Below are 115,343 nucleotides of genomic sequence, written 5' to 3'. Positions count from 1 at the left end.
CACTAAGAGGGATTCCGATGAAAGCAAGCAGGCGCAGGATGCGTTCATAAGCAGCCCCCAGTCGTTGTAGGTCATTTTGAAAGTCACTGAATATAGGGTGCATTACCGGAGTGATGACCTGTGTGATGTTTTGCAGAGGAAGCATCATCAGCCGATAGGATTTTTCATAATAACCCAACTGTGACATACCCATGTATTTGCCTATCAGTAATTTATCTAAATTTCGGCTGAAGTAGTTGATCACGTTGAACAGGAACTGATAGGCGGAATAGGAGAATATTTTACGAATAGCTCCCAGCCGGGGTATCAGTGGGAAGTGCTGAGGGTAGCGTTTGATTGATATACCGAAAATCAGCATACTTGATAAAATAGGACTGATAATTAATGCATATAACCCTGCACCACTCTGGGCAGCAATGATTGCTGCTGCGCCGCTTGCTACCTGTATGCCGAAACTACGCAGGGCGATGAACTTGAATTCTTTGTTTTTATAAAACAAGGCATTGGGCACGATGTTGGCGGAGGCAAAAAAGAGGTTGACACAGAGCAACTGGCATAGGGTACGTAGTATCGGACTGTTATAATAAGTAGCTATGGGCCATGAGGCTGCAAAAAAGAGTATGGACAGTGCTATACCCATCCAAAGCGTGAAGGAGAAGATGTCCGATAGTTCATGCTCAGTCAGTGTCTTATTCTGTATAATGGCAGGAGAGATGCCCATATCGGTAAAGATGCCGAAGAAAGCGATGATGACTGTGGCGATAGCAACGATGCCGAAATCGTCCGGCGAAAGCAGGCGTGCCAGCACTCCGGCTACGACGAGGGAGATGACGATACCGCTATATTTGGCAAGCGCAGTGTAGAATACGCCGGAGAAAAGCTGTTGTTTGAGATTGTTTGCCATGAAGAGGATTATAAATCAAAATTCAAAACCGATCGGTACGCGTTTTCATACGCATTTGCAACTGTATTAAGATTCATTTGTTGTTTGGCAAAGTGATAATTGTCTTCACCTTTACCCTGTCCGGAAAGTTGCTTTGCCTGCTTCAGGGCGTTTACTATACTATGTATGTCATCGGGAGTGAATATCGGATTTCCTGTCTCGCGAAGCAATTCGCCGACATTTCCCACATTTGGCCCTATCACTACTTTTCTAAATAAAAATGCCAGAGGGATATTGCCGGAGTTCAATATCTTTTTTCGTTGTACCAATATAACATCTGATGCAGCAATATAGTAAGGAAGTTCAGCGTTGTCTATCAACTCCTCACTGGCTCCCGCTTTGATGCCTTTCAGCTTCAGAAGCAGAGGTGCGAGGCGGTATCCGATGAAAGAGGCTATTCGTTTCCAACTGTTTCGTTGTTCGGGATGCTTCGAAAATGGAAGCATTCGTGGAGCCAATAAGAATTTTCTTTTGTGCCGGAAGTGCAGATAGCTTTTCAGTACCATGTTGATTTCTTCGTGGTTGCGGAATTTGCCGAAGGCGGTAATCACAAATTTGTTTTCGGGAATTCCGATTCTGGCACGCGCCTCTTCACGTGTGATGCTTTCATCGTATGTGTTTTCGTAAATGTGGTGAGGTATGATGACATTCTGACTGTGGGGATGACTTTGTTTGAACTCTTCCTGGCTGTATATGCCCATATGTACTACTAAATCGCTGCATGCTTCTATTATTTCGTATGCCTGTTTGATAACCGGATTGCTGTAATGAGGGCAGCTATTGTGGCGGGTATAAACAAATTTGGTTCCTACGGTTTTGAAATAGGCTATACGCTGTTTGAGACGCTCTATAACAGATACATCTGTACAATTCCAACCCACGACTTCTTCCGGCCATTGGAAATGGATAATGTCGTAGCTATCACTTTTCTCCCAGAAGTCACGGCAGGAGCAATGTATATCGATTTTTAGGTTTTGAATAGCCTGACACAGGACGTGGACAAATAAATTGTCGGCGTCATCTTCTCTGAAAACGATTAATGCTTTCATTGTTTTTTTATAATGCTTGTCCGTTTGGTTCATTTATATTTCAGAATAGAGGCAAAAATACATAAAAAATATTAGTATCTGTATTTGTTGGCTGAATTAATTTCTCTCCCGTACGTCTATAGTCCGAACTGTGAATGGGCTATGCTGTGCCATTAATCTAACCTTATTTTTCTAACCTGAGATTTCCAATCGGTATGGTAGATATTTGTAGTATCTTTACCTTATGTAATATTAACATTATTAACACCTTCCTTACATTTTGCATTTCCCTCCTCCTAAAAGTACGTTTTTTATCCTGTCAAAAGAAGTATTTCTTAGGGTGTAAACTTAGTATTTTAAGGGAGTCTTAAAATACTAAGTTTACACCCTGGAAAAAGCATGCTCTCTTACTCTTGTTGTTGCCTTTGTATCTGACTTATAATCAGTATCTTCTCGGTTGTCTTCCATTATCATCTCTCCTTTATCACCCCCTCTTGAGGCAATCTCATTATTTTTTCCACTTGTTCTTTCAGCTACTATACTTGTCAAAGAAACAATCTCATTGAATACTTGCCCTCTTTACTATGCCGTCTTTGCCGACTCTTCTTTGGATTTCACACGCAAGTCCTCCAGAGCGTTGTGGATGTCACATCGTTCCTTATCGTGTACAACAACTATATCTTTACCGGATATATGGTTTGCGTTAATTCTCTATTGGATTTCCAACGCTTTATTATAAATAGAAGAATATGTTTCTGATTTATTTCCTTTTTCGTAACAATTTAGTAATGCATATTTATTTGCTTTTTATCTCCATTGTCAATCTTTTGAACTTTCAGTTGGTTTCTCTACGGGGATCGCCTCGTTCCTCTACGAGAAACGGGTCGATCCCCGTAGAGTTTCGACCCGTTTCTCGTAGAGGAAAATAGGTTATGTATAGTCATCTGATTATCAGTATGTTATGAAATAAAATAATGTCTCATTTTTTTATGCGTCAAATCCTTTTTTGTAGCTCCTTTTATTTCGTTTTTATTTTCGGAATAGTTACAAATTCAGGTTCTACTAAGTGCAAATCTTAACGTTTAACTGGTATATTAAGAATTTAAAGAATGGGGGCATGATATTTATTGGTTGTTGTTAGAAACAGAGCATACTAATTCTCCCTTTTTTTATTTATTCTCACTTCCCTCGTGTTCCGTGTGTATGAACTTCTTATTTGCTCCTTTTAGTTTAAATAGATTGCCTATCATGATGAATGCTAATACTGGTATTCTCATGAGAGCTCTCAGCAGTCTGCCCGTCATTAGCTCCGAAGGTACAGGTACAAGCATTGCTACAAATTGTATGAATGACAGTATCCACCATTTTATACTCATCACCGGGCAAACCACCGTAGCCAGCAATGTAAACCCAAAAACAGCAGCTAATTGCACCAATCGTGGTGGGAGCATCCACTGTATTATCTTATCACAATAATCCCGATTGCCTTGTATCAGTGCTTTGGGGAATTCGGGCAGTGAAGCGCGTAATGCACCAAACTGAGCAGCTATCCAACGGCGGCGCTGATTACTGATAGCTTCCTGCCGCTGTGTCTTTTCATCGTATACAGGTAGGTCAGATATGTAGGCGATAAGTCCGCAGCTTTCTTTCAGTATTAATGCTTCGAGCTCTTTGTCTTCACCTGTTGTTTTCAGCTGTAACACATAACGACGGAAATTTTGTTCGGCTATCACCATTCCAGAACCGGACAGAGCGGCAGAGAGGCGTACGGCATTGTGTCCGCTACGAAAGAATCCATTATTGATCTCTTCACTTACAGCATCGAGCAACGCGATATTGGTAGTGAGATTTTTACTGGTACGGTGTGCCTGTAGAGCTATAAAACCTTGCGAGTAAACTTGATTGATGCGGGTGAGAAAATGAGGAACAGTGGTATTATCGGCGTCCATGATAATTATCGCATCGTACTTTCCGGCAGGTGTCTCCTGCATGGCGAGCTTCATTGCTTTTGCTTTGGAGCTATTCGCATAAGTAGCCTCCAATACCTTTACACCAAAACTACGTAAAGCATCATTCGTTTCCGGCTGCATATGATCGGAGATGACAAGGACGTCGTAAAGCGATGTCGGGTAGTCTTGTTTTAGAAAACTGCTAACAGAGTCTGCAATAACACGGTCTTCTTTGTAGGCAGGGAAGAGTACAAGGAAACGGTGTTGTTTCTGTGGCTTGAACTTTCTATCAATAAGATGTGATTGGAAACGCGAGGCGATGGCGAAGAAAAAAAGGTAGCCTACACAAAACGCCAGTGGAATAAAGAGTATCCAATCGATGAGAGTGATCCAAGTATTCATAGGTCAATTCTTTTTATTCGGTAAAGAAAAAAATGCAAATACACCTTTCCAAACAGCGAATGCCAGATCTGAACGGCGCTTGAGAAGATAGACGAGGCTGTTTTTTCCGGCAGCTACTGTCATTTGGTAGAGTATCGACAGGGAACAACGCATTCCTGTGAAATTGCGCCAGGAATAGAGCAGACGATTGCGTGTGAGATAGAAAATACGCAACGGGCTTTGCTGTCCGGTACTTTGGCTCTCTTTATGAAAGACGGTGCAAAGAGGCTCATACCATAACACATATCCAGCGCGGGTCATGGCTGTACACCAATCCAGTTCTTCATAATAGAGGAAATAGATTTCGGGCATGGGACCCACACGATTTACCACCTCACGTTTGATAAGCATAGCGGCCCCATGCAGATAGGGGCTGGGATGTGGAACGTCAAAAAAACTTCCGTCATCCGGACAGCCCATGCCAATAGGTTCATTACGCATTGTGATACTGCTCAATGGTGTGTATCCGGCAAATTGGATATGTTGTGGTGGAAAGGCAAAGCATATCTTGGGAGATACTGCTCCAATTTCGGAATGACTCTCCAACCGGTTGATGAGCGCTTGTATTCCGTCTGTTTCAAAATAAGTGTCGTTGTTGATAAGGAACAGATACTTACCCTGAGCTATTTCAAATCCCAGGTTATTTCCCCCGGAGAAACCAAGGTTTTGTGGACTGCGCACGGTGATTACGGTAGGATATTGCATTTTTATAATAGCTGCTTCGTCCTCTCGGGAGGCATTATCCACAACAATAATCTCATAGGATACCGAGTGGATGGTCTTATGAATGGATTCAATAAGTGCACATGTATCCGCTATGCCATTGTAGCAGATTGTGATAAACGATAGTAGAGGTGCGTTATTCATATTTATCAGAACTGTTGCTCTTTTTTTCTTTCTTTTCCTTCTCTCTTTCTTCCTCTTCTTTTAGCATTACTTTGTCTATATATGGGCCAGCGAAGCAGAGGGCAAAACCTGTGTAAACGACAATGGAATTGGGGTATTGCATCACGTCATTAGCATAGGCAGCAGCAAAGAAACCGGCATTCATACAAAGCCAGGCGGCAAGCAATCCGCGTAGGCGTTTACTCTTTATTTTGAATAACAAGATCCATGCACACCAGGCAAAAAGTACGCCATGCACTGCAAGATAGAGTATCAGACCTACAATACCTGTTTCCACCCATACAGATACCAACCAGGAATCTGGTGGATAAGGCATCAACTCTTTCGGATTGAAACGCGCTCCTTTGGATAGCCCCACGCCATAACCAAAGGGGCGATCTATCATAAGTTCTTTCATTCTCCTTCTGTTTTCTATACGTACTAAATAGGATGCATCTTCTGTGGGATGAAAAGTGCTTCGCATTTTACGAATGTATTGGTTGCCATTACCGATATTTGTAAAATAGAAAAAGCAAAACACAGCTCCAAGTGTAATGAGGCTGATAGTAATACTTTTTATATTTTTAGAGATAAGTGCAAATATTGTCAGTCCAACAAGAGGAATAGCCATTGCGGAGCGAGTACCGGAAATACCCACGCTATAGGCAGCAGCAATAGCAACAATAGCAAAGTATATTTTCATCCATTTAGGGCGAACTAACAGAGCGGATATAGCAAAGACGGTGAGTCCCATAGCTGAATGTACGCCATAATTGGCAGCATCTGAGAAGAAGGAGAAATAGCGTATTCCTGACCAAATAATATGTGTACGATACCCTCCCAATGTATAAAGAAAATAAAGTTCCTGATGATTGAATCCATGATTCTTCTGCCAATAACCTTTCATGAAAGCTATCAGAATAAATGCAGACCATATAAATAGCAACCATTCTATACCTTTGCGATCACGAATGGCAACTGGCACCAGCATAGCTATGGCAATAGGATAAATTGCATAATGGGTTATACTGATGTTCCAGGCTTCTTGCACATTATTGGGATTTCCGATTTCAAGAATATAGAATATGCCAATAAATACAAAAAGTCCCATCATTCCATTACGAGTTCTTGACAGATCGAAGTTCAGAGAGGAACAGCGCGACAATATAAAAGGTGTCATCAATAATACCAGGAGAGAGGTCGATACCCCTGTTTTGATATTGACAAACATACCACCTGCTACCAGTATAAACTGAAGGGCGAACAGTATATAAAAACTGATTGCCGACCGGTTGTCTTCGTGTATTTTCTCTTCTTTATTGTTAATCGTCATCTTCTTCTACTCCGGAAACACTTGTACGAGGATTTCTTTTTCTTTTCCAAACGTCTCTCCAATGAATCACATTTTCGGTCAAAGCCAGTTGTGACAGGAGATACATTACTTTGCGTAACGGTGTATAAGGTGGAAGCATCCCGGTATAGTTTTCTATATCGTATTTTGGAGCACGATTCAGGCAAAGATAAGGCTTGGTACCCAACTGAGCTTCAAGTTTTTGCAGTAGTATTTTGTCCGTAGTTTTCCAACCGTATTTTGCCGAAACAACCATTAGGTTTAATTGTGCTTCACGGAGTAGTGGAGTTGGGACATTACTTTCGCTCATAGCCGGATATTCTACAATCAGGATGTCTTCGTCACCGGGAGTATACAATTCTAGGATACTATTGGCTAACTGGAAGTCAGGGGAATTGGAATAGAAGTCAACTCCGTCTGTCAGCTTACGCACATTAAGTTCTAACTTTTTCCAATAGGTTTCAATAGATTCGGATACATAGGACTTCCCGCATCCTTCTTCCATACTAAGCATATTGAGTATGTAAGGAGCCCCTTCTTTTCGTTTTGTGAAGAATCTAAGTATGGCACTGCTGAGGTAACGAGTAGCGCTATTATCATAGGTAGTACTATACGGAGTAGACCTTCTTTTGTCAGGGAAATCACCCAGAATCGGACAACCGGTCAATTTACGGGTACGCCGGGAATCGCGTAATGTACGGTCTATCAGTTCTATTAATACAAAAAAACCTGCCAATAGTAAGAAAGTCCCTAAGAAAGCCATATAAACAATTTTACGACGGTTGCTCCCCTCCGGACTGATAGGATATGCAGGCGGATTGAGTACTTTAAGAGCAGCTGAAGTCATCTCAAGGTTCTTTTTACGCATCAAAGCTTCATTATAACTGGCAAGATTGGTCAAGTAGCTTTGCTCTGAGAAGCTGATAACACGTTCTTTACGCTTTATTGTTGTACCTACCGGAGCATAAAACTGGTATTTTTCATTCAAGTCTATACGGCTCTTCTTTACTATGTCCAACTCTGCCTTGGCCTTTTCGTATGCTAGGGTCTGGTCAAGCCATTGTTCAACGATATTAGTACGGGCAATTCCTGTCTTTGTATATTTATCACCCACATATTGATCAGAGATCTGCGATAGCTCCTTACGGGTTTTATTTAAAAGATCTTTGTACTCTTTTAATTGTTTTTCGTCCTTGATATTATTTACAGAGACAGTCTCCATTTCAGTGATTTTTCCGGTAAGGCCTGAAGCCTCTCTAAGTTTATCAACCAGATTCAGATTAGTAATGGCTTGTCTTGTGTTATTATCCATTTGGTGTTCTAACTCTTCAAGCATGGCTTTAGAACTGTTGTACGCAAATAATACGGTTTGTTCTCTTAGCTCAAACTCTTTGTTGATCGCAGCAATCTCTTTAGTTTCATCGTAATAGTTAATAATGCGGTTATCCACATTATACTTGGTGAGATCGTCTTCATGTTTAGTCAGTTCGGAACCAATACGATTTAGTTCGGACCTGAAATATTCGATTACTTTATCTGTTTCTCCATAACGAAGTATACGATACTCATTGACGAACTCTTTCATTAGTATCTCTATGGTGTTGTAAGTGATGCCAGGATCACCAGAAGAGTAGTTTATTCTCAATAAGTCACTATTTCCTAATCGGGTAACTTGTATTTTTTTTAATGCTGCACGGCTATAATATGGATGTTGATAATAGAAGAGTCCGTAAACGTAATTATTTACGTCTGCTTTCTCATATCTATTGAAATTCTCCATTGTTTTTTCCTCACTGGTTTTGTCAATAAGAGCGATCAGTTCTTTGCCATGAGGGCTATTTTTCATATGGTCGTATGTATATCTATAGCTGGATGCTGTAATGGAGTTTTGGTCTTTGTTCGGACTTCCTTTTACAAGTATACGGGCAAATAATCGCATGGATACACGCTTGAGGGTACTCTCAGATTGTATTATGTTAATAAGATTGTCAATTGCATTTTGAGCAATGGCCCAGTTTACTCCTACATTGTTGGCCTCAATGCCATAACCAGATACAACACCCGTATAGAGGGTTGTTTCTACATTATAATTCCCTCGCATGTTCGCTGTTTTGAAATAAACAAGAACTGCAATGAGAAGTGCACCTAAAATGATCCATACTAATTTGTGATATAAGGATCGGAAAAGATAGAGTATATAATCCATAGGTATTGCGTTTATTTTCGTAATATGGAAGTACGGGTAATAACTTCGAGTATCATCAGGCTTTTAGTAAGTTCAAATTTACTCTTTTCATACGCCTCCATTGCAGAAGATTGCCTTTGTTTTTCTACAGACAAGTCTCCGGTATCAATACTGTTATTGGCGAAGTTCTTTTCTGCAATTTCATATTGTAATGTGGCAAGTTCAAGTGCTTCTGCACGTAGCTTCAATACACTAAGTTGGGAATTGGCCGTAGTATACATTTCAATAATTTCCCGCTTCATTTCTTCGTATTTAATCTCTCTCTCCAGAGCTGCTCCTTGTAAGTTAAGTTTTTGACGCCTGACGCGAGCTTTCAAATCGAAAAGCCCGTCGAGAGGAATGTTCACGCCTGCACCAATCGTATAACCTTTCTGTGCCTGAGTAGTATAAGTAAGGTAGGGGGCAATAGCAACATCAGTGTATGTACCTTCGTTACCAAACATACCATATTGATAACTACCTCTCAAACTGAAAAAGCCAAGGAAGGCACGTTTCTCTTTTGCCAGTAATTTACGCTCTATTTGCTCCTTGACCTGGGCCAATTTATAGGTAGGTCCACCTTTTGCATTTTCAAAAAGTGAATCAAGTGGTGGTAATGTTATTTTGGTATAATCAGCTTGTTCCGGTCTTGAATAGTCATTCGCTTCCTGTGCCTTCATTAACGAAGGCACTGTACAAAGAAGAAGTATAGAAAAAGAATATAGACAGCAAAAATGCTTCATAATTATCCTAAATTGCTTGTATTTAATTGTGTAATCTACTGCAAATATAGATAATTATTTTATTCTGTGCTCTTTATGCTTCTTCTATTTTCTTTTTTTAATTAAAAACGGAGATAGCCTTCGTTTAGAAGGCTTCTGTCATATTGAAGTAGAACAGATTTTGTTTATTCACCATATTACGGCCGATGTCGAGGCGGACGTTCATACGGGGCTGCACTTCGATACGTAATCCGACTCCGGCATTGGGCAATACACCTTCGATTTTAGTAGGATTAGGACCCATGAAACCGCATCCGCCCCAAGCTACAAAGCCGATATGGCTGACCATCTTCTTTATCCATGTACTCTTGTCTGTGTTAAACATCTGGCGATACTCACCCATAATGACGTGAGAAGATTTATCCCGGTACTGTCCCATGTAATAACCGCGAAGGTCAAATGGGGTTCCACTGAGGGCATACTTATTCAGAGGTACATCTCCAAATACATTTTTGGTTTGTGCAGTCCAGGCGATCACCTTACGGCGGCCTACTGTTTTGTATTGGCGATAGTCTATTTCAAGACGATAGAATTCGTTGTCACTACCGAAAAACTTTTGATACATGACACCGCGAAAATCAAGATAAATACCCCGGTATGCATTAGCTGGAATATCACGGGTATCATACGTCAGCAGGAAACCAAGACCGGAACTCAGGTTACTGTAACCATGAGCTGTTCCGCCGGCTTCAATATAAGAAGGCTGGTCTACAAGGTATTTTGCAGGTTTGCTCATTTTATCGTAATTGATATCTATCTGCGGACCTGCAAAGAAATTACTTTCGCCCAGACGGAAAAGGAACCAGGGGTTGATCTGCATACCACTGTAACGATACTGACTGGTGGTGTCACTACGTACATAATCTTTATTGGTGGTGTAGCCTATGCCATAGAAATTCTCCTGTGTATTTTTATAGCTGAACTGTCCGAAGATACGGAAACGGTCACCTTTGAAAAATAGCTGAGGTTTGGAGAAGAGATTTAGCCCGCCATTGAACATGAAGGCAATAGCCATAGGTACAACAGAGCGCTGCTGTGTGGTATCACTGGGATTTATACGAAAAGTCATGAGAGCACTACCGCCAATCAGAAAACCAAAATCAGGAGTGTAACTCGGACCACCCAGGATGTTGTAATGGAGATTTCGTTTCGCCACATGCAATCGGCGTAACTCACGTTTGGAAAGTTTAGGAAGGGTATCCTGTTTCAGACTGTCGGGATTAAATACTGTATTAACTTCCAGTTTGCCGTCTTTTAAAAATGTGATGCCCTCTTCTTGTGCCAGAAGAGTAATGGCGGGAATGAGCGCCAGGCATATACCTATTATATATCTTTTCATATTCTCGTTATGAATGAGGGTGCAAAGAAAACTGTTTTATTCGGAATAGTTTCCAGTCGAATAGGTAATAAATCTAAAGGAATGGATAAAAATTCCAAAAAAGGATACTAATTTTGCAAAAAGATAATGTGTTAATGTGCCGATATGCCAATTACCGTGCGGCATCATAGCGCAGCCAATTGGCATATTGGCACATTAGCACATTGGCATATTATTTAATACATTAATATATATGAATAAACGAATTTTGTCATTATTTGTTCTGAGTGCTGCCCTTTTTTCTGTGCAGGCACAGCAGGACAAGGGTGGAATCAGCAGTGAGATGCTGAATCAGATTAAACAGAGTTACCAGGGAACAAGTGCAGATAAGGCATTGCGCAATGCTATTGGTAGTAATGATATCCGCAAATTGGCTTTGAATCAGGATAATATGACGGGGCTGGATACCTACTTCTCTATCAAAGTAGATTCCAAAGGGATTACCGATCAGAAGTCATCGGGGCGTTGCTGGCTTTTTACCGGACTGAATGTAATGCGTGCCAAAGCGATTGCAAAGTATGGGTTGACTTCGTTTGAATTCTCACAGACCTATCCATTTTTTTATGATCAGTTGGAGAAGGCTAATCTTTTTTTGCAAGGAGTGATTGATACGCGTGAAAAACCGATGGATGATAAGATGGTGGAATGGTTGTTCCGCAATCCTTTGAGTGACGGTGGGACATTTACCGGAGTTGCAGATATTGTGGGGAAATATGGATTGGTACCCAAGGGAGTGATGCCCGAAACAAATAGCAGTGAGAATACGGCACGAATGGCAAATCTGATATCACTTAAACTGCGTGAATTTGGTTTGCAATTGCGTGAACAGGCTTCGAAAGGGGCGAAAACTGCTGCTCTTGAGAAGAGCAAAACAGAGATGCTGGGTACTGTTTATCGTATGCTGGTGTTAAATTTGGGTGTCCCTCCTACAGAATTTACATGGACTCGTTACGATGCCAAAGGGAATCCGGTGGAAACAGAACAGTACACTCCAATGTCTTTTCTGAAGAAATACGGAGATGAGAATCTTATCAATAATTATGTGATGCTGATGAACGATCCGAGTCGTGAGTATTATAAATGCTATGAAATAGATTTTGATCGCCATCGTTATGACGGACATAACTGGACATACGTCAATTTGCCAATAGAAGAGATTAAAGAGATGGCTATTGCTTCATTGAAGGACAGCACAATGATGTATTTCTCTTGTGATGTGGGTAAGTTCCTGAACTCAGATCGTGGACTTCTTGATGTTAATAACTATGACTATGACTCTTTAATGGGTACTACGTTTGGTATGGATAAAAAACAGCGTATTCAGACTTTTGCCAGTGGCTCAAGTCATGCAATGACATTAATGGCTGTTGATATCAACAAAGACGGAAAGCCTGTGAAATGGATGGTTGAGAATAGTTGGGGCGCAAGTTCCGGCTATCAGGGACATCTCATTATGACGGATGAGTGGTTTAATGAATATATGTTTCGTCTGGTAGTGGAAAAGAAATTTGCCACGCCAAAAGTCATGGAAATTCTAAAACAGAAGCCAGTTCGTCTGCCGGCATGGGACCCGATGTTTGCACCGGAAGAGGAGTGAGTAGCGATTAGTGAGTAGTGATTAGCGATTGGTGCCATGCGGCGTAATAGCGCAGCTACTAATCACTTATCACTACTCACTATTCCCTTTCTCGTGTACGTTAACGAAAGGAATTACGGAAAAATCTCCGTAATTCCTTTCTTTTTTCCTCTTATTTCACATTATTATTTATTACTTTTGCGGGCAAATTATGAAACCATTATTTTATATAACACATGGCAAATGTAATAAAGTTACGTAAAGGCCTTGACATCAACCTGAAAGGCAAAGCTGCTGAAGAGATAGCTGCAGTGAAGGAGCCGGGATTTTACGGACTCGTACCCGACGACTTTCCTGGAGTGACCCCTAAAGTGGTAGTCAAAGAGCAGGAATATGTGATGGCTGGAGGACCCTTGTTTATCGACAAGAATCATCCTGAAGTGAAATTTGTTTCGCCCGTTAGCGGCGTGGTAACAAGCGTGGAACGCGGTGATCGCCGTAAGGTGATGAGTATCGTTGTGGAAGCCGCTGCAGAACAGGACTACGAAGAGTTTGGTAAGCAGAATGTTGCCCAGCTGAATGCTGACCAGGTGAAAGAATTGTTGCTGCAGGCAGGTATGTTCGCTTTCATCAAGCAACGTCCTTACGATGTGATTGCTGATCCGACCATTGCTCCCAAAGCAATTTTCGTTTCTGCATTCGACAGTAATCCATTGGCACCTGAGTTTGAATTCGCACTCAAAGGAGAAGAAGCTAATTTTCAGACGGGTCTCGACGCATTGGCTAAGATGGCTAAAACTTATCTCGGTATCAGTGTAAACCAGAAATCAGCAGCCTTAACACAGGCAAAGAATGTCACTATCACCGCTTTCGACGGACCAAATCCCGCCGGAAATGTAGGTGTGCAGATCAACCATGTTGCTCCTATAGTAAAAGGTGAAACAATATGGACCATTGACCCGCAAGCCGTGATCTTCATTGGACGACTGATGAATACAGGGCGCGTAGATATGACTCGTACGGTTGCCGTAACGGGTTCTGAAGTACTGAAACCTGCTTATTGTAAGTTGCGGGTGGGTGCATTGCTGACCAATGTCTTTGCCGGAAACGTAACAAAAGATAAAGAATTACGCTATATCAGTGGCAATGTGCTGACTGGTAAGCTGGTATCTCCGAATGGTTTTCTTGGCGCTTTCCATAGCCAGGTAACAGTTATCCCCGAAGGGAATGATATCCACGAAATGTTAGGATGGATTATGCCGCGTTTCAATCACTTCAGTGTACACCGCTCTTACTTCAGCTGGTTGATGGCTAAGAAAGAATACACAATGGATGCACGTATCAAAGGAGGGGAACGTCATATGATAATGTCCGGCGAATACGATAAAGTATTTCCAATGGACATTCTGCCCGAGTTCCTTATCAAGGCAATCATTGCCCAGGATATCGACCGTATGGAAGCACTTGGTATCTACGAAGTAGCTCCGGAGGACTTTGCCCTGTGTGAGTTTGTAGATTCATCCAAACTGGAGCTGCAACACATTGTCCGCCTCGGACTGGATATGCTCCGTGCCGAAATGGCTTAAGTTTTTGAGTTTTTAAGTTCTTGAGCCTTTTATGTGGAAAGGAACAAGAGACAAAACTGAGAAACTAATAAACTAAAAAACTAATAAACTTTTAAAATTAATGAAAGCGTTAAGAAATTATCTCGACAAGATAAAGCCGAACTTTGAAGAGGGCGGCAAATTCCACGCGTTTCGTTCGGTGTTTGATGGTTTCGAAACATTCTTGTTCGTACCCAGCACCACTTCGAAAACGGGAACGCATATTCACGATGCGATTGACAGTAAGCGTATAATGTCGATCGTGGTTATTGCGTTGATGCCGGCTTTGCTGTTCGGTATGTACAACGTAGGTTACCAGCATTTCACTCATACAGGAGGCGAAGGCAGTTTTCTGGAAATGTTTGCCTATGGATTCCTGGCTGTATTGCCTAAAATTATTGTATCCTATGTAGTCGGTCTTGGTATCGAGTTTGTTATAGCACAATGGAAGAAAGAAGAGATTCAGGAAGGTTTTCTGGTTTCAGGTATGCTTATTCCGATGATTGTGCCGGTTGACTGCCCACTCTGGATTCTGGCTGTTGCAACTGCATTTTCTGTAATTTTCGCAAAAGAAGTATTTGGTGGTACGGGTATGAACGTGTTCAACGTTGCTCTTGTAACCCGTGCATTCCTCTTCTTTGCATATCCGACTAAGATGTCTGGTGATGCTGTTTGGGTATCCGGACAGAGTATTTTCGGTATAGGTCAGAGCGTAGATGGGCTGACTGCTGCTACTTCACTTGGTGTAGCTTCCACAGCACTGACTCCCGATGGCTATCCTCCATTTTCATGGGATATGGTGACGGGACTTATTCCGGGTTCTATCGGTGAAACAAGTGTTATTGCCATTGCACTGGGAGCGATCCTGTTGTTGTGGACAGGCATTGCAAGCTGGAAAACTATGTTTTCTGTATTTGTAGGTGGTGCTTTTATGGGATGGATTTTTAATGTTGCTGGTCCGGACACTGCTATGGCTCATATGCCTTGGTACGAACACCTTGTGTTGGGTGGTTTTTGTTTCGGTGCTGTATTTATGGCTACCGATCCTGTTACTTCTGCCCGTACGGAAACAGGTAAGTATATTTTCGGATTCCTTATCGGTGCTATGGCTATCATAATCCGTGTGCTCAATCCGGGATATCCCGAAGGTATGATGCTTGCTATTCTGTTGATGAATATCTTCGCACCGCTGATTGACTACTGTATCGTACAGAGCAATATCGGTCGTCGCGAGAAACGTGCTGTTAAGTCTAACAATTAAAACCGAACGAGAACAATGAATACAAATAGTAATACCTATACTATCATTTATGCTTCGGTAATGGTTGTTATCGTAGCATTCCTTCTGGCTTTTGTTTCTGCTTCTCTAAAACCGACGCAGAAAAAGAACGAAGAGTTGGATAAGATGAAACAGATTCTGGCTGCATTGAACGTTGACACAAAAGGTCAGAATGCGGAAGAACTGTATAAAACATATGTGAAAGCAGATGAGATCCTGAACGCTAACGGAGAGGTTGTTTCCGAAAATGGTGGTTTCGCAATAGATATGGCTGCCGAAATGTCTAAGCCGGAAGCAGAGCGTCAGCTTCCGCTGTATGTGTGCGATGTGAAGGGAGAGACCAAATATGTAATTCCTTTGTCGGGAGCCGGACTTTGGGGGCCGATTTGGGGATATGTAGGTTTAAACAAAGACAAAGACACGGTTTACGGTGTGTACTTCTCTCATGCAAGTGAAACTCCGGGTTTGGGAGCTGAGATTGCAACTCCTGCTTTTCAGAAAGAGTTTGATGGTAAGAAAGTGATGAAAGACGGGCAGATTGCTCTGGCTGTTGAGAAGAATGGTAAAGTTACTGACCCTGCATATCAAGTCGATGGTATTTCGGGTGGTACAATTACTTCTAAGGGTGTAGATGATATGATTAAGAACTGTCTGGGTCAGTACAATAATTTTTTAACTAATAAATAAGGAGGAACGATAGAATATGAGCCAATTATTTTCTAAAAAGAATAAAGAAGTATTCTTTGCTCCGTTGGGAGTCGACAATCCGGTTACCGTACAGGTGCTTGGTATCTGTTCGGCACTGGCGGTAACAGCCAAATTGGAGCCGGCTATCGTTATGGGCTTATCCGTGACAGTAATTACAGCGTTTGCTAATGTTGTTATTTCGTTGCTGAGAAAGACAATCCCTAACCGTATCCGTATTATTGTTCAGTTGGTAGTAGTGGCTGCATTGGTTACTATTGTGAGTGAAATATTGAAAGCATTTGCTTATGATGTAAGTGTACAGCTTTCTGTTTATGTAGGTTTGATAATTACCAATTGTATCTTGATGGGACGTCTTGAAGCTTTTGCAATGCAAAATGGCCCTTGGGAGTCATGTCTTGATGGTATAGGTAATGGACTTGGATATGCCAAGATTCTGATTATTGTAGCCTTCTTCCGTGAGTTGCTGGGTTCGGGCACTTTGCTGAACTTCCGCATTATTCCGGAGTCATTCTACAAGATGGGTTACTTAAACAACGGTCTGATGTTGATGCCTCCTATGGCATTGATTATCGTTGCTTGTATCATCTGGTATCAGCGTGCGAAACATAAAGAATTGCAGGAAAACTAACAAATAAGTAGTCAGAATATAGTAGCTGGTAGCTGAGGTGAAATACATTTCTCTACTTACTACTTTAACGACTTGACTACTCAACTACTAAAAGATAGATTTATGGATCAATTATTAAGTTTATTCGTCCGCTCCATATTTGTGGACAATATGATATTCGCCTTCTTCCTGGGTATGTGTTCTTACCTGGCTGTGTCGAAGAATGTGAAGACTGCTGTCGGTCTGGGTATTGCGGTAACTTTCGTGTTGGTGGTTACGCTTCCTGTGAACTACTTGCTTCAGACGAAGGTGCTGGCTGCCAATGCTATCATCGAAGGTGTCGATCTTAGCTTCCTTAGCTTTATTCTCTTTATTGCCGTTATTGCCGGTATTGTGCAGTTGGTAGAAATGGTGGTAGAGCGTTTTGCTCCCTCATTGTATGCCTCTTTAGGTATCTTCCTTCCGCTGATTGCCGTAAACTGTGCTATTATGGGTGCTTCACTGTTCATGCAACAGAGAATTACAATGGACCCTGCCAATCCGCAAGCTATCACAGGTGTGGGTAGTGCAGTGGTTTATGCCTTAGGTTCCGGTATTGGTTGGTTACTTGCAATCGTTGGTCTGGCTGCTATTCGCGAAAAGATGGCTTACTCTGACGTTCCCGCTCCGCTGCGTGGTTTGGGTATTACGTTTATCACTGTAGGACTGATGGCAATGGCCTTTATGTGTTTCTCTGGATTGAAATTATAACTAAAGTAAAAAGAATAATACAATGACGTCTTTAATATTAGCGAGTATCGGAGTATTCCTTGGAGTGATTCTCCTGCTTGTCATTATACTGCTCGTTGCGAAGGGCTATCTGACTCCTTCGGGCGAGGTTACGATTACGATGAACGGCGAACAACAACTGAAGACATCTCCCGGTGGTACATTGCTGGGTACGCTGTCTGCCAACAATGTGTTCCTTTCATCGGCTTGTGGTGGTAAAGGTTCTTGCGGACAATGCCGCTGTCAGGTGCTCGAAGGAGGAGGAGAGATTCTTCCTACTGAAACCGGATTCTTTTCTCGTAAACAGCAAGCTGATCACTGGCGTCTGGGTTGCCAGGTAAAAGTGAAACAGGATATGTCTATTAAGATTGACGAGTCAATCCTGGGAGTGAAAGAGTGGGAGTGCGAGGTTATCTCAAACAAGAATGTAGCAACTTTTATCAAAGAGTTTATCGTAGCTCTGCCGAAGGGCGAACATATGGACTTCGTTCCGGGTTCTTATGCACAGATCAAGATACCTAAATTTTCAATGGATTATAATAAAGACATTGATAAAAGTCTGATCGGTGACGAATATCTGCCGGCTTGGGAAAAGTTCGGTCTTATGGGACTCAAGTGTAAGAATGATGAAGAGACCATTCGTGCTTACTCTATGGCCAATTATCCGGCTGAAGGTGACCGTATCATGTTGACTGTACGTATTGCTACACCTCCTTTCAAACCGAAAGATCAAGGCCCTGGATTTATGGATGTAATGCCGGGTATCGCTTCTTCTTATATCTTCACACTGAAACCCGGTGACAAGGTAATCATGAGTGGTCCTTACGGAGACTTCCATCCGATATTCGATTCTAAGAATGAAATGATGTGGATTGGTGGTGGTGCCGGTATGGCTCCGTTGCGTGCACAAATCATGCACCTGACCAAGACACTGCATACAACAGATCGTATCATGAACTATTTCTACGGTGCACGTGCATTGAATGAAGTGTTCTATCTGGAAGACTTCCTGCAGATTGAAAAGGACTTCCCGAACTTCAAGTTCCATTTAGCTCTTGACCGTCCGGACCCTGCAGCAGATGCAGCGGGAGTTAGTTATACAGCAGGTTTTGTTCATGAAGTAATTTATGAAACTTACCTGAAGAACCACGAAGCACCTGAAGATATTGAATACTACATGTGTGGTCCTGGCCCGATGTCTAAAGCCGTTGAGAAGATGCTTGATAGCCTGGGTGTACCGGCTAAGAATCTGATGTTTGATAATTTCGGAGCATAAGGAAAGCGCTGAAATTTACGATTAGACGATTTACAATTTACGATTGGAGTTAGTTATAGCTATTGATTTTAAGGAATCATAGTAAACTTTAATCGTAAATCGTAAATCGTCTAATCGTAAATCTCCCTATCTTTGTGCCATTATGATACAAAAGAACGAATTAATACAAACTGCGCTGCGCAATCTGAAGATTGAAGCGCTGAATCCTATGCAAGAAGCTGCGCTGGATGCTGCTTCCGAAGAAAAAGACGTAATATTGCTTTCACCTACCGGATCGGGTAAGACACTCGCTTTTCTGTTACCTCTGCTTTTATCTTTGAAACCGGATGACAATACAATACAAGTACTGATTCTCGTTCCTTCGCGGGAACTGGCCTTACAGATAGACTCTGTATTCAAAACCATGAATACCTCTTGGAAGACTTGCTGCTGCTATGGTGGTCACCCTATCAGTGAAGAGAAAAAGAGCATTCAAGGTAATCACCCTGCAATCATCATCGGTACGCCGGGACGTATAACAGATCACCTTGCCAAAGGGAATTTCAATCCTGATACAATCCGTACACTTATTATTGACGAGTTTGATAAATCTCTCGAATTCGGTTTCCATGATGAAATGGCTGAGATTATCACTCAACTGCCCGGACTAAAGAAACGGGTACTACTCTCTGCAACGGATGCCGAAGAAATTCCACGGTTCACCGGACTGAACCGTACTATTAAACTGAATTTTCTATCAGATATCCCTGCAGAAGCACCGCGACTGACCTTAATGAAAGTCATCTCTCCGGTAAAAGACAAGATTGACACACTTTATAAGTTGCTTTGTACCTTGGGAAGTAGTTCCAGTATTGTTTTTTGTAATCATCGGGATGCGGTGGACCGTGTGAGTGCATTGCTTGCCGAAAAGGGTATGTACAACGAACGTTTTCATGGTGGTATGGAGCAGCCCGACCGTGAACGTGCACTTTATAAATTCCGTAATGGAAGCTGCCATGTACTTGTTTCCACTGATCTTGCTGCCCGTGGACTGGATATTCCGGAAGTAGAGCATATTATTCACTATCATATCCCTGTGAACGAAGAAGCCTTTACCCATCGAAACGGACGTACTGCTCGTTGGGATGCTACCGGAACCTCTTATCTCATTCTGAGCGCAGAAGAAAAAACACCGGAATATATTCCTACGGCTATCGAAATATATGAACTTCCGGAACAAGCTCCGCGTCCTTCAAGGCCGCTTTGGGTTACCTTATATATAGGTAAAGGAAAAAAAGATAAACTAAGCCGTATAGACATTGCCGGATTCTTGTATAAGAAAGGAAATCTTTCTCGTGAAGATGTGGGGGCAATTGATGTAAAAGAGCATTATGCTTTCGTTGCTATTCGCCGGGGAAAGGTGAAACAGTTACTGACTCTTATCCGGGGAGAAAAGATAAAAGGAATGAAAACCGTTATTGAAGAAGCTGATTAATTATCAGTTCACCGCAGAGGACACGGAGAGCACAGAGATATTATTTTCTCTGATGAAACGCGGATGATCGCAGATAAACGCTGATTAAAAAACTGTAGTTCTTTATTTTATTGTTATATCCTTTTGTGGGAATCAGAGATCATCCGCGTTTCATCAAAGAACTAAAACTCCGTGCCCTCTGCGACCTCTGTGGTGAAATACCGTATTAAACATGAATATCCTTCGGGGGATATTTTCCCTTTCTTTCATATCATAAATATTCGTTTTATATCCTTTTTACTTTCAGTCTTTAAGTAAAAATTATCCAATACTATTACTTTATTCTTTATGTTCACTCTTGATATCTATAGATGACAAAATGGTGCATATATCCTGCATAAACCAATAAAAAGTAAGATAAATCAGCAAACCGAATGTGATTTTATAATGAAAGATTTGTTTTACGGAAATAATTCCGTAATTTCGCAATGTCAAAAGACACAAAGTAACGAAATGTTAAACCAAAAACAAACTTCAAATGAAAAAGCATAATTTCAATGCAGGACCTTCTATTCTTCCGCGTGAGGTGATTGAGGATACAGCGAAGGCTATTTTAGATTTCAATGGTTCCGGTCTCTCACTGATGGAAATAAGCCACCGCGCTAAGGACTTTCAACCTGTGGTTGATGAAGCCGTAGCACTATTCAAGGAATTACTCAACATCCCCGAAGGGTATTCGGTATTGTTCTTGGGTGGTGGTGCCAGTATGGAGTTCTGCATGGTACCTTACAATTTCCTTGAGAAAAAAGCTGCTTATTTGAATACTGGCGTATGGGCCAAGAAAGCAATGAAAGAGGCCAAAGCTTTTGGTGAAGTTGTAGAAGTTGCCTCTTCTGCCGAAGCTACCTATACATATATTCCGAAAGATTATACAGTTCCGGCTGATGCTGACTATTTCCACATTACTACTAACAATACTATTTATGGTACCGAATTGAAAGAAGATCTCAATTCTCCGGTTCCGATGGTTGCCGATATGTCTTCCGATATATTCTCTCGTCCTATCGACGTATCAAAATATATCTGTATTTATGGTGGTGCACAAAAGAATCTGGCACCTGCGGGTGTTACTTTTGTAATTGTGAAGAATGATGCATTAGGCAAAGTTTCACGATATATTCCTTCTATGCTGAATTATCAGACACATGTTGATAATGGCTCTATGTTCAACACTCCTCCGGTAGTGCCTATCTATGCTGCACTGCAAACATTGCGTTGGATCAAAGCACAGGGTGGTGTGAAAGAAATGGAACGCCGTGCAACCGAAAAAGCCAATATGCTGTATGCTGAAATCGACCGTAATAAGATGTTCGTAGGAACTGCTGTTAAAGAAGATCGTTCACGTATGAACATCTGCTTCGTAATGGCTCCTGAATACAAAGATCTGGAAGCTGACTTCATGAAGTTCGCTACTGAAAGAGGTATGGTAGGTATTAAGGGACACCGTTCTGTAGGTGGTTTCCGCGCGTCATGCTACAATGCTCTGCCTAAAGAAAGCGTACAGGCATTGATTGACTGCATGCAGGAATTTGAGAAACTTCATTAATATTCTCACTATAGAGTATCACAGAGTTTCACGGAGTTTTCTGTTTTAAGCAGTACCCTCTATGAAACTCTGTGTCAGTTTGTAGTGAATCGTTTTTTTATAATTATATACATCGAATCATGAAAGTACTTATCGCTACCGATAAACCGTTTGCTAAAGTAGCTGTGGACGGTATTCGCAAAGAAATCGAAGCAGCCGGATACGAGCTTGCTTTACTTGAAAAATATACAGAAAAGGCACAATTATTGGATGCAGTAAAAGATGCCAATGCAATCATTATACGCAGTGACATTATAGATGCCGAAGTGCTGGATGCTGCCAAAGAACTGAAAATTGTGGTACGCGCCGGAGCCGGTTATGACAACGTAGACCTTGCTGCTGCAACTGCACACGGGGTATGTGTAATGAACACTCCGGGACAGAATTCCAACGCGGTAGCCGAACTTGTTTTCGGATTGTTGGTATATGCAGTTCGTAATTTCTATAATGGAACATCAGGAACTGAACTGATGGGTAAGAAACTGGGTATTCATGCTTACGGAAACGTAGGTCGCAATGTAGCACGTGTGGCTAAAGGTTTCGGTATGGAAATCTATGCTTATGACGCATTCTGCCCGAAAGAAGTAATCGAGAAAGATGGTGTGAAAGCGGTTGATTCTGCCGAAGAACTTTACAAAACCTGTAATGTTGTCTCTCTGCATATTCCTGCTACTGCCGAAACGAAGAACTCTATCAACTATGCTTTGTTGAAGGATATGCCTAAAGGAGCTATTTTGGTAAATACTGCACGTAAGGAAGTTATCAATGAAGACGAACTTATCCAGCTGATGGAAGATCGTCCCGACTTCAAATATATCACCGATATTATGCCTGCTGCTAATGCTAAGTTCACCGAACTTTTTGCCGGACGTTATTTCTCTACTCCTAAGAAAATGGGTGCACAAACGGCTGAAGCCAATATCAATGCCGGCATTGCTGCTGCACAACAGATCGTTGGTTTCCTGAAAGACGGTTGCGAAAAGTTCCGCGTAAATAAGTAATAAGACTTATGGCTACAATTAAACCATTTAAAGGTATTCGTCCTCCACAAGAATTAGTGGAGCAAGTTGCCTCGCGTCCTTACGATGTACTTAATTCAGAAGAAGCACGTGCAGAAGCTGGTGAAAATGAGAAATCACTCTATCATATAATTAAGCCTGAAATAGATTTTCCTGTAGGTACGGATGAGCATGACGAGAAGGTGTACATCAAAGCTGCCGATAACTTTAAACTGTTTCAAGACAAAGGCTGGCTGGTGCAGGATGATAAAGAAAACTATTACATCTATGCTCAGACAATGAATGGTAAGACACAATACGGACTTGTTGTGGGTGCTTATGTGCCTGATTATATGAATGGTATTATCAAGAAGCATGAACTGACCCGTCGTGACAAAGAAGAAGATCGCATGAAACATGTCCGCGTGAACAATGCCAACATTGAACCGGTATTCTTTGCATATCCTGATAATGCGAAGCTGGATGCCATCGTCAAGAAATATACTGCTCAGAATCCTGTATACGATTTTATAGCTCCGGGTGATGGTTTCGGACATACTTTCTGGATTATAGACCAGGCAGAGGATATCGCTTCTGTCACAGCTGAGTTTGCTAAAATGCCTGCACTCTATATTGCTGACGGACATCACCGTTCTGCCGCTGCCGCGCTTGTAGGTGCTGAGAAGGCAAAACAGAATCCGAATCATCGTGGAGATGAAGAGTATAACTATTTCATGGCGGTATGTTTTCCTGCCAATCAATTGACTATTATTGATTATAACCGTGTGGTTAAAGACCTCAATGGTTTGACTCCTGCACAGTTTCTTACTGCGCTCGAAAAGAATTTCGTTGTAGAAGAAAAAGGTACGGAGATTTACAAACCGAATGCACTGCATAATTTTGCCCTCTATCTGGATGGTAAATGGTACAGTCTTACAGCGAAGGCCGGAACGTATGATGATAACGATCCGATAGGTGTATTGGATGTTACTATCTCTTCCAACTTGATTCTGGATGAAATTTTAGGTATTAAAGACCTTCGTTCGGATAAACGTATCGACTTTGTAGGTGGTATCCGTGGTCTGGGAGAATTGAGTAAACGTGTAGATAGCGGTGAAATGAAAGTAGCTTTGGCACTTTATCCTGTTTCAATGAAACAATTGATGGATATTGCTGATACTGGCAATATCATGCCGCCGAAGACTACTTGGTTCGAACCGAAACTTCGTTCGGGGCTGGTGATTCATAAACTTAGTTAGTTGAAAATGGAAAGTTGAAAATTAACTGTATAATACGCTGCATAGTAATTTTTAATTTTCAACTTTCCATTTTTAATTCTAAAAGCATGGAAGATACATACAAAACCATTACTGAACCCTCCGAAGGTATTTATACCGAAAAGCGTAGCAAGTTTATTGCTATTGCATTGCCTGTGCGTACACACGAAGAAATAAAAGCACATCTCGAAACGTATCAGAAGAAATATTACGATGCACGTCATGTATGCTATGCCTATATGTTGGGACATGAACGAACAGATTTTCGTGCAAATGATAACGGTGAGCCTTCCGGTACAGCCGGAAAACCTATATTAGGACAGATCAATTCTAATGAACTGACTGATATACTTATTATTGTAGTTCGTTATTTTGGTGGAATCAAGCTGGGAACAAGCGGATTGATCGTTGCTTATAAAGCTGCTGCCGCCGAAGCCATTGCCACGGCTACCATTGTAGAAAAAACGGTAGATGACGAGGTGACTTTGCTTTTTGAATATCCTTTTATGAATGATGTGATGCGTATTGTGAAAGAAGAAGAACCTGAAATTTTGCGACAGTCCTATGACATGGATTGTAGTATGACGCTTCGTATTCGTCGTTCTATGATGCCTCGTCTGAGGGCACGCCTGGAAAAAGTAGAGACTGCACGTATCCTTGAGGAAGAATAACACGTTGATGGAGCAGAAAAATTGAATGCGTGTCTCTTCGGGTAAATATTCCGTTGATACACGCACTGGAGTTTATAAAAGACGCATTTGTGTAGCCTTATTCGTTGTCCTTTTCAAAATTTATTTTACGATGTGTTCCGTCGCAAAATGGTTTGTTTTTAGAGTGGCCGCAACGACACAAAGCGTTTGTTCCTTGCAAAATACTCTCTTTCCCTTCTTTGTTAATCATCTTAAATTCACCTTTGATGATGTAGGGCCCGGCAGGGACTTCCGTGATACTAATCAGATTTTCATTTTTATCCATAATTTTATTTTTTAAGTAGTCAACTCTATCTATATAACATTTGGAATTGGAAATAGTTTTTTCTGTCCACCATTTGTTTTATCAGATTTCCTTATCTTTGCACACAATGATACGAAATGTGATAATGAAAGCTCTGTATCTCGGTTTGTTTTTGATTGGAAGCCATTTGCCTTCTATTCAGGCTCAGGAAGTGGCTCCCAACGATATTCCTTTACCCTGGTATTCGCAGAAGATCAGCGGATGTCCTTATGCGCATTGCTCGCTGGCATCCTCATTGATGGTATTTGATTATTATAAAGGGATGACCGTAGATAGTTGCCGTTCGGCAGCAGAAGCCGAAGCAAAGCTTGTAGAGTATCAGAAGAATTATTTTTTGAAAAAACGTGCTCCTTTCAAGCGGCGTACATCCATAGGACAGGGTGGCTATTATTCTTTTGAAATAGATTCGTTGACACGGTATTATGAACATATGGTGAGTGCTGAGCATTTTATGAATAAAGACTACCGGACGCTGAAGGCATATATTGATCAGGGTATTCCCGTACTGATAAATGTGAGGCATCGCGGTTCGTCTCATGGGTTGATGCAACCGGGTAGTCACCGTCATTGGATGGTGCTTCGCGGTATAAATGATACTCATGTATGGATCAACGATCCCGGGCGTTCGGCTATGATGCGGAGTAAGGGTGAAAATCAATGTTTTCCAATAAAGCGGGAGCGGGGTAATCCGGCCTGGTTTGATGGCTGCTGGACAGGGAGGTATATTGTGATAACTCCACGTATTCCACTGGCTATAGCACGTGCTGGGAAATTACCACCTGTGGAGAAAGAGATAGAGATACAACGTCCGTTGATCCCTTGGCAGGAACTGCCCGAAATGATTAATCTGTAAAACAAATATATTAAATATGGCATTTGAAGCAACAAAAAGAGAATGGAGTGAACTGTATGCTTTTTTCCGTTTGCTGGCAGACGGAAAGGTTTCGTTGGGTACGCCGCAAGCAAAAAAAGACGATACACAGTGCTGGCCTGTAGCAATGGTACAGCGCGAAGAGCATGATGGTACGCGTCGCTATTATATTGAGAAAGAGGAAATTCATATTGTAAACGAAACAGTAGATAAGCGAATACCACGGGAAGATTTTGCCACAGTGGCCGGATTAATTCTCGATGCAGTCAAGTCCTCGTCAGAAAATGATGTGACTTCGCCTGATGGGGTAGAAGAGTTCCTGGATGAAGCAGGTATCTTTGATCTTGAAGCAAAAACGGATGATCGTACGGACTTTTCTGTTGCCTTCTGGCATCCTGAGGCTCCATTGACAGGATTCAATGTTCGTTCACGTCTTAGTGCCATGAATCCTTTGCTTGATGGCGGACGAACTGCCAATCTGAAATTGGAGCAGATAGGTGTTAAGTTTGCCGTACCTACTGTGAATAAAATAAATGCATTGGAAGAGTCGCCTACAGAAGTGGCAGAGCGTATGATGATGATAGAACGCCTGGGCGGTGTATTAAAGTATTCTGATGTGGCAGACCGTGTGTTTCGTTGCAACCTGTTGATGATAGATTTGCACTTTCCGCGTGTTCTGGCAGAGATGGTACGTATTATGCATTTGGATGGTATCACACGTATCAGTGAATTGACGGAGGAGATAAAACGAATCAATCCATTGAAGATTAAGGATGAACTGATCAATAAACATGGTTTTTATGAATTTAAAATGAAGCAGTTCCTGCTTGCTCTGGCATTGGGGATGCGTCCGGCAAAGATCTATAACGGGACGGATTCTGCTGTGGAAGGAATTTTGCTGATAGATGGAAACGGAGAGGTGCTTTGTTATCATAAAGCGGAGAAAAAGACATTTGAAGATTTTCTTTATCTGAATACCCGTTTAGAGAAAGGATCTGTGGATAAAGATAAGTACGGCTTCCTGGAGCGGGAGAATGGGGTATATTACTTTAAGTTGAATGTGAAGATTGGGCTGGTTAAAAGGTGATGAGGTATGATACATTGTAGTGTAACCAGTTCATCATTTTATTTCTAACAAATAAAAATTAAAACACTATTCATCATGAAAACAAATGAAGTATTAGAAAATATCAAAGCACGTCGTAGCGTACGTGCTTATACTACTCAACAGGTAGCTGAAGAAGATTTACTGACTATTCTTGAAGCTGCCACATATGCTCCGAGTGGTATGCATCTTGAAACATGGCATTTCACAGCTATACAAAATACAGAGAAACTCGAAGAATTAAATGCCCGTATCAAAGGTGCATTTACCAAAAGTGAGGATAAACATTTGCAGGAGCGTGGATGTAACCAGACGTATTGCTGTTATTATCATGCACCAACGCTTGTAATTGTTTCTAATGAACCGACACAATGGTGGGCAGGTATGGATTGTGCCTGTGCTATTGAAAATATGTTTCTTGCTGCCCGTTCTCTGGGTATTGGTTCTTGCTGGATCAACCAGCTGGGGACAACATGCGATGCCCCCGAAGTACGTGAATTTATCACTTCTCTCGGTGTCCCCGAAAATCACAAAGTATACGGTTGTGTAGCCTTAGGATATCCTGATCCTTCTATTCCAATGAAAGAAAAGAGAGTAAAGGTGGGAACGATAACCGTTGTTTAGTTGAAAATTGACAGTTGAAAGTTGAAAATTAGCTGCGCTGTCACGCTGCATAGTAATTTTCAACTTTCAACTGTCAATTTTCAACTAAAACGAACCGTACCTTGTTGGCAACAGTTTTCTGTCTCCCAATGTATTATCTACGCGTGCCACATTTACCCAGAATTTATTTTCACGTACGCTTTCTATCGGGTAGGCAGCTTTTTCACGTGTATAGCTGTGTTCCCAGTGGTCGTTCACGATCTCATATTCCGGATGCGGAGCATTTATTAGTACGTTATCTTCCGCGCTTGCTTCGCCATTTTTCACTTCCTGGATTTCTTTCCATATCGTTTGCATCACGGTTACAAAATTATCCAGTTCCCACAAACTTTCACTTTCTGTAGGTTCAATCATCAGCGTTCCGTGAACAGGGAAAGAGAGAGTAGGAGCGTGGTATCCATAATCCATAAGACGTTTTGCGATGTCGTTCTCGCTGATTCCTGTTTCCTCGTGTACTTTGCGGCATTCCAGAATCATTTCGTGTCCTACGAAACCATTAGCTCCGCGATATACGATGCCATACGTGTCTTTCAGGCAGGCAGCAAGATAATTGGCATTGAGGATAGCGGCTTTTGTTGCCATAGTCAAACCTTCGGTACCCATCATGCGGATATAACCGTATGTGATAGGTAGTATTCCTGCACTACCAAAAGGAGCGGCAGATACTTCATTTATCGGATTACCAAACAATCCGTGACCTGGGAGGAATGGTATCAGGTGTTCGGCTACACAAATCGGACCTACACCGGGGCCACCACCACCATGGGGAGATGCAAAGGTTTTATGCAGATTCAGATGGCAGACATCCGCGCCAATAAAGCCTGGATTGGTTAGTCCTACCTGAGCATTCATATTTGCACCGTCCATATACACTTGTGCGCCACAGGCGTGGATGATATCGCAGATCTCTACAATTTCTGTTTCAAAAATGCCATGTGTAGACGGGTACGTAATCATCAGGGCGGCTAACTCTTCTTTGTTTTCTTCAGCCTTGGCACGAAGATCATTCATTTCTACATTACCATGTTCGTCACAAGCACAAGTGATTGTGGTGAAACCTGCCTGTATAGCCGATGCAGGATTCGTACCATGCGCCGATGCGGGTATCAGAATCTTATTGCGATGTCCCTGACCAATACTTTCGAGATAACTGCGAATTACACGAAGACCTGTATATTCACCTGCTGCACCGGAGTTCGGTTGCAAGCTGACACCGGCAAATCCAGTAATTATTTTCAGTTCATCACTCAGGTTTTCTATTAATTTACGATATCCTTCAGCCTGGTCTTCGGGTACTAACGGATGCATGCACAGAAGGTCCGGACGACTCAGTGGTAACATTTCGGCGGCAGCATTCAGCTTCATGGTACACGAACCCAGCGGGATCATAGATTGGGCAAGCGAGATATCCTTACGGTCCAGTCTCTTGATGTAACGCATCATTTCCGTTTCCGTATGGTATTTATTGAATACTTCGTGGGTAAGGAATGCACTCTGGCGTTTCAGTTCTTTAGAGAATGTATCGGCATCGGGGATTTCAGTAATCTTCTGATAATCCTTCTCAGCAGCAATAGCGAAGATAGAAAGCAGCATATTGGCAGCAGAAATGTCTGTGGTTTCGTCAATGCTGAAACCAACGTCACCATTGTCGAAATAACGTAGATTCACCTCTTTACTGAGTGCGATGGTACGTACTTGCGGTGCCGAAACATTGTCGGGCAATATGAAACGGAGCGTGTCGAAATAATATTTGTTCACCTGTTTATATCCCAATTTACTAATCTCTTTTTCAAGGAAAGCACTGATACTGTGGATACGTGATGCAATATCCGTGATACCTTGTTGACCATGATAAATAGCGTAGAATCCTACCATTGTAGCCAGTAATGCCTGGGCAGTACAGATGTTGGAAGTGGCTTTTTCACGTTTGATATGTTGCTCACGGGTTTGCAAAGCCATGCGATAACACATCTTTCCATATTTATCTTTTGACCAGCCAATGATGCGTCCCGGCATGTTACGTTTAAATTCGTCGCGGGTAGCGAAATAGGCTGCTGAAGGACCACCATAGAACATCGGTGTTCCCAGCCTTTGCGTTGTACCGAATACAATGTCTGCTCCCCATTCACCCGGAGGTACGATAAGTGCAAGACTCAACAGATCGGCAGCTACAGCTACTTTACAATCAGCCTCGTGTACCTTTTCCGTGAAATTACGATAATCTTCAATACTTCCGTCCGAATTGGGATACTGGAGGATGCAAGCGAATACTTCCGGAGTCGGTTCAAATTCCTGATATTTGCCTATGCGTAGCTCAATGCCTTGCGGTATGGCACGTGTATTCATCACAGCCAGCGTTTGCGGAAAAATATTCTCATCAACGAATACAACATTAGCTCCCAACTTTTGCTTATCGCGCGGGCGCAGTCCGTACATCATCGTAACTGCTTCTGCGGCGGCGGTGGCTTCGTCCAGTAAGGAACAGTTAGCTAATGGCATAGCTGTAAGATCGCAAACGACTGTTTGGAAATTCATTAATGCTTCCAGACGTCCTTGTGATACTTCTGCCTGGTAAGGTGTGTAAGAGGTGTACCATACAGGGTTTTCGAACACATTTCTCTGAATTACGGCAGGGGTAATGGTATTATACCAGCCCATTCCGATATAAGTGGTGAATAATTTGTTCTGACCAGCCAGTTCGGCAATGTGCTTGCTGAATTCATATTCGGTCATAGCCGGAGGCAATGCCAATGGTTCTTTGAGCCGGATATTGGCTGGTATCGTTTTATCAATCAGTTCATCAAGGGTGCTTACACCTATCTTGCGGAGCATCACTTCAATGTCTTTTTCGCTGACACCTATATGGCGGCTGGCGAATGAATCGGTTTTCATGTTAATTAGTTTTTAAGTTGCTCAAATGGATTGTATAATCGCTTGGCGTAGATTCTCCGTATGCGAAACAGTTATCGGAAGAACGGATTTTCCGCTTTCTCCATACCGATGGTCGTTGGTGCTCCGTGTCCCGGATAAACCACTGTTTCGTTGGGTAGAATGAACAGACGGCTACAGATGTGTTCTTTCAATTCATCAAAGTTGCCTCCCGTTAAATCAGCACGTCCGATACTACCTTGAAAAAGCACATCTCCGGAGAACATACAGTTCTCTGCTTTACAATAATATACAAGGCTTCCCGGAGAGTGTCCCGGTACGTGAATTGCTTCTAACGATATATTTCCGAAGGTGATTATATCTCCATCATGCAGGTATTTTCCCAGTGGCACAGGAGCTTCCTGTAGTTGGAAACCAAACATACGGCTCTGCTTCGGAGCTTCTTCAATCCAGTATTCATCCGCTTGGCTGGCTTCTGCAGAAAGGCCGAATTCTTTCAGCATGAACGGATTTCCAAAGATGTGGTCCAGATGCAGGTGTGTATTCAGCAAATGTTTCACTGTTAACCCATTGGTGTTGATGAAGTTTTTCAATGCTTGTTTCTCTTCATCATAAAAGCAGCCTGGGTCTATGACGACTGCTTCTTTTGTTTCATCCCATAATACATAACAATTTACGGGAAACATATTAAATTCAAATCTCTTTATTTTCATGATTATTTGACGTTACGTATCTATCTATTTATACGGTCACATATACCACTTTCTTTGTCTGGAAGAACTCTTCCTTAAAATCTTCATTTAAGCTGTGTAAGGTGGTTCTATGCTTAAACGGCATTGCTTCATGTTCAAGTTCTCCACCTTTAAGACAGATTAAACCATTCGGCAATACATTTTGTTGCCGGGGTGAGATGTTCTTTTTGATGATTTTAACTAAATCTGCCAACGGCATAACAGCACGGCTCACTACAAAGTCGAATAACTGTTTTTCCTCTTCGGCACGTGCATGGCGGAAGGTTACATTTTTCAGCCCGATGGCATTGGCTACTTCAGTAGCTACGCGCACCTTTTTCCCGATACTGTCTACCAGATGAAACTTTACATCAGGAAAAAGTATAGCTAACGGAATACCCGGGAAACCACCGCCCGTACCCAAGTCCATAATGCTGGTACCGGGACGAAACTGAATCACTTTGGCAATGCCGAGTGAATGCAGTACATGATGTTCGTACAAGTTTTCGATGTCCTTGCGCGAGATGACGTTGATTTTGGCATTCCAGTCGATGTATAAGTCGTATAGAGCAGCAAATTGCCTGCGCTGTTCTTCCGTGAGGTCAGGAAAATATTTTAGTATGATTTCCACTGCTTTGTTTAATGTATGAGTTATATTTTTAATTTTTCAGTTCACCAATAATCGGGTTGCTACCTAACATATGCTCCAGCATTTGGAAAGGCAGGGATACTACAACCGGTCCCATTGCGTAGGGAGTGATATCGTACACATTGTAGTAGAAAGTAACTCCGTCTTTGTTAAGATAGAAGTTTTCTGTAGCTGCTATTTCACCGGTTGATCCATAGCCCATATCTTCCAGTTCGGCACGTGTCTTGGCTCCGTTATCTGCCATAAGCTGATTCCAGATAAGATCGGTCAGTGGCTCCTGATAATCTCCAACAAAAATATCGTCCAGACGTAACGGACGCATCAGACCGAGGTCGAAGTTAAGATAAGTAGTCATGTAGATGCCATGCGCCCCACCTGTATATTCATTGTAGTTAATGCGATATACAAGCAAATTCTTTTCATAGAGCTGTACATGGCTTTCGATTCCTTTGTAATAAGAATACCATGCGCCTACGGATGATTCATTTTCTTTATCTTTTTCATCTTCCAGATACATCGGTTCCAAATCGCGACGATACTCACTGATGTATGTTTCTGTATATTGTTTTACCACTTCCTGAGGTTTCTCTCCCATGTATTTATCGCCGAAACAAGCAGCAATGAAATATTTATCCAACGTATCTTTCAATAATTCGTCAGATGATTTGGAAGGATAGACAAAGTTTATCAGCAGGTTACAGGCTGGTTTGGATGTATCTCCAAAAAGATGTACCGTCTTGTTCACCTGTATACTATCGAATTCCAGCGAACCGGTATCTTTTTTCATCTTGTCACCACAAGAAAATAAAAAGCCGCTTGCCGCAAGTATAACTGCAAGTAGGCTGACATATTGTTTTTTCATAAGGGCTTTTTCTTTAAATTCAACATTTGTTAGGTTATTCCCTATCGACAAATATAGAACATATTAACGAATAGAACGAATAAAAAAGAAAAAAATAATGTGCTGAAACGGTTAAATCTCCCTATCTTTGTACCGGATTTATGAAGAGACTTCGATACATACTGCTTGCTATGCTCTCCCTGTTGATTATTTACGCCGGGGTAGGAGTCTCTGTTGTTCATTACTGCTGTGCCGGTTGCGAAACTGCGCAGACTTGTTGCACCAGTGGTTGCCCTAAATGTAATAAAGCTCACCATCAGTCAGATAAATCATGCAAAGACGAAGGTTGTACGGCTACTATCTATAAAGTAGATTTGATGAAACATTCGTGCGAAGCCTCTGTTGTTGCGCCCGTAATACAACTTATCTGTGAATTATTACCGGACTTTCAGTGCCTTCCACCTTCTGATAAATGGCAGGAAGTATCTTATGCTGTCCCTCCGCATCCTGTCAGTTCGCGGTACTATCTGACTCTTTATTCAACTCTTCTTATTTAGCCAAAAGTATATAAGAAAGGTATGTGTGTTGGTAGTGTTTCATAGTACTGCTTTCACTATTCCTTGCGTTTGCATCTTTAGGCTTCAGAATGCAAAACATCCCCATGTTCTTTATGAAAACATCCCCATGTTGTGTACTAAAACATCCGGGTGTTTTGTACAACAACATCCGGATGTTCTGATTCCTTATCTCATATGTTATACAGATAAGATATTGGTAAACAGAATATAAAGAAGCCTGTAAATATACGAATACAGAATGTACTTTTCATGCAACCATGTTGCACAGGTTATTTTGTAAATTTGCACCACGAAATGAATTAATTTATATGAAATATATATTTTTATTATTTACTCTCTTCACTTTCCATACTTTACAGGCACAGGTGACGGGAATTGTAAAAGACAATACCGGAGAACCCATTCCCGGTGCCAATGTGTTTTGGATGAATACTACAAACGGTGTGACAACTACCGAAGAGGGCAGGTTCTCCATTTCCAAACCGGCCAAAAGCCATATGCTCGTTGTTAGCTTTATCGGTTTTGAGAATGACACAATTCATGTCAACAGTAAGAATCAGGAACTTGATATTATTCTTCACGAAGGTGTTGAATTAGGTGAGGTGAACATTGTAAGCCGGAAACTCGGTACGATGAAATTGCGAAACAGTGTGATGAATGAAGATATCATCAGTAGTGCCGAGCTGACACGTGCCGCCTGTTGTAATCTTGGCGAAAGCTTTGTTACTAATCCCTCAGTAGATGTCAGTTATTCGGATGCTGCAACAGGAGCCAAACAGATAAAGTTATTAGGACTTTCGGGTATGTATGTACAGATGATGACGGAAAATATTCCTAATTACAGGGGAGCTGCTGCACCCTACGGTCTGGGATATGTACCCGGTCCGTGGATGCAGAGTATCCAGGTAAGTAAAGGTAGTTCTTCGGTAAAAAATGGCTATGAGTCTATCACCGGGCAGATCAATGTAGAGTTCAAGAAACCTCAGCTCCCGGAGGCGGACTGGGTATCGGCCAATCTGTTTGCCAGTAGTACAAGCCGTTATGAAGCCAATGCTGATGCAACGATAAAACTCTCGAAACGGTGGAGTACTTCACTGCTGGCACATTATGAAAATGAAACAAAAGCACATGATGCAAATGATGATGGCTTTGCCGATATTCCCCGGGTAGAGCAGTATAATTTGTGGAATCGTTGGGCGTATATGGGCGATCACTATGTCTTTCAGGCAGGTATCAAGGGATTATCTGAACATCGTAACAGCGGGCAGGTCAGTCATGGGAAAGAACCGGCACATGATCTTTATGAAATAGGTATTAAGACGGATCGTTACGAAGCTTTCACCAAGAATGCTTATATATTTAATAAGGAGAAGAATACCAATCTTGCCCTTATCCTCCAAGGGACGATTCACAATCAGGATGCTACCTATGGTCTTAAACTCTATGATGTGGATCAGAGCAATGTGTATGCCTCTCTGCTTTTTGAGACGGAGTTCAGTAAGCAACACAGCCTTTCTACCGGATTGAGTTTCAATTATGATGGATATAATCAGCATTATCGCCTGACCAATGATGCAGAGCAGAGATTGACAAAGGCTTTGGTAAAAGAATCTGTTCCCGGAGCATATATTCAGTACACATTTAATTTGAATGATAAATTGATGCTCATGGGTGGACTTCGCGGAGATCATAGCAGTAAATATGGTTTCTTTGTAACTCCCCGTGCACACATCAAATATAATCCGAATGAGTATGTCCATTTTCGACTTTCAGCTGGAAAAGGCTATCGCACCAATCATGTACTGGCAGAGAACAATTATCTGCTTGCCAGCAGCAGGAAGGTAAAGATAGCCGATCATCTTAATCAGGAAGAAGCTTGGAATTATGGAGCAAGTGTTTCGACCTATATTCCTTTATTTGGTAAGACTTTGAATATTAATGCGGAATATTATTACACTGATTTCCTGAAACAGGTTGTTGTGGATATGGATACAGCCCCCCATGAAGTGTCATTCTACAATCTGGACGGACGTTCTTACTCACAGGTGCTACAATTGGAAGCGAACTATCCGCTTTTCAAGGGGTTCACCCTGACGGCTGCTTATCGTCTGACGGATGCAAAGACAACTTATAACGGGAAGTTATTGGAGAAACCTCTGACCAGTAAGTATAAAGGACTTTTGACGGCCTCTTATCAAACGCCACTTGGATTGTGGCAATTTGATGCAACGTTGCAGTTGAACGGTGGGGGAAGGATGCCGAATCCATATACACTTGCTGATGGTAGTCCGTCATGGGAGGCGCGCTATGGCAGCTTTGAGCAGCTGAGTGCGCAAGTAACGCGTTATTTCCGCCGCTGGTCTGTCTATGTGGGTGGGGAGAACCTGACAAACTTTAAACAAAAGAATCCGATTATAGATGCCGCTAATCCATGGGGAGAAAATTTTGATTCGACCATGATATGGGGGCCAATGCATGGAGCAAAGGCGTATATAGGGGTTCGTTTTAATTTACCGAGAATATAGAAGAGAGTAGTTAAGTAGTCAAAGTAGCTAAGTAGTAAGTAGCAGAGCGCTAACGTTATCCTGCCATATACATTTTAACTACCTCTACTTACTACTTAACTACTTTGACTACTTAACTACTAAAAAAAACAGTTTATGAAAACAAGAAGAATGGTAGCTGCTCTGGCAGTAGCTTTATTGAGTGTGACAGCCGTTATGGCGAAAGATATCCGTACGGCAGTGTTCAAAGTATCGCAGATGCATTGTGAAAATTGTGAACGAAAAGTGAAAGATAACATCAAGTTTGAGAAGGGAGTAAAAGAGTTTTCTACAGACTTGAAAACGAAAACCGTTTCTATCACTTATGACGCTGACAAGACAAATGTAGAGAAACTGAAAGCCGGATTTAAGAAGTTTAATTATGAAGCTGAGTTTGTGAAAGAAGCAAAGCAGACAGAAAAGAAGTAATTGAACAAACGTCCCGGAGAGATTGTTTTAATAGGGATGAGTAAGTAGTGATAAGTGATTAGCAAGCTACGCTGTATGCCGTATGGTACTTATCACTCATTGCTTATCACTACTCACTCATCATTATTCACTAATCGCTAATTAATAATATTATGAGTACTATTACAAAGAAAGCGTTTCCTGTGCTGAACATGCACTGTGCAGGATGTGCTAATAATGTTGAAAAGACAGTTCGCAAGTTGCCGGGTATTGTAGATGCTTCGGTCAATCTTGCTACCAATACACTCTCTGTCTCATATGAAGCCGACAAACTGACTCCCGGAGAAATTCGTGCCGCCGTGTTGTCCGGTGGCTATGACCTTATAATAGAAGAGGGTAATCTTAAGGAAGAGCGGAAAGAAGAGGCGCAACAGCAACATTACCGAAAGCTGAAGATGCAAGTTATCGGAGCTTGGGTTTTTGCTATCCCGATGCTGCTTCTTTCTATGGTTTTTATGCATGTACCATACTCGAATGAGTTGCAGTTGTTACTTACACTTCCGGTGATGATACTTTTTGGTGGTTCGTTCTATACGGGTGCCTGGAAGCAAGCTAAGTCGGGGCGTAGTAATATGGATACTTTAGTCGCTTTGAGTACCTCTATTGCATTTCTGTTTAGTGCATTCAATACTTTTTTCCCCGAATTCTGGTATGATCGGGGATTGGAACCACATGTCTATTATGAAGCCTCCGTCGTTATCATCGCTTTTGTATTGACGGGTAAGTTAATGGAAGAGCGTGCCAAAGGTAATACTTCAACTGCTATCAAAAAACTAATGGGGTTACAACCCAAAGTGGCGCGTATCGTGCGTAATGGCATTGAAGAAGAAGTTCTGATCGATCAGTTACAGGTGGGCGATCTTGTGGTGGTCCGCCCCGGTGAACAAATTCCTGTGGATGGGATTCTTGCCGAAGGAGAATCTTTTGTAGACGAAAGTATGATAAGTGGTGAACCTATCCCTGTCGAAAAGAAGCAAGGAGACAAGGTGCTTGCCGGAACAATCAATCAACGAGGTTCTTTTATAATAAAGGCTTCACAAGTAGGAAGTGAGACGGTATTGGCACGTATCATTCGTATGGTGCAAGAAGCTCAGGGGAGTAAGGCCCCCGTACAACGTATCGTTGACCGTGTAACGGGAATTTTCGTTCCTGTGGTTCTTGGTATTGCCATACTTACTTTTGTGCTTTGGCTGGTAATAGGTGGAACAGAATACTTCTCATATGCCATGCTTTCTGCCGTTTCGGTATTGGTAATTGCCTGTCCGTGTGCTTTGGGACTTGCCACACCTACCGCACTTATGGTGGGCATTGGTAAAGCTGCCAGTCAGCACATTCTGATAAAAGATGCTGTGGCCTTGGAGCAGATGCGCAAGGTCGATGTAGTGGTACTCGATAAAACCGGAACGCTTACAGAAGGACATCCTACTGTAAGCGGTTGGTTATGGGCACAAACGCAGGAAGAGTGTTTCAAGAATGTTCTTTTGGCTGCAGAAATGAAATCGGAGCATCCACTTGCCGGAGCCATTGTCACCTCTCTGCAAGACGAGGAAAAAGTAAAACCTGCACCGCTTGAAAGCTTTGAAAGTATTACAGGGAAAGGAGTGAAGGTGATTTATGAAGGCGATTTGTTCTGGGTAGGTAGCCACAAGTTGCTTAAAGATTTCGACGCCATTGTTACGGATGTAATGGCAGATATGCTTGTGCAATATGAGTCCGAAGGAAACGGAATCATTTATTTTGGTCGTGAGAATCAGTTGTTGGCTATTATTGCTGTTACGGATGCGATAAAATCTACCTCTTCCGAAGCTGTCAAGGAACTGAGACGTCAAGGCATTGATATTTGTATGCTGACAGGTGACGGACAACGTACGGCTTTGGCGGTAGCGGGAAAATTAGGTATCGATCGTTTTATTGCAGATGCCTTGCCGGATGACAAAGAAGACTTTATCCGTGAATTGCAATTACAGGGAAAAACTGTAGCAATGGTGGGCGACGGAATTAATGATTCGCAGGCATTGGCTTTGGCAGATGTCAGTATAGCCATGGGGAAAGGAACGGATATTGCAATGGACGTAGCTATGGTTACTCTGATGACTTCTGATTTACTGTTGCTTCCGAAAGCATTCAACTTATCCCGGCAGACAGTGAGACTTATCCATCAGAACCTGTTCTGGGCATTTATCTATAACCTTATAGGTATTCCCATTGCTGCCGGCGTACTCTTCCCATTGAATGGGTTACTACTGAATCCGATGCTTGCAAGTGCTGCTATGGCATTCTCAAGTGTGAGTGTCGTATTAAATTCACTGAGTTTAGGAAGAAGGAAGTGATTTTAGAGTTATGATTTATGGAGTGTGATTTATTGTGCTGCTCTATTGGAGTTTTAATATAAATCATACTTCATAAATCATAATTCTCTTTTATCTTTGCCCTTATGAAAACAACTGTAATTGATTGGAATCTTATCCCATATGCCGAAGCCTGGCAACGGCAGACAGAATATTTTGACACCCTTGTCCGTGCCAAACAAAACGGAGAAGAGTATGAGAACGTCATAATCCTGTGCGAACATTCTCCTGTTTATACTTTGGGGCGTAGTGGAAAAGAAAACAATATGCTTTTGAGTGAAGCACAATTAGAAAAGATTGGCGCTACACTTTACCATATTGATCGTGGTGGAGATATAACTTATCATGGTCCGGGACAGTTGGTTTGCTATCCCATTCTAAATCTTGAAGAGTTCGATCTGGGATTGAAAGAATACGTACATTTACTGGAAGAAGCCGTCATTCGTGTTTGTGCTTCCTATGGTATCACTGCCGGAAGGCTGGAGAAAGCAACTGGAGTGTGGTTGGAAGGAGATACTTCCCGTGCCCGTAAGATTTGTGCGATAGGAGTGAGGAGTAGCCATTATGTCACAATGCATGGACTGGCGTTGAATGTAAATACCGATTTGCGTTATTTCAGCTATATACATCCCTGTGGGTTTATAGATAAAGGCGTTACTTCACTGCGTCAGGAACTGGGATTTGAAATCCCGATGTCCGAAGTGAAGCAACGCCTTGAACTTGAAATAAAGAGCCTGCTTACGCGATCCTGAATTTGTTATTTCAGAGCTTTAGCGATAGCCTTTTCAACCATTGGCTGCATGATTTCATATCCTTTCTTGTTGGGATGTACGCCATCTTTTGACAAATCGGCAGGCAATCCGTTTCTATCATCAGCCATTGCAGAGAAGTAATCCAGATAAATAAATTTATTCTTTTCTGCGTAAGCTTTGATCCATTTGTTCAGTTCCGGAATCTTCACATTAGGTTCCATACCCGGACGCCAGGGGTAATCAAAAGCGGGAAGTACAGAGCAGAGGATTACTTTGATACCATTTGCTTTGGCAAGCTGGGCCATAGAAGCCAGATTGTTTTCTATCATTTCAAGGGTAGAAGGGCCTGTATTTCCTGCTATATCGTTTGTTCCGGCAAGGATCACTACCACCTTCGGCTGTAAGTCAATCACATCCTGGCGGAAGCGAATCAACATTTGCGGAGTAGTCTGTCCGCTAATGCCACGATTGATATAAGGACGGTCTTTGAAAAACTCCGGGCAGTTGTGGAGCCATCCGATTGTAATGGAGTTACCCATAAATACGACACGTTTTTCTCCTTTTGCAGGAGTACCCAGTGCAGCGTTGTCCTTCTGGAATTGTTTTAAGTTAGCCCAATCCTGTGCGGCAATGTTGCCACTCATAAGGAACAGGCTGATGAGTAAAAGATAAATAGTTTTCATTCTTTTTGTCGTTTCCATCGTTGTTTTTATTTTTTCATTCTGATAACGCGTATTCCTGTCCAACTGTTGTTACGGTCGAGCAGGCGACTCAGTGCAAGTTTTTCTACTAATACTTTTCCTTTTGAAGAAGAGGCATGAAGCATACATAGATTGTCCTTTATATAAATGGCAATCCCCATATGAGCCACATCCAATCCCGGGGTGTTTGTAGTAATGGCGATGATGTCTCCGTTTTTAATCCAGGGAAGTCCCGTTACGGGCAATGCATCTTTGGGTAACCAATGAACTTCCTGTCCTGTCAACGCTTTTTCATAACCTGCCATTTTACTGACATTGGCCGGGGAGTTAGCAAGCTGTTTATACTGTTGCGGATGAGTAGACATGTATGAGAGGGATAATTTCTGTGTATATGGGCTATTGGCAGCGGTTACATCTTCCATGATTCCTTCACGTACTCCGTTGTTTATCCAATCGGCAATGTAGTGTAAACGTGAAGTGTATCCGTCAATCTTTCCGTCACGATACCGGATGCGTTGCAAATTCTCTGCGAAATCACCCTCACGCATATCTTTACCCTGGGTGGGGCAGAGAGACATGGCAAGCACATATTCTACAAGAGTGGTGCAGTCTACTTCGTCGCAATTGATAATAAGATCTTCTTCGTCATCCATTTCCAGCGTGTGGGCAGTGTATGGAGTATCGATGAATGTCTGAGCATTGGTTAGCATAAGATTTGTTTCCTGTTGCGCTGCAACCGGGCCACCTGATAAACAGGCGGCCAGTAAAAATGAACTGATTGTTTTCATTATTAATATTGATAAATTAAGTTTCTGAAATCGGTTTTACGGCCGAAAGGAACCAGTGTAAAGCCGTATTCAACAGCATTCTGTGCACCGGTACGAATCAGGTAAGGCTCGTGTGCAAGTGCTCCCCAGCTATTATCACCACCGACACCCATCATGCGGTAATCAATAAAGAGATCTACCATCTTTTCCGGTTTCGGATCTGTGAGATGGCGATGGTTCGTTTGGGCTGTACGTGGGGCCGCGTTGTGTAGATCGTCTCCACTATCAAGGGTTTCGAGCGGATAGTTTGAGGCGTTCATTTCGAAAGTACGGTCGGCTACAAGGAGTAATCCTGCACCGGATTTATTGGTAAGTGCACACCAGTAAATATCTGTACGGTGATTGTTTTCCTGTGGGCGAATGTAGGGTTCGTACATCTTTTTGATAGGAGTGGAGTATTCACCAAAGAACTGTGAAGTACGGCGGTCACGATAGTTTTCTTCCGGTCCGCGTCCGTAGTAAGTCAGTGTGGTGAATGTTTCCGGCATTTGCATACGCAGGCCGATACGTGGAATCATCGGAGTCTTTTCATTGGCTGCCACAAAACGGTTATCTACCTTTATTACTCCGTTTGTGTAAATTTTGTAAGTAATATCCCAAGTTGCGTCAGTTTGCGGGAATTGGTAAGTACAGGTCACTTCTCCGTTACGGGCATTGAAAGAGGCAGCTGTTATATCTTGATAACTTGCTTCTTTCCATACTCCCAGTTTGCGTGCCAGTCCTGCACCATAATCATTGTCAATCGGTGCACGCCAGAAGTTAGGGTGTAATCCTTGCCCGTTGAGAATGTATTCTGCTCCGTTGTATTGGTAGGAGACGAGCAAACCACTCTTCTTATCAAAAACAGCCTTGAAGTTCTTTCCTGAATAGATAACCTGTGTATCTGTTTCCTTCATGGGTGCAACTTCTTGCTGAGCCACTTTGTCTTTGTGGAAAGTATAGATGTAGTTCTGTTCACGGGCTATTACTGTTCCTACCGGAAGGAATGGTTCCGCAATGCGGACTGTAGCATAAAATTCGATACGTACATCGCCGGTACTGGTTTGTGCCTGTGGGATACCTTTCAGTTGTACGGTTACCGTCTCGCCCGGTGCCCCGCTGACCTGGAATTTATCTGTATAGATCTCTTTTCCATGATCGCGAATAATGTAGTGATAATTATACTTATCCAGATTGGTAAAGCTGAAATCATTGCGCAGATCGATTGTTCCCTTGTCTTTTTTGAAGTTGATAAACTTGATATTCTGATATACTTTACCCATTTCCGTAGTATGCGGTTTCACAGTCCGGTCCGGATAAACAACGCCATTGATACAGAAATCTCCGTCTGAAGGAGTACCAAAAGCACCGTAATCACCACCATAGGTCCAGTATTTACGTCCGTCGGCAGTTTTCTCTGCAAATCCCTGATCTACCCAGTCCCAGATGCAACCACCCTGTAAGAGCGGGTACTTCTCTATAACGTCCCAGTACTCCTGGAAGTTACCCAGACTGTTTCCCATAGCATGTGCATATTCACACAAAATGAGCGGGCGGGTATGCTTCGGATCCTTTGCGTATTTCTCGATGTCGGCAGGCCGTGTGTACATCGGACAGTAGATATCCGAATTCCATTCCAGATGTGCCTGTTCGTATTGCACCGGACGACTGTCGAGTTCTTTCAGTGCACTATAAGTCTTGTAGAAGTTAATACCGTTTCCGGCCTCATTTCCCAATGACCAGACAATCACCGAAGGATGGTTCTTATCACGTTCGTACATGTTGATGGTACGGTATAGGTGTGCATCCATGAATAGACGGTTGTTGGCCAGAGTACCACCTACTTCGCGGTTATACCCCATTCCGTGAGATTCGATATTGGCTTCATCAATTACATAGATTCCATATTCATCACATAGTTCGTAAAAACGTTCTTGTTGTGGATAGTGGCAGGTGCGGACGGTGTTTACGTTGTACTTCTTCCAGAGTTCGAAGTCTTTCAGCATCAGCTCTTCAGTGACGTAATGTCCGGTGTGTTCATTGTGTTCGTGTACATTTACACCTTTTACGAGAATTGGTTTACCATTGACACAAAGCTGGTTATTTTTCATTTCCACGGTACGGAAACCTACTTTCACACTGGTTGCTTCCATTACCTCACCACTTTCGGGTTTCTTCAAGCTGATAACAAGGGTGTAAAGGTAAGGAGTTTCAGCAGTCCACTGTTTAGGGCTTTTGATGATATTGTCATCAAAAACAAATTCGGTCAGGCTCTGAGAGATTCCGGGAGCAGGCATTGCTTTCACAGCATAGTCTGAAGTAGCTACCTGTTGTCCGTCTTTATCAAGAAGTTTGTAAGAGATAACATACGAAGGATATATCGGTTTGCTACTGTTGGCTATTTTAATTTTAAATTTCAGGATACCGTTATTATAGTCGGCATCCAACGGGCTTTCTACTTTAAAATCTACAATACGAAGCTGGGGTTGTGCATAGAGATAGACATCTCTCTCGAAACCACTCAGCCGCCAGAAGTCCTGGCACTCCAGATAGTTGGCATCCGAAAAGCGGTGAATTTGTACGGCAAGCACATTCTTACCGGGTTTCACCTGTTTCGTGATGTTGAACCGGGCAGGAGTCTTTGCATCTTTATTCATACCGATGAATGTTCCGTTCAGGTAATAGAATGCTGCACCTTTGGTTCCGTCGGCACTGAGAAATATCTCTTTTCCATCCCAGTTGGCAGGGAGGTTAAAATCACGGCGATAGGTACCTGTCGGGTTCCATTCTTCCGGTACATACGGAGGGTTGGGTTTGTCCCAATAGGGGGCATAGCCTGGTGAACAAAACTCGTAGGAGGAATTTACATAGATGGGAATTCCGAAACCTTGTCGCTCCCAGTTACCGGGAACTTCAATATCTGCCCAGTCACTTACATCTTTCTCAGGAAGCATGAAATCAGTAGGGCGGGTAGAGAAGCTGTCTACATAGTTGAATTTCCATTTGCCATTCAACGAGAGGCGGAGAGTACCGTCTTTGCGGTTGTTTGCCGTTGCATCTTTTTCGTTGGTGTACGATGTGAAGGTACTGCGGGGAGTTTCACGATTGATACTGGTTAGATTAGGGTCGGTTATCTGTTTGTAACGATCCCCCTGGGCTGTGGAGCTCAGAGGGAGTATTACGAAACATGCAACCGTTAACAGGTTTTTCATGAAAATAGTTTTTATATTGTTACTTTGAGAAATATTACTTCACTTTCATCGAAGCTTTAATGAAATAAAGAATCAACAATGCATAAGCACCCAGAGCAAGTACCTGCGACCAGGTATTATTCAGCCACGCATCATTCACCAAATTGATACCGCCAAAACGCATCGCTGCACTCACAACACCCATTAATGCACCACCGGCAATGAAACCGGAAGCAAGTAACGTACCTTTTTCGCCACGTTCAGTGTTCAGTGAAGTGTCTTTGCTGCGGCTAGTCACATACCAGTTAATGGCTCCACCTACTACTAAAGGCACGTTCAGTTCCAACGGGATGAACATACCCAGTGCAAAAGCAAGAGCAGGAATCTTACAGAGTGTCAGAATGATAGCTAATACCGCACCGATGCCGTAAAGCAACCAGGGTGCACCTACACCGCTCATCAGTGGTTCGATAACGGCTGCCATAGCATTTGCTTGTGGTGCAGCCAGTGCTCCGCTTGTGAAACCATATGTTTTATTCAGGATAATCATGACTCCGCCTACCGTAGCAGCCGAAACAATTGTTCCTAAGAATTTCCATGCCTCCTGTTTGGCAGGAGTACTTCCCAGCCAGTAACCAATTTTCAGGTCGGTAATGAAACCACCTGCCATGGACAAGGCTGTACATACTACACCACCCATCACCAATGCAGCCACCATACCCGAAGGGCCTTTCAATCCTACAGCTACCATTACAACAGAAGCCAGAATAAGCGTCATCAGTGTCATACCCGAAACTGGGTTGGTACCAACAATTGCAATTGCATTGGCGGCCACTGTAGTAAACAGGAAAGAGATGCCTGCCACTAATACGATAGCTACTATTGTATGTATCAGATCACCTTGCATTACGTCAAAGTAGAAGAACAGGAAAATCAGAATCAGTGTAATAATAGAACCGATAGCAATAATCTTCATAGAAAGGTCACGTTGCGTACGAATGATGTTTTTCTCAATATTCCCTTTGCCACCCATCTCTTTGGCAGCCAACCCTACAGCACTCCTGATAATGCTCCATGATTTGATAATACCGATAACACCAGCCATAGCAATACCACCGATACCGATACTCTTTGCATAGTATTTGAATATCTCTTCGGGACTCATCATACCTACGGTGTTAGTGATTTCCGGGTTCCATGCATTCAGTACGCTATCTCCCCAAAACATTGATATACCTGGTACAATAACCCACCATACCACCAGTGAACCGGCACAAATGATAGATGCATACTTCAATCCGACGATATACCCCAGACCTAATACTGCAGCACCTGTATTTACTTTGAATACCAACTTGGCTTTTTCTGCCAGCATTTCACCGGCGCTGCATACACGGGTCGTAAAATTTTCATTCCACCAGCCGAAAGTAGCCACAATAAAATCGTATAAACCACCGATCATACCTGCCATCAATAACGGCCTGGCCTGGCTGCCTCCTTTTTCACCGGATATGAGTACCTGTGTGGTTGCCGTGGCTTCCGGGAAGGGGTATTTACCATGCATATCACTAACGAAGTATTTGCGGAAAGGGATAAGAAACAAAATCCCCAATACACCACCCAACAGCGAACTGATGAATACCTGCATGAAGGTGACTGTCATCTCCGGATATTTAACTTGCAGAATGTACAAAGCGGGGAGCGTAAAGATGGCTCCGGCTACGATAACACCCGAACAAGCACCGATAGACTGGATGATCACATTTTCTCCTAATGCGTTTTTGCGTTTTGCCGCGCCGGAAACACCTACCGCAATGATAGCAATAGGAATGGCAGCTTCAAATACCTGACCTACTTTCAGTCCCAGGTAGGCAGCGGCTGCCGAAAAAAGGATGGCCATGGTGATACCCCAGGTGACTGACCAGAAGTTTACTTCCGGATAATTTTTACCGGGACTCATCAGAGGGTTGTATACTTCGCCCGGTTTTAATTCTCTGAACGCATTCTCGGGCAAGCCGGTGAATTTGTCTTCTTCTTGTTTCATAGTTTCTATATAAATATTTAATGTGTTTAATTATGTATTCTGTAAATATGCATCAAAGAAAGCAAAAAAAAAGGAGAATCGAAAGATTCTCCTTACTGTTGTTGTCTATTTTTTCTTATTTGGCATCTTTTGCTGTCATATTACCTTCAATATACAAACGCAACATTTCTGTTTTAGCATTTGTGCGAAGAGTTATTGATTTCTTGAAGTGTCCGGGGTATTTACCTGTTCCGTTGTAAGTAACCTTGATCGTTCCTGTTTTTCCCGGAAGGATCGGTTCTTTTGTATAGTCGGGTACCGTACATCCGCAGGATGCTACAGCCTGATGAATAACCAAAGGAGCATCACCGATATTAGTGAAAGTAAATACGCAGGATACAACCGGATTGTTTTCTGAAAATGTTCCGAAATCATGAGTGGTTTTATCAAACTTAATGTCGGCAGTTTGAGCAGATGCATAACTGATTCCTATTACCAACATTGCAACGAATAATGCTATTTTTTTCATATTCATTTCCTTTTTATGGTTTATGAATGACAAAGGTAGAGCTTTTTTTTAAAAATAATGCCGTATCTTTGCGAAATAGTATTAAAAAAAGACGAACAATAGCTTATGAATAGTAGAAGTATCATTTTTATAGCTTTTATTTTACTGCTGTGTACCTCTTGTAGAAAAGAAAAAGAGATGACACTTTCCGGTCTGGATGTACGGGACTTTCAGACGGAAGTAGACGGACAATTGACAAATTTGTATGTGCTTAAAAACCAGAATGGAATGGAGGTTTGTATTACAAACTACGGTGGGAGAGTCGTATCGTTAATGGTACCGGATCGTAATGGGAAAATGGAGGACATCGTATGCGGTTATCCAACGATTGCTGAGTATCTTGCCAAGAAACAGAACTTTGGTGCTACCATCGGACGATATATCGGTAGAATCATGTATTCTACCTTTACGTTGGATTCTATTACATATCATCTTGTTCCTAATACCGGAGAACATTGTGCTCATGGAGGAGATCCGGGGTTTGCGTCTAAAATATGGCAGGCAGAACAGCTGGATGAAAATGCACTGAAATTAAGTTTATTTTCTCCGGATGGGGAGAACGGATTTCCCGGTAATTTACAGGTACATGTTATTTTTGTGGTGACCAATGACAATGAACTGGATATTCATTACGAAGCGGAAACAGATAAACCTACTGTTATTAATCTGTCACATCACTCCTTCTTTAATATCTCCGGTGATTTTGATACGACAGTTGAAGATCAGTCTCTTTATATCAATGCGGATATGTATACTCCTTATGATTCGTTGAAATGTGTTACGGGAGAGATCCTACCGGTAGCGGGAACACCTTTTGATTTTACCACTCCTCATTTAATTGGTGAACGTATTAATGAAAATGTAATGCAACTGAATATTGTGAAAGGATATGATCATAATTGGGTGTTGAATACGAACGGAGATGATACAAAGCTGGCAGCTCGTCTAATAGATACAAAAAGCGGACGTAGTATGGAGGTTTATACTACAGAACCTGGTTTGCAGGTATATACGGCAAACGGATTGCGTGGTGCAATGGTAGGAAAGAAGGGGATTGCTTATCAGAAGCGTACGGCCGTTTGTCTGGAGACGCAACATTTTACGGATAGTCCTAATAAACCACAATTCCCGTCTACAGTACTTCGTCCCGGAGAGAAATATTACAGTCATTGTGTGTATCGTTTCGGAGTAGTAGATTAAGAGTAAAAGTCTGCGTTCGTCCTGTGTTTCCATTCAGCAATCATCGCCTAACGCACTTCCCTGTGCGGGAAACACAACTTTCCATGAATTTTGGCTAATAAAAAAGTGCCGGTTACATTTGGTTAATATGCAACCGGCACTTTCTGTAAATCCCATCATTGGTACTTTTCTGTTTGTCAATGGTTTATTTCTTCAATGCAAACCCCAGCATCATTCCGTCATAACTGTCTGCCAGTGAACTGATTGTTTTAAGAGTTGTACTACTACTTTTACTTGATATAAATGCAATCAGTTTCAATAGTTTGTCAGAGTTGAACAGCAGATCCATATTGGTACTTGTACAGTTTACCTTTGCATTCATATTCAGCAACTTGAAGTATCTCAGGTGTACAACTTTGTCTGTAGCATCATATGAATAAGTTCCTGTCATAGTACGTTTTCCTACTGTACTTGTAAAAGTACTGTCCGCATTGAAAGTAAAGCTGACCTGTCCGTCTTTAATACCGACTTTTGCCAACTGCTCGTCCAGTTTCTTTTCTGCAACGGCCGCCGCTGCTGCACCACCTGCCTTCTGTAACAGGTTATCTGATTCGAACTCAATAGCCGAACCGCTATATGTCCAGGTTCCAGTCATATCTATCGTTTGATTACCGGTTACGGCATTTACTACTTTTTCGATGTTGTCTTTATTAAATAAATCTTTCCATGATTGTGCCTGTACATCCGTTGTAACAAGCAATAAGGCCGACACGACTGCCAGCGATAAAACATACTTTTTCATTCTAATTTGTCTATTTTGAATTAACTTCTTTGTTGATACTTTCTATATAATCTAATATTTCCGTACGTCCCATCCGGTCTTCCGAAGAGGATACGAAATAGGGGGGGAGCTCTTCCCACTGTTTGCGAAGTTCGCGTATATATGCGTTGATATTCATCTTTAAACGTCCGCCTTTCAGCTTATCTGCTTTGGTGAATATGATGGAGAATGGTATTCCGTTTTCGCCCAACCATTCCATAAACTCCATATCTATCTTCTGTGGTTCCAGGCGGGAGTCTATCAGCAAAAAGAGATTTGTCATCTGTTCACGTTCCAGAATATAGTCTTCGATGATGGTGCGAATCTGTTCCTGACCTTTCATTCCGCGACGGGCATAACCGTAACCCGGAAGATCGACGATGTACCAGCTATCGTTGATTAGAAAGTGATTGATGAGCATTGTTTTCCCGGGAGTAGCTGATGTCATAGCCAGCCCCTTCCGGCCGGTCAGCATATTAATAAGGCTGGATTTACCCACATTGGAGCGTCCTATGAAAGCATATTCAGGAAAATGCCCGGGCGGACATTTTTTCACGTCCGTGTTACTAACAATAAATTCAGCGTTTGATATTTCCATATTCTTTGTTAATTATTTCATTTGAAGATAAAGCGTACATCCCTGCAAAAGTAAGTATTCCGTTCAACATTAGCAACTCATACCCGAACTTATATCCATACCTCTGCATTGCGAAACAATCGAGAGCATAGCATATTAGCGGAGAAGCTACTGCTATAAACGGTACCCACCGGTCCCGGGTGGTTCTGTGTGTAAATAGTCCGAAAGCAAACATTCCCAATAGTGGGCCATACGTATAGGAAGCAATGATATAAATAGCATCGATCACACTTTTACTGTTGAGTGCTTCTACCAGGCAGATGAAGAAAATGAGTATCACAGATAGTATAATGTGTACTCTTCCACGTCGTTGCCGAGCTACTTCTTCTATATCTTTATTTGTGTCAAGAAGGTCTACACATACACTGGTAGTCATTGCAGTCAGTGCGGAATCGGAATTACTGAACGCCGCTGCAATGATACCGATTGTGAAGAGTACAAGTACCGTTTGCCCCAGATATCCCTGTGTGGCAAACATCGGAAGTATATCGTCATTCACTTCCGGGAGGATAAGGTTCATTTGTCCTGCCAATGTCAACAGAAGGATCCCCAAGCAAAGAAACAGGAGATTCAGCGGGATGAAAGAAAACCCGTAACAATACATATTCTTTTGTGCCTCGCGCAGGTTTTTGCAGGAAAGATTTTTCTGCATCATGTCTTGATCCAACCCCGTCATCACAATTACAATGAAAATGCCACTCAGGAATTGCTTGAAAAAATTCTGTCGTGACATCCAGTCATCAAATATGAATATACGGCTATGTGGGTTGTTGCTGATAAGCTGTATTATGCTGTTTCCTCCTAAATCCAACTTTTGTATGGTGATATAGATGATGCAGATTAACGCTGCTATCAGGCAGAAGGTTTGTAAAGTATCTGTCCAGACAATCGTTTTTATACCACTTTTATGCGTATATATCCAGACCAGTGCCACGGATCCGGCAGCAATCATCCAGAAGGGTATACCCATGTTACCGAATACATAAGTATGAAGAATGAGGCAAACCAGATACATTTTGGCAGCTGTACCTAACATACGGGACAATAAGAAAAAGAAAGAACCTGTACGGTAAGTTCGTGGTCCGATTCGTGTGCCGAGATAACTGTAGATACTTGTCAGATTGAGCCGGTAATATAATGGAAGTAACACGTGTGCTACCACCAGATAACCGAAGAAAAAGCCGAAAACTGTTTGCATATACGTCATGTCCATACTTCGCACCATACCGGGTACAGAGACAAAGGTTACTCCCGATATGCTGGCACCGATCATCCCGAAAGAGACGATATACCACGGTGACCGGTTCTCTCCCCGGAAGAATGCAGCATCCGAACCGCTTCTTTTTCCTTTTCCGGTAAGGCGGGCTATCAGTAGCAGTACTGCAAAGTAGCATATAATAGTGACAAGTATTCTCATAACGGGCGCAAAGGTACAATTTATTTCGCAATTCACGTGACGGGCTTTTTCTATCTGCAAATAATAAGTATCTTTGCACTGAATAATAGATTCAGTTAGAAATATATGAACCAACAATATCCTTCTGTGCTGCTTGAAAAGGCAGTCGGAGAGTTTTCCAAACTTCCCGGAATAGGACGAAAGACTGCTATGAGACTGGTGCTTCACCTGCTGCGGCAAGACAGCGCTACCGTTGAAGCTTTTGGAAACTCAATTATCACATTGAAACGCGAGGTGAAGTATTGCCATGTATGTCATAATATATCCGACACAGATACCTGCCAGATTTGCGCCAATCCCGCCCGTGATGCTTCAACAATCTGTGTGGTAGAGAATATTCGGGATGTAATGGCGGTAGAGGGAACTCAGCAATTCCGTGGATTATATCATGTGCTGGGAGGTGTTATCTCACCTATGGATGGAGTAGGCCCCAGTGATCTTCAGATAGATAGTCTTGTGCAACGTGTAGCAGACGGAGGAATAAAAGAAGTTATACTTGCCCTGAGTACCACCATGGAAGGAGATACGACTAATTTTTATATCTACCGTAAGCTCGAAAGAATGGGTGTTAAGTTGAGTGTACTTGCCCGTGGCGTTTCTATAGGTGACGAGTTAGAGTATACCGATGAGGTGACATTGGGACGAAGCATTGTTAACCGGACGGTATTTACAGGAACTGTATGAAAAAAATAAAATTGTATTATGGAAGAACTAATACGGAAAACCCTTTTAAATTTAAAAATAGAATATACCCTTTTCTGGGGGGTTCCTTTGATAATCGTTTTATTGGGTGAATGTGATCATGAGTGGGTAGGACTATATGCTGATAATTTCAGGGCCTCCTATCTGTTAGAAACAATCGGAATCCTGTTGGCTGCAACTTGTGTACCCTTGGCATTAAAATTATTTTCATGGGTTCTGACTAAAAAAATAGATGTAGTATCTTTTCCGGAAGCTTTGCGTCTGTATTTCAGATGGAGTAGTGTGCGTTTGTTAATGTTGGAGGCTGCGGTTATCATTAATATTCTTACATATTATCTGACTTTGAGCAATACAGGACTGCTTTGTGCGTTAATAACTTTAACAGCTTCCTTATTTTGTATTCCTGGTGATAAGCGTTTACGTGAAGAATTACATATAAATAAGGGAGATTCTATTTGAAATCAAAGAAAGATGAGAGCATGAAACTTACTTTTTTAATACCTCCTGTACTTGACAATAAGAATCCGGCTGAACGTACCGCCGGTTGTACCCGTGTGGTTTATCTTGCACCTAATATTTATGAGCTGACTGTTGTTGCTTTACTTGAAAAGGAAGGCTTTGATGATATCCATTATCGTGATTTTGTCTATAAACGTGAGTCTCGTGAGGTATTCTCCGATTTTCTGAAAAACGATGCCAGTGATATATATTATATCTGGGCTGTTAATCTCTCCATTGAAAATGATTTATTGGCATTGGAACTGATTCGGAAGAATAATCCGAAAGCCTACGTTATATTTATGGGACCGGGTCCTACTTATTTCACTTCCAAATGTTTGCTGAGTGACAAAGAGATAGTTGTGCGTGGAGAGCCGGAACTAACTGTTTTGGAATTAACCAAAGCAATAGCTGATGGTGCTGACTGGACATCTATCATAGGCATCTCTTATTTGGAAGAAGGGAAAGTGAAACACAATCCTTCCCGTCCTTTGATGAAAGAACTGGATGATTTGCCTTTCCCGGCACGCCACTTCATACAGGATAGAAGATACTTTAATCCCAAGTTAAAAATAGGACCTTATACAACGATGGTTACTTCCCGGAATTGCCCGTTCCATTGCATTTATTGCGTCCCCAGCTCACTCACTTTTGCCCGTGAAATAGAATATCAGAAAGAGCATGGTAAAAAGCCATTTATCTCCTTCCGTTCTATTGAAAGCATAGAGGCAGAAGTAGAACAAATAAGTAAGGAGGGGTATAAAGCGATAGGTTTCATGGATGATAATTTCATTTGGAATGAAAAACGTACGGGGGATATTTGCCGTATTATGAAGAAATATGGTATTGTATGGGGATGCCAGGCGCGCGTAGATGCTATAACGGAAGAAATTGCACAGATGCTTGGAGAATCTGGTTGCCGTTATGTAGATTTAGGCGTTGAATCATTCAATGATGAAATTCTGGCATTTATAAAGAAGGGAATCACCAGTAAGCAGATTTATACGGCTATAGGTTGGTTGAAACAATATCATGTACCTGTAAAATTGAATATCCTTATTGGAAGCAGTCCGTTAGAAACAAAAGAGACATTACGGCATACTCTGCGTGAAGCAAAGGCTCTGAAAGTAGATCAGGTGATGTTCAACATCGTTTCTCCTTTCCCAGGTACGGAGTTTTATGCTATGGCTAAAGAAAATGGTTGGTTGGAAACCAAAGAATACGTTCCTACTGACGTACAACGTGAATCAATATTGAGATATCCCTCGCTGTCTTCAAGAGATATGGAACGTATCCTATTCTATAATAATGTCAGTTATTTCCTTTCTCCGCATTTTGTCATAACGCAGCTGAAACGGTTCTCTAATTGGAGTGAATTTGCTCATGCATTAAAGGCTTTAAAAATCAAATTGTTCGGTTGAAAAGAATGGTTCAATTATCTATTGTAATTATTACCTGGAATCAGCTTTCTTATCTACAGGACTGTTTATGTTCGCTTCAACCTGTCATGCAACGGGAGGATGTTGAAGTAATAGTAGTCGATAATGGTTCGGAAGATGGTACGTGTCAATATCTGACCGTGAATTATCCCCAAATTTATCTGCATATAAATGATTGCAATAAAGGAGTGGCTTATGCCCGGAACAGAGGTCTGGAACTTGCACAAGGTAAGAAGGTGTTATTCCTTGATAATGATACTGTGGTGAATGAAAATGCGATATCCGGAATGGAGATTTATTTGGATGAACATTCGAAAGTGGGATTGTGTGCTTGTAGGCTGGTAGATAGCAATAGTCAGATACAAGATAGTTTTAAGCCCTTTCCCGGATTATGGCTGAAGATAAAAAATGTATTAGGTATAACTAAAACGAATGCTCCGGATTTACAAACAGTCACTTCACCTATCGAACCTGTCTATGTAATAGGTGCATGTCAGATGATTCGCCGGGAAGTGATAGAGCGGATCGGACTGTTAGATGAAAATATATTTTATGGGCCCGAAGATGCTGATTATTGCATGCGTATTGTGGCAGAAGGCTGGAAAGTCGTTTACCTCCCTCAATATACAATAGTACATCATTGGCGTCGTGCTACAAATAAGAAATTATTCTCTCGTTTGGCATGGAAGCACTTCTGTGCTTTGTGTTATTTCTATGCCAAGTATAAACGTATTAACTAAAACATGAAACAATCTTTTTTAATAAATGATCGTATCTATCTCCGTGCTGTAGAACCGGAAGATATTGATATAATGTACGAAATGGAAAACGATCCTTTGATGTGGGATATAAGTAGTTTTACAGTTCCTTATTCCCGTTATGTATTACGCCAGTACATTGAAGGGTCTCAGAGTGATATGTTTGCCGATAAGCAATTGCGTCTTATGATTATACGACGTGAAGACAATCGTATCCTTGGAACGATTGATGTAACCGACTTTGTTCCTTTGCATTCACGTGGGGCAGTAGGTATTGCAGTACATACCGATTTTCGTAGGGAGGGGTATGCTTCTGATGCACTCAATTTGTTGTGTGATTATGCATTTGATTTTTTGCAAATTCATCAGCTCTATGCTCATGTCGCAATAGAGAATGAAGCCAGTATGAAATTATTTTCCTCCTGTGGTTTTGTACAGTGTGGCTTATTGAAAGACTGGATTGTAACCTCAGAGGGATATAAAGATGCTGCCTTGATGCAACGTTTCGGACAGCGTTAATCAATCAATTCAATGAAGGAACTTGTGGAAAGCGAGACCAGGTTTCATACTTGCTACCCAGCTTTCCCAGTGTGTTTTTCCACATATCTTTGGCTTCTCCATTGAGTAGATAAGAGGCTTCTTCTTTGGCAATCAACCAAGTGTTTTCTTTGATCTCCTGTATTAATTGTTCATATTCCCATCCCGAATATCCCAAAAAGAAACGTACTTTTCCGTTGATATTATTCCCTTGTAAAATATGCTTTTTCAGGGCATCAAAATCTCCGTTCAGGTATAATCCTTTACTTACATGGAGCGCTCCAGGAATATGTGGCAAAGTATGCAGATAGAAAAGTGTGTCTGTCCCTATGGGGCCGCCTTTATAGAGAGGTATATCTTCCAGATATTTGAATTCTTTGATGACATCGTTCACCAGCAAAGGAAGTTGTTTGTTCATTATCAACCCCATGCTTCCCTCGTCAGTATGGTCAACGAGCAATACTACCGAACGTCCGAATGTTGCATCACACAGGAAAGGTTCTGATATCAGAATCTTTCCCCGTGAAGGCAATACATTATTAGATTGTATCTTAAATATGTCGGAATTGATATTATTCATGCGATAAATATAAATATTTATTTCGCAGGAACAAACTATCTTCTCCTTTTTTTTACTTTTCTGTGTACTTTTTATGATATGGGATGATTTTCCTTAAAAATTTTCATTCTTTCATCCAATTGTTCATATTGATGATCTTTTATAAAAGAAGTACATGCTCGCAGACCTTCTTGATGGCTTCCGGTAGTTACAAGAGAAATAGCGCTTACACCATAATACATCAACTCTTTGGCTAATTCTCCGCTTGTCATTCCCGGATAACCAATTGTAAAGTAGAAACCATCGGCAATGGGTTCACCCAGATCTTTATCATATACAAGATGAAAACCATGGCGAAGAAAAATTTCTTTTAGCTTCTTTGCCCGTTCTCCATAGATTTTCACTTCATCAAGGAAATTATATTCTCCTTCATTGGCTGCTTTCAACATTGCTGCCATAGCAAATTGTGCCGAATGACTGGTACCGGATGATAGTGCATAAAGAACACGGTGGATAAATACTGTTCCAAAGGTTCCTCCACCATAACGTTTTGTGAGTCCGGGATAGTAGCGGTGATATAACTTATCGGAAATACAACTGACACCGATACGTTGTCCTGCATAACTGAATGCTTTAGAACCGGAGATGAGCAATATATAATTGTCTGTATAATGTGCTACTGACGGTTGATAAGGTGTCTGGAACGGAGTGCTGAGAGTCTGACGGAAGTCCATGGCAAAATAGGCGAGGTCTTCCAAAACAATAACATCATACTGAGTTGCCAGTTCTCCTATGATTCTAAGTTCTTTATCATCCAGGCAAATCCAGCTTGGATTGTTGGGATTAGAGTAGATGATTGCAGATATATTTCCTTTTTGCAAATAACTTTCTAACTTCTCTTTCAGCTTTTCTCCACGGAAATCATATACGTCAAAAGTCTCGTATTTTTGCCCCATAACCACAAGTTGCTGTTTTTGTACAGGAAATCCCGGATCAATAAAAAGTATGGTATCTTTCTTTTCATCACACTGACTGCAAGTTAGAAATGAAGCAAAAGTACCCTGCATGGATCCTGTTACAGGTACACATCCTTCTGGTTTTAAATCTACATTTATGAATGCTTTAATAAAACGTGATGCTTCCTGTTTAAGTTCCGGAAGTCCATTAATATCCGGATACAGGCTTGCTATCCCTTTTTGCAATGCTTCCACTTCTGCCTTTACCCCCACAGCTGAGGGTGGGAGACCGGGTACGCCCATTTCCATTTTAATAAATTCTATTCCTGATTCTGCTTCAGCTTTGGCTGCAATGGCTTTTACTTCGCGAATGGTTGCTTTTGAAAAGTCTGCAATCTGAAATTCTTCGATAGTTTCGTCAATCAGATGTTGTTTGATAGGTGTATCTTTCATGTCTTTATTTTTATATTATACTTCTGAGCTACAAAGATAAAGAATAAATCCATCCATGAAATGTTTTTCTTTGATGAGTTACCTTAAACAAAAATATTCGCATTTTTTCCTTCTAATTGTTGCAGGTATAAAAAAAATGTCTACCTTTGCATCCGCAATCGAGAGAGATAGTTAGAACAAAATATTGGTGCGTTAGTTCAGTTGGTTAGAATACATGCCTGTCACGCATGGGGTCACGGGTTCGAGTCCCGTACGCACCGCAACGACACTTCAAAGCCCTTGAAAGTCAATCACTTTCAAGGGCTTTTTTCTTGGGGTCTCAATCGGGAGACCAATCCGATAATACACCGTAATGCATCCTGATACATTGCGGTTTGCTGCAAACCATCCTCTTGTTATATTCCTGTCTGCAAATAGCCTTTTCCCACAAATCGCTGTGTTCATGTTTTGACGAAATACCCTAATAACTTTTGCATTGTCCCCCGATTGATACCGATAGGGAGACCAACGGTGTAACCCACAGTATGCGTATTGTACTGTGGGCTACACCGTTTTTGTTTTATACCTTATTATAATATATCGGCAGAATACCATCTCTAACTCTTTTGCCATATTTTGAGCATAATTAATCGCATTATCTGATATGTCTATACCTGTAGCTTTTGCACCTAATCGAGATAGTGAGATGGTGTCTTGACCAAAATGACATTGCATGTGGAGGATAGATTTATCTTTGATCTCTCCTAATAAATCTAGTTCAATATGTTTCAATGATGAATCCCCTTTCAAAAAGAGTGTATTATTGTAAAATTCACTTTTAATGTGAATGTCGGTTTTCAAATTCCAAGCGGCTTTATTTATCTTCTTATAATCCTTCATCCTATTTCCTTTAATTTTGTTACTATTTATAGGCAATTTATGTTCCTGACCCTATCTTTATACCCTATTCTATTCTGACTTGATACATAAATAATGACAAGCTTTCTTTCAGCTCATATTCCATATATATTTTGCTATTTTAATTGGTTCCAAAGAGATAGAATAAAATGCTTTCTTAGAATAAAAACTAAGTTTATATCGCAAATATATATAATTATTGATAATCAATAGATTATTGTGTAATATAAATATTTTGGTGCTCTATGTTTTTTCATCATTCTTTGATTTAGTGGTTCGTTTTTTTATTAGAAGCAAAAACCTTTCTCTAAAGTCTCAGCAGTCTCAACTACTTCAAACAGCATACGATCATTTATTGTAATCGTACCGCCTAAGCTTTGACCGATATTTTTCAATGATAAAAATCAATCAATAAAAGCCTCACTTCTTTACTTCATTTTCTGTTTTCATAACAATTGATAATTATTTCTGTTTTCATGTTTATGCAAGTTGTTGTATCTTATGAATATTCAATTTATTCCTCGGTGAGAAACGACCCGTTTCTCGTAGAGCATCGACGCGATCTCCGTAGAGAAACGAGGTGATTCTCGTAGAGAAAAAATAGCCTGTGTAATATCTTGATTTACAATGTGTTATAAATTATTGAAATGTTGAATATTTTCAATATACAAGCGATCTCCTTATCTGTTTATTTAGCATTTTTATGTATCTGAAATCACAACATATACATCGTGCCTTTTTATATATACTACCTGCCATAAGACCGTTGTTTGCAAATCTGATTATTAATCGAACGCAATAACTTATTGGCAGTGTATTCATTCTACGGAAAAGCACGTCTTTTGAGATCAAATTCATTCTATCAGTTTCCGATGAGATTCAATATATGGATCAATAGTATTACTTTCACTTGAGAAAATAAAAGAAAGAAATCTTGTAGAAATATAATGTAAATTTAATAAGCAAATAATTAATTGTTTATACGATTACAATAACTTTTGAAACTGTTTTTTTATGGATATAAAACAGGATGATTCAATAGTGGAAAATCCAGTGTAAGATGCCCCCTAAAACCAAGCGATTCTATCCCCTTGTGCCCGAATAATCCTGCCCATTGATTCCAATATAAAAATGCCCCTGTCAGACAATGTCCGTCAGGGGATTTTTTTCGTAGATTTGATACCCGTCTTGACCGGTGGGATAAAATCATTTCTACTATGACAACAAAGATAGCAAACATTCTCCAGTGTTATGCATTGGGGATGGGGATAAAGCAGATAAGCAGGAGCTTTGAGCTGTCCCGCAACACGGTGCGCAGATATGTGCGCCTGTTTCAAGAGTGTGGCATACCGATAAAGGAACTGGCAGCCATGCCTTCCGCCCGCATCCAGGAGATGTTCTCCGAGGGTGTTGGCCGCAACAGGGTTCCGTCACAACGCCAACTTGAGCTTGAGGCACTTCTTCCTGAGTATGCCGCCCGACTTAGCCGCCGGGGTGTAACAGTGAAAAGCCTGTACGAAGAGTACCGCGAAACACATCCTAACGGATACAGACATGCCAGTTTCGGCAACTATCTCATGCGCTACCGCATGGTAACGCATGTTGTAGGGCATGTCGAGCATTATGCCGGAGACCAGATGTACATCGACTTTGCTGGCGATAAACTAGAGGTAGTTGACAGTGAAAACGGCGAATGCCGCAGCGTTGAAGTGTTCGTGGCCATACTTCCATGCAGCCACTATACCTACTGCGAGGCGGTCTGGTCTCAGTCAAGGCAGGACCTGATCAGGGCGTGTGAGAACGCTCTTCATTTTTACGGCGGGGTTCCGATGGCGATAGTACCTGACAACCTCAAGGCCGCCGTGACCCGTAGCGACCGCAACGAGCCTGTAATCAACGAGGAGTTTACAGCATTTGCCGAACACTATGGATGTACCGTATATCCCGCACGGGTACGTCATCCAAAAGACAAGGCCTTGGTGGAAAATGCCGTGAAACTGCTTTACCGCTCTGTCTATGCTGATATCGAGGGGCTTGTATTCAACTCGCTGGAATCTCTGAATGCGGCCATCTCCGAATCGCTCTCGGCCTTCAACGGGCGCAGGATGAGTGGACGTCCCCTGTCCAGACGGGAACAGTTTGAACAGATTGAATCCGACTGCCTCCGCCCACTTCCCGCCATACGTCATCAGATGAAAGAACGACGCTCCGCAACGGTAATGCGGAACAGCTACGTCACCTTCCGGCTTCACCATTACAGTGTACCAAAAGAGTATATAGGCAAACGTGTCGAGATTGTATATGATGCCGACACGCTGGAAATATATCATGACCTGCGTCTGGTGACCACACATCAGCGTGATGACACGCCCTATGCCTATACGACTAAGGATGCCCACGGATTGCCTGGACGCCATGGAAGTTACGAAAAGGACCTGGAACAGATTTACGAACGAGCCGGTCAGACGGATAACGTCCTGTTGCTGTATCTGCGCAAGGTGGCGGAACTCAAGAAGTATCCTCCCGCGGCATTCCGTTCATGCAAAGGAATCATGGCACTGGAGAAGACCTTCGGACTGGAACGGTTGGTGGCAGCAAGCGCATGCGCCACGCAACTGCGCCAATACGGATATCAGGAAATAAGGCAAATCCTTGAGCGTGGGGATGATGCAGACTTCCTGTCAAAAGAAGACATTGATGATGAAGTCCCAGTAACATCTACCCACAAAAACATCCGCGGAGCAGCCTACTTCGCAAAATCAAAACATTTAAATAAGAACAACAATGGAAACAAATAATCTTACCACCCCAATAGCAGTCGAAAAAGACCGCAATACGTTGACAATCGAGCTGATGAACCGTATGAAGCTACATGGCATGGCAGCCGCCTTCACTGAAAGCCTGGCCTCCACCATGGCCGAAACAATGACAATCGACTCTTTCCTACACATGTTACTTGCCAGGGAATGGGACTACCGCGCCAATGCGGCCATCCAACGTCTTATACGCGGAGCTTCGTTCCGCTACAAGGCCTGCCTCGAACAGATAGACTATACAATCCCGCGTGGCCTTGACCGTAACCAAATGGAGCGGCTTGCTTCGCTGGAGTTCATTCGCCAGGGACAGAACCTCTTCATCACCGGTTCATCCGGTACCGGAAAGAGCTTCCTTGCCACAGCCATGGGGTATGAAGCCTGCAAGAAGGGTATACGGACATATTATGCGAATGCCCCGAAACTTATGGGTACGCTTAAAGTGGCAAAATTAAAAGGCACATTGGAAGCGGAACTCAAGAGAATCGAACGGAGCACACTGCTCATATTGGATGATCTATTCCTTGTGAACCTTGACGCCAAGGAACGTCCCATCCTGCTTGATATAATAGAGGACCGGCATGGACGCAAGTCTATCATCATTACCTCGCAACTGCCGACGGATAATTGGTATGACGCAATCGGGGATCCTACCGTGGCAGATGCCATAATGGATCGTATTATACATACGGCTCACCGAATTGAGTTAAACGGAGAAAGTGTCCGGAAGATGGCGGCATACAGAGGGAAATAAACTAAAATAATAATAACCCCATCGGTCAAGACTTTTTGAGGGGGCATTATTGAATATTTTCAGGGGGTAGAATCTTTTTGGTTTTAGGGGGCATCTTACACTGGATTTTCCATAAACATATGCATTCGGGTTTGTTTTAATAACTTCATATTCTTATCTATTATTTCACGTTGCAAAATTGCACAGAATCTACAAAAACTTTTGTATACAAATTACGGATAGTTATACCTTAATTACGGTTATCATCTTTAGAGTCTGTTTCAATTTTCCTCGGCATTATTTGGAAACGCCCGGAAGTTCCTGTATATTTGCACAAAACTTTTTCTCAAAATGAGGCAACACAGTTTTGAAATTCAGAATTCAAAGATGAACAATGTGATTCGATTAACAGAGTCCCGGTCGGGATTTTGTCGATTGATGCATTTTGATCTTTGACATTTTGAACAACGTTCAAGATCTGTCCGGTATAAAATTCGTGCAGATCGGGAACGAAAAAAGCTATGCAGGCCTGTACTTTTCATAATTGAACCTTTTTTCTCATTCATTTTATGATTTGCGCATAACTGTCTCTTTACTGAGGCGGTCTTTCTCATGCCCGTATATTAACTTGTGCGGGATTTCGTGTTTCTATACATTTAAAAGTCTTATATTCTTTACTCTTAATTATTATACTACTATGAATAAGAATAAATCAAACAAAACATTTACGGATAAAAGTAATAAGTATACTATACAATCAGTACATATTGAGCATCATGGGGATTCTAAAGAGATCTGCGGAACTTCCGGACGTATGTATCTGAATATCCTTTTTAGGGAAGCAATTACTTCCTTCCATCATTTTACAGCATTCTGTTATAATAGTTTGCTAAATCTGGTAGGCGAATCCGAAGGCAGACCGGGAGATACAGAGTCGGGTGAGAACGTCCTGAAATTGACTTTCCATCCTAAAAGGATATGGACGGAAGGGCATTATTTTGTACTATTATTACACAATGATGAACCTCTTTACAAGGTTTCTTTCTCTTTAGGAGAAAAAGGAATGATCGATTGCAGCTATGAACCTGTCCATAAAAATTCAGTTGACTATATGCTTGCCCGTTATTTGGGAAAGAATCCATTGTGGTATAATGAGTTACATAATCTTCCGGGCATGACAGCTGCGCGTCGTCAACTATTGAACTTATATAAACAGAGTGAATTCGACCGGTTGCGTAAGCGTCGAAAGCTGAATGTTCTCCGGCATTATTCTAATTTTGTCATTACCGGAGCGGGTGGAAGGAATAAGGAGATTTTCGCAAAGAATGCAGCTTTTCTACTTATCGGCTCGGAGATTTACTTCAAACAGGTGAACGCGTATACGCTGACCGAAACACATAATGCGGTGGATCCTTATGAAACGGCAACTGAACTTTTCACCCAGTGTTACGGAAGAGTTATTTATCTGGATCATTTATTAGCATTAACCTCTCCGGGTGCTTCGAACGTGATTGGCAAGATGATTAATGCATTGCAAAAACAAGAAGGGATGTTTATACTGTCCGGCATGGACGCCGAGATTAATCAATTGTTTGAGTTAGTCCCCGAACTTGCTGCGTATTTTCCGGAAGAGAACCATTTTAAGACAGAAAGTTTCTCCATGCATGATATACTTAATTTAATAGAGCAGCAGCTGGAAAGCGAATCCTTTTATCTTTCGTCGGATGCACAACAGGTTTTGTACCGGAGCATGAAAACAGAATCTGATAACGGAACATTGTTATATTGGAAAGAAGATACCGTCAGTAAGTTTATCCATAAGGCCATCTATCCCCGTATGCAAGAACGCATTCTTCTCGAAGATAATCAGCCATCCGAAGATTTGCCCGAAGCTCTTATACGTATTGAAGCACAAGATATCGATACAACTTTTTTTGAAGCTCAAGCCAACTTGTTTGATGAAAGCATGAAGCAGCTGAATGCTTTGGTTGGTTTAAGTAAAGTAAAGCAGAATATGGAACAGGCTTTCAAATTTGTACGTTTCAATGAAAAACGTAAACAGTTGGGGTTACCTGTTCAGGGTCCAGGGGCACATCACATGATTTTCACCGGTAATCCGGGAACGGGAAAAACAACAGTAGCCAAGATGGTAGGGAAGATATATCATGCATTGGGGCAATTGTCCAAAGGAGAGGTTATAGTGACCGGACGTTCACAGTTGGTAGGGCGTTTTATCGGGGAGACGGAAAAGAATATGCAGGAAATTCTGGAACGTGCACGTGGCAATGTACTATTCATAGACGAAGCATATACGCTTTATGATGGAGCAAGTGATCATAAGGACTTTGGATTTCGGGTATTGGAGTCCTTATTAGCCGTACTTGCATTGGAGCATGCTGATATACTGGTTATATTTGCCGGTTATGAAAAAGAGATGAAGGCGATGATGGATGCCAACTTGGGACTGTGGGGACGTTTCCCGCATCAATTTCATTTTGAAGATTACTCTGTTGACGAATTATTACAGATAGGATATGATCTGTTGGATAAGAAAGGATATGTGCTGACAAATGGTGCGCGGAGTGTTCTGAAAGAAACAGTGGTCCACGTCTGTGAGCATAAAGATTCGTATTTCAGTAACGCCCGCTGGATGGGACAATTAATAACGAACGGGGTACTTCCTGCAATGGCAGAAAGAGTATTCAGAAGCACGCCTTCAGAAGATAAGAGGCTTTATCAGACTATTGAAGAAGAAGATGTGCGTTTTGCTGTAAATCGGATGAAGATCAATGAAATGCGGCTATCTCCACGTTCTGTTATCGGTTTCAGGGCCTGATAATTAGGGAACAGTAGATTACTGATTTGCAGATAAAGACAAAAGACTTTATACTATTTACCTTTTGCCTGGATAGCTTTAGAGTCTTTTGTCTTTTTTTTACGTTCCCTTTTTCTTCCCTTATTCTCTTTTTGCTAACTTTACAATATGATAATTAGTGCAAGTCGCAGAACTGATATACCCGCCTTTTATTCAGACTGGTTTTTTAACCGGATAAAAGAAAGGTATGTGCTTGTTCTCAATCCTTATAACTCAAAAATGATAAGTAGGATTAGTCTGGATCCTGCCGTAGTGGATTGTATTGTTTTCTGGTCAAAGAATCCGGCTCCGATGCTTGAAAAGCTGGACAAACTGAAAGAATACAATTACTATTTTCAGTTTACTCTCAACCCTTATGGACCGGAAATTGAGAATCATCTTCCTATAATAAGCAAACGTATTGATACTTTCAAGCGTCTTTCGGACCGGATAGGTAAGGAGAAAGTAATCTGGCGTTATGATCCGGTTCTTACCAATGAGACATATACTCCTGGTTTTCACAAAGAGAAATTTGCTGAAATCGCATATGAGTTAAAGGAACATACAGAGAAGTGTATGCTTGGTTTTATCGATCATTATCAGCATATCCGCACTGCTGTCAGCCGATTCAACATACAACCTCTACTGAAAGCGGATATTGAGGAGATGGCGGCATCCTTTAAAAAAACGGTGGATACCTGTTCTATTCTATTGGATACATGTACAGTCAAGGTCGATTTGACTCACTTGGGCATTCCGGATGGATTGTGCATTGATAATCAATTGGTGGAAAGAATTACAGGTTATCCTATATCTGTCCGGAAAGATAAAAATCAGCGTGATATTTGCCGGTGTGCGGAAAGTATTGACATCGGTACTTATGAAAGTTGTCTGAATGGCTGTATTTATTGTTATGCCATCAAAGGAAACTATAACACGGTGAAGTATAGTTTGAACAAGCATGATAAAAATTCTCCTATGCTTGTAGGAGAATTGCAAGAAGATGATATCGTGAAAGAGCGTTTGGTTAAAAGCCTGCGCAATGATCAGTTTTCGCTGTTTTAAAGATTGAATATCATTCAAACAAGAGTACGTATTTAAGGGTGTGTTAAAATGGATTTTAACTTACATTTAAATACGTACTTTTATACCTATAAAGTACGTACTTTATTATCGGCTGATATACAGACTTTTATCTTTTGTTTTCTCTGCGCTCCTTTTATACACAAACGGGTTGGGTAGTTTGTCTTGCAGTAAGGACATCGGTAAGTTTATTATAACCCAACGTACCGAAGGTCATAGGGAAATGATGTTTTAGATGTACATGTAAAGCAGTACGACATGTGCATGTGGAGCGGTACGACATGTACATGTGGAACAGCACGACATGTACATCTAAAACATCGTCCCCCGGTGAGAGAAGGAACATTCCCCGGTAAGTAAACTAAAGAAGAACGGTAAGGATGGAAAACAAAAACCGTTATCGTCTGGGCTATCACTGCATAAATAAGTATCTTTGTTCCCCGGAATTGTAGCCATACATCAATAATCATGAAGCAAAATACCATTCATATAAAAGATCTTTCCATCGGTTATCCTGGTAAAGGAGAGGTGAAGGTGGTTGCCGGGCACATCAATGCCGGCATCAATAGTGGTGAACTAACTTGTTTGTTGGGAGCTAATGGTATCGGCAAATCTACTTTGTTGCGTACTCTTTCTGCTTTTCAGCCTAAGCTTAGCGGAGAAATTTTCATTCAGGGCAAAGAGATCGAACAATACAAAGACAAAGAGTTGTCAATGGCCATCAGTGTAGTGCTGACCGAAAAATGTGAAGTGCGCAATATGACTGTAACGGAGCTGGTGGGACTTGGACGTACTCCTTATACCGGTTTTTGGGGAACACTTGACGAGGATGATAAACAAATCGTAGAACGTTCTATCTCTTTAGTGAAGATAGAGAAGCTTGCCGATAGAATGGTGCATACGTTAAGCGATGGTGAACGACAGAAAGTGATGATTGCAAAAGCATTGGCACAGGAAACACCTATCATTTTTCTGGATGAACCGACTGCTTTTCTTGATTTTCCCAGTAAGGTAGAGATGATGCAACTGCTTCATCGGTTGAGCCGTCAGACGAATAAAACGATTTTCCTTTCTACACATGACTTGGAATTGGCATTGCAGATTGCCGACAAAATATGGCTGATGGATAAAATGAACGGAGTCATAATTGGCACTCCTGAAGATCTTTCACTCAATGGTAGTTTAAGTACCTTTTTTGCTCATAAGGGGATTATTTTTGATATTGAAACCGGTCTTTTCCGGGTAGATAATGAATATATTACCAAACTTCGTCTTATAGGAGAAGGGGAGGGGTATGCTATGGTACGCAAAGCTTTACAACGTAACGGCATTCTTGCTGATAAAGAGGTGGAATCAGAGTTTTTTATTGAAGTCGGTGACTTGAAAAAGGAGGGGAGTTTTACTGTTTATTCTCAGCAAGGAGACGTTTCAAAGGCAGATACTATAGAGGAATTGCTGGAAAAGATTCTGAATAATGTGGCAATATGCTAATATGCCAATGTGCCAATTGGCTGCGCTACCTATTGTTGTACATCAGTTAAGAATTAAATCTTTGATGAAACGCGGATGATCGCAGATAAACGCAGATTAAAAGACTGTGGATCTTTATTTATATTTGTTTCCCTTTGCGAAAATCTGCGTTTATCTGCGTTTCAATGAATCATCGCTTGTCGTTCTTCCCCGTGCGGGAAGCACTCATTGCGCAGCCAATTGGCACATTAGCAAATTATTCTCTCCTTTCCAATTTCATTATCGAAGGAATAAAGAACGCCAGTGTCCCAGTCAATACAATAGCAATACCGCATATTGCAAATACATTGGCAACACCGATAGCATCTGCTATAAATCCGGTAGCCATCAATCCCAAAATAGAAGGCAGTAAACTGATACTGTCAAACAACGAGAATACACGTCCCAGGAAAGAAGCCTCAATTTTAGTTTGAAGCAACGCTGTGAAAGGGCCCGAATTAAATGGAATAGCAAGACCTTGTACTACGGAAAATATAGCGTAGGCAATGAATGCCGAAGGCGGGAGAATGCCTGAAATAAAAATGCTTATTCCGATGATAACATAAGATACATTCATCATCACTACCTTCCGGACACGGGGATTCCATATTCCTAACAGAATACCACCCAACAGCATACCTAAACCGAAAAGAAGTTCGATCAGGCTGACCTGATAAGCTGTTCCCGAAAAGTTTTTTAATGTCATCAGAGGTAATAGCGCTACGATAGGCATTACAAAGAAAGTGATAAGCACTTCGATTACCATTACCCAACTCAATCCACGATTCCTGCTAATAACGTTGAAGCCCGCCTTCATATCCCGCAACACATTATCGGCAGTATCTGTTTCTGTTTTTTCCGGGTTAGGGATAAATACAAACAGCAAAGCCGTACAAGCTATAACAGCTCCTGCAACATCAAGAAGCATCACTATGCTCATGTCCGTAGCAACAATCAATGCAGCACCCAACACCGGACCACAGATATTACACACAGCTTGTATCGCCTGGTTAATACTGGCAATACGCGTAAGCTCTTTCTCCGGAGCAAGCAACGGTATGGATGATTTCATGGCAGGTGCATGGAAAGCACTACCCATGGAACGGAGCATCAGTAACAGGTAAATTTGCCATATTTCGATAATATCAAGATAGAACAACAGTGCAATAACCCCGGAACAGAGAGCAACAAAGCTGTCTGCCAATATCATAGTCCACTTACGGTTCCAGCGGTCTACAAATACACCGGCAAAAGGACCTAATACTACTTGGGGTAATAATGCAGCAATAGTAGCAAACGAAAGTACTTCGGCAGAACCCGTTTCAAGACTGATCCACAGTACGATAGCAAACTGAGCAATTGAACTGCTGAGAATAGAAAATAATTGCCCTGACCATATAATAATAAACTTTTTCTTCCAATTATTCATAACCTTTCTTTCGTCGTTTTTTTCTACGCAGCAGGAAGTATCCCAATGCAATAATAATTAGCAATCCTGTACCTGTTATAGCAAGGAGTGAGACATCGGAACGGCTTTGTTCGGCTTCATAAACTTCGAGACGCTTATGCACCGTATTAATAATCCCCCTTGATGTAAAAGTAGCTCCGGATACTGCATCTACTTTCTTTGCCAGTGCTTCCTGGGGCGTAAGTCCGTTCCAGGCTTTCAGTAAGCCATCATCTATGGCTATCTGTACGTATTTCGGAGTGTCTTTATTGGGTAGAAGCTTCACTTCTGATATCTTTCCGGAAGCATCCAATATGATCTCCAATGGAGTAGGACCTGCAAAGCCGATTACTTTATCTGTATAAGGTTTCGATTGTAGTATGAGGGTATCATTATTCATGTAAACATCTCTTTTATCCCTTCTTCAAGGGTATGTGGATTATAATTAATTTCTCGTTTTGCTTTTACAATACTCAGGCCGCTAAAACGGGGACGGGGAGTAGCCTCCTGCATCTCTTCCGTAGTGACAGGCAAAATAAGGGAACGGTCTAACTTCAATACCTCAGCTACGCGATAGGCTATATCAGCTATAGAAACGCAATCGCTTCCGCAGATATGGTAAATTCCATTACGGGGATGATGCATTAATTGTTCTACGGCATATGAGATATCACCTACAAAAGTAGGAGTACGCCATTGATCGGAAACAACACGAATTGTTTCACCGCTACGTAGTTTGTTGGCTACCAGTTGTACAATATTACCATGTTGACCGGGCAATGCTTTCCCATAGACCACGACTACGCGGACAATGGCATAGTTACCACAGCATTCTGCAACACGCTCTTCCCCTTCAAGTTTGGTAATCCCGTAGTAATTGACCGGATTAGGCTCATCTTCTTCTGTATACAACCGGTCAGTTCTGCCATCAAACACAAAATCGGTGGAAAGGTGTATAAAACGACTTCCATACTGTTCGCAGGCACGCGCCAGATGTTCTACCGCAGTGATATTGGTAGCACGCGCCTCGTTATGATGTGTTTCGCAGAAGTCTGGTACTGACAGTGCAGAGGTATTAATAACTACATCCGGACAAACTTCCTTGAAGAGTGCCCGTACTTCTGATGCATTACGTATGTCTGCACGGATAAACTGATAGCCGTCGCCACTTTTGATGTCATTGCGTAACGAACAAGCAGTAATGTTGTATATTTCGCGTGCCACGAGATCGTTCAGTATCCGTCGGCCGGTAAAGCCGTTGGCACCAATAATTAGAATATTCATGCTTTATTATTAAGGGTAATAGGGGTTTCTTCCTTGTTGTACTTCTATGCGTATTCCAAATGAACCATTGGCCGATTTCAATTCGAAAGCTCCTTTGAAAGCATTTCTTTCCCAAGGTAGTGCACTACGGTTAGGCACCCTGTATCCATCGGCATTATATTCACCGTATGTATTGATTCGCATACCGTTTTTCAGTTTGAATGATCCCATTTGCAGGTTTTGTGCAGAGCCGAAACCAAATCCGCCGAATCCGGAGAAAGAAGGGGTAAAAACGTTTGATAATCCCTGTGAATAAGTTACATCCGGATTGAGACGGAACAATTGATTAAAATCTTTGCCGGTATCGGACAGAGAAAGATCTACTTTGGGCAAATGGGGAGGCATAACACTCATCAAACCCATATCCAGTAGAAATCCGCCAAACTCCTTATAGTTCTCTTCCGGAGCACGAGGGGTACGATCATCTGACGGTAGTTCCGATTGTGCGGACACTACAGCCGTTGCCAGTAGCAAAGAAAGAAATAATATCAGCTTTTTCATATCCGTAGGTTATTATTGAGGCAAAGATAGAAAATATTTGCTGATTATCTATATCGGGGAATAATCTGTTGTATAAACTTAACTTGAATAATGGGCGGTTAATCATTGAGTGCTTCTCTTACAATCGCTCTGTTTTATTTCCCTCCGATTTTAAAAACAGGATAAGCGATTGGAACTGTTTTCCACTTCATCTTCATTGGGTCGTACACCCGTTCCATGCCTCCGTGAAGCTCAAGCCAATTGGTTACCTTCAACTCCATGATTACTCCGTAGTAACTTTGTGGAGCCATAGGAGTGAGATAACCGTGTGCTGCATTGCGTTGCCCGTTGATGGAGTATTGCCCGACTGCTCTTATTTTGAGCCAGTCATTAATACGATATCCGAATGAGCCGTTGAAACCGGCATCAAACTGAGACCCGTGAACGAAGGAAGGCATTGTATATTTTGTTGTATAAATCCCTCCGGTAACATCCCATCGCTCATTGAACTGATAAGTATAGGCGGCACCGACATCTATGTGAGTACCCATAGTAGGATACGTATTGTATGTACTATAGGTGCTGATGTAACTGTTGGGAGTGAGTATGAAATTGTCATATCTGTTATAGTCGCGTGCCCAGGGGTTGGAATCCTGACCAAGACGTGGTTTGGGCCAGGGAGTCCGGACAAATTCAGGGATAATGATACGCATCGTCATGCTGTCTGCTGCCACAGGAGAGGCATGATGTGAGTCAGGAGTAGCATCCGGCAAAATGAAACCACTGTCGTCTGTATGTACAGGTGAACGGCTTTCCGGGACGGCGGGAACCAATAGCTTTATACTATCATTGGGCGCCTCGGTCTGTGAAAAAACCGCGATTGCGAAAAGAGAGAATAGAAAGCCGATGCAGATCCTTTTGTCCATAATTTCGTCCTCCGTTAGTTAACGATCATTTTATAACCAATACCACGCACATTAACGATACGTATCCGTTCATCCTGTGCTAATTTATGTCTTAACTTGGTGATAAACACATGCAGACTGCGGGAGTTAAAGAAACTGTCATCTCCCCATAACTCCAGCAAAACGTTTTGCGTATTCACAACCTGATTACGATTCTCGCACAATCGTTTTAGTATCTCCGACTCACGATGAGAGAGCTCCTGCTTTGTACCGGCATAGATAAGTGTTTGTGCTACAGAGTTAAAAATATACCGTCCAATCTCAAAACACGTTTCCTTGTGCGTCTCGGTAAAAGAAAATGCTTTCCCGGCTAATGATTTGATACGTATAATGAGTTCCTGCATGCCAAAAGGCTTCTTCAGGTAATCATTTGCACCAAGTTCAAAACCTTCTACTACGTCGTTGATTGCCGACCGGGCTGTGAGAAAGAGTATCGGTGTTTGCCTGTCTGTCTGACGGATACGGCGTACCATTTCAAATCCATCCATGTGCGGCATCATCACATCGGCTACCAGTACATCCGGGCGTAAATCAAAAAACAGGCGTAATCCTTCTTCACCATTGGCGGCTGTATGGATAATGAAGTCACTCTCTTCAAGCGTGTCTTTAATGATCATGGCGAGGGTGAGTTCATCCTCCACCAGCAGTACTTTGATTTTGTTCTTACTCATAATAAAACTACTCATTAATTACCAATGTGAATGTACTTCCGTGTCCCGGTTCACTCTCAACACTAACAGTGCCGCCATGTTTCTCTATCATCGTACGGACATAATAGAGCCCTAACCCGTAGCCTTTAACGTCATGAAGATTACCGGTAGGCACACGATAGAATTTATCAAATATATGTTTTTGCTTCTCGGAAGCTATGCCGATACCCTGGTCGGTAACTGATATTTCAACCTGTCCGTTCGCATCACGATGGCAATGCAATTTAATCAGAACCTGCCCCGGAGAATACTTCACGGCATTATCTATTAGATTGCTGATAATATTACTGAAATGAGTACGATCTGCCATCACAGAAAGATTGGCAGGTTCTATTTCATAAGTGATGGTTATCTCTTTTTCAGCTTTCAGCTTATGAAGTTCGATCAGAGTATCTAACATTGGTTTTAACTCCAAACGTTCGGTATGCAGGCGGAAAGTTTTCCGACGCTCCATGCTCATACTTAATATCTGTTCAACCAGTCCGCTGAGCCGTTGTAGTTGTTCCTGGCAGATACGGAGATATTTGTCGCGCTTCACTTTCTCTTCGGCCTGGTTAAAGTTGAGTAAGGCATCATTGGCAGCATAAGCTACAGAGATAGGAGTCTTCAACTCATGAGTGATATTATTGGTAAAATCGCTTGTAATCTCTTCCAATGATTTCTGGCGCAGGATAGTACGAATGAGATACCAGAAAGAGAAAGAAAGTATGATAAAAATAATGAATGAAGTAATAAGTATACCGATCATTTGCTTTAACACGAGCAGAGTTACAGGCTCTATCCAAAGGCGATACATAAATGAGGAATGAAGATCGAATGCATAATTATAACATTGTGCTTTCGGTCCCGGAATATAACTGCTGTCTCCGGCAATACCGAGTGTGTCGGTAAAGGTCAGTGTAGAATCTATATTACTTCCGGAATGAAGAAACTCCGTCCGGTGCGGCAGAAAAATATTATTTGCTCTGAGAGAAAGAGTTAATAAACTATCATATACATGCAAATCGGGATCCATAAGAAGATCAAGGCCAGAGTGTAGTCCGCGTTGGAAGTGAGTGGCGAGTTCCAACATACTGTTTTTATCCTTTAATATTATATCCAGTCCGCTGTTGGAGGTTAAAGCAGCTTCTCCTTCTTTCTGATCTGCCATCTGAGCATTCTTATGCTCTTTTATTGAATCATCGGGAGTATCTACAATCTCACCATTGAATAGCATTCCTGCTTTTTTATTAGAATCTTTAGGAGAACGGGTACTGTCATTATGTACGTATATCTCTATTACTTTTGTAGAATCTTTCAAATAGGTAATGTTGCTATCGCTTTGGGAAGTAAGTTTCTCGAGTTTTGCACTATCCAACTGGCTTGCATTCTGATAAGTAGTGGTACTACTACGAACAAAAGATTTTCCCTCATCATTATATCCGGCAGCAACAGATACCTCACCGTGTGCATCTCCATAGTTTCTCAGATTCTCTACGCGGAGCATCATCTCATTATAATCACTCATACGCATAGATTCCACGATACTATGTTCGAGATCGTCTTTCATAGTATGGTAAAGTCCCGTAAGCCAATATGCCTGATATGCAAAGATACCTATCAGCGAAACGAGTACAAGAATAGCAATATGTTTAAAAGGTAGTTTCATGCCCGATACACATGTTCTTTGTATAGGCAAAGATAAGAGGAAAGTGGATTAATCGCACCTAACGGTAAGACTAAATAACACTTTCTTCCGTTTTTCAGACTATTGGCAAGGTAACTATGACCCGTGTACCCTGATTGTAAGCCGGGTCAATGTATATATCCCCAGACAAACGATTGATGATGAGCTGGCAAAGATAAAGCCCGAGACCATTGCCTTGAACAAAAGTATTGAGCTTCGAAAAACGTTTAAAGACTTCTTCATATTTGTCTTTTGGAATTCCACAACCGGTATCGGATACACTGATTGAGAGCCGTTGGCGTTCGGTATCCAAGCGACAGCTAAGCGTAATACTTCCTTTTTCAGTAAACTTATTAGCGTTATTCAGCAGATGCTCTACTACAAGCGAGAGGTATTTTTCATGGGTTGGGATAAGTATTGATTCTTGAAGCAGGTCCAGTTGATAAGTTATATCCGGTTTGGCGCATTTTATTAATAAATCCATCTCGTACTGGCAGATATTATTAATATCTGTGGGGACACATGGCAGTTTCTCTTTTGATACATCAAGGCTGGAGACTTCCAACATATTGTTTATTAATGTAATCAGCATTGCCGTGTTACTCTGTATCTCTTTGGGAAATTCCTGACGTATTTCTTCGTCAATCTCTTCATTGAATATCAAATCAGAAAAGCCAACAATTGCATTTAGCGGAGTACGTATCTCGTGGCATATAGAATTGATGAAAGCCGTTTTCATATTCTCACTCTCCATAGCTTTCTGGTTGAGCTTTTGCAAACTGATTTTCATGTTTCTCTCTTTCCTCAGGCTATAGAACAGATACAGACATACAACGACAACAATAACCAATATGCTGGAGAGAAATACAAGGAGGATACGCTTGTTCTTTATTTCAAGTTGTGACTTCTCATTATTAAGTTTATTAATGTCATATTTTACCTGAAGTTCGCTGAGTTGCGTAAGCATCTCATTATTGATAAGTGAGTCTTTGGACTGATAAGAGAGTTTAAGATATTCCAGTGCCTCTTTATATTTTCCCATTGCCTCATAGATACCTGATTCTGTGTTATACAATCCCGGCATGTTACTGGGCGCAATAATGGGAGCAAATTTTATGAGACTGTCATTGGCCAATAGCGCTTTTTCATAGTCCGGTTTTGGCTTCTGACTTATGTAATAATTACTCATAGACAGGTAATAGTTATACCGATCACTTAAACTGGTCAGTTCCTTACTGAGAGCTACAATCTGTAGCCAGTATTTATGTGCCTTTTGAGGATTATCCAATACAGTATTAGTCAATATCATAGAATATGTCTGAAGCATGCGTGTTGCAATGTTATAATAGGGACGCTGCTCTTTATAGTATGTATCATAATATTGCAATTGATCATGCATAAATTCTTCAAGAATACAGGTTGCGGAATCACGTTTATTAACCCGGCTGTACGTGTTACTTAAACGCCAACCTACTATATTCTTAAACATATATCTAATGTGTGCATCTGATATTTTTTGTGATAGATTATAAGCTGTTTTCAGATAGGGGAGGGCTTTCTTCATCATTCCATTTGAGCGGAGACTACTTCCGGTAATGTATGCTTTTGCTATTTTGTTATATACATCTTGTTTGTCCTGGCTATTATCCTTCAGATAGGCTGATTCATTATCAATAGCTTCTGCTGCTTTACCTTCATAGCATAGCGTATCAAAATAGCGCATATGAATATAAGCAGGAAACGCAACTATTGTCTCTGGAGTGCCTGCTTGTTTTATTAAATTTATATAGTAGGAAATTGAATCTGTCTGAGCGTTATTGGTAGCTATATAGATAATATCAGTCAACGCATTTACCACGTTTACTTTGTCACCGACCCGATCTGCTTCGTGATACATTTTTAATAAGTATGTCTTTTCATCAGGTGACTCAAAACATACATCTGCCAGATTTCTATATATCCGGATTCTTAATGATGATTCCGTCGTATGTGTTAATTGTTGCAACAGACTATCTTTTATATGAATATCAACAGCATAGGCGGAGAATGCTATTGTCAGGCAAAAGATAGTGAAGATTGTATGTCGAATCATGTTTGTTCTGGTTGTTTGTATATGCAAATCTACAATATATTCTGTATATAACGATCTTTTTACATTCATTTTTTATTTCATAAGTGGTTTTTCTTTAATAAATTATTAATGGTATAAAGAAATATCCTTCATTTTTTCTTTTATCAGTGATTTGGGTTAGATAATCAGTAATTTATATACCTTTATGATAGATATTATCCTGTAATTTTGTACCATGATAATAGAAACTAAAACTATAAAGGGCTATGAAGATTAAAAGTATGATTATGGTAGTGATCATGATGTTATGTATCACTATAAATGCACAGGAACAGAGTAATAAGACATTGGTGGCTTATTTCTCGGCAACAGGAACGACGGAAAAAGCAGCGAAGTTGATTGTAGAAGTTACAGGTGGTACACTCTACGAAATACAACCTGAAAAGGAATATGTCACTGCTGATTTGGATTGGCATAACAAGTCCTCACGTAGCAGTGTGGAAATGTCAAATGCTAAATCACGCCCTACACTAAAATCTAAACCGGAGAATCTTGCAGATTACGATATCATTTATATAGGTTTCCCCATTTGGTGGAATTCAGCTCCAAGAATCATCAATACTTTTATTGAAGGCGATGATTTTGCCGGCAAGGTGATTATTCCCTTTGCCACATCGGGTGGAAGCAGTATTTCTAATGCGGAAAAAGAGTTGCGGGAAACCTATCCTGATATGAAATGGCAGAAGGGCCGCCTTTTGAATGGTGCGACGAAGGAAGATATTAAGAAATGGACTAAAAAATAAATTGTTATGAGAAAGAATTTTGGGGCAAAGCCCTTTACTTATCCGCAGCCGGTGTTTATTATCGCTACTTATGATGAAAATGGAGTTCCCAATGCTATGAATGCAGCTTGGGGTGGTATCAGCGAAATGCATGAAATCAGTATTTGTATTAGTGAGGGACATAAAACGACTGCCAATATACTGAAACGTAAGGCTTTTACTGTAAGTATGGCAGAGGTCGGACAGGTGGTTGCCTGTGATTACGTAGGCATTGTTTCCGGTAATAAGGTTTCGGATAAATTTGCTCGTGCAGGTTTCCATGCGACTCGTTCGGAGTTTGTGGATGCACCGTTGATCGACGAATTATCCGTAGTACTGGAATGTAAGTTGAAAGATTATGATCCTGAAACCTGTATTTTACGTGGTGAAATAATAAATGTGAGTGTAGACGAACGTGTTCTTGACGAAAACGGTAAGGTGGATGTATCCAAAGTGTCTCCTGTTATATTCGATCCGTTCAATAACGATTACCTGGAAGTGGGTAAAAAGGTAGGTAATGCCTTTTCGGATGGAAAAAGATTGAAATAAGGAGTAGCATTATATATGAAAGAAATAAGAATAGACTGCGCACACCAGAGTGAGGCGGAACTAGCTTTAGCGAAAGAACAGACACAATTGGTATTCCGCCTGAACCATACTATGCCGATGACGGATGAATATGATGAGCTGCTTCATCGTCTTTTTCCGAATATGGGAGAAGGCAGTCATGTGAATACCCCGCTTACAGTTGTTCGTCCCCATGAGGTGAAGATTGGCCGCCATGTCACTATAATGAACGGTTGCCTGATGATGTCTGCTGGTGGCATCACGATTGACGATGATGTTCAGATAGCCGCCAACGTACAACTGATATCGAATAATCATGATCTCGACAATCGCTCGATTATTACTTGTAAGCCGGTACATATTTGCCGCAGGGCATGGATAGGAGCAGGGGCTACGATTCTTCCGGGAGTTACAATCGGTGAGAATAGTGTTGTAGGAGCAGGCAGTGTTGTGACCAGCGATGTAAAACCGAATACGATTGTAGCAGGTAACCCCGCTAAGGTAATTCGAAAGATTTAGATTTTTCAATTATTGGTTGTGGAAAAATATAAGAAAAAACGGAAGGGATTGATTTCTCTTCCGTTTTTATTCTTGTGAACCCTCGATTGGGCTTCTTCTATTTGTTATTCTTTGTTCGTTACTTGTGGAGATTCAGACAATATTCCTCTTTATATATATTTGTGTTCTGGGACAATGCACAAGGCATTTCAAACAGGTACTACATCCATGTATGTCAACGATTTCATCTCTTGAAACAGATCTACTCCAAATTTTACCTTTAAGGACTTTTCTCTCGCAGATATTGACGCAAGTAATGCAATTACCGCATTTTGGAGATAGAGGTTCATGCAATACCGTTTCCAGTGGAGCATCAGTCAAAACCGTACCGAGACATTGTGCTGCACCATATTCAGGAGTAATTAACAGGTTATTTTTTCCAATCCATCCTAATCCGCCAAGTAATGCAACGGTCTTATGGGGCAATACAGATTCTTTTGTTTCAAAATTTAATACGCCGTCGGCCAATAATCCCGTATCGGATTGTGAAATGGCTTTATAGCCCTTCCCGGTGATGAATTTGGCCAATTCGTCTGCTATTTCTCCCGCCTTATGTTCGGTTTGCGAATATTCATCATCGTCGAAATTGTAATTATCCGCTATCCGTACTTGTACGTAGTCGGGAATATTAAATACCATTTTAGCATATTCTGCAGTTAACGGAAGCGCAAAAACAATGGCGGTCGGGAGTTGTCTGTTTTGCTTTTCGTCTAAATGTGATATGCCGACAAAGCGTATCAGTTCTGCTCCTTGATTTTTTAATTCGTTTTCTATCTCTTGGTTTAAGTATTTCATGTTTCTTTTTTTGTAATAGGGATATAAATATCTGTTATAAGCTCCGAAGCCGGAGTTTTTTCGGGAGTGTTGATGTAAGTCTCAAAGGTGAACTGTTCCCGCAGGGTATAATCGCTTGTCGGCAACCAGTCAAGGTAAATATGGCGGTACACCTTATTCAGTTCATGATAAAACCCTTTGAAACGAAAGATTGCATATTCTCCCGCATGAATTTCATAAACGCCAAAGCCTTTCGGCATTTCAAATGACTGTGGCAATGTCACCCCAATCATAAAACGGCTTTGTTCTTCAGGTGTGATATACGGATAATCGAGAGTCAAGCTCACATATTTACATCCTTTTGAAGACAATTCATATTTTTCGGAAAATTGTAGCAACTGCTTCCACAAAACAGAGAAGCTATGGATGACATTATTTGTTCTTTCCAATTTCAAGTATGCGATTCGGATACCAGATATTTTTTCAATGCTTGGTTCAATTCGTATCGGATTCTTCCTCTCGGGATTGACGTTTGAATGCTTTTTGCGAAATTCCGGAATGGAACAATTGAAATAACTTTTGAATGCCCTCGAAAGTGTATGCTTGTTCTGATAATTGATTTGACCGAGAAGCTTCGGGACACTTACGTCAGTTGTTATTACCTTAAATGCAATGTACTCTAATCTCAGTCGTTGAATGTAAGTTCCAATATTTTCTCCACAGACAGCTTTGAAAAGCCTGCGAAAATAATATTTGGAGATACCTGCAACATGAGATAGCTTGTCAGAATCAAGGTCGTCAAACAAATGGCGGTTGATATATTCCTGAACTCTTATAATCAAATCATATTGCACATGAGCCGTATTGATCTTTTGTTTCCACCTCTTGATATTCGGAAGTCGTTTGGACATTTCCGTTCTCAACTCTTCCGAAGTGAGATTAACTCCTGTCTCTTTATAATATTCTTCGGGGAAAAGCCCCCAAAGATAAATGAGATAATCCATTGAAAAATCATAGAGTTTAACTCCATTGTGCAAACAATAGTCGCAATATTCCACATTTTGGTTTGCCTCAAGATTTGTATAATCTATATCTAAAGGTATTCCACACGTCTGGCAATATTTTGTTTCAGCATTGATTTTCATAAATATCCTGTTATTTGGATGCAAAGTTAATCAATAGATTGTGCTAAAGGTTACCATAAATAGCCTTCTTTTAAAAGAAAGCAGAGAATACTTTAATTATAGATTCATTGTTATTCAGTCTGTTGTCAGTGTTATTATCTAATTCTTCTTTGTTTTGTATGGTAGTGGACGATAAGACTAAATAACACTACATAAGTTTCGGATAACGCAGACTAAACTGATTTTTGGCGTATTTTGCATTATCACTAAAACCAGATACAATATGAAACGAATTTATTTACTGTTTACTGTGATTGGCATGGGGTTAACACACTTGTGTGCACAGTCTCAAGATAGCTTGGATACTTATATTGATAGTATTTATCACGAATTGCCTGAAGTGATGATAAAAGGCGAACGTCCCATTGTAAAAGCCACACAGGGCAAGTTGGTATATGACATACCACGGCTCATTAATGATTTGCCTGTCGATAATGCCTATGATGCAATCAAGGAACTTCCGGGAGTTGCAGAAATGAACGGTAGTATCACACTTGCCGGACAGGGTGTTACCGTAGTCATAGATGGTAAAGTGACTACTATGAGTACCGAACAGCTGAATACGTTGCTAAAGAGTATTCCTTCAAGCCGTATTGAGAAAGCTGAAGTGATGTACTCCGCCCCGGCACGCTACCAGGTTCGTGGAGCCATGATAAATATTTGTCTGAAACAAGGGGGAGGAAATGCTCCTTCCTTTCAGGGAGAACTTTTTAGCGATTACAGACAGAAACATTATGAAGCATTGACCGAGCGTGCAAGCCTCCTTTATTCCGGAAATAAATTCTCTGCTGACTTTCTTTACTCTTACGGACACGGACGCAACTATTTTTTAACGGACAAAGAGGCTTTGCATACGCTGTCGGATAGTCATGTATATCCAATGAATACACATGAGATGCAGCGCAGCCGACACAACACACACAGTGTTCGTCTTGGTGCGGATTACCTAATTGCAGAAGAACAGCAATTGAGCTTTGTTTATAATGGTACGTTCACCAATGGGCATAACCGGACTACAGTAGAAGGAGCACAAACCTCTAATACGCAAACACGTAGTACGGATCAACTTCATAATGGACGCGTGGATTATCGTACTCCGTTTGGCTTGAAGGCAGGTGCGGAATTTACATTCTATGAGTCTCCTTCTACCCAATTGTTGCACAGTCGTTTAAATGATGACGAACTTGATTTTCTGAGTGATGATTGTCAGCGTATTAATCGTTGGAAGTTTTTCCTTTCTGAGGAACAAAATCTGGGTAAAGGTTGGGGAATCAATTACGGAGCGGTTTATACTACCAGTATAGATCATAGTCATCAATACTACTATCATCCCGAAAGTGGTGAATTATTGTCTGGGAATAATAACATGAAATCGCGTCGGCGTGAGCAGACCTTAAACTTTTATGCCGGATTTAATAAAAGCTTCGGTGATAAATTATCGTTGGATGTTTCGCTGGCTACCGAACAGTTTCATACACCTGTCTGGAATGAATGGAATCTTTATCCGACTCTGAATCTCAGCTATGTTCCATCTGCCGGAAATATCTGGCAACTTTCTTTTAGCAGTGATAAAAATTATCCGGATTATTGGGCTACACAAGATGCTATATCTTATTTAGGAGGCGGATATTCTGAGATTCATGGCAATCCGTTCTTGAAGCCGAATATTGATTACCAGGCACAACTCACATATGTTTTAAAAAGTAAGTATATGTTTACTGCCTGGTATAGCCAAACGAAAGATTACTCTACCCAAACACTGTATCAATCTCCTGATCGCTTGTTGGAAATCTATAAATATTTAAATTTCGATAAGAAGCAACAGATAGGGCTACAGACGGTTATTCCTTTTAAAGTGAAAGAGTGGTTAAGCTCTCGCATTACTCTGATCGGAGTGTATGACCGGCAGAAAGACAGTGATTTTTGGGATATTCCTTTTGACCGTAAGATTTGTTATGGTATGGCTCATATGAACAATACGTTTACACTTTCCGGTAAGCCGGATATTAAAATAATCATTAGTGGTATGGTTCGTAGTAAAGCCCAGCAAGGTATTTATGATTTACCGGCATCCGGCAACGTGGACGCGGCTATAAAATATACGTTTGCAAAAGGAAAAGCTTTGCTCACTTTACGCTGTAATGATATCTTCGAAACCGGACAAATTTCGCCACGCATCCATTTTGCAACACAAAATGTAACGAATAACTATTCTTGCTTCCGTGAATTCGGTGTTTCATTTACCTATAAGTTTGGTGGCTATAAGGAGAAACAGCGGGAAGCAGTAGATACTTCACGATTTAAGTGATTTTTCTCTGCTTATTCCAACTTTTGTATGGAGTTAATTGTTAATTTTGCAACCTCAAAAGCGAAACTAATAATTACCCGATATGAAATCAGATATAGAAATAGCCCGTGGTACGGAACTGAAAAAAATAAAGCAGGTTGCTGAAAGTATTGGTATCCCGCGTGACGAAGTGGAAAACTATGGTCGCTACATTGCAAAAATCCCCGAGCAATTGATAGACGAAGAGAAAGTAAAACAGAGCAATCTGATACTGGTAACTGCTATCACTGCCACAAAAGCCGGAATTGGTAAGACTACTGTTTCTATCGGTCTGGCTCTGGGACTTAATAAAATAGGCAAGAAAGCGATTGTAGCTCTGCGTGAACCGTCTTTAGGACCTTGTTTCGGCATGAAAGGCGGTGCAGCAGGAGGTGGATATGCCCAGGTACTTCCTATGGATAAGATAAACCTGCATTTCACAGGTGATTTCCATGCCATCACTTCGGCGCATAATATGATCTCTGCTTTATTGGATAACTTTCTGTATCAGAACCAGTCCAATGGCTTTGGACTAAAAGAAATCCTTTGGCGTCGGGTACTCGATGTAAATGATCGCTCTTTGCGTAACATTGTTACCGGACTGGGTGCCAAAACAGACGGCATCACTATGCAATCCGGCTTCGACATTACTCCTGCTTCAGAGATTATGGCTATTCTCTGTCTGGCAAGTGATATGGAAGACCTTCGCCGCCGCATTGAAAATATACTTCTTGGGTTTACTTATGATGATAAGCCGTTCACAGTGAAAGATCTTGGAGTGGCTGGTGCAATCACCGTTTTATTAAAAGATGCCATTCACCCCAATTTGGTGCAGACGACAGAGAATACAGCGGCTTTTGTACACGGTGGTCCGTTTGCCAATATTGCGCATGGATGTAACTCTATCCTGGCAACTAAGATGGCTATGACTTTTGGTGACTATGTAATCACAGAGGCTGGTTTTGGAGCTGATCTTGGTGCAGAGAAATTCTACAATATAAAGTGTCGAAAGAGTGGCGTACAGCCTCGACTGACTGTTATTGTTGCCACAGCACAGGGATTGAAAATGCATGGCGGCGTTAGTCTTGATCGCATTAAAGATCCCAATATGGAGGGCCTGAAAGAAGGACTTCGTAACCTCGATAAACATGTTCGTAATCTTCGTGCTTTTGGCCAGACGGTAATTGTTGCATTCAATAAGTTTGCCAGTGATACGGATGAGGAAATGGAGTTACTTCGTCGTCATTGTGAAGAATTAGGAGTAGGATTTGCCATTAATAATGCGTTTAGTGAAGGAGGAGAGGGAGCTGTCGATCTGGCTAATCTCGTTGTGGAAACTATTGAGAAAAAACCATCCGCCCCCTTGCAATTCACTTATAAAGATGATGATAGCATCGAACAGAAGATAGAAAAAGTTGCTACCGGTATCTATGGCGCAAGTGTGATTACATACAGTACGATAGCTCGTAAGAAAATCAAGCTTGCCGAAACGATGGGGATCACTCATTATCCGGTGTGTATTGCTAAAACGCAATATTCATTTTCTGCCGATCCGAAGATATATGGTGCAGTCAATAATTTTGAGTTTCATATTAAAGATATTGTAATAAATAACGGAGCAGAAATGATTGTTGCTATTGCTGGTGAGATCATGCGTATGCCGGGACTTCCCAAAGAGCCACAAGCTAAACATATTGACATTGTTGATGGCCAAATAGACGGGTTAAGCTGATGAATAATGTGGTAATATGATAATATATGCACACGGATGACAACGGAACTTTTTATTTTATTTATTGATAATCAAGGAAAAAGGAAATCTGATCCGTTGTCATCCGCTCGATCCGTCTCGTCTTGTGTGCTATAAAAGACTAATCCTCAACTGATTTCAACCACTTTTCGCATTATTATTAAAAACTGAGTAGCTACTATGGATTTAGCAACTACTCAATTTCTGTTTTTTTGGAAAGAATGTGGAGATTTCTCTCTCATAAAGGAATCATTGTCAAATGTGACTTCTCCGTACAGAAAGCACCACACTCTTGGGTATATATAGAGTCCAGTGTGTCATTTCTTGATTTTCTCTAACACACTGTAAGATTGCAATTCGTTTTTCTTGTTATATTGTTCGGAGCGGACAATACCAATGTTGGGAGCATACCATTCGTATCCGTACCCCTCTATCTTTCCTTTCGGTGTCCAGATGTCTATGTCATATTTAATTTTCGTACAGTAAAAAGGACCTGCAGGAGTATCTACACTTTCTGTAGCAACAAAGCGTCGGTCAGAGAGAGTAATTTCTGCGCGATTGTTTTTGTTTCCTTTCTGATACAGGCGTATGGTAGCGTCGTCAAATTCATTGTCATCGTCCGGATCTGTCGGATCAGACATCGCATCCGGATAATTCATCAAATCACCGATCATGTATACATCTGTATTCATCATATCCATTGCAGCAGGGAAAGTGGTGGCACCGTTCATACTCATAGAGAAATCTCCATCGTTACAGCGTGCTACCATTTGCCCGGAGTTTATAAGCTTACCGGCAGCATTGGAGAAGGTGTAACTGGCTATTGCTTCTGTACCGGATGGATAATCATAGACCTGGTCTACACGATAAACGAGGATACTGGAGAGCTTTCCGTTAGCTGTATAGCAATTGCGGGTTACTTGTTGTCCCTCTTGGTTAGGGAAGAAGAAGGTACAGTTCTCCTGAGCTACGGCGCTGGTTGCAATTAGCATAACGCCCATTAATAATAGATTTTTCAGCTTCATAATTAAGTATAGGTTTATTATCTTTTCTCGTTTTTATGTAGTAAGAACATCATTTAAAACAAAAAGTTCACAATGAAGAAAAAAATCCCGTGTATCTTCTTCACAGATGATACACGGGCTCTAAGTTGTAAATTATTAATTTATGTATTCCGGCCTTTAATAGGCAAAGATCGGATATTTCTCCATCGTTTTGTTGACACGTGCACGAATTTGTGCTATTACTTCTTCATTATCAACATTAGAGAGTACTGTTTCAATCATTTCAGCAATTTCTAACATTAGATCTTCCTTTGCACCGCGGGTAGTGATGGCAGGAGTACCTAAACGTATACCAGAAGTCTGGAATGCAGAACGACTATCAAACGGTACCATGTTTTTGTTTACTGTAATATCAGCGGCTACCAATGCTTTCTCTGCTACCTTACCTGTCAGATCAGGGTATTTTGAACGCAGGTCTACTAACATTGAATGATTGTCCGTACCACCGGATACGATTGTAAAACCGCGATCAATCAGTGCCTGAGCCAATACAGAGGCATTTTTTTGTACTTGCTTCTGATACTCTATATATTCCGGTTGCAAGCATTCACCAAAAGCAACGGCTTTGGCTGCAATAACATGCTCCAGCGGACCACCCTGAATTCCAGGAAATACAGCTGAATCCAGTAACTGAGACATCATTTTGATTTCTCCCTTCGGAGTAGTCTTACCCCATGGGTTAGGGAAGTCTTTACCCATCATGATAACGCCTCCACGTGGGCCACGCAATGTTTTATGTGTTGTTGAAGTGACGATGTGTGCATATTTCAAAGGGTTATCCAGCAGACCGGCAGCAATAAGTCCGGCAGGGTGTGCCATGTCTATCATAAGGATGGCGCCTACTTTATCTGCTATTTCACGCATACGTTTGTAATCCCATTCACGAGAGTATGCCGAACCACCACCGATAATCATTTTGGGATGTTCGCGCAGAGCAACTTCTTCCATCTGATCGTAATCAACGCGACCTGTCTCTTTATTAAGATTGTACTCACATGGAGTATAGATAAGGCCGGAAGTATTGACCAATGAACCATGAGATAGGTGTCCGCCATGTGCCAAATTTAATCCCATGAATTTATCTCCCGGATTTAATACGGCAAGGAATACAGCCGCATTGGCCTGAGCTCCTGAGTGGGGTTGTACATTAGCCCATTCGGCACCAAAGATTTCTTTCAGACGGTCAATAGCGATTTGTTCGCTTTGATCTACCACTTCACATCCCCCATAATAACGTTTACCGGGATATCCTTCGGCGTATTTATTGGTAAGGCAGGAACCCATTGCTTCCATCACCTGGTCACTCACGAAGTTTTCTGATGCTATCAGCTCGATACCTTTAAGCTGACGTTGATGCTCTTTTTCGATAATATCGAAAATTAAATCGTCTCTTTTCATTCTGTATTATATAAAAATAAGTTTCTTATTGGAGATTCTTTATTAAGCGCACAAATTTATGGAAAAAGAATGATAATCCGACAAAAAAAAGCAGATTTATCTATTAAAATATCACTCCTAATGAGAAACTGAGTACCTGATCGCGCCGATGGAAGGTGATATTGCTTACTCCGGTACTCCCGTCAGAATTTATATTATCGTACGTTACCGATTTGGAAATGTTGTGTACTCCCTGCTCATATCGGAAATCGAAGAATATACGGGAGATGTTTACACCTACGCCAATAACGGCACTCAGATTGAAAGGGTACAGACGTTCATGTATTCCTTTCTGGTCAAAATTCTCAAAAGTGATTTCGTTTTTCTTTCCCCAGATATAGCGAAGTTTCGGTCCAAAGAAAATAGACATACCATAAGGCCCCTCTTTCACTACATTATATCCATAGAGCATCGGAAAATCAATGCTATGGATCATGGAAGTGACCGAAGCATAATCCGGCTCAATGTCCGGATGATGTGATCCAAGTTTATCGAAAGTTATTTCACACTTACTGACATTATAGGATATTTCCGGTTGAATGAAATGCCTTTTCATGTTGATACGCATAAAAAGTGCACCAAAGTAACCCAGTTTATAGTTGTTCTGAATCTCATCAATGGTCACATCTTTAATCTTAAAATCCGATACCAAAAACATGGAAGCATTAAAGCCAGCCTTTATCCCGATATTGAATCTTCTGTGATTGGGACGGTCTATTTTATCCGGGCTTTTACCACTTTGTGCAGAGGCAACTGATAGTGATACAAAAAGGCAATATGCCATTATACCTGCTATTTTGCAGACATACGAAAGAGACATACATTTTGTGTGTATGTCATTGACTGAACGCATCTGTTTTATTTCTACCGGCATTATTGGCATATTATTCAGTTAACATGTTATTTCTTCTTCTCGACGCTCCATCCGAACTTTCCTATTTTACTACCCAATTCGTAGTATCCACCGTGAACATACACCAGTGGATTGGCTTCTGCCAGTTCTAACTTTCCGGTTTCCGGGTTCAGGTGGCTTTCGTCAGCACGTACATTTACTACATCGGCGATAAACATATCGTGTGATCCTAACGATACGATTTCTTTTACTCTACACTCTATACAGAGTGGTGATTCTTCAATGAGTGGGGCATTAACTACGGTACATTTACCCGGCGTTAACTTCATCTCCTCAAACTTATGATATTCTTTCCCTGAACGTACTCCGCACCAGTCTGTAGGGAATGCCATCTCTGCTGTTGTGAGATTAATCACAAATTCCATGTTTCTCTTTATTATGGAATAGGAGTGGCGCTCCGGACGTATGGATATATAACACATGGGCGGGTTCGTACAAATCGTTCCCGTCCATGCCACTGTAATTATATTGTATTCACTTTCTTTATTTCCGCAACTCACCATGACGGCCGGCAACGGATAAATCATTGTTCCAGGTTTCCAGTCAACACGCATAAATTAAATATTTACAATTGGACGATTTACTATTTACGATTGAAATTACTCTTATGTATAGATTGACAATAAATAGTATTCTTCAATCGTAAATAGTAAATCGTCTAATCGTCAATTACTTGGTTATTGTAAATTCTTCTCTCCGCTGTTCCTTTTCACAATAATGACATTTCACCACACAGTTGTCTTTGTCCACTACATGGAACAGGGTGGCCATTGGCTCATTATTTGTGATACATTTAGGGTTGGCACATTTTATAATCCCTTTCAGATCGTCCGGCATGCGCACTTCCTTCTTCTCTACAACTTCATAATCACGGATAATGTTCAGCTTCACATGTGGAGCCACTACTGAAATGCGGTTAATCTCTTCATCGCAAAAAAACTTATCGGCTATTTTGATAATACCTTTTCGTCCCAATTTTTTGCTTTCAAGATTGAAGCCGATAGTGATATTGTTCTTCATGTGTTCCAGTCCGAGTAACCGTACGATGGTAAACAGTTTTTCGCTGGGTATATGGTCGATGACAGTCCCGTTTCGGAGGGCAGCCACTTGCAGGGCTTGTTTATTTTCGTTCATATCTTTGGTCATTAACTCTATTTTATATCTTCCAATGTAATTCCTAATACATCACACAGAATGGCTTCACGGGCATACAACCCGTTTTGCGCCTGTTGAAAGTAATAAGCTTTCGGGCTTTCATCCACATCATAAGCTATTTCATTGACACGAGGCAGAGGATGAAGAATGCGCAGATTAGGTCGTGTGTTCTCCAACATCTGAGCGCGTAGGATATATACATTTTTCACTCGTTCGTATTCCATCAGATCGGTGAAGCGTTCGCGTTGTACCCGGGTCATATAAAGGATATCGGCTTCGGCAATCGTTTCTTCGGTAAAATCAGTATGTTCTACGTATCTTATATTATGCTCTTTACAATATATTTTATATTCCTCCGGCATCTTCAGCTCATCGGGAGCTATAAAATGAAAAGTAGGGTTGAAGTGGCGCATGGCCATTAGCAAGGAGTGAACGGTACGTCCGTATTTAAGATCGCCTACGAGATAGATATTCAAATTTTCGAGTGTACCTTGTGTTTTGTAGATCGAGTAAAGATCGAGCATTGTCTGTGATGGATGTTGGTTGGCTCCGTCTCCGGCATTTACAATAGGTACTGTTGTTATCTCGCTTGCATAGCGGGCAGCTCCTTCCAAGTAGTGACGCATGACGATAATATCAGCATAATTACTTACCATTTTAATCGTATCTTTTAGCGTTTCGCCTTTAGATGAACTGGTAGCTTTGGGGTCGCTAAACCCAATAACACGTGCTCCAAGACGATTGGCAGCTGTTTCAAAACTAAGTCGGGTACGGGTAGATGGCTCAAAGAACAAAGTGGCTACCACTTTATTTTCAAGTAGCCGACGGTTGGGATTTTGTTCAAACTGCTTCGCCATTTCAAGCATATAAAGTATCTTTTCTTTCGAATGCTCGGCAATGGTTACTAAACTTCTGTTTTCCATTCTGTTATCTTTAATATTGATAGAACTTGTTTTCAGACTGTAAAGGTAGAGAGAAAATGCGGTATCTGCAACGAATGAAGTTGAAAATTAAAAGTTGAAAGTTGAAAATTGCATTCCACAGGAGAATCCATACTGGCTCTTAGTTATTTTTTGCTTTTCAATAACTTTGATTTGAATTGAAATTTGTACGTTCTCTGAATAATAGCTATCTTTGCAACTTAATAAACTGATAATTTCGTAACAGAACGCAATGATAAAAAAAATAATAAAAGCCCTTTGGATATTTTTTGCTGCAGTAGTACTGCTTTGTGTGGTTGTTTTTGCTTCTATATCGTATGGCTGGATAGGTTATATGCCTCCGGTAGAAGAACTCGAAAATCCGGAATATAAATTTGCAGCCGAAATATTTTCCGAAGATGGAAAAGTACTCGGAACTTTCTCATTAAAGCAGAACAATCGTGTTTACAGCAGTTATGCTGATTTATCTCCCAACATCATTAACGCTTTGATTGCCACCGAAGATGTCCGCTTTGCCCAACATTCGGGTATTGATGTGAAAGCTCTTTCCAGAGCCATAGTGAAACGTGGTATCTTGATGCAGAAAAGTGCCGGTGGAGGTAGCACACTCTCTCAGCAACTTGCCAAACAGCTGTTTACCGAAAATGTTGCAAGCAATACGCTTCAGCGCCTTCTTCAGAAACCGATTGAATGGGTAATTGCTGTGAAGCTGGAGCGCTACTATACAAAAGAAGAAATTCTGACGATGTATCTTAATAAATTTGACTTTCTGAATAATGCAGTAGGTATAAAAACGGCAGCTCACACTTATTTCGGTTGCGAACCCAAAGATCTGAAAACGGAAGAAGCCGCCATGCTGGTAGGCATGTGCCAGAATCCTTCACTCTACAATCCGGTATCCCGCAATTCGAAGATACGGGCGAATGCTTTGGGACGTCGCAATGTTGTTCTTAGCCAAATGGAGAAAGCAGGATATATTACCGAAGCAGAACGCGATTCCTTGCAGGCGCTTCCGTTAACGCTGACTTACAATCGCGTAGGGCATAATGAAGGTCTTGCAACTTATTTCCGTGAATATCTACGTGGAGTACTGACTGCTAAAAAACCGGATAAAAGCGATTATCGTGGTTGGCAAATGCAGAAGTTTTATGAGGATTCACTTTCATGGGAAACCGATCCTCTTTATGGGTGGTGTGCAAAGAATAAAAAGAAGGATGGTTCAAATTACAATGTCTACACCGATGGTTTGAAAATTTATACGACCATCGATTCGCGCATGCAACGTTATGCCGAAGAAGCTGTAGAAGAACATATGAAAGATTTGCAAGCACAATTCTTCAAAGAGAAAAAAGGCCGTAAAAAAGCACCATACAGCAATATGCTGACTCAACAGCAGATTGACGAAATCCTTGAAAGAGCTGTAAAGCAAACAGATCGTTACCGGGCAATGAAAAAAGACGGGGCTTCGGAAGCTGAAATCAAGAAGGCATTCAATACACCGGAGGAGATGTCTGTGTTCAGTTGGGCAGGTGAAAAAGATACCATCATGACACCAATGGACTCTATTAAATACTATAAGCATTTTCTACGTACCGGTTTTATGTCAATGAATCCGTTCAATGGACATGTAAAAGCCTACGTGGGAGGCCCCAACTATAACTATTTCAAGTATGATATGGCTATGGTGGGACGCCGTCAAGTGGGTTCTACAATAAAACCCTACCTTTATGCGCTGGCTATGGAAAACGGGTATTCTCCTTGTGACGAAACCCGCCACGTAGAGCAGACGCTAATGGATGAAAACGGTATACCCTGGACTCCGCGTAACAGTACTAAAAAACGTTACGGAGAACTTGTAACCCTGAAATGGGGATTGGCTAATTCCAGTAACTGGGTATCGGCATATTTGATGGGGAAATTGAATCCGTATGCATTGGTACGGTTGATACATAGTTTTGGGGTTCGCAACAAAGACATAATGCCAACTGTATCGCTTTGTCTCGGTCCGTGTGAAATTTCGGTAGGAGAGATGGTGAGCGCTTATACGGCATTTGCCAATAAGGGTATTCGTGTGGCACCGTTGTTTGTTACCCGTATCGAAGATAATGAAGGCAACGTACTCTCAACGTTTGCTCCGCAAATGGATGAAGTTATCAGTGCGTCGAGTGCTTATAAAATGTTGGTGATGCTCCGTGCAGTAATCAACGAAGGTACTGGTGGACGTGTTCGCAGCCGATATGGTATTACAGCCGATATGGGTGGTAAAACAGGTACTACGAATGCTAATTCCGATGGTTGGTTTATGGGTTTTGTTCCTTCACTTGTATCCGGTTGCTGGGTAGGAGGCGAGGAACGTGATATTCATTTTGATACGATGACCTACGGACAAGGAGCTTCTTTGGCATTACCTATCTGGGGAAAATATATGAAAAAGGTATTTGACGACAAGACATTAGGATACGATCCGACAGAGCATTTCCAGTTACCCGAAGGATTTGATCCTTGTGCCGGATCGGAGATTGGCTCAGAAGACTCTGGAGAACTTGGACTAGACGATCTGTTTAATTAAAAATTCTACCATTGAAGCGTTGTCTTATCTGTATTGGAAGTAACTACAACCGGAAGAAGAACCTCCTTCTGGCACGCCAAAGGCTACAGGCGCTGTTTCCTACTGTTCGTTTTGCAACGGAGGAGGAAACAGAGCCACTGTATTTGAGGAGTTTCGCATTGTTTTCCAATCAGGTGGCAGAGTTTGTTACCGAATTGGATGAAGAGTGCGTAGTAGATGAGCTGAAAGCCATAGAACGTGAAGCCGGTCGTCGACCTGGTGATAAAGTGAAAGAAAAAGTCTGTCTGGATATAGACCTGTTAATGTACGACGGCAAGATATTGAGACCAAAGGATATGAAGCAAGAATATGTCCGGAAAGGATTAAAAGAGTTAGATTACTTAGATTTAAAATAATATGAAATTTATAGGAATAATACCTGCCCGTTATGCTTCTACACGTTTTCCTGCAAAGCCGCTGGCTATATTAGGAGGAAAAACCGTAATACAGCGTGTATACGAACAAGTGGCAGGGATACTTGATGACGCCTATGTGGCAACGGACGATGTGCGTATTGAAGCTGCGGTAAAAGCTTTTGGTGGTAAAGTAGTCATGACGTCCGTAGAACATAAGAGCGGCACGGACCGCTGTTATGAAGCTGCGACTAAAATTGGTGGTAATTTTGATGTTGTGGTTAATATACAAGGGGACGAACCTTTTATCCAGCCATCACAATTGCAGGCAATAAAAGCCTGTTTTGAAGATGCAACGACTCAAATAGCTACATTAGTTAAACCTTTTGATACTAATGATGCTTTTGAAACCCTGGAAAATGCAAACTCACCTAAAGTAGTAGTAAACAAGAACTGGAATGCATTGTATTTCAGTCGCTCTGTGATTCCATATCTGCGCGGTGTGGAAAAGTCCGAATGGCTTCAGAATCATACCTACTATAAACATATTGGACTTTACGCCTATCGTACCGAAATATTGAAAGAGATAACTTCGCTTCCACAGTCTTCTTTGGAACTGGCCGAATCGTTGGAACAACTCCGTTGGCTAGAGAATGGTTATACAATCAAAGTAGGAGTCAGTGAAGTAGAGACGATTGGTATTGATACCCCCCAGGATCTCGCACGAGCAGAGGAGTTTCTGAAAAATAAAAAATGATTTTATATCGCAACCATGGATAGAACGATACAACCCGAGATCCAGGACCTGGAAAATTTGATTGTTACCCTTCCAATGCGGACTACGTTGCCCAATGGCATTCCTTTGGCGGTAATCAAGGCAGGAGAACAGGACGTAGTACGTATGGACATTCTTTTTGCCGGAGGGCGATGGCAGCAAACTCAGAAATTACAGGCTCTTTTCACGAATCGGATGCTTCGTGAAGGCTCTCTTAAGTACACTGCTTCGGAGATTGCAGAGAAACTGGATTATTATGGTGCATGGTTGGAACTTTCCAGTTCGTCGGAATACGCATATATCACGCTATATTCTTTAAATAAGTATTTCGCTGAAACACTCGAAATATTAGAGTCTATAATAAAAGAGCCTCTTTTCCCCGAAAAAGAGCTGAACACAGTACTTGATGTAAACATACAGCAATATCTTGTTAATTCCTCCAAAGTTGATTTTCTTGCTCAACGAAGTTTGCTCACTGCACTTTATGGAAACGAACACCCATGTGGGCGTTTAACAGAAGAGAAAGATTACCGTTTGATAACTCCCGACGTGCTTCGTGAATTTTATGATGAATATTATCATTCCGGTAATTGCGCAATTTTCTTGTCCGGTAACGTAACAGATGATGTTATCCACAAGGTAGAGTCTGCTTTCGGTAATACTCCTTTTGGTAACTATCGGTATCCTTTGGTGAAAAAAGAATATACTTTTACCACTACGCCTGATAAAAGAATATTTGTAGAACGGGATGATGCGTTACAGAGTGCCATAAAGTTAGGCGCTACAACTATTGAACGTACACATCCGGATTATCTTAAACTACGTGTATTGATGACCATTTTCGGAGGTTATTTTGGCAGTAGGCTGATGTCTAATATCCGGGAAAATAAGGGATATACTTATGGCATTTCAGCAGGTACCCTGTTTTATCCCGGAAGCGGTATGATTCTGATTAGTACGGAAGCAGATAATGAATATGTAGAGCTTTTAATCAGGGAGGTCTATCATGAGATTGATAAATTACAGGTTGAACCCGTACCTGTGAGTGAACTGACAATGGTACGCAACTATATGTTAGGAGAAATGTGTCGTAATTATGAATCCCCTTTCTCATTGGCAGATGCGTGGATGTTCATCTACACTTCAAAGCTTGATGATACTTATTTTGCCCGCTCATTGCAGGCTGTAAAGGAAGTTACACCCGAAGAAATGAAAGAATTGGCCAATCGCTATTTGTGCAAAGAGACATTAAAAGAGGTCATCGCAGGTAAAAAGTTGTCATAAAAAGGGGATGATAGCTGTGTGTTTTGCCTGAGAAATTGTATCTTTGTCACATCGCTAATCGTAATTCGTAACTTGTAATCTGTAAATTAATGAAATATCTATATACTGCACTCATATTGGTTTTTCTTTCTCAGGAAGGCGCTATAGCACAAAACAAAGGTGGTTTTTTCGGAAAAATAAAAGACACTTTCTCCACTGAAATCAAGATAGGAAACTATACATTTAAAGACGGCTCCGTGTATACCGGAGAGATGAAAGGCCGTAAACCAAATGGTAAAGGAAAGACTGTTTTTAAGAATGGAGACGTATACGAAGGGGAGTATGTAAAGGGAAAACGTGAAGGCTTCGGAATATATACCTTCCCTGATGGAGAAAAGTATGAAGGGCAATGGTTTCAGGATCAGCAGCATGGAAAAGGAATTTTCTACTTTATGAATAATAACCGCTATGATGGTATGTGGTTCCAGGACTATCAACATGGACAAGGTACGATGTATTACCATAACGGAGATATCTATGAAGGGAATTGGGCTAATGATAAACGAGAAGGTCAGGGCACATATACCTGGAGAGACGGTTCGAAATATGTAGGTACCTGGAAAAATGATAAGAAAGACGGCAAAGGTGTGTTGGCATGGAACAACGGCTGCAAATATGATGGCGAATGGAAGAACGATGTCCGTGAAGGTAAAGGAACTTTCGAATATACCAACGGAGAAAAATATGTAGGTGACTGGATGGACGATCTGCAACATGGACAAGGTATTTTCTATTTGGGAGAAGATCGCTATGAAGGTTCATATGTACAGGGTGAACGCACCGGAGCAGGTATCTATTATCATGCGAATGGCGATAAATATGTAGGAAATTTCAAGAACGGTATGCAGGATGGTGAGGGTACATTTACCTGGGCAAACGGAGCTGTATATAAAGGACACTGGAAAGAGAACAAAAGAAACGGGCGTGGTAAGTACACCTGGAGTAACGGTGATACATACGATGGAGAATGGAAAAATAATCAGCCCAATGGAGAAGGAATATTAATTCTGACCAATGGCACAAAGTATAAAGGCGGATTTGTAAATGGCCTTGAAGAAGGTAAAGGTATCCAGGAAGATAAAGACGGACATCGTTACGAAGGATTCTTCAAGCAGGGAAAGAAGCACGGGCCGTTTGTTGAAACAGATAGTAATGGCAAAATTATTCGTAAAGGGAACTATAAATTTGGAAGATTGGAGTAGGGAGCTCCCGTACGGAAAAGATACTTTTTAGTTGAAACGCAGATTAACGCAAATTTTCGCAAAGAATTAATTCAAATGGTAGAACTCTTGATCTACAAAAATCTACGTTAATTTGCACTTTAAAATGGGCTTTACAAAAAGTGGCGACACAATCTTTATTATTTGTGCCGCCACTTTTTTATTTATCAGGATCGTTTGTCTTAGATAATGTATTGTGAACTGATTGATTCGTTGCTCACGACACGTCTGATCGTTTCGGCAAACATATCTGCAATACTTAACTGTTTTACTTTAGCACATTTTTTAGAATAGGGGATGCTATCGGTGAATACCATTTCAGTAAGACTTGATTCTTGTACACGGAAAGAAGCAGGGTCTGACATAACACAATGACTTGCAATAGCACGTACAGATTTTGCACCGGCTTCTACCATAATATTGGCGGCCTTAGTAATCGTACCTGCTGTATCTACGATATCATCAATTAAAACAACATTTTTATCTTTTACATCACCAATAATCTGCATAGAGGCAACTTCGTTAGCTTTCTCACGCGATTTATTACAAAGTACCAAAGGTACACCGAGGTATTTTGAGAATGTACTTGCACGTTTTGAACCGCCTACGTCAGGAGTAGCGATAACTAAATTTTCCAGATGCAGTGACTGAATGTAGGGAAGGAACACTGCCGAAGCATACAAATGGTCAACCGGAATGTTAAAGAATCCCTGAATCTGGTCAGCATGAAGGTCCATTGTGATCAGACGGTCAATACCTGCTACTGCAAGTAAATCGGCTACCAATTTTGCGCCGATAGAAACACGAGGCTTGTCTTTTCTGTCCTGACGAGCCCAACCAAAATATGGAACAACAGCAACTACGCTCTTTGCAGATGCTCTTTTTGCTGCATCAATCATCAGCAGAAGTTCCATTAAATTGTCAGAGTTTGGGAAAGTGGATTGAACCAGGAATACATGTGAACCACGGATTGACTCCTCGTAAGAAACAGCAAATTCACCATCTGCAAAATGGGTGATATTCATGTTTCCCAAAGGACAATTGAGGCTGGCGCAGATTTTCTCTGCCAGGTATCTCGAATTGGTTCCCGAGAATACCATAAAGGGTGCTTTTTCGCTCATTTTATAATAGTTGTTACCTATTTGTTAATTTGCCCGCAAAGGTATGAAATCTCCCGACAATCTAAAAGACTTATTGTAGAAAAAATATTTTTTCATTCCTATTCACGGGAAATATTTGTAGATTTGCGAGATTAAATAATGCGCCAATAGGATAATGTGCCAATATGCTAATTGGCTACACTATTTTAACATACCGCATGGTAATTGGCACATCGAATAATTATTAAAACGATGAACCGTCACCTACCTTTGTATATACTGTGCATGCTGTTGCTCACAGCACTCTTTTCGTGTGTCGGTACAGCACCTACCAAAGAGGTACGTTTTATCGACTCTTTGAATCGAAGAGCGTATGCTTATCGTTACAAAAATCTGGATTCGTCCTATCATCCTGCATTGGAAGCCTATAACAAATCCCGCCTTTACAACCAGGGAAAAGCAGAGGCTTGCAATAATCTGGGATTTTGTGCATTTATGAAAATGGATTTTGAACGCGCTGAAGGTTTGCACAAAGAAGTATACGGACTCACTAAAAATGAACTGGAATTGCTTATTGCGGATGTGGGACTGATGAAAATCTACCAGCGGGCGGGCATGAACAAAGAATATTACGATTATCGCAACAGCGCTATGCGGCGAATGAAACGTATTCGTGAAGACAGTAATGTTTTTGCAGACAAGCATGAGACGCTACGGTTGAATTATGCCTTTACTGAGTTTTTTATAGTATCTGCCGTTTACTATTATTATCTTCAGCAACGTCCCGAAGCAATGGCAGCACTGGATAAGATTCCGCAAGACGAAGCTTTGAATGAAGATACCAATCAATACCTTTATTTTCATTATATCAAAGGATCGGCTTCTTTGTGTGAAGGTGATACACCGGACGAACGGAAATTACATGAATATGACGAACTCTATACTACCTGGCGACTGGCTTCCCGTGAAGGTTATCTTTATTTTGTCGGAAACAGTATGCAGGGATTGGCTAACCTGCTGATACCTGAAGGAGATTTTGATCTGATTGTGTCAAGACGTTCACATTCATTGAAGCAGCTGGGCATACCAATTGACTCTTTATTACCTTTAAGATTGGGAGAAAAGGCCTTACAGACTTTCAAGGAATACGATGACCTGTATCAGATTGCCGGTGCTTATGTCTCTATCGGAAAGTACTTCAATGCTCATGGTCTGTATTCCGAAGCACTCGATTCTCTGGGTAAAGCACTGGAATGCGTAAATCATCATCATCTTTTGTATTATCACCATGATGCCGATACGTTGGACAAACTGCAGCCTTTTGTCGGTGCTGACACCATTTTCACCGAAATGACGTGGATAGGGCAGGAGAGAGTCAAAACTGTACCTGAATGGATATCCCGTATTCGCGAACAGTTGAGTGTCTCTTATGCAGGTTTGGGTATGAAACCGGAGTCCGACTACAACCGCAATATCTACCTGGATATATTAAATGATACCCGTCAGGACAAGGAACTGGAAAGTCGTTACGCCTATCTGGAAGCAGAGTCCAAACAGTTAAATATCGTACTTTTCTTTGTTACGGTAGGTTTGTTCCTGGTAATCGTTTTATTCTGGATTTTCAATAAACGTTCTAAAATAAAAAATCGTATTTACACCGAACGGTTGCAACAGACGCTGATTCTCTGCCGGGATATTACAGCTTTTATTCCGATGAATATACCTCTTATTCAGCAAGGTATTGACCGCTTGTTCGGACCGGACCGGATTACATTGGAGGTTACCGAAGAAGGAAAGGCAAATTTCGTTCACAATCATCGGCTGAGCCGCGATGAACAGGCATTGGTACATATATTGATACCCTATGTGGAGTGGGCTATGGATAATGAGCAGGCCATTGCCACCCTCAGTGACGAGCGTAATCAACTGGAAAAGCAACGTTATGTCTATGAACAACATATTGCTGCCAACAAACGCCAGAATCTGATAAAGAAGTCGTGTCTTGCCATTGTGAATGGTATCAATCCTTATATAGACCGCATACTCAACGAGGTGCACAAACTGACGGAAAAAGGTTTCATGAAAGATCTGCGGATCAAAAAAGAAAAATATCAATACATTGACGAGTTAGTGACTACGATCAATGAATACAATGATATTCTTGCCTTGTGGATTAAGATGAAACAGGGTACATTGAGCCTAAATATAGAAATTTTCAGCCTGAACGAGCTTTTCGAACTTTTAGGGAAAGGACGCAGAGCCTTTGAAATGAAGAATCAGACACTCGAAATAGAATCTACACAGGTATTGGTAAAGGCAGACAAGGCATTGACTTTGTTTATGATAAATACATTGGCCGAAAACGCCCGTAAATATACTCCTGAAGGAGGGAAAATACATATTTATGCCCGCCAGACTGAAGAATACGTTGAAATATCGGTAGAAGATAACGGACGTGGACTTTCTGCCGAAGATGTGGCGCGTATTATTGGCGAGAAGGTATACGATTCACGTGCTATCGGAATGAAAGATACTGAGGATACGGAAATACTGAGACAGAATAAAGGAAGTGGCTTCGGACTGATGAACTGTAAAGGTATCATTGAAAAGTATCGTAAAACAAATGATTTGTTCCGGGTATGCCTGTTCAGCGTTGAAAGTGAACCGGGTAGGGGAAGCCGTTTTTATTTCCGTCTTCCGCCGGGAGTACGAAAGATAATAGGAATGCTGTTATGTTTGCTATTGCCTTCATACCTGTGCTCTTCTTGTGTAAAAGAAGCTAAACAGGCATTTGCTCCATCTGCAATAGACTCCGTAGGCCTGGCTGTAGATTCCAATTATGAACAATTGCTTGACGAAGCATCAGACTATGCCAATGCAGCCTATTTTGCTAATGTAGACGGTTATTATGAAGCGGCCCTGCAATATGCAGACTCCGCTATTAAGGTGTTGAACAAGCATTATAAGAAATATGCCCGCCGGCCCTATCGATACATGAAACTGGTTGGTGAAGGTACTCCGGCCGAACTGACCTGGTGGAATGAAATGTTCGATTCAGACTTCCATGCCATACTGGATATAAGGAATGAAGCAGCGGTCGCTTTTCTTGCACTAAAACAGTTGGACGGATATAATTATAATAATGCAGCATTTACAGCCCTTTATAAGCTGCAAAGTGAAGATCAGTCGTTGGAGGGATACTGCCGCCAATTGGAACGTTCTACAACGAACAAGATAGTAGGTATTATCCTTTGCATCCTTTTGTTGGTAATCTCTCTGGCAGGTTATTATCTAATCTATATACGCAAACGCCTGCTCAACCGTCTGAATTTAGAACAGGTGCTTGAGATAAACAAAAAAGTTTTCGCTTCTTCACTGATACGTTCACAGGAGTCGGCCGAAGCCTTACAGCGCGAAGAGGATACATTGAAGGAGATTCCTCAACGACTCGTTGACGAAGCATTTGATTCTATCAACGAATTACTCACAATTGATAGACTCAGCCTTGCCGTGTACAATGAGACTACCCATCATTTAGAGTTTGCTTCCAATCCTCGGCTTGATGCGATGCCTGAGTTGATGCAACGTTGTTTTAATGAGCAAGCTTATCAGTCTGACGGGCTTGCACAGGCCATTCCATTGATGGTGGATGCCGGAGGAGAGCATCAGTGTGTAGGTGTGCTTTACCTGGAACGCCGTGAAGGAACTGAATTAGAAACAGATCGTTTGCTGTTTGAATTGGTGGCCCGTTACGTAGCAATCGTAGTGTTCAATGCTGTAGTGAAACTGGCAATGAAATACCGGGATATTGAATCTGCACATGAAGAAGCACAACGTGCTTCCTGGGAAGACAGTATGCTGCATGTTCAGAATATGGTACTCGATAATTGCCTTTCTACCATCAAACACGAGACTGTTTATTATCCCAATAAAATAAAACAGATCGTTGGTAAGTTGAATACACAAAATCTTTCAGAAGCAGAAGAACGGGAGAATGTGGAAGCTATCAGTGAATTGATAGAGTACTACAAAGGCATCTTTACCATCCTTAGTTCCTGTGCTTCCCGGCAATTGGAAGAGGTTACATTCCGGCGGAGTACGATTCAGGTTTCCGATCTTTTTGAATATGCAGCTAAGTATTTCCGGAGGGTTAGTAAGGGAAAAAGAACCGGAGTTGAGTTAATGCTCGAACCAACGGAGGGCCGGGTTATCGGAGATATCAATCAACTTCGTTTTCTTCTTGAAAATCTGATAGACGAAGCGCTCGATGGGTCTAAAAACGGAATATTGAAATTAAGAGCCAGAGAAGAGGATGAATATGTACGCTTTCTTTTTACCGACACCCGTCGCGAAAAGAGCGTAGAAGAGCTGAACCAATTGTTTTATCCCAATCTGGCACGTATGACTGCAGGTGAAAAAGGAGAACTCCGCGGTACGGAATATCTGATATGTAAGCAAATTATTCGCGATCATGATGAATTTGCCGGACGACGTGGATGCCGTATCAATGCCGAGCCTGCTGTGGGGGGAGGGTTTACTGTTTACTTTACCATACCCAGGCGATGATAACAATAGATGTAAAGCAGTATAATAATATGTGTAACGAGTCATAACAATATATGTAACGAAACGTATGGAAGACAGAAAATTTAAAGTAATTATCGTAGAAGATGTAAAGCTGGAATTAAAAGGTACAGAAGAGATTTTCCGGCATGAAATACCCAATGCAGAAGTTATTGGGACAGCTATGACTGAAGCAGAATTCTGGCCGTTAATGGAAGCCCAATTACCCGATCTGGTACTGCTCGATCTTGGTTTGGGTGGTTCTACCACTATTGGAGTAGATATCTGCCGCAATATATTCAAACGTTACAAAGGAGTACGGGTGCTTATCTTCACAGGTGAAATATTGAATGAAAAACTATGGGTAGATGTACTGAATGCAGGAGCAGACGGCATTATCCTGAAGACAGGTGAACTGTTGACTAAGACAGATGTACAAGCAGTGATGGACGGCAAGAAACTTGTATTCAACTATCCCATACTTGAGAAGATAGTAGATCGTTTTAAAGCCTCTGTAGGTAACGATGCCAAACGCCAAGAAGCTGTTATCAATTACGATATCGATGAATATGACGAACGTTTTTTACGCCATCTCGCCTTGGGATATACCAAAGAGATGATAGCCAATCTCAAGGGTATGCCTTTTGGAGTGAAGTCGCTCGAAAAACGGCAGAACGATCTTGTCGGACGACTCTTTCCTAATGGAGAACGGGTAGGGGTGAATGCTACCCGTCTGGTAGTACGTGCATTTGAACTTCGTATCCTCGATCTTGATAATCTGGAAGCCGATGAAGAATAGCAAATGGCGCATGCCACATCCGGCCACAATGTTCCTTGTGCTGACAATGTTCGTTGTGCTTCTTTCGTGGATATTTGACATCTACGGACTAAGCGTTACATTGCCACAAACAGGTGAGGAAATTCGTGTGCAAAGCTTGTTAAGTCCGGAAGGTATTCGCTGGTTGCTTCGTCATATAGTCACCAATTTCACAGGATTTGCTCCTTTGGGAATGGTAATTGTAGCTATGTTTGGTATAGGAGTAGCGCAACACTCCGGCTTTATAGATGCTTGTATCCGGCAGGGAATTCGTGGAAAGCAGGAGAAAGAGAAAATTATTCTTTGGGTTATTTTCCTGGGATTGCTATCAAACGTAGTAGGTGATGCTGGTTATATTATATTGCTGCCTATTGCTGCTACTTTGTTTCATTCCGTGGGGTTACATCCGGTAGCTGGAATTATCACAGCTTATGCATCTGTAGCTTGCGGTTATAGTGCTAATGTTGTATTAAGTACGATGGATCCTTTGCTGGCCCGCACCACAGAAGAAGCCGCAGTGGCAGGTGGTATAGAACACGGTGATACGGGGCCGTTATGCAATTATTTTTTCATGTTTGTTTCTACTTTTCTCATTGCTGCCGTAGTTTATTGGGTAACGCGTCGTAAATTACTTCCGGCTATGGGCAATTATGGTGGAAGTACACTCTTTGAAGGTTATAAACCGCTTTCTCGTAAGGAACGCCGTGCTTTAACAATGGCCATCATTGTAGGCGTGGCCTATGTTGCTTTAGTACTTTGGCTAACTTTCTCTTCCTATGGTATTTTGCGTGGTGTAAGTGGCAATTTGATGCGTTCTCCTTTTATTATGGGAATATTGTTTCTCATTTCCTTGGGAGCCGGACTTATGGGAATGATCTACGGATTCAGTTCAGGGCGGTATCGTACGGATGCAGATGTGATAGAAGGTTTGGCACAACCGATGAAGTTACTGGGAGTATATTTTGTTATCGCCTTTTTTGCGGCACAGATGTTTGCCTGTTTTGAGTACTCACACCTTGACAAGTGCCTGGCTATAATGGGAGCAAATCTACTCTCTTCTATTGAGTTTGGCAACTTGTCGACTCTTATCCTTTTTATCATATTCAGTGCGCTGATCAATCTCATCATGGTATCTGCAACCTCCAAATGGACATTTATGGCATTCATTTTCATTCCGATATTCGATAAAATAGGTGTCTCTCCGGATGTAGTGCAGTGTGCTTTTCGTATAGGAGACAGTGCAACCAATGCCATTACTCCTTTTCTTTTTTATATGCCTTTAGTATTGACCTATATGCAGCAATATGACAAGAACTCCTCTTATCTTTCCCTATTAAGATATACATGGCGTTATTCTGTTTACATTTTAATAGCCTGGACTTTGTTATTTATTTTGTGGTATTTAACAGGCTTACCTTTAGGATTATAGCCTTTTCTGCACAGAGAAAGACACAAAAAAATACAGAAATATTTTTGAAGTTTCAGAAAAAGCATTACCTTTGCACCGCAATTAAGGATGGTTCCGTAGCTCAGCTGGATAGAGCAACGCCCTTCTAAGGCGTGGGTCAAGCGTTCGAATCGCTTCGGAATCACAACGATAAGGCAAGTAGTCAATAAAAAGACTGCTTGCCTTTCGTTGTTTGGGTGGTTATCAATAAGTTACTACGGCTGAGCTAATGTTTTGGGCTCAGCCGTCATTTATGGGAGATTTAAAACATATGTATAAAATGAACCCTAAAAACTATTTTTATAATTATTGGAATAAACTTATGCAATATCCGCTATTGAAAAAAATCTACTCCTCCCACATATTTCTTAGAAACTGTCAAGCCAAGCCCTCAAGTCTTGCAACATTTCTTTATGATACCTAAAATCCCCTTTATATCCCCATCCATGTCTTCCTGATGGATAAATGAAGATAGAAGCAGGAACTCTATTCTTCTTTAATGCCAGATAATAATATACTCCATTAGGTGTAGGCACAACGTTATCATCGTCAGAAAAAACAATAAAGGCTCTGGGAGTTTTGTCTGTCACATGTTTTTCATTAGAATACATATCTTCCAGTTCTTTAGAGGCATCTTTTTTTAATAAATTATCATGCGATCCTATGTGAGTAAAGGCTTTATCCATAGTTATTACCGGATAAAATAATACTTGAAATGCCGGACGCAAATCTGCCTTTGTATGTGTCGCTATTGTTGAAGCCAGATGACCACCAGCAGAAGACCCCATAATTCCGATATCTGCCGGATTTATATTCCACTCTTTTGCTTTTTCTTTTACGAGTCGTATGGCCTCTTCCGCATCAGAGAATGGAACCTCTCGATTTCCCCTTGGCATACGATATTTCAGGACAGCATAAGCAATGCCCAATTGGTTGAAGAACGGAGCCCAATCGTACCCCTCATGTCTATAAGCCAATCCACCGTATGCACCACCCGGGCAAGCAATAATAACACGCCCGGTCGCTCTTTCTTTCGAAGGCAGGAATATCCGTAATGAAGGTTTATAATTTTGGATGTTATCATCAAAAGGAGTATGATCTATACCATTTGTGTTAGGGAGTCCATTTGCCCATAAATCCACATCAAATTCTTTTTCTGTGAATTGAGCAAAAATCGGGTTACAGATAACAATAAATGTCAAAAAAACAAAGGAAGTTGTTATTGTTCTCATCGTAAATTTCATATTAATGAATTATTTAATTGTAATGCATAACTACAAATAATCACTTGAACCCAAAGTCGAAATAATTATTATACTATAAATAAATTTTTCTTATAGGCTCTGAGTGATACTGATTATGATTGTTTTATATTATAGAGAAATGTTTTTGAAAAGTCCAATTTATTCAAATCTTAAAAAGCACATAACAGGTATTCTTTTAACATACAAAAGACCTACTTATTATCCTAATCTCAAATTTTTTGATTTGAACAATCAATTACAATCTTGTTTTTTTCAGGAACAAACAAAACCCCGTCTTTAACTTGTTTCATTATACCTTTTTCACAAATGATTCCATAATTGATATTTTTCATTTGCGCTTTCATAATTCGTTGGTTATTGGCAATATTTAAAGGGAATATTTTACCTTTGGCTACATTCAATCTCATCATCCACTGATTCTGATCATTACTCTTTATTTCAATCTGTTTTTCATTCATAGTAAAAGTATACTCTTTCCCTGAAGCAGTACAACAAATTATCTCAGTCGCTTTTTTTCCTATTACTTTAACAAACATTTTGTCCATAATAATTTCCTTAGGATGATTACTATTATCCATCGTGTATATACGGATAGCTGCCAAATCATTAGGGGTACTCCAAAGAAAACCGTCAATGATAGGACAAGTCATATAAATACATTGATTGGAAATACCAGCTTGTTTCAAATAATCAGATTCCAGATTTTCATCAAAAAGATGAATGTCTCTAAAACGGATTGTATTATTTTCCCAAAGAAGATTTGCCCTATAATAGCGGCTATTAAACCATACTGTTTTTTGTCCATTATCATATGTATCTGTTAGTGTTGTAACAGATGTCGGTGGATTCAAAGGATATTTCTTCTTAAACCATTTACCCGAAGTCTCTAATGTTTCTATTCTGATTTTACCTTCCTGTTGCAAAGATGCAAGAATTGGCATTTGCATTTCAAGTCCCTTTCTCATAGTATTCCATGTGAATGAATTCTCTTGTCCGACTTGTGTGTAATTGAACCCAAGACATGGATCTTCAAAGATAGATTTGAAGAATTTTCTCACCCATTTCTCGCTTTCACCTGCATTTTTGTACACAGGCTCCAAAGTAATAACTCCTTGTATTGTATGTCCTACACCTGTGTCATATTGATAGATAGGGTCACTTCCCAACATTCGGAAAACAGGTACCGGTATCTGTCCTTTGGCTGTTTGCGCAGGCATATATCCATTAAGACGGCTGGGATAATATGCCTGATTCCAATAACCTCCCCATAAAGTGTAACCATCCGTTCCATATTGATCTTTACAATTACAGGAAGCTATAATACCATATTTGTCATACATGTATTCTAACGAATGAGCGTCTATAAACCATGAACCGATGGAAGACGGATATCTACCAAATATAGATTTGAATTTTTCCATATAGACGTCTATCAGTTTCTCTCTTTCTTCAGTAGTATATCCAGTGGCAAACCCCACATTTGCATGCCAATCCCAAGGATAACGTCCTCTCCATGTTAATCCTGCAGCTTCAACGTGTGGCTGGGTAATTTCCCACCATCCACCGACCTCAGAACCACGTTCTATTTCTTTTTTAAGTAGAGCTTGGTAACGAGGATTAATGAGAGCATCGTACTGTAACAGAAAGGTTCCTTGCAAATTGTATTTCATGAGCAGTTTCACTTGTTCGTGTACAGTCTCATAAAAAACCTGTTCTGTTATATTTTTATCTCTAGGTTCTATTTGACGAATAAAATTAATGATATTAACAATTCGCGGGCTGTCCTGAGAGAAACTACTTCTAGCTATGCTATTTGTTGAAGCTAATAGTAATAACAATAGTAGTACATTTTTTAATTTCTTCATTTTGTCTATATTTTATCTGGTTATATTGATACTGCAAAACTAATAAATAAAAAGTAATTAACAAGATTCAGTTGTGCACAAACTCTGTCAAACTAAAATATCTTTCCTAAATTTAGTAATATTCAATTATTACACAACAGGTTGATTATCAACAAATAGAGCATATGCAGTGGCAATGAAATACAACTGAATTCTACTTTTTAGTCAGCTTTATAATAATCATTAGAAGTCATATCAGGCTTTCGTATGAATTCTTTGTAGAAATAAATTCGGCTGATAATTCATACATTTCAATAATAGTTTGTATTAATATATCGATAGCCTATTTCTCCACTTATCAGCAATAATCAAGTTTTAAAAATAATAAATATTTGTACTAAATTTCCGAATGTAGATACTGAATTTCCAGACATAATAGCAACTTTTATTTTTTCAATATACATTTGTATCACTGTTCTACAGATATCTGAGAAGAAAAATGTAGAGTATTGTTTGTTTTGTTTGTGTGTGATGGATTCTTCTCAAGCGTGAGAAGAATCCATCTTTTTATTTTATATCTATTTATTAATATAAATCAACTGATAACAGGCTTATGTACTTTCTAAACAATCAGAAAGAAGTATGTTTATCGCCATCATATGTGAATAAAATGTATGTTTCGTAGTGTGAAAGAGCCTATAAAAAACAAAATAGCTTTGTTATTCTATTCATTTCTTGTTACATTTGAACGATAAACAATTAAAAAGACACATTTTAAGAACCATGAGAAAATTTATTTTGCTTGCTGCTTTGTGCTGTGCCACAGGTAGTATCTTTGGTCAAACAGACCCTAATCAATTAAAAAAAGAAGGAAATGACGCTTTAAATGCTAAGAATTACCAGGTTGCTTTTACTAAATACGATGCGTATTTGAAGCAAACAAATAATTCTGATTCCGTAATGGCTTATAATTGTGGTGTATGTGCTGATCAGATAAAAAAATATGCTGATGCGGTGAAATACTTCGATGTGGCCATCCAAAAGAATTATAATGTAGCCAATGCATATGCCCGTAAAGCTGGTGCATTAAAAGATTTGAAAAAGGATGCGGAAATGGTGGAAACATTGGAAGCCGGACTTAAAATTGCTCCGGGTAATAAAACAATGGAAAAACTATATGCTATCCATTATTTGAAAGAAGGACAAAAATTCCAGAAAGCAAATGATATTAATAAGGCAGAAGAAAGTTACAAACAAGTAACTACGCTGAGCAACAAAAAATGGAAAACAGATGCTCTTTACAGTCTGGGAGTGTTGTTCTACAATAATGGAGCTAATGTGTTGAAAAAAGCCGCTCCACTGGCTACTTCTGATGCAGACAAATATGCAACGGAAAAAGCTGCTGCTGATGCCGATTTCAAGAAAGCTTCAGATTACTTGAAAGAAGCTGTAGCTTTGTCTCCGGATAGAGCTGAAATTAAGAAAATGTTGGGACAGGTAGAAGAGAGCCTGAAATAGTAAAAGCTTATCATAATAAAGAAAAGAGCCATTTTCATATAGAAAATGGCTCTTTTCTTTATTATGACAGTAGTTATTTTACTTTTTACGCAATACCATTGCTGTACGAGCAGGAATATAAAGTTTCAACCATTCTTTCTTTTCCTTTTTGTATAAAGGATCGGATATCGTGAAATGTGTAATGGTATCGTCAGAGAACCCATTGCCCCCAAACTGTACACTATCCGTGTTCAAAATTACTTCGTATGCACCCGGAGCAACCAGGAAACCATAATCTGTAAACGACTGTTTCGGATTGAAGTTGAATACAAATATGAAATCTTTACGCTGATATACAAGTACCTGATCGCCGTCATTATGCCAGATTTCCTGTATTGGCGTAGCCTGGAAATCTTTCACGCTTTTAATGACCTTCAGCATATTTTCGTCAAAATCTGCCATATAGTGATAGGTCAGATTCTTATTGTCTACCAGATCCCATTGACGACGGGCGTACTTGCACGACCAGCCATTTCCCTCGCGTGGGAAATCAATCCATTCGGGATGTCCGAATTCATTTCCCATGAAATTCAGATAACCACCATTAATCGTGGTAGCAGTAAGCAGACGAATCATCTTATGAAGAGCAATACCACGATTTACAGTATAATTTTCATCTCCTTTCTGCATATGCCAGTACATATCGGCATCAATCAGACGGAAGATAATAGTCTTATCACCTACTAATGCCTGATCATGGCTTTCAGCATAGGATATTGTCTTTTCATCCTGACGGCGATTGATAACTTCCCAAAACATACTGGAAGGTTTCCAATCTTCATCGATTTTCTCTTTGATAGTTTTTATCCAGTAGTCCGGAATATTCATAGCCATACGATAGTTAAATCCATAACCACCATCTTCTACTTTGGCTGCCAATCCCGGCATACCCGAAACTTCTTCTGCAATAGTAATTGCTTTAGGATTCACCATATGAATTAATTCGTTGGCAAGCGTCAGATAACACATTGCATTGTCATCTTCGTGTCCATTAAAATAATCACCATAATTAGAGAAACTTTCTCCCAATCCGTGGCTATAATACAACATTGAGGTTACACCGTCAAAACGGAAACCGTCAAATTGATACTCTTCCAACCAATATTTGCAATTAGACAATAAGAAATGTATCACTTCATTTTTGCCATAATCAAAACAGAGAGAATCCCATGCCGGATGTTCACGACGTGCTCCCGGATAGAAATATTGATTAGGATCACCGGCAAAATTGCCTAAACCTTCTACCTCGTTCTTCACAGCATGAGAGTGAACAATATCCATTATTACAGCAATCCCCAATCCGTGAGCAGTATCAATCAGTTCTTTGAGCTCTTCAGGAGTACCAAAACGCGAAGAAGCCGCAAAGAAACTCGATACATGGTAGCCAAAGCTACCGTAATACGGATGTTCCTGAATGGCCATAATCTGAATACAGTTGTAACCAGCTTTTGCTATACGAGGAAGAATCTTTTCACGGAACTCACTGTAAGTTCCAACTTTTTCTTCTTGCTGAGCCATACCGATATGGCATTCATAAATAAGTAATGGATCAGTAGAAGGTTTAAATGTTTTTTTGCGAAATTTGAAGGGTTTCTCCGGATTCCAAACTTGTGCACTGAAAATTTTTGTATTCTCATCCTGTACCACTCGCGTAGCCCAGGCCGGAATACGTTCTCCTTGTCCTCCGTCCCAATAAACGATTAGTTTGTAAAGATCGCCATGTTGCATTGCATTCGCGGGCAGATTGATTTCCCAATTACCATTCTGCAAACGTTTCAGGCTATATTCTTCTTTCTCTTCCCAATTGTTGAATGTACCTACCATGTAAATATGGGTCGCATTGGGCGCCCATTCACGGAAAGTCCATCCTTTGTCTGTACGATGCAAACCGAAATATAAGTATCCCGAAGCAAAGTCCGACAAGGTCTGTTTCCCTCCGTTTGTCAGTTCGGTTTCCTTATCCATGGCATATTGATGCCGTCCGGTAATAGCTGCAGCATACGGTTCCAACCAGGGGTCACTTTTAATAAGATTCAATGTTTTCTCCATATCAGGATGAGTTTGATTATGCTTTCACTTTTACAATAACTTTCTTCACACCATCCGGACTAATGCCCGGAGCATGTCCGTCTTGCGGAAAGAAAATAGCGAACATACCTGGCTTAACAGCCACATATGTCTCTGCTAAACCTTCAAAGAAAGTAATGTCTTTTTCGGCATTATAGGGAGCATCGGCAGGTACACAATCTTTACCGGGAGTGTATCCCATTACTTCTGTTCCTGAAAGAGGAATTTGAATATCGATAAATTCGTTATGAGTTTCAAGTTTGGCTTGCTCTTTGGCCTTTGGAGTAGTCTGGGCAATGTTTACTACCAGATCCGCACCTTTCAATTCGGTCTTGCCTACTTCCATAGCATGAAGGTCATGAGACTTTAAGAACTCAATAGCTTGTGCGAACAAAGGATTCAGTGACGCGTATTTTTCCAGGTTTTCTAATGTATCTACTACCATAGTTATAAAAAATTTTAAGTTATTATTAGGTATTATTATTCGAAATCATCAATTGTGTAGTTAATAAAATCAGCAAATCGTTTAAACTGTCGAAAGGCGTCTTCTGTTTTATCCAGGAAGTCGGGGGCAAGGAAGAATTCGTCAGGTACATTGTAAGCGCAGGTATACTCCTTACATTTCAGATAATCAATGTATTTAAAATCTTTCGGAAAACCTTTGGGGGCGGTTTTCAGGAAATCTTCTCCTATCACCGGAAAATATTTTTTAAATTCAGGATCTTCTACTATGGCAATATATTCATCTATATTGTCATAAATAGACTGACGAACTGCTTTCAGAATATTAGGAGGTAAACAAAGGCTTCCTCCTGCCAACATGCAGGAACCATTCTGAATATGCACATAGTAGCCACAATGATCGGATTTTTTTCCTTTAGCATTGATATATCCGCCAAAATGAATTTTGTATGGCGTTTTATCTGATGAAAAACGGGTATCCCGATAGATACGATAGGTACAATCTTTAACTTGTACACCTCTGATGCTCTCATCAAAGAGGCCGATACGGGAAATTACAGCTGCCAAAAGATTTTCGAACTCTGTACGGGCGGTTTCATACTCATCACGGTGCTCGTTAAACCACTCACGGTTATTATTTGCAGCGAGATTTTTTAAAAATTGAAAGATAACAGGCATGTTCATTGTCATTCTTTTCTATATCTTTAATTCTACAAACGTACGAATTTTATTTGTAACAAACTAAAAAATGCAATAAAAAAGCATCGACTTAAAGAAAGCCGATGCTTTAACACATTTATCAAAAAAACAGACGCTTCTGTTTCTGACGTACTTACTTATCACAAGCTGGTACAATCTCTTTTAATTAATCTTATATCTAATACTATGAAAAACACATCTATATAACACACCCCAAAAGGCTTTTGTTCGTAGACATAATCTTTTTTGCTGTTAATAATAGTTATACAATAATATGATCGCCAACCGGAAATTCTATTTTTCTAAAAGTAATCATTGCATTAAATAAAGTGATCCGGGAGTAAGTAAAAAGTTGTTTCAAAGTTATTTCTTCTTCTTTTATAATTTGTTGATCCAACAGAAATGCTCTTTGTGTACCTTTCAGTAAAGGAGATTTGGGAGTATGCCATTCAGAACCATTATAGAGAGCTATGTTAGCAATGGAAGTATCGGTGACCAGCTCATTTTTAACAATGAGTATATCATCGGCTGTTTCCCGTAAAGCATAGAGTTGATTTAAGTATTCACGGTCAAGACTTTTATAAGTATAATCTATTTCGTCGGAGCGGACCACACGGAGTGTATCAATGCTGCGAATAGAATAGGGGGCATACGTGATTTCTCTGATTTCTTTATCGTATACCACTCTGCACTTTATTACCCCTTCACTTTGTATAGGCCGGATGTAATCAGTGAGGTCCAAAATGGTACAATTTTTCCAGAACCAATTTCTAGTCCGATTTAACCTCTTATTGTGATAGGCTAAATTGTGTATTGCCCCATTCTCTATTCGTATGGTTTCAATAAATTGGTACATAGACTTTTTGTTTCATTTCATTGTATTCACTTTTCAGATCACTTTTACAGGTAATTCCTCCTCCGCTTTTGAAATAAAGTTTATCTCCCCGCTGTTCAATAAAGCGTATCATTACGGCACTGTCGAGGTTCTCACCATCAAAATATCCGGTAATACCAGTATAGAAACCTCTTTCATATGTTTCCGCACGAGCTATAATATCCATTGTCTTTTGTTTGGGAGCACCTGTAATAGAACCTGCAGGTAATAGTTTAAAAAGAATGTCTCCCAACCGTGAACGATAATCATCAGGCAAAACACCGCTAATTTCCGAACTTGTCTGTAAAATAGGACCGGAATTTGTCTGCAGTGTATCAGCATAACGATAACGGTTCACAAACACTTTTTCTGCAACCAGACTCAAATCATTACGTATCAGGTCTACAATTGTAGCGTGTTCTGCCGCTTCCTTCGGGTCATCCATTAGTTGTTGGCAGGCAGATGGGAGGGTAGCATCTATTGTTCCTTTCATGGGGTATGAACTGATTAACGTTCCATTGATCCGGACAAATATTTCAGGAGAAAATACCACAAAAGCATCTTTTACCCATAGCTTATACATTGCTTTGGAATGAAGAAAAATTTCTTTTAAACTTAAGTTGGTGGTAATTGGAGTACTACATGTCAGATTCGTAAGAAAACTGTTACCATTATGGATATTCTGCATAACGTAGTCAAAAGATTGCTTGTATTGGCTTAGTGGCTGAGGAGTGATTTGCCACCGTATCACTTTATTACAAAGCAGGGTCGGTGATTGATTAGTAAAACCATTAAAATTATACAATACGAATGAAGGGTCAAGCTTGTCTGCTTCTTCTATATACGAACAACTTTGCAGATAATTAATGATAAAAATAAAGGGCTTGCCTTGTTCTGACAGGTAGTTAATCCTCCGAACGGCTTGTTCTTTATTGTATGATTGTAACATATAATTTCCAGATTAGAACATTGATGAGATATGGAAAAACAATATACTATAACCTGTAACACAAAAGTACGTATTTAACGCCCTGTTAAATACGTATTTAAGTCACTATTAAATACGTACTTTACATGTATAAAAGTACGTACTTTTTAAAAGCCTGATTAGATGGTTATTTTCAATATCTTTCCGCTATGTCTACTCAGTGAAACCTCTGTTGCCTTATAAGGGAGCAGACAAATATTTTCTTTCTTTCCAGTCAGTAAATCCGTAGCCTCGTAAGAGTCCATCTGAGGGATTTGCAGGAAGTCAAAAGCATGAGACGGTACATTTATAGCAATGTCTACCGGCTGACCATCAAAATTGACAATAATGAAAAGCAATTCATTTTTATACTTACGCAAAAAAGTATACTGCTTGTGTTCATTGAATCTCCATCCGTTTTGGTTGGCGTACATCAAGTCGAAGAAAGCTCCTTGCACAATAGCCTGCTCTTCGTTGCAAAGAGTCAGAATCTTCTGGTAGACAGCGTACAGGGATTTCTGTTCTTCCGTTAGCATCTTGCCATCAAATTTACCTTCATTCCGCCAACGGCGTATGGTATCTACACTCCAATAGTCAAAAATTGTAGTGCGTCCGTCACGTCCGCTAAAGCCTTCACTATCCATCCCTAATTCACCAAATTCCTGTCCGAAATAAATCATCATCGGGTTTGTATTCATACAGGCTGATACAATCAGAGCCGGAATTCCTTTGCGAGGATCACTTGCAAAAAAATCCGAAGCAATACGCTGTTCATCGTGATTTTCAAGAAAGTTGAGCATACGCTTCTCAATTCCTCCCAAGCTTTGCCAACTGCGGGTTATAGCTGTAGCAGAATCATAGCCGCATGCTACATTACGTAGTGTATCATACAATCCCACTTTATCATACAAATAATCAAATTTACCACGGAACAGATAATTCTGGTATTCTGCCGGATTATAAACTTCTGCAATGAACAACAGTTTGGGATGTTTCTCTTTTACCTGAGGGATTACCCATTCCCAAAACTCTACCGGCACCATTTCCGCCATATCACAGCGGAATCCATCTATGTTCTTTGAAGCCCAGAAAAGAAGGATATCAAGCATCTTTATCCATGTATCCGGAATAGGGGAGAAATTACAGGTACCTCCGTTAGGATAATCTACGCCATAATTTAATTTCACTGTCTCATACCAGTCGTTGATATTGGGATATGCATCAAAACGATTGTTACCGGTTGCTTTGGCGGGGTATTCCCGATAAGGTTCCGCAGCGCTTCCTTTCATATCAAACTGTCCGTGAAGTTCTGCTTGCGGAATATAATAAAAGTTGTTGTACGGACTGAAAGCATACGTCGGGTCATCGTTTGCACCCAGTTCTACTGTCCCGTCGGGCTGTGCATCGGAGTGATACTGACGGGCCACATGATTAGGAACAAAATCAATGATCACTTTTAGTCCGGCACGATGTGTACGGTTCACAAGATTCTCAAACTCTTTCATCCTGCCGGAAACGTCTGTTGCAATATCCGGGTCTACATCATAATAATCTTTAATAGCGTAGGGGGAGCCTGCTTTACCTTTCACAATAGCGGGGTGGTCCGGACGGATATTATACCGACGATAATCTGTTTGTGTAGCATGTTCAATAATGCCTGTATACCAGATATGTGTTGCACCTAACTTTTGTATCTCACCCAATGCTTTTACTGTGAAGTCTGCCATCTTTCCACAGCCATTTTGAACAATGTCACCGTTATTGATGCAATGATTATTATTGTTTCCAAACAGGCGGGTAAGCACCTGATAGATAATTATTTTCTTTTCGTCACTCATGTTGTATAAGATTTATTTTAAGCTGATAACTTTACCTTCCTGCTGGCTTCGATAAGCTGCTTCAATAACACGAATCACATTCAGGATATCACGCGCTCCTGTCTGCAATGCTTCTCCAAGGCGAAGGTGTTCATATATGTTTTGATAAAACCCACCGTAATTTCCAGAAATACCCGGATATTTCCGGCAGATCTCTTCTCCATCAATCTCTGTATGTATTAATCCCCATTCTTCTTCTGTTTCTTCTCCCCAATGAGGTTGATCGGGCATTTCGCCACGCAGTAAAGCAGCTTCTTGTTTGTCGACTCCATGTTTTACATATGAACCTAAGGTTCCATGAAGAACAAACCGGGGCTCAGCTTCCCGCATTAAATAACTGGCTTTTAGCGTAACTCTTACATCCGGCGCCAATGAAGGACGAAAAAAACGAATCATAAAATAATCGTCAACTTTTCCATGGGTACGCATGGTAGCTATATCGGCAAAAACTGCCTCCGGCATACCAAACAATCGGATGGCTTGGTCTATGAGATGGGAGCCAAGATTATAAGTTAATCCACCACCTGATTCTCCTGTCTCTTTCCAAGTGTTAGGTTTGATAAAGTTACGATAGCGT

The 115,343-nt window shown here is 41.0% G+C and carries 94 protein-coding genes, 2 tRNA genes and 1 pseudogene (2 of these 97 cut by a window edge); 47 read left to right on the top strand and 50 right to left on the bottom strand.

Annotated elements, in window-relative coordinates:
- From ACESQI_RS04930 to ACESQI_RS04895, 8 genes are all read right to left on the bottom strand, one after another.
- Positions 1-904, bottom strand: partial view of a lipopolysaccharide biosynthesis protein gene (locus ACESQI_RS04930; RefSeq protein ID WP_007485447.1) — the 5' portion only. Its footprint begins 557 nt before the window's first position; the window shows 904 of its 1,461 coding nt (coding positions 1-904); its start codon is at positions 902-904; the stop codon falls past the left edge of the window.
- 8 nt (positions 905-912) lie between these two features.
- Positions 913-1,992, bottom strand: a complete 1,080-nt coding sequence (locus tag ACESQI_RS04925) for a hypothetical protein (protein WP_007485448.1) — start codon at positions 1,990-1,992, stop codon at positions 913-915.
- Between the two features lie 1,148 nt (positions 1,993-3,140).
- Positions 3,141-4,322: a glycosyltransferase family 2 protein gene (locus ACESQI_RS04920; protein WP_007485449.1), complete on the bottom strand. Its 1,182-nt coding sequence runs from the start codon at positions 4,320-4,322 to the stop codon at positions 3,141-3,143.
- 3 nt (positions 4,323-4,325) lie between these two features.
- Positions 4,326-5,228, bottom strand: a complete 903-nt coding sequence (locus ACESQI_RS04915; protein ID WP_007485450.1) for a glycosyltransferase family 2 protein — start codon at positions 5,226-5,228, stop codon at positions 4,326-4,328.
- Positions 5,221-6,579: an O-antigen ligase family protein gene (locus tag ACESQI_RS04910; protein WP_320970629.1), complete on the bottom strand. Its 1,359-nt coding sequence runs from the start codon at positions 6,577-6,579 to the stop codon at positions 5,221-5,223. The genes ACESQI_RS04915 and ACESQI_RS04910 overlap by 8 nt, the downstream gene beginning before the upstream one ends.
- A complete protein-coding gene (locus ACESQI_RS04905; RefSeq protein ID WP_007485452.1) occupies positions 6,569-8,803 on the bottom strand; it encodes a hypothetical protein in 2,235 nt (744 codons plus the stop codon). Before ACESQI_RS04905 ends, ACESQI_RS04910 begins: the two co-directional genes overlap by 11 nt.
- 11 nt (positions 8,804-8,814) lie before the next feature.
- Positions 8,815-9,564, bottom strand: coding sequence for a TolC family protein (locus tag ACESQI_RS04900; RefSeq protein WP_044166278.1), 750 nt, complete (start codon positions 9,562-9,564; stop codon positions 8,815-8,817).
- A 124-nt stretch (positions 9,565-9,688) separates the two neighbouring features.
- Entirely contained in the window at positions 9,689-10,942 is a 1,254-nt protein-coding gene (locus ACESQI_RS04895) for a BamA/TamA family outer membrane protein (protein ID WP_234130088.1), read from the bottom strand.
- Between the two features lie 232 nt (positions 10,943-11,174).
- On the opposite strand from ACESQI_RS04895, the gene ACESQI_RS04890 reads away from it, so the two are divergent.
- The 12 genes from ACESQI_RS04890 to ACESQI_RS04835 all read left to right on the top strand — a co-directional run bounded on the left by ACESQI_RS04890 (position 11,175) and on the right by ACESQI_RS04835 (position 24,843).
- On the top strand, positions 11,175-12,578 hold the full coding sequence (locus ACESQI_RS04890) for a C1 family peptidase (protein ID WP_007485457.1): 1,404 nt from the start codon (positions 11,175-11,177) through the stop codon (positions 12,576-12,578).
- A gap of 215 nt (positions 12,579-12,793) precedes the next feature.
- Positions 12,794-14,143: a Na(+)-translocating NADH-quinone reductase subunit A gene (locus ACESQI_RS04885; RefSeq protein ID WP_373125511.1), complete on the top strand. Its 1,350-nt coding sequence runs from the start codon at positions 12,794-12,796 to the stop codon at positions 14,141-14,143.
- A 100-nt stretch (positions 14,144-14,243) separates the two neighbouring features.
- The gene (locus ACESQI_RS04880) at positions 14,244-15,422 is read left to right on the top strand and encodes an NADH:ubiquinone reductase (Na(+)-transporting) subunit B (protein ID WP_002560541.1); all 1,179 of its coding nucleotides are present in this window, start codon (positions 14,244-14,246) and stop codon (positions 15,420-15,422) included.
- A gap of 15 nt (positions 15,423-15,437) precedes the next feature.
- Entirely contained in the window at positions 15,438-16,127 is a 690-nt protein-coding gene (locus ACESQI_RS04875) for a Na(+)-translocating NADH-quinone reductase subunit C (RefSeq protein ID WP_002560540.1), read from the top strand.
- 16 nt (positions 16,128-16,143) lie between these two features.
- The gene (locus ACESQI_RS04870) at positions 16,144-16,776 is read left to right on the top strand and encodes an NADH:ubiquinone reductase (Na(+)-transporting) subunit D (RefSeq protein WP_002560539.1); all 633 of its coding nucleotides are present in this window, start codon (positions 16,144-16,146) and stop codon (positions 16,774-16,776) included.
- 102 nt (positions 16,777-16,878) lie between these two features.
- Positions 16,879-17,505, top strand: a complete 627-nt coding sequence (gene nqrE / locus ACESQI_RS04865; protein ID WP_002560538.1) for an NADH:ubiquinone reductase (Na(+)-transporting) subunit E — start codon at positions 16,879-16,881, stop codon at positions 17,503-17,505.
- Positions 17,506-17,527: 22 nt separating this feature from the next.
- Complete coding sequence (gene nqrF / locus ACESQI_RS04860) at positions 17,528-18,799, top strand: NADH:ubiquinone reductase (Na(+)-transporting) subunit F (protein ID WP_002560537.1); 1,272 nt, start codon at positions 17,528-17,530, stop codon at positions 18,797-18,799.
- 142 nt (positions 18,800-18,941) lie between these two features.
- Entirely contained in the window at positions 18,942-20,273 is a 1,332-nt protein-coding gene (locus ACESQI_RS04855) for a DEAD/DEAH box helicase (protein WP_373125510.1), read from the top strand.
- Positions 20,274-20,790: 517 nt separating this feature from the next.
- Entirely contained in the window at positions 20,791-21,858 is a 1,068-nt protein-coding gene (serC, locus tag ACESQI_RS04850) for a 3-phosphoserine/phosphohydroxythreonine transaminase (protein ID WP_002560535.1), read from the top strand.
- Positions 21,859-21,977: 119 nt separating this feature from the next.
- Positions 21,978-22,898, top strand: a complete 921-nt coding sequence (locus ACESQI_RS04845) for an NAD(P)-dependent oxidoreductase (RefSeq protein ID WP_007485459.1) — start codon at positions 21,978-21,980, stop codon at positions 22,896-22,898.
- A gap of 8 nt (positions 22,899-22,906) precedes the next feature.
- The gene (locus ACESQI_RS04840; protein ID WP_002560533.1) at positions 22,907-24,154 is read left to right on the top strand and encodes a DUF1015 domain-containing protein; all 1,248 of its coding nucleotides are present in this window, start codon (positions 22,907-22,909) and stop codon (positions 24,152-24,154) included.
- Positions 24,155-24,240: 86 nt separating this feature from the next.
- Complete coding sequence (locus tag ACESQI_RS04835) at positions 24,241-24,843, top strand: YigZ family protein (RefSeq protein WP_373125509.1); 603 nt, start codon at positions 24,241-24,243, stop codon at positions 24,841-24,843.
- Positions 24,844-24,940: 97 nt separating this feature from the next.
- On the opposite strand, the gene ACESQI_RS04830 is transcribed toward ACESQI_RS04835, so the two are convergent.
- On the bottom strand, positions 24,941-25,147 hold the full coding sequence (locus ACESQI_RS04830) for a CDGSH iron-sulfur domain-containing protein (RefSeq protein WP_002560531.1): 207 nt from the start codon (positions 25,145-25,147) through the stop codon (positions 24,941-24,943).
- A gap of 124 nt (positions 25,148-25,271) precedes the next feature.
- On the opposite strand from ACESQI_RS04830, the gene ACESQI_RS04825 reads away from it, so the two are divergent.
- The 3 genes from ACESQI_RS04825 to ACESQI_RS04815 all read left to right on the top strand — a co-directional run bounded on the left by ACESQI_RS04825 (position 25,272) and on the right by ACESQI_RS04815 (position 27,786).
- On the top strand, positions 25,272-26,039 hold the full coding sequence (locus tag ACESQI_RS04825; protein WP_182416659.1) for a C39 family peptidase: 768 nt from the start codon (positions 25,272-25,274) through the stop codon (positions 26,037-26,039).
- A 16-nt stretch (positions 26,040-26,055) separates the two neighbouring features.
- Complete coding sequence (locus tag ACESQI_RS04820) at positions 26,056-27,144, top strand: HpaII family restriction endonuclease (protein WP_195569991.1); 1,089 nt, start codon at positions 26,056-26,058, stop codon at positions 27,142-27,144.
- A 75-nt stretch (positions 27,145-27,219) separates the two neighbouring features.
- Positions 27,220-27,786: a nitroreductase gene (locus ACESQI_RS04815; RefSeq protein ID WP_025866425.1), complete on the top strand. Its 567-nt coding sequence runs from the start codon at positions 27,220-27,222 to the stop codon at positions 27,784-27,786.
- Positions 27,787-27,870: 84 nt separating this feature from the next.
- Here the strand turns inward: ACESQI_RS04815 and gcvP are convergent, their stop codons facing one another.
- From gcvP to ACESQI_RS04795, 4 genes are all read right to left on the bottom strand, one after another.
- Positions 27,871-30,717 (bottom strand): aminomethyl-transferring glycine dehydrogenase, encoded by a 2,847-nt coding sequence (gcvP, locus tag ACESQI_RS04810; protein WP_320908031.1) that lies wholly within the window; start codon positions 30,715-30,717, stop codon positions 27,871-27,873.
- Positions 30,718-30,788: 71 nt separating this feature from the next.
- Positions 30,789-31,427: an MBL fold metallo-hydrolase gene (locus tag ACESQI_RS04805; RefSeq protein WP_002560526.1), complete on the bottom strand. Its 639-nt coding sequence runs from the start codon at positions 31,425-31,427 to the stop codon at positions 30,789-30,791.
- Positions 31,428-31,455: 28 nt separating this feature from the next.
- Positions 31,456-32,076, bottom strand: a complete 621-nt coding sequence (gene rsmG, locus ACESQI_RS04800) for a 16S rRNA (guanine(527)-N(7))-methyltransferase RsmG (RefSeq protein WP_320908030.1) — start codon at positions 32,074-32,076, stop codon at positions 31,456-31,458.
- Between the two features lie 28 nt (positions 32,077-32,104).
- A complete protein-coding gene (locus tag ACESQI_RS04795) occupies positions 32,105-32,956 on the bottom strand; it encodes a DUF3298 domain-containing protein (RefSeq protein WP_373125508.1) in 852 nt (283 codons plus the stop codon).
- Positions 32,957-33,096: 140 nt separating this feature from the next.
- Between ACESQI_RS04795 and ACESQI_RS04790 the strand changes: the two genes are divergently transcribed.
- The 5 genes from ACESQI_RS04790 (at position 33,097) to lipB (ending at position 39,624) form a co-directional block, all read left to right on the top strand.
- Positions 33,097-33,492 (top strand): hypothetical protein, encoded by a 396-nt coding sequence (locus ACESQI_RS04790; RefSeq protein WP_025866422.1) that lies wholly within the window; start codon positions 33,097-33,099, stop codon positions 33,490-33,492.
- Positions 33,493-33,821: 329 nt separating this feature from the next.
- Positions 33,822-36,038 (top strand): TonB-dependent receptor, encoded by a 2,217-nt coding sequence (locus ACESQI_RS04785; RefSeq protein ID WP_025866421.1) that lies wholly within the window; start codon positions 33,822-33,824, stop codon positions 36,036-36,038.
- A 135-nt stretch (positions 36,039-36,173) separates the two neighbouring features.
- Positions 36,174-36,485 (top strand): heavy-metal-associated domain-containing protein, encoded by a 312-nt coding sequence (locus ACESQI_RS04780; protein ID WP_002560520.1) that lies wholly within the window; start codon positions 36,174-36,176, stop codon positions 36,483-36,485.
- Positions 36,486-36,637: 152 nt separating this feature from the next.
- Entirely contained in the window at positions 36,638-38,854 is a 2,217-nt protein-coding gene (locus tag ACESQI_RS04775) for a heavy metal translocating P-type ATPase (protein WP_373125507.1), read from the top strand.
- A gap of 104 nt (positions 38,855-38,958) precedes the next feature.
- Positions 38,959-39,624: a lipoyl(octanoyl) transferase LipB gene (gene lipB / locus ACESQI_RS04770; protein WP_002560518.1), complete on the top strand. Its 666-nt coding sequence runs from the start codon at positions 38,959-38,961 to the stop codon at positions 39,622-39,624.
- Positions 39,625-39,629: 5 nt separating this feature from the next.
- On the opposite strand, the gene ACESQI_RS04765 is transcribed toward lipB, so the two are convergent.
- The 5 genes from ACESQI_RS04765 to ACESQI_RS04745 all read right to left on the bottom strand — a co-directional run bounded on the left by ACESQI_RS04765 (position 39,630) and on the right by ACESQI_RS04745 (position 46,874).
- Entirely contained in the window at positions 39,630-40,325 is a 696-nt protein-coding gene (locus tag ACESQI_RS04765; protein ID WP_195659855.1) for an SGNH/GDSL hydrolase family protein, read from the bottom strand.
- An 8-nt stretch (positions 40,326-40,333) separates the two neighbouring features.
- A complete protein-coding gene (locus ACESQI_RS04760; protein ID WP_373125506.1) occupies positions 40,334-41,113 on the bottom strand; it encodes an N-acetylmuramoyl-L-alanine amidase-like domain-containing protein in 780 nt (259 codons plus the stop codon).
- Between the two features lie 2 nt (positions 41,114-41,115).
- Positions 41,116-44,343, bottom strand: coding sequence for a glycoside hydrolase family 2 TIM barrel-domain containing protein (locus ACESQI_RS04755; RefSeq protein ID WP_373125505.1), 3,228 nt, complete (start codon positions 44,341-44,343; stop codon positions 41,116-41,118).
- Between the two features lie 34 nt (positions 44,344-44,377).
- Complete coding sequence (locus ACESQI_RS04750; RefSeq protein ID WP_195659857.1) at positions 44,378-46,366, bottom strand: OPT family oligopeptide transporter; 1,989 nt, start codon at positions 46,364-46,366, stop codon at positions 44,378-44,380.
- A 115-nt stretch (positions 46,367-46,481) separates the two neighbouring features.
- Positions 46,482-46,874 (bottom strand): DUF1573 domain-containing protein, encoded by a 393-nt coding sequence (locus ACESQI_RS04745; protein WP_002560513.1) that lies wholly within the window; start codon positions 46,872-46,874, stop codon positions 46,482-46,484.
- A 105-nt stretch (positions 46,875-46,979) separates the two neighbouring features.
- Here ACESQI_RS04745 and ACESQI_RS04740 point away from each other — a divergent pair, with 105 nt between their 5' ends.
- Entirely contained in the window at positions 46,980-48,113 is a 1,134-nt protein-coding gene (locus ACESQI_RS04740; RefSeq protein WP_007485474.1) for an aldose epimerase family protein, read from the top strand.
- Between the two features lie 184 nt (positions 48,114-48,297).
- On the opposite strand, the gene ACESQI_RS04735 is transcribed toward ACESQI_RS04740, so the two are convergent.
- From ACESQI_RS04735 to ACESQI_RS04725, 3 genes are read right to left on the bottom strand one after another with little or no spacing between them, the layout of a single operon-like run.
- Positions 48,298-48,894: a DUF4923 family protein gene (locus ACESQI_RS04735; protein WP_002560511.1), complete on the bottom strand. Its 597-nt coding sequence runs from the start codon at positions 48,892-48,894 to the stop codon at positions 48,298-48,300.
- Positions 48,895-48,904: 10 nt separating this feature from the next.
- On the bottom strand, positions 48,905-49,510 hold the full coding sequence (gene yihA / locus ACESQI_RS04730) for a ribosome biogenesis GTP-binding protein YihA/YsxC (RefSeq protein WP_234130081.1): 606 nt from the start codon (positions 49,508-49,510) through the stop codon (positions 48,905-48,907).
- On the bottom strand, positions 49,491-50,966 hold the full coding sequence (locus ACESQI_RS04725) for a sodium:solute symporter (RefSeq protein ID WP_025866418.1): 1,476 nt from the start codon (positions 50,964-50,966) through the stop codon (positions 49,491-49,493). Before ACESQI_RS04725 ends, yihA begins: the two co-directional genes overlap by 20 nt.
- A gap of 105 nt (positions 50,967-51,071) precedes the next feature.
- On the opposite strand from ACESQI_RS04725, the gene recR reads away from it, so the two are divergent.
- The 5 genes from recR to ACESQI_RS04700 are packed head-to-tail and all read left to right on the top strand — an operon-like array spanning position 51,072 to position 54,921.
- Positions 51,072-51,689, top strand: coding sequence for a recombination mediator RecR (gene recR, locus ACESQI_RS04720; protein WP_002560508.1), 618 nt, complete (start codon positions 51,072-51,074; stop codon positions 51,687-51,689).
- Between the two features lie 18 nt (positions 51,690-51,707).
- Entirely contained in the window at positions 51,708-52,166 is a 459-nt protein-coding gene (locus ACESQI_RS04715; protein WP_234130080.1) for a hypothetical protein, read from the top strand.
- A 20-nt stretch (positions 52,167-52,186) separates the two neighbouring features.
- Positions 52,187-53,626, top strand: a complete 1,440-nt coding sequence (locus tag ACESQI_RS04710) for a radical SAM protein (protein ID WP_263662915.1) — start codon at positions 52,187-52,189, stop codon at positions 53,624-53,626.
- 5 nt (positions 53,627-53,631) lie between these two features.
- Entirely contained in the window at positions 53,632-54,384 is a 753-nt protein-coding gene (locus ACESQI_RS04705; RefSeq protein ID WP_002560505.1) for a glycosyltransferase family 2 protein, read from the top strand.
- Between the two features lie 3 nt (positions 54,385-54,387).
- The gene (locus ACESQI_RS04700) at positions 54,388-54,921 is read left to right on the top strand and encodes a GNAT family N-acetyltransferase (protein WP_002560504.1); all 534 of its coding nucleotides are present in this window, start codon (positions 54,388-54,390) and stop codon (positions 54,919-54,921) included.
- 4 nt (positions 54,922-54,925) lie between these two features.
- Here ACESQI_RS04700 and ACESQI_RS04695 read toward each other — a convergent pair whose 3' ends face one another.
- The gene (locus tag ACESQI_RS04695) at positions 54,926-55,519 is read right to left on the bottom strand and encodes a YqgE/AlgH family protein (protein ID WP_195569972.1); all 594 of its coding nucleotides are present in this window, start codon (positions 55,517-55,519) and stop codon (positions 54,926-54,928) included.
- Positions 55,520-55,590: 71 nt separating this feature from the next.
- The gene (locus ACESQI_RS04690; protein ID WP_122202165.1) at positions 55,591-56,907 is read right to left on the bottom strand and encodes a pyridoxal phosphate-dependent aminotransferase; all 1,317 of its coding nucleotides are present in this window, start codon (positions 56,905-56,907) and stop codon (positions 55,591-55,593) included.
- Positions 56,908-57,093: 186 nt separating this feature from the next.
- On the opposite strand from ACESQI_RS04690, the gene ACESQI_RS04685 reads away from it, so the two are divergent.
- A tRNA-Asp gene (locus ACESQI_RS04685) sits at positions 57,094-57,167 on the top strand.
- Between the two features lie 283 nt (positions 57,168-57,450).
- On the opposite strand, the gene ACESQI_RS04680 is transcribed toward ACESQI_RS04685, so the two are convergent.
- A complete protein-coding gene (locus ACESQI_RS04680; protein ID WP_373125504.1) occupies positions 57,451-57,786 on the bottom strand; it encodes a class I SAM-dependent methyltransferase in 336 nt (111 codons plus the stop codon).
- 1,235 nt (positions 57,787-59,021) lie between these two features.
- On the opposite strand from ACESQI_RS04680, the gene istA reads away from it, so the two are divergent.
- The 5 genes from istA to ACESQI_RS04655 all read left to right on the top strand — a co-directional run bounded on the left by istA (position 59,022) and on the right by ACESQI_RS04655 (position 66,778).
- The gene (gene istA / locus ACESQI_RS04675) at positions 59,022-60,602 is read left to right on the top strand and encodes an IS21 family transposase (protein ID WP_373125503.1); all 1,581 of its coding nucleotides are present in this window, start codon (positions 59,022-59,024) and stop codon (positions 60,600-60,602) included.
- Positions 60,589-61,371 carry an IS21-like element helper ATPase IstB gene (gene istB, locus ACESQI_RS04670; protein WP_002558141.1) on the top strand — a complete coding sequence of 261 codons (783 nt, stop codon included), beginning with the start codon at positions 60,589-60,591 and terminating at the stop codon, positions 61,369-61,371. Before istA ends, istB begins: the two co-directional genes overlap by 14 nt.
- A gap of 676 nt (positions 61,372-62,047) precedes the next feature.
- Entirely contained in the window at positions 62,048-64,186 is a 2,139-nt protein-coding gene (locus tag ACESQI_RS04665) for an AAA family ATPase (RefSeq protein ID WP_002560380.1), read from the top strand.
- Positions 64,187-64,333: 147 nt separating this feature from the next.
- On the top strand, positions 64,334-65,269 hold the full coding sequence (locus tag ACESQI_RS04660) for a DUF1848 domain-containing protein (RefSeq protein WP_195659866.1): 936 nt from the start codon (positions 64,334-64,336) through the stop codon (positions 65,267-65,269).
- Positions 65,270-65,755: 486 nt separating this feature from the next.
- On the top strand, positions 65,756-66,778 hold the full coding sequence (locus ACESQI_RS04655) for an ABC transporter ATP-binding protein (RefSeq protein WP_373125502.1): 1,023 nt from the start codon (positions 65,756-65,758) through the stop codon (positions 66,776-66,778).
- Between the two features lie 235 nt (positions 66,779-67,013).
- Here ACESQI_RS04655 and ACESQI_RS04650 read toward each other — a convergent pair whose 3' ends face one another.
- The 8 genes from ACESQI_RS04650 to ACESQI_RS04615 form a co-directional block, all read right to left on the bottom strand.
- On the bottom strand, positions 67,014-68,225 hold the full coding sequence (locus tag ACESQI_RS04650) for an MFS transporter (protein ID WP_195659868.1): 1,212 nt from the start codon (positions 68,223-68,225) through the stop codon (positions 67,014-67,016).
- Positions 68,218-68,643: an FMN-binding protein gene (locus ACESQI_RS04645; RefSeq protein WP_002560376.1), complete on the bottom strand. Its 426-nt coding sequence runs from the start codon at positions 68,641-68,643 to the stop codon at positions 68,218-68,220. Before ACESQI_RS04645 ends, ACESQI_RS04650 begins: the two co-directional genes overlap by 8 nt.
- A complete protein-coding gene (rfbD, locus tag ACESQI_RS04640) occupies positions 68,640-69,527 on the bottom strand; it encodes a dTDP-4-dehydrorhamnose reductase (protein WP_373125501.1) in 888 nt (295 codons plus the stop codon). The genes ACESQI_RS04645 and rfbD overlap by 4 nt, the downstream gene beginning before the upstream one ends.
- A gap of 9 nt (positions 69,528-69,536) precedes the next feature.
- On the bottom strand, positions 69,537-70,067 hold the full coding sequence (locus ACESQI_RS04635) for an occludin (RefSeq protein WP_195569921.1): 531 nt from the start codon (positions 70,065-70,067) through the stop codon (positions 69,537-69,539).
- A gap of 134 nt (positions 70,068-70,201) precedes the next feature.
- Positions 70,202-70,972: a TonB-dependent receptor gene (locus ACESQI_RS04630; RefSeq protein ID WP_278509495.1), complete on the bottom strand. Its 771-nt coding sequence runs from the start codon at positions 70,970-70,972 to the stop codon at positions 70,202-70,204.
- A 14-nt stretch (positions 70,973-70,986) separates the two neighbouring features.
- Positions 70,987-71,682: a response regulator transcription factor gene (locus ACESQI_RS04625; protein ID WP_373125500.1), complete on the bottom strand. Its 696-nt coding sequence runs from the start codon at positions 71,680-71,682 to the stop codon at positions 70,987-70,989.
- Between the two features lie 7 nt (positions 71,683-71,689).
- Positions 71,690-73,369, bottom strand: a complete 1,680-nt coding sequence (locus ACESQI_RS04620; RefSeq protein ID WP_373125499.1) for a sensor histidine kinase — start codon at positions 73,367-73,369, stop codon at positions 71,690-71,692.
- 94 nt (positions 73,370-73,463) lie between these two features.
- Positions 73,464-75,479, bottom strand: a complete 2,016-nt coding sequence (locus ACESQI_RS04615) for a HAMP domain-containing sensor histidine kinase (RefSeq protein ID WP_320997176.1) — start codon at positions 75,477-75,479, stop codon at positions 73,464-73,466.
- A gap of 245 nt (positions 75,480-75,724) precedes the next feature.
- Between ACESQI_RS04615 and ACESQI_RS04610 the strand changes: the two genes are divergently transcribed.
- From ACESQI_RS04610 to ACESQI_RS04600, 3 genes are read left to right on the top strand one after another with little or no spacing between them, the layout of a single operon-like run.
- Positions 75,725-76,261 (top strand): flavodoxin, encoded by a 537-nt coding sequence (locus tag ACESQI_RS04610; protein ID WP_320997308.1) that lies wholly within the window; start codon positions 75,725-75,727, stop codon positions 76,259-76,261.
- Positions 76,262-76,267: 6 nt separating this feature from the next.
- Positions 76,268-76,828 carry a flavin reductase family protein gene (locus tag ACESQI_RS04605; RefSeq protein ID WP_002560369.1) on the top strand — a complete coding sequence of 187 codons (561 nt, stop codon included), beginning with the start codon at positions 76,268-76,270 and terminating at the stop codon, positions 76,826-76,828.
- 15 nt (positions 76,829-76,843) lie between these two features.
- Positions 76,844-77,365 carry a DapH/DapD/GlmU-related protein gene (locus ACESQI_RS04600; protein WP_002560368.1) on the top strand — a complete coding sequence of 174 codons (522 nt, stop codon included), beginning with the start codon at positions 76,844-76,846 and terminating at the stop codon, positions 77,363-77,365.
- A 132-nt stretch (positions 77,366-77,497) separates the two neighbouring features.
- Here ACESQI_RS04600 and ACESQI_RS04595 read toward each other — a convergent pair whose 3' ends face one another.
- The gene (locus ACESQI_RS04595) at positions 77,498-78,199 is read right to left on the bottom strand and encodes an epoxyqueuosine reductase (RefSeq protein WP_195659873.1); all 702 of its coding nucleotides are present in this window, start codon (positions 78,197-78,199) and stop codon (positions 77,498-77,500) included.
- Positions 78,196-79,323, bottom strand: coding sequence for a GyrI-like domain-containing protein (locus tag ACESQI_RS04590; protein ID WP_002560366.1), 1,128 nt, complete (start codon positions 79,321-79,323; stop codon positions 78,196-78,198). Before ACESQI_RS04590 ends, ACESQI_RS04595 begins: the two co-directional genes overlap by 4 nt.
- Positions 79,324-79,585: 262 nt before the next feature.
- Here ACESQI_RS04590 and ACESQI_RS04585 point away from each other — a divergent pair, with 262 nt between their 5' ends.
- Positions 79,586-81,670, top strand: a complete 2,085-nt coding sequence (locus ACESQI_RS04585) for an outer membrane beta-barrel family protein (protein WP_195659874.1) — start codon at positions 79,586-79,588, stop codon at positions 81,668-81,670.
- A gap of 82 nt (positions 81,671-81,752) precedes the next feature.
- Positions 81,753-83,420: a formate--tetrahydrofolate ligase gene (locus tag ACESQI_RS04580; protein WP_195350713.1), complete on the top strand. Its 1,668-nt coding sequence runs from the start codon at positions 81,753-81,755 to the stop codon at positions 83,418-83,420.
- Positions 83,421-83,755: 335 nt separating this feature from the next.
- On the opposite strand, the gene ACESQI_RS04575 is transcribed toward ACESQI_RS04580, so the two are convergent.
- The 6 genes from ACESQI_RS04575 to pyrB all read right to left on the bottom strand — a co-directional run bounded on the left by ACESQI_RS04575 (position 83,756) and on the right by pyrB (position 88,930).
- Positions 83,756-84,463 (bottom strand): hypothetical protein, encoded by a 708-nt coding sequence (locus ACESQI_RS04575; protein ID WP_007485556.1) that lies wholly within the window; start codon positions 84,461-84,463, stop codon positions 83,756-83,758.
- Between the two features lie 156 nt (positions 84,464-84,619).
- Complete coding sequence (gene glyA, locus ACESQI_RS04570; RefSeq protein WP_007485557.1) at positions 84,620-85,900, bottom strand: serine hydroxymethyltransferase; 1,281 nt, start codon at positions 85,898-85,900, stop codon at positions 84,620-84,622.
- 103 nt (positions 85,901-86,003) lie between these two features.
- The gene (locus ACESQI_RS04565; RefSeq protein ID WP_223382214.1) at positions 86,004-86,723 is read right to left on the bottom strand and encodes a porin family protein; all 720 of its coding nucleotides are present in this window, start codon (positions 86,721-86,723) and stop codon (positions 86,004-86,006) included.
- A gap of 116 nt (positions 86,724-86,839) precedes the next feature.
- Positions 86,840-87,406: a flavin reductase family protein gene (locus ACESQI_RS04560; RefSeq protein WP_007485558.1), complete on the bottom strand. Its 567-nt coding sequence runs from the start codon at positions 87,404-87,406 to the stop codon at positions 86,840-86,842.
- A 115-nt stretch (positions 87,407-87,521) separates the two neighbouring features.
- Entirely contained in the window at positions 87,522-87,986 is a 465-nt protein-coding gene (gene pyrI / locus ACESQI_RS04555; RefSeq protein WP_002560359.1) for an aspartate carbamoyltransferase regulatory subunit, read from the bottom strand.
- Positions 87,987-88,003: 17 nt separating this feature from the next.
- The gene (gene pyrB, locus ACESQI_RS04550; RefSeq protein ID WP_007485559.1) at positions 88,004-88,930 is read right to left on the bottom strand and encodes an aspartate carbamoyltransferase; all 927 of its coding nucleotides are present in this window, start codon (positions 88,928-88,930) and stop codon (positions 88,004-88,006) included.
- A 250-nt stretch (positions 88,931-89,180) separates the two neighbouring features.
- Here pyrB and ACESQI_RS04545 point away from each other — a divergent pair, with 250 nt between their 5' ends.
- The 5 genes from ACESQI_RS04545 (at position 89,181) to ACESQI_RS04525 (ending at position 95,209) form a co-directional block, all read left to right on the top strand.
- Positions 89,181-91,517: a transglycosylase domain-containing protein gene (locus ACESQI_RS04545; protein ID WP_025866406.1), complete on the top strand. Its 2,337-nt coding sequence runs from the start codon at positions 89,181-89,183 to the stop codon at positions 91,515-91,517.
- 11 nt (positions 91,518-91,528) lie between these two features.
- Positions 91,529-91,912, top strand: coding sequence for a 2-amino-4-hydroxy-6-hydroxymethyldihydropteridine diphosphokinase (locus ACESQI_RS04540; protein WP_195659877.1), 384 nt, complete (start codon positions 91,529-91,531; stop codon positions 91,910-91,912).
- 1 nt (position 91,913) lies between these two features.
- Positions 91,914-92,666: a 3-deoxy-manno-octulosonate cytidylyltransferase gene (kdsB, locus tag ACESQI_RS04535; protein ID WP_002560355.1), complete on the top strand. Its 753-nt coding sequence runs from the start codon at positions 91,914-91,916 to the stop codon at positions 92,664-92,666.
- A 15-nt stretch (positions 92,667-92,681) separates the two neighbouring features.
- Positions 92,682-93,968: a M16 family metallopeptidase gene (locus ACESQI_RS04530; RefSeq protein ID WP_373125498.1), complete on the top strand. Its 1,287-nt coding sequence runs from the start codon at positions 92,682-92,684 to the stop codon at positions 93,966-93,968.
- An 89-nt stretch (positions 93,969-94,057) separates the two neighbouring features.
- On the top strand, positions 94,058-95,209 hold the full coding sequence (locus tag ACESQI_RS04525; RefSeq protein WP_237977445.1) for a phosphatidylinositol-4-phosphate 5-kinase: 1,152 nt from the start codon (positions 94,058-94,060) through the stop codon (positions 95,207-95,209).
- Positions 95,210-95,409: 200 nt separating this feature from the next.
- Here the strand turns inward: ACESQI_RS04525 and ACESQI_RS04520 are convergent, their stop codons facing one another.
- Entirely contained in the window at positions 95,410-96,348 is a 939-nt protein-coding gene (locus ACESQI_RS04520; RefSeq protein WP_002560352.1) for a ribose-phosphate pyrophosphokinase, read from the bottom strand.
- 231 nt (positions 96,349-96,579) lie between these two features.
- On the opposite strand from ACESQI_RS04520, the gene ACESQI_RS04515 reads away from it, so the two are divergent.
- The 4 genes from ACESQI_RS04515 (at position 96,580) to ACESQI_RS04500 (ending at position 103,299) form a co-directional block, all read left to right on the top strand.
- Positions 96,580-100,893, top strand: coding sequence for a DUF5113 domain-containing protein (locus ACESQI_RS04515; RefSeq protein ID WP_223382212.1), 4,314 nt, complete (start codon positions 96,580-96,582; stop codon positions 100,891-100,893).
- Between the two features lie 67 nt (positions 100,894-100,960).
- Complete coding sequence (locus ACESQI_RS04510) at positions 100,961-101,689, top strand: DUF5932 domain-containing protein (protein ID WP_002560350.1); 729 nt, start codon at positions 100,961-100,963, stop codon at positions 101,687-101,689.
- On the top strand, positions 101,679-103,136 hold the full coding sequence (locus tag ACESQI_RS04505) for an AbgT family transporter (protein WP_002560349.1): 1,458 nt from the start codon (positions 101,679-101,681) through the stop codon (positions 103,134-103,136). Before ACESQI_RS04510 ends, ACESQI_RS04505 begins: the two co-directional genes overlap by 11 nt.
- Positions 103,137-103,225: 89 nt before the next feature.
- Positions 103,226-103,299 (top strand) — tRNA-Arg (locus ACESQI_RS04500).
- A gap of 226 nt (positions 103,300-103,525) precedes the next feature.
- Here the strand turns inward: ACESQI_RS04500 and ACESQI_RS04495 are convergent.
- Together ACESQI_RS04495 and ACESQI_RS04490 are read right to left on the bottom strand one after the other, a co-directional pair.
- A pseudogene (locus tag ACESQI_RS04495) lies at positions 103,526-104,398 on the bottom strand (alpha/beta hydrolase); the annotation flags it as partial.
- Between the two features lie 230 nt (positions 104,399-104,628).
- Entirely contained in the window at positions 104,629-106,284 is a 1,656-nt protein-coding gene (locus ACESQI_RS04490; RefSeq protein WP_373125497.1) for a hypothetical protein, read from the bottom strand.
- A gap of 762 nt (positions 106,285-107,046) precedes the next feature.
- On the opposite strand from ACESQI_RS04490, the gene ACESQI_RS04485 reads away from it, so the two are divergent.
- Positions 107,047-107,781: a tetratricopeptide repeat protein gene (locus tag ACESQI_RS04485; RefSeq protein ID WP_002560325.1), complete on the top strand. Its 735-nt coding sequence runs from the start codon at positions 107,047-107,049 to the stop codon at positions 107,779-107,781.
- Positions 107,782-107,859: 78 nt separating this feature from the next.
- Here ACESQI_RS04485 and ACESQI_RS04480 read toward each other — a convergent pair whose 3' ends face one another.
- From ACESQI_RS04480 to ACESQI_RS04450, 7 genes are all read right to left on the bottom strand, one after another.
- Complete coding sequence (locus tag ACESQI_RS04480; protein WP_025866403.1) at positions 107,860-109,869, bottom strand: alpha amylase C-terminal domain-containing protein; 2,010 nt, start codon at positions 109,867-109,869, stop codon at positions 107,860-107,862.
- A gap of 16 nt (positions 109,870-109,885) precedes the next feature.
- Positions 109,886-110,332, bottom strand: coding sequence for a YhcH/YjgK/YiaL family protein (locus tag ACESQI_RS04475; RefSeq protein ID WP_002560323.1), 447 nt, complete (start codon positions 110,330-110,332; stop codon positions 109,886-109,888).
- Between the two features lie 35 nt (positions 110,333-110,367).
- Complete coding sequence (locus ACESQI_RS04470) at positions 110,368-111,033, bottom strand: DUF2461 domain-containing protein (protein ID WP_025866402.1); 666 nt, start codon at positions 111,031-111,033, stop codon at positions 110,368-110,370.
- 277 nt (positions 111,034-111,310) lie between these two features.
- Positions 111,311-111,904, bottom strand: a complete 594-nt coding sequence (locus ACESQI_RS04465; RefSeq protein WP_007485565.1) for an aminotransferase class IV family protein — start codon at positions 111,902-111,904, stop codon at positions 111,311-111,313.
- A complete protein-coding gene (locus ACESQI_RS04460; RefSeq protein ID WP_002560320.1) occupies positions 111,888-112,871 on the bottom strand; it encodes an aminodeoxychorismate synthase component I in 984 nt (327 codons plus the stop codon). Before ACESQI_RS04460 ends, ACESQI_RS04465 begins: the two co-directional genes overlap by 17 nt.
- A 158-nt stretch (positions 112,872-113,029) precedes the next feature.
- Positions 113,030-114,727, bottom strand: a complete 1,698-nt coding sequence (locus ACESQI_RS04455; protein WP_007485567.1) for an alpha-amylase family protein — start codon at positions 114,725-114,727, stop codon at positions 113,030-113,032.
- A 12-nt stretch (positions 114,728-114,739) separates the two neighbouring features.
- Positions 114,740-115,343 carry the 3' portion of a Gfo/Idh/MocA family oxidoreductase gene (locus ACESQI_RS04450; RefSeq protein WP_122202034.1) on the bottom strand. 455 nt of this gene lie beyond the right edge of the window, so the window shows 604 of its 1,059 coding nt (coding positions 456-1,059); the start codon falls outside the window, past its right edge; its stop codon occupies positions 114,740-114,742.

This window comes from Bacteroides sp. HPS0048 (assembly GCF_964240755.1).
Lineage (GTDB): Bacteria > Bacteroidota > Bacteroidia > Bacteroidales > Bacteroidaceae > Bacteroides > Bacteroides nordii.
Note: the sequence above shows the minus strand (reverse complement) of the source record. Positions and strands in the feature narration are given on the sequence as shown.

Bases quoted from the DNA above. Each gene is read 5' to 3' on its own strand.
- ACESQI_RS04680 (WP_373125504.1), bottom strand. From the start codon at position 57,786: ATGAAGGATTATAAGAAGATAAATAAAGCCGCTTGGAATTTGAAAACC.
- ACESQI_RS04905 (WP_007485452.1), bottom strand. From the start codon at position 8,803: ATGGATTATATACTCTATCTTTTCCGATCCTTATATCACAAATTAGTA.
- ACESQI_RS04740 (WP_007485474.1), top strand. From the start codon at position 46,980: ATGAATAGTAGAAGTATCATTTTTATAGCTTTTATTTTACTGCTGTGT.
- ACESQI_RS04665 (WP_002560380.1), top strand. From the start codon at position 62,048: ATGAATAAGAATAAATCAAACAAAACATTTACGGATAAAAGTAATAAG.
- ACESQI_RS04510 (WP_002560350.1), top strand. From the start codon at position 100,961: ATGGAAGACAGAAAATTTAAAGTAATTATCGTAGAAGATGTAAAGCTG.
- ACESQI_RS04635 (WP_195569921.1), bottom strand. From the start codon at position 70,067: ATGAAAAAGCTGATATTATTTCTTTCTTTGCTACTGGCAACGGCTGTA.
- ACESQI_RS04875 (WP_002560540.1), top strand. From the start codon at position 15,438: ATGAATACAAATAGTAATACCTATACTATCATTTATGCTTCGGTAATG.
- ACESQI_RS04725 (WP_025866418.1), bottom strand. From the start codon at position 50,966: ATGAGAATACTTGTCACTATTATATGCTACTTTGCAGTACTGCTACTG.
- ACESQI_RS04825 (WP_182416659.1), top strand. From the start codon at position 25,272: ATGAAAGCTCTGTATCTCGGTTTGTTTTTGATTGGAAGCCATTTGCCT.
- ACESQI_RS04910 (WP_320970629.1), bottom strand. From the start codon at position 6,579: ATGACGATTAACAATAAAGAAGAGAAAATACACGAAGACAACCGGTCG.
- ACESQI_RS04900 (WP_044166278.1), bottom strand. From the start codon at position 9,564: ATGAAGCATTTTTGCTGTCTATATTCTTTTTCTATACTTCTTCTTTGT.
- ACESQI_RS04660 (WP_195659866.1), top strand. From the start codon at position 64,334: ATGATAATTAGTGCAAGTCGCAGAACTGATATACCCGCCTTTTATTCA.
- istA (WP_373125503.1), top strand. From the start codon at position 59,022: ATGACAACAAAGATAGCAAACATTCTCCAGTGTTATGCATTGGGGATG.
- ACESQI_RS04480 (WP_025866403.1), bottom strand. From the start codon at position 109,869: ATGGAGAAAACATTGAATCTTATTAAAAGTGACCCCTGGTTGGAACCG.
- ACESQI_RS04780 (WP_002560520.1), top strand. From the start codon at position 36,174: ATGAAAACAAGAAGAATGGTAGCTGCTCTGGCAGTAGCTTTATTGAGT.
- ACESQI_RS04880 (WP_002560541.1), top strand. From the start codon at position 14,244: ATGAAAGCGTTAAGAAATTATCTCGACAAGATAAAGCCGAACTTTGAA.
- ACESQI_RS04600 (WP_002560368.1), top strand. From the start codon at position 76,844: ATGAAAGAAATAAGAATAGACTGCGCACACCAGAGTGAGGCGGAACTA.
- ACESQI_RS04835 (WP_373125509.1), top strand. From the start codon at position 24,241: ATGGAAGATACATACAAAACCATTACTGAACCCTCCGAAGGTATTTAT.
- ACESQI_RS04615 (WP_320997176.1), bottom strand. From the start codon at position 75,479: ATGATTCGACATACAATCTTCACTATCTTTTGCCTGACAATAGCATTC.
- ACESQI_RS04625 (WP_373125500.1), bottom strand. From the start codon at position 71,682: ATGAGTAAGAACAAAATCAAAGTACTGCTGGTGGAGGATGAACTCACC.
- pyrB (WP_007485559.1), bottom strand. From the start codon at position 88,930: ATGGAAAACAGAAGTTTAGTAACCATTGCCGAGCATTCGAAAGAAAAG.
- ACESQI_RS04760 (WP_373125506.1), bottom strand. From the start codon at position 41,113: ATGAAAACAATCAGTTCATTTTTACTGGCCGCCTGTTTATCAGGTGGC.
- ACESQI_RS04575 (WP_007485556.1), bottom strand. From the start codon at position 84,463: ATGAAGCTGAAAAATCTATTATTAATGGGCGTTATGCTAATTGCAACC.
- ACESQI_RS04820 (WP_195569991.1), top strand. From the start codon at position 26,056: ATGGCATTTGAAGCAACAAAAAGAGAATGGAGTGAACTGTATGCTTTT.
- yihA (WP_234130081.1), bottom strand. From the start codon at position 49,510: ATGGAAATATCAAACGCTGAATTTATTGTTAGTAACACGGACGTGAAA.
- ACESQI_RS04520 (WP_002560352.1), bottom strand. From the start codon at position 96,348: ATGAGCGAAAAAGCACCCTTTATGGTATTCTCGGGAACCAATTCGAGA.
- ACESQI_RS04870 (WP_002560539.1), top strand. From the start codon at position 16,144: ATGAGCCAATTATTTTCTAAAAAGAATAAAGAAGTATTCTTTGCTCCG.
- ACESQI_RS04610 (WP_320997308.1), top strand. From the start codon at position 75,725: ATGAAGATTAAAAGTATGATTATGGTAGTGATCATGATGTTATGTATC.
- ACESQI_RS04785 (WP_025866421.1), top strand. From the start codon at position 33,822: ATGAAATATATATTTTTATTATTTACTCTCTTCACTTTCCATACTTTA.
- ACESQI_RS04605 (WP_002560369.1), top strand. From the start codon at position 76,268: ATGAGAAAGAATTTTGGGGCAAAGCCCTTTACTTATCCGCAGCCGGTG.
- ACESQI_RS04855 (WP_373125510.1), top strand. From the start codon at position 18,942: ATGATACAAAAGAACGAATTAATACAAACTGCGCTGCGCAATCTGAAG.
- ACESQI_RS04650 (WP_195659868.1), bottom strand. From the start codon at position 68,225: ATGAATAATTGGAAGAAAAAGTTTATTATTATATGGTCAGGGCAATTA.
- ACESQI_RS04470 (WP_025866402.1), bottom strand. From the start codon at position 111,033: ATGAACATGCCTGTTATCTTTCAATTTTTAAAAAATCTCGCTGCAAAT.
- kdsB (WP_002560355.1), top strand. From the start codon at position 91,914: ATGAAATTTATAGGAATAATACCTGCCCGTTATGCTTCTACACGTTTT.
- ACESQI_RS04715 (WP_234130080.1), top strand. From the start codon at position 51,708: ATGGAAGAACTAATACGGAAAACCCTTTTAAATTTAAAAATAGAATAT.
- ACESQI_RS04655 (WP_373125502.1), top strand. From the start codon at position 65,756: ATGAAGCAAAATACCATTCATATAAAAGATCTTTCCATCGGTTATCCT.
- ACESQI_RS04790 (WP_025866422.1), top strand. From the start codon at position 33,097: ATGAAGAGACTTCGATACATACTGCTTGCTATGCTCTCCCTGTTGATT.
- istB (WP_002558141.1), top strand. From the start codon at position 60,589: ATGGAAACAAATAATCTTACCACCCCAATAGCAGTCGAAAAAGACCGC.
- ACESQI_RS04455 (WP_007485567.1), bottom strand. From the start codon at position 114,727: ATGAGTGACGAAAAGAAAATAATTATCTATCAGGTGCTTACCCGCCTG.
- ACESQI_RS04755 (WP_373125505.1), bottom strand. From the start codon at position 44,343: ATGAAAAACCTGTTAACGGTTGCATGTTTCGTAATACTCCCTCTGAGC.
- ACESQI_RS04620 (WP_373125499.1), bottom strand. From the start codon at position 73,369: ATGAAACTACCTTTTAAACATATTGCTATTCTTGTACTCGTTTCGCTG.
- ACESQI_RS04840 (WP_002560533.1), top strand. From the start codon at position 22,907: ATGGCTACAATTAAACCATTTAAAGGTATTCGTCCTCCACAAGAATTA.
- ACESQI_RS04705 (WP_002560505.1), top strand. From the start codon at position 53,632: ATGGTTCAATTATCTATTGTAATTATTACCTGGAATCAGCTTTCTTAT.
- ACESQI_RS04765 (WP_195659855.1), bottom strand. From the start codon at position 40,325: ATGGAAACGACAAAAAGAATGAAAACTATTTATCTTTTACTCATCAGC.
- ACESQI_RS04585 (WP_195659874.1), top strand. From the start codon at position 79,586: ATGAAACGAATTTATTTACTGTTTACTGTGATTGGCATGGGGTTAACA.
- ACESQI_RS04525 (WP_237977445.1), top strand. From the start codon at position 94,058: ATGAAATATCTATATACTGCACTCATATTGGTTTTTCTTTCTCAGGAA.
- ACESQI_RS04890 (WP_007485457.1), top strand. From the start codon at position 11,175: ATGAATAAACGAATTTTGTCATTATTTGTTCTGAGTGCTGCCCTTTTT.
- ACESQI_RS04515 (WP_223382212.1), top strand. From the start codon at position 96,580: ATGAACCGTCACCTACCTTTGTATATACTGTGCATGCTGTTGCTCACA.
- ACESQI_RS04745 (WP_002560513.1), bottom strand. From the start codon at position 46,874: ATGAAAAAAATAGCATTATTCGTTGCAATGTTGGTAATAGGAATCAGT.
- ACESQI_RS04815 (WP_025866425.1), top strand. From the start codon at position 27,220: ATGAAAACAAATGAAGTATTAGAAAATATCAAAGCACGTCGTAGCGTA.
- recR (WP_002560508.1), top strand. From the start codon at position 51,072: ATGAACCAACAATATCCTTCTGTGCTGCTTGAAAAGGCAGTCGGAGAG.
- ACESQI_RS04710 (WP_263662915.1), top strand. From the start codon at position 52,187: ATGAAACTTACTTTTTTAATACCTCCTGTACTTGACAATAAGAATCCG.
- ACESQI_RS04590 (WP_002560366.1), bottom strand. From the start codon at position 79,323: ATGAAAATCAATGCTGAAACAAAATATTGCCAGACGTGTGGAATACCT.
- ACESQI_RS04560 (WP_007485558.1), bottom strand. From the start codon at position 87,406: ATGCGTGTTGACTGGAAACCTGGAACAATGATTTATCCGTTGCCGGCC.
- ACESQI_RS04925 (WP_007485448.1), bottom strand. From the start codon at position 1,992: ATGAAAGCATTAATCGTTTTCAGAGAAGATGACGCCGACAATTTATTT.
- ACESQI_RS04565 (WP_223382214.1), bottom strand. From the start codon at position 86,723: ATGGCATATTGCCTTTTTGTATCACTATCAGTTGCCTCTGCACAAAGT.
- ACESQI_RS04690 (WP_122202165.1), bottom strand. From the start codon at position 56,907: ATGAAAGATACACCTATCAAACAACATCTGATTGACGAAACTATCGAA.
- ACESQI_RS04695 (WP_195569972.1), bottom strand. From the start codon at position 55,519: ATGAATAATATCAATTCCGACATATTTAAGATACAATCTAATAATGTA.
- ACESQI_RS04475 (WP_002560323.1), bottom strand. From the start codon at position 110,332: ATGGTAGTAGATACATTAGAAAACCTGGAAAAATACGCGTCACTGAAT.
- ACESQI_RS04895 (WP_234130088.1), bottom strand. From the start codon at position 10,942: ATGAAAAGATATATAATAGGTATATGCCTGGCGCTCATTCCCGCCATT.
- ACESQI_RS04885 (WP_373125511.1), top strand. From the start codon at position 12,794: ATGGCAAATGTAATAAAGTTACGTAAAGGCCTTGACATCAACCTGAAA.
- ACESQI_RS04595 (WP_195659873.1), bottom strand. From the start codon at position 78,199: ATGAAATACTTAAACCAAGAGATAGAAAACGAATTAAAAAATCAAGGA.
- ACESQI_RS04735 (WP_002560511.1), bottom strand. From the start codon at position 48,894: ATGAAAAAGTATGTTTTATCGCTGGCAGTCGTGTCGGCCTTATTGCTT.
- ACESQI_RS04795 (WP_373125508.1), bottom strand. From the start codon at position 32,956: ATGAAAAAACAATATGTCAGCCTACTTGCAGTTATACTTGCGGCAAGC.
- ACESQI_RS04465 (WP_007485565.1), bottom strand. From the start codon at position 111,904: ATGTACCAATTTATTGAAACCATACGAATAGAGAATGGGGCAATACAC.
- nqrE (WP_002560538.1), top strand. From the start codon at position 16,879: ATGGATCAATTATTAAGTTTATTCGTCCGCTCCATATTTGTGGACAAT.
- serC (WP_002560535.1), top strand. From the start codon at position 20,791: ATGAAAAAGCATAATTTCAATGCAGGACCTTCTATTCTTCCGCGTGAG.
- ACESQI_RS04630 (WP_278509495.1), bottom strand. From the start codon at position 70,972: ATGGACAAAAGGATCTGCATCGGCTTTCTATTCTCTCTTTTCGCAATC.
- lipB (WP_002560518.1), top strand. From the start codon at position 38,959: ATGAAAACAACTGTAATTGATTGGAATCTTATCCCATATGCCGAAGCC.
- ACESQI_RS04805 (WP_002560526.1), bottom strand. From the start codon at position 31,427: ATGAAAATAAAGAGATTTGAATTTAATATGTTTCCCGTAAATTGTTAT.
- ACESQI_RS04580 (WP_195350713.1), top strand. From the start codon at position 81,753: ATGAAATCAGATATAGAAATAGCCCGTGGTACGGAACTGAAAAAAATA.
- ACESQI_RS04915 (WP_007485450.1), bottom strand. From the start codon at position 5,228: ATGAATAACGCACCTCTACTATCGTTTATCACAATCTGCTACAATGGC.
- ACESQI_RS04920 (WP_007485449.1), bottom strand. From the start codon at position 4,322: ATGAATACTTGGATCACTCTCATCGATTGGATACTCTTTATTCCACTG.
- ACESQI_RS04505 (WP_002560349.1), top strand. From the start codon at position 101,679: ATGAAGAATAGCAAATGGCGCATGCCACATCCGGCCACAATGTTCCTT.
- ACESQI_RS04830 (WP_002560531.1), bottom strand. From the start codon at position 25,147: ATGGATAAAAATGAAAATCTGATTAGTATCACGGAAGTCCCTGCCGGG.
- pyrI (WP_002560359.1), bottom strand. From the start codon at position 87,986: ATGAACGAAAATAAACAAGCCCTGCAAGTGGCTGCCCTCCGAAACGGG.
- ACESQI_RS04460 (WP_002560320.1), bottom strand. From the start codon at position 112,871: ATGTTACAATCATACAATAAAGAACAAGCCGTTCGGAGGATTAACTAC.
- gcvP (WP_320908031.1), bottom strand. From the start codon at position 30,717: ATGAAAACCGATTCATTCGCCAGCCGCCATATAGGTGTCAGCGAAAAA.
- ACESQI_RS04775 (WP_373125507.1), top strand. From the start codon at position 36,638: ATGAGTACTATTACAAAGAAAGCGTTTCCTGTGCTGAACATGCACTGT.
- ACESQI_RS04485 (WP_002560325.1), top strand. From the start codon at position 107,047: ATGAGAAAATTTATTTTGCTTGCTGCTTTGTGCTGTGCCACAGGTAGT.
- glyA (WP_007485557.1), bottom strand. From the start codon at position 85,900: ATGAAAAGAGACGATTTAATTTTCGATATTATCGAAAAAGAGCATCAA.
- ACESQI_RS04750 (WP_195659857.1), bottom strand. From the start codon at position 46,366: ATGAAACAAGAAGAAGACAAATTCACCGGCTTGCCCGAGAATGCGTTC.
- rfbD (WP_373125501.1), bottom strand. From the start codon at position 69,527: ATGAATATTCTAATTATTGGTGCCAACGGCTTTACCGGCCGACGGATA.
- ACESQI_RS04645 (WP_002560376.1), bottom strand. From the start codon at position 68,643: ATGAATAATGATACCCTCATACTACAATCGAAACCTTATACAGATAAA.
- ACESQI_RS04700 (WP_002560504.1), top strand. From the start codon at position 54,388: ATGAAACAATCTTTTTTAATAAATGATCGTATCTATCTCCGTGCTGTA.
- ACESQI_RS04845 (WP_007485459.1), top strand. From the start codon at position 21,978: ATGAAAGTACTTATCGCTACCGATAAACCGTTTGCTAAAGTAGCTGTG.
- ACESQI_RS04490 (WP_373125497.1), bottom strand. From the start codon at position 106,284: ATGAAGAAATTAAAAAATGTACTACTATTGTTATTACTATTAGCTTCA.
- ACESQI_RS04545 (WP_025866406.1), top strand. From the start codon at position 89,181: ATGATAAAAAAAATAATAAAAGCCCTTTGGATATTTTTTGCTGCAGTA.
- ACESQI_RS04530 (WP_373125498.1), top strand. From the start codon at position 92,682: ATGGATAGAACGATACAACCCGAGATCCAGGACCTGGAAAATTTGATT.
- nqrF (WP_002560537.1), top strand. From the start codon at position 17,528: ATGACGTCTTTAATATTAGCGAGTATCGGAGTATTCCTTGGAGTGATT.